General features: G+C 49.9%; 78 protein-coding genes (1 of these 78 only partly in view). 36 read left to right on the forward strand and 42 right to left on the reverse strand.

Annotated elements, in window-relative coordinates:
* Positions 1-134 precede the first annotated feature (134 nt).
* Positions 135-3,191 carry a T9SS type A sorting domain-containing protein gene (locus tag AC2YIT_RS14455; protein ID WP_487279626.1) on the forward strand — a complete coding sequence of 1,019 codons (3,057 nt, stop codon included), beginning with the start codon at positions 135-137 and terminating at the stop codon, positions 3,189-3,191.
* Positions 3,192-3,483: 292 nt separating this feature from the next.
* A complete protein-coding gene (locus AC2YIT_RS14460) occupies positions 3,484-6,630 on the forward strand; it encodes a two-component regulator propeller domain-containing protein (protein WP_487279627.1) in 3,147 nt (1,048 codons plus the stop codon).
* Here AC2YIT_RS14460 and AC2YIT_RS14465 read toward each other — a convergent pair.
* Complete coding sequence (locus AC2YIT_RS14465) at positions 6,625-7,275, reverse strand: response regulator (RefSeq protein WP_430845683.1); 651 nt, start codon at positions 7,273-7,275, stop codon at positions 6,625-6,627. The two genes, AC2YIT_RS14460 and AC2YIT_RS14465, sit on opposite strands and share 6 nt — an antisense overlap.
* A gap of 210 nt (positions 7,276-7,485) precedes the next feature.
* On the opposite strand from AC2YIT_RS14465, the gene AC2YIT_RS14470 reads away from it, so the two are divergent.
* The 6 genes from AC2YIT_RS14470 (at position 7,486) to AC2YIT_RS14495 (ending at position 19,677) form a co-directional block, all read left to right on the forward strand.
* Positions 7,486-8,163, forward strand: coding sequence for a hypothetical protein (locus tag AC2YIT_RS14470; RefSeq protein ID WP_430845682.1), 678 nt, complete (start codon positions 7,486-7,488; stop codon positions 8,161-8,163).
* Between the two features lie 78 nt (positions 8,164-8,241).
* The gene (locus AC2YIT_RS14475) at positions 8,242-8,898 is read left to right on the forward strand and encodes a hypothetical protein (protein ID WP_487279628.1); all 657 of its coding nucleotides are present in this window, start codon (positions 8,242-8,244) and stop codon (positions 8,896-8,898) included.
* Positions 8,899-9,024: 126 nt separating this feature from the next.
* On the forward strand, positions 9,025-10,350 hold the full coding sequence (locus tag AC2YIT_RS14480) for a T9SS type A sorting domain-containing protein (RefSeq protein ID WP_487279629.1): 1,326 nt from the start codon (positions 9,025-9,027) through the stop codon (positions 10,348-10,350).
* 102 nt (positions 10,351-10,452) lie between these two features.
* Positions 10,453-11,070 (forward strand): LuxR C-terminal-related transcriptional regulator, encoded by a 618-nt coding sequence (locus AC2YIT_RS14485; RefSeq protein ID WP_487279630.1) that lies wholly within the window; start codon positions 10,453-10,455, stop codon positions 11,068-11,070.
* Between the two features lie 144 nt (positions 11,071-11,214).
* Positions 11,215-18,933, forward strand: a complete 7,719-nt coding sequence (locus AC2YIT_RS14490; RefSeq protein ID WP_487279631.1) for a T9SS type A sorting domain-containing protein — start codon at positions 11,215-11,217, stop codon at positions 18,931-18,933.
* A 114-nt stretch (positions 18,934-19,047) separates the two neighbouring features.
* Positions 19,048-19,677, forward strand: a complete 630-nt coding sequence (locus AC2YIT_RS14495) for a response regulator transcription factor (RefSeq protein WP_430845677.1) — start codon at positions 19,048-19,050, stop codon at positions 19,675-19,677.
* A gap of 9 nt (positions 19,678-19,686) precedes the next feature.
* Here AC2YIT_RS14495 and AC2YIT_RS14500 read toward each other — a convergent pair whose 3' ends face one another.
* Complete coding sequence (locus tag AC2YIT_RS14500) at positions 19,687-20,058, reverse strand: hypothetical protein (protein ID WP_487279632.1); 372 nt, start codon at positions 20,056-20,058, stop codon at positions 19,687-19,689.
* Positions 20,059-21,229: 1,171 nt separating this feature from the next.
* Between AC2YIT_RS14500 and AC2YIT_RS14505 the strand changes: the two genes are divergently transcribed.
* Both AC2YIT_RS14505 and AC2YIT_RS14510 read left to right on the forward strand, forming a co-directional pair.
* Positions 21,230-25,261, forward strand: coding sequence for an Ig-like domain-containing protein (locus AC2YIT_RS14505; protein ID WP_487279633.1), 4,032 nt, complete (start codon positions 21,230-21,232; stop codon positions 25,259-25,261).
* Positions 25,262-25,422: 161 nt separating this feature from the next.
* Positions 25,423-28,641: a choice-of-anchor tandem repeat GloVer-containing protein gene (locus AC2YIT_RS14510; RefSeq protein WP_487279634.1), complete on the forward strand. Its 3,219-nt coding sequence runs from the start codon at positions 25,423-25,425 to the stop codon at positions 28,639-28,641.
* 293 nt (positions 28,642-28,934) lie between these two features.
* Here the strand turns inward: AC2YIT_RS14510 and AC2YIT_RS14515 are convergent, their stop codons facing one another.
* The 5 genes from AC2YIT_RS14515 to AC2YIT_RS14535 form a co-directional block, all read right to left on the reverse strand.
* A complete protein-coding gene (locus AC2YIT_RS14515) occupies positions 28,935-30,650 on the reverse strand; it encodes a Calx-beta domain-containing protein (RefSeq protein ID WP_487279635.1) in 1,716 nt (571 codons plus the stop codon).
* Between the two features lie 209 nt (positions 30,651-30,859).
* Entirely contained in the window at positions 30,860-31,768 is a 909-nt protein-coding gene (locus AC2YIT_RS14520) for a helix-turn-helix domain-containing protein (RefSeq protein WP_487279636.1), read from the reverse strand.
* Between the two features lie 9 nt (positions 31,769-31,777).
* Positions 31,778-32,665 (reverse strand): NAD(P)H-binding protein, encoded by an 888-nt coding sequence (locus AC2YIT_RS14525; protein WP_487279637.1) that lies wholly within the window; start codon positions 32,663-32,665, stop codon positions 31,778-31,780.
* A gap of 484 nt (positions 32,666-33,149) precedes the next feature.
* Positions 33,150-33,659, reverse strand: coding sequence for a hypothetical protein (locus AC2YIT_RS14530; RefSeq protein ID WP_430845670.1), 510 nt, complete (start codon positions 33,657-33,659; stop codon positions 33,150-33,152).
* A 13-nt stretch (positions 33,660-33,672) separates the two neighbouring features.
* The gene (locus tag AC2YIT_RS14535) at positions 33,673-36,627 is read right to left on the reverse strand and encodes a TonB-dependent receptor (protein WP_487279638.1); all 2,955 of its coding nucleotides are present in this window, start codon (positions 36,625-36,627) and stop codon (positions 33,673-33,675) included.
* Between the two features lie 377 nt (positions 36,628-37,004).
* Between AC2YIT_RS14535 and AC2YIT_RS14540 the strand changes: the two genes are divergently transcribed.
* Both AC2YIT_RS14540 and AC2YIT_RS14545 read left to right on the forward strand, forming a co-directional pair.
* Positions 37,005-37,172: an alpha/beta hydrolase gene (locus AC2YIT_RS14540; RefSeq protein ID WP_487279639.1), complete on the forward strand. Its 168-nt coding sequence runs from the start codon at positions 37,005-37,007 to the stop codon at positions 37,170-37,172.
* Between the two features lie 54 nt (positions 37,173-37,226).
* On the forward strand, positions 37,227-37,568 hold the full coding sequence (locus AC2YIT_RS14545) for an alpha/beta hydrolase family protein (protein WP_487279640.1): 342 nt from the start codon (positions 37,227-37,229) through the stop codon (positions 37,566-37,568).
* 608 nt (positions 37,569-38,176) lie between these two features.
* Here AC2YIT_RS14545 and AC2YIT_RS14550 read toward each other — a convergent pair.
* From AC2YIT_RS14550 to mnmE, 3 genes are all read right to left on the reverse strand, one after another.
* The gene (locus AC2YIT_RS14550; RefSeq protein ID WP_487279641.1) at positions 38,177-39,817 is read right to left on the reverse strand and encodes a RagB/SusD family nutrient uptake outer membrane protein; all 1,641 of its coding nucleotides are present in this window, start codon (positions 39,815-39,817) and stop codon (positions 38,177-38,179) included.
* Between the two features lie 33 nt (positions 39,818-39,850).
* The gene (locus AC2YIT_RS14555) at positions 39,851-43,018 is read right to left on the reverse strand and encodes a SusC/RagA family TonB-linked outer membrane protein (RefSeq protein WP_487279642.1); all 3,168 of its coding nucleotides are present in this window, start codon (positions 43,016-43,018) and stop codon (positions 39,851-39,853) included.
* 821 nt (positions 43,019-43,839) lie between these two features.
* Positions 43,840-45,204 (reverse strand): tRNA uridine-5-carboxymethylaminomethyl(34) synthesis GTPase MnmE, encoded by a 1,365-nt coding sequence (gene mnmE, locus AC2YIT_RS14560; RefSeq protein WP_430845666.1) that lies wholly within the window; start codon positions 45,202-45,204, stop codon positions 43,840-43,842.
* A gap of 173 nt (positions 45,205-45,377) precedes the next feature.
* On the opposite strand from mnmE, the gene AC2YIT_RS14565 reads away from it, so the two are divergent.
* The 10 genes from AC2YIT_RS14565 to AC2YIT_RS14610 all read left to right on the forward strand — a co-directional run bounded on the left by AC2YIT_RS14565 (position 45,378) and on the right by AC2YIT_RS14610 (position 57,970).
* Positions 45,378-45,959, forward strand: coding sequence for a 7-carboxy-7-deazaguanine synthase QueE (locus tag AC2YIT_RS14565; RefSeq protein WP_430846408.1), 582 nt, complete (start codon positions 45,378-45,380; stop codon positions 45,957-45,959).
* Entirely contained in the window at positions 45,959-47,869 is a 1,911-nt protein-coding gene (locus tag AC2YIT_RS14570) for an OmpA family protein (RefSeq protein ID WP_487279643.1), read from the forward strand. The genes AC2YIT_RS14565 and AC2YIT_RS14570 overlap by 1 nt, the downstream gene beginning before the upstream one ends.
* A 175-nt stretch (positions 47,870-48,044) precedes the next feature.
* Positions 48,045-49,007 (forward strand): thioredoxin-disulfide reductase, encoded by a 963-nt coding sequence (trxB, locus tag AC2YIT_RS14575; RefSeq protein WP_430845664.1) that lies wholly within the window; start codon positions 48,045-48,047, stop codon positions 49,005-49,007.
* A gap of 77 nt (positions 49,008-49,084) precedes the next feature.
* A complete protein-coding gene (locus tag AC2YIT_RS14580; protein ID WP_430845663.1) occupies positions 49,085-50,158 on the forward strand; it encodes a peptidoglycan DD-metalloendopeptidase family protein in 1,074 nt (357 codons plus the stop codon).
* A 12-nt stretch (positions 50,159-50,170) separates the two neighbouring features.
* Positions 50,171-50,899, forward strand: a complete 729-nt coding sequence (gene bshB1, locus AC2YIT_RS14585) for a bacillithiol biosynthesis deacetylase BshB1 (protein WP_430845662.1) — start codon at positions 50,171-50,173, stop codon at positions 50,897-50,899.
* Between the two features lie 96 nt (positions 50,900-50,995).
* Positions 50,996-51,565, forward strand: coding sequence for a peptide-methionine (R)-S-oxide reductase MsrB (gene msrB, locus AC2YIT_RS14590; protein WP_487279644.1), 570 nt, complete (start codon positions 50,996-50,998; stop codon positions 51,563-51,565).
* A gap of 228 nt (positions 51,566-51,793) precedes the next feature.
* The gene (locus AC2YIT_RS14595; protein ID WP_430845660.1) at positions 51,794-53,002 is read left to right on the forward strand and encodes a DUF4856 domain-containing protein; all 1,209 of its coding nucleotides are present in this window, start codon (positions 51,794-51,796) and stop codon (positions 53,000-53,002) included.
* An 83-nt stretch (positions 53,003-53,085) separates the two neighbouring features.
* Positions 53,086-54,210 carry an imelysin family protein gene (locus AC2YIT_RS14600; protein WP_487279645.1) on the forward strand — a complete coding sequence of 375 codons (1,125 nt, stop codon included), beginning with the start codon at positions 53,086-53,088 and terminating at the stop codon, positions 54,208-54,210.
* A gap of 9 nt (positions 54,211-54,219) precedes the next feature.
* On the forward strand, positions 54,220-55,569 hold the full coding sequence (locus tag AC2YIT_RS14605) for an HTTM domain-containing protein (RefSeq protein ID WP_487279646.1): 1,350 nt from the start codon (positions 54,220-54,222) through the stop codon (positions 55,567-55,569).
* A complete protein-coding gene (locus AC2YIT_RS14610; protein WP_487279647.1) occupies positions 55,550-57,970 on the forward strand; it encodes a TonB-dependent receptor domain-containing protein in 2,421 nt (806 codons plus the stop codon). The genes AC2YIT_RS14605 and AC2YIT_RS14610 overlap by 20 nt, the downstream gene beginning before the upstream one ends.
* A 2-nt stretch (positions 57,971-57,972) precedes the next feature.
* Here AC2YIT_RS14610 and AC2YIT_RS14615 read toward each other — a convergent pair whose 3' ends face one another.
* From AC2YIT_RS14615 to AC2YIT_RS14630, 4 genes are read right to left on the reverse strand one after another with little or no spacing between them, the layout of a single operon-like run.
* Positions 57,973-58,359: a VOC family protein gene (locus tag AC2YIT_RS14615; RefSeq protein WP_430845656.1), complete on the reverse strand. Its 387-nt coding sequence runs from the start codon at positions 58,357-58,359 to the stop codon at positions 57,973-57,975.
* Between the two features lie 37 nt (positions 58,360-58,396).
* On the reverse strand, positions 58,397-59,095 hold the full coding sequence (locus AC2YIT_RS14620; protein WP_487279648.1) for a hypothetical protein: 699 nt from the start codon (positions 59,093-59,095) through the stop codon (positions 58,397-58,399).
* A complete protein-coding gene (locus tag AC2YIT_RS14625) occupies positions 59,092-59,859 on the reverse strand; it encodes an LVIVD repeat-containing protein (RefSeq protein WP_487279649.1) in 768 nt (255 codons plus the stop codon). The genes AC2YIT_RS14620 and AC2YIT_RS14625 overlap by 4 nt, the downstream gene beginning before the upstream one ends.
* A gap of 24 nt (positions 59,860-59,883) precedes the next feature.
* Positions 59,884-60,423 (reverse strand): LVIVD repeat-containing protein, encoded by a 540-nt coding sequence (locus AC2YIT_RS14630; RefSeq protein ID WP_430845653.1) that lies wholly within the window; start codon positions 60,421-60,423, stop codon positions 59,884-59,886.
* Between the two features lie 164 nt (positions 60,424-60,587).
* Between AC2YIT_RS14630 and AC2YIT_RS14635 the strand changes: the two genes are divergently transcribed.
* A complete protein-coding gene (locus AC2YIT_RS14635) occupies positions 60,588-61,577 on the forward strand; it encodes a c-type cytochrome (protein ID WP_487279650.1) in 990 nt (329 codons plus the stop codon).
* A gap of 162 nt (positions 61,578-61,739) precedes the next feature.
* Here AC2YIT_RS14635 and AC2YIT_RS14640 read toward each other — a convergent pair whose 3' ends face one another.
* The 5 genes from AC2YIT_RS14640 to AC2YIT_RS14660 all read right to left on the reverse strand — a co-directional run bounded on the left by AC2YIT_RS14640 (position 61,740) and on the right by AC2YIT_RS14660 (position 67,050).
* Positions 61,740-62,426: a pseudouridine synthase gene (locus AC2YIT_RS14640; protein WP_430845651.1), complete on the reverse strand. Its 687-nt coding sequence runs from the start codon at positions 62,424-62,426 to the stop codon at positions 61,740-61,742.
* A 95-nt stretch (positions 62,427-62,521) separates the two neighbouring features.
* Positions 62,522-63,253: a DUF1361 domain-containing protein gene (locus tag AC2YIT_RS14645; protein ID WP_430845650.1), complete on the reverse strand. Its 732-nt coding sequence runs from the start codon at positions 63,251-63,253 to the stop codon at positions 62,522-62,524.
* A 70-nt stretch (positions 63,254-63,323) separates the two neighbouring features.
* The gene (locus AC2YIT_RS14650) at positions 63,324-64,742 is read right to left on the reverse strand and encodes a DEAD/DEAH box helicase (RefSeq protein WP_487279651.1); all 1,419 of its coding nucleotides are present in this window, start codon (positions 64,740-64,742) and stop codon (positions 63,324-63,326) included.
* Between the two features lie 381 nt (positions 64,743-65,123).
* Positions 65,124-65,489, reverse strand: a complete 366-nt coding sequence (locus AC2YIT_RS14655) for a DUF779 domain-containing protein (RefSeq protein ID WP_487279652.1) — start codon at positions 65,487-65,489, stop codon at positions 65,124-65,126.
* A gap of 7 nt (positions 65,490-65,496) precedes the next feature.
* Positions 65,497-67,050 (reverse strand): aldehyde dehydrogenase family protein, encoded by a 1,554-nt coding sequence (locus AC2YIT_RS14660; RefSeq protein ID WP_487279653.1) that lies wholly within the window; start codon positions 67,048-67,050, stop codon positions 65,497-65,499.
* 302 nt (positions 67,051-67,352) lie between these two features.
* On the opposite strand from AC2YIT_RS14660, the gene AC2YIT_RS14665 reads away from it, so the two are divergent.
* On the forward strand, positions 67,353-68,279 hold the full coding sequence (locus AC2YIT_RS14665; RefSeq protein ID WP_487279654.1) for an AraC family transcriptional regulator: 927 nt from the start codon (positions 67,353-67,355) through the stop codon (positions 68,277-68,279).
* A 208-nt stretch (positions 68,280-68,487) separates the two neighbouring features.
* Here AC2YIT_RS14665 and AC2YIT_RS14670 read toward each other — a convergent pair whose 3' ends face one another.
* Entirely contained in the window at positions 68,488-68,964 is a 477-nt protein-coding gene (locus tag AC2YIT_RS14670; RefSeq protein WP_487279655.1) for a DUF1905 domain-containing protein, read from the reverse strand.
* A gap of 14 nt (positions 68,965-68,978) precedes the next feature.
* Entirely contained in the window at positions 68,979-69,620 is a 642-nt protein-coding gene (locus AC2YIT_RS14675; protein ID WP_430845644.1) for a 3-keto-disaccharide hydrolase, read from the reverse strand.
* 191 nt (positions 69,621-69,811) lie between these two features.
* Between AC2YIT_RS14675 and AC2YIT_RS14680 the strand changes: the two genes are divergently transcribed.
* The 4 genes from AC2YIT_RS14680 to AC2YIT_RS14695 all read left to right on the forward strand — a co-directional run bounded on the left by AC2YIT_RS14680 (position 69,812) and on the right by AC2YIT_RS14695 (position 78,852).
* Positions 69,812-71,584, forward strand: a complete 1,773-nt coding sequence (locus tag AC2YIT_RS14680) for an ABC transporter ATP-binding protein (protein WP_487279656.1) — start codon at positions 69,812-69,814, stop codon at positions 71,582-71,584.
* Between the two features lie 330 nt (positions 71,585-71,914).
* The gene (locus AC2YIT_RS14685; RefSeq protein ID WP_487279657.1) at positions 71,915-73,552 is read left to right on the forward strand and encodes a DUF1800 domain-containing protein; all 1,638 of its coding nucleotides are present in this window, start codon (positions 71,915-71,917) and stop codon (positions 73,550-73,552) included.
* Between the two features lie 12 nt (positions 73,553-73,564).
* Positions 73,565-75,097: a DUF1501 domain-containing protein gene (locus AC2YIT_RS14690; RefSeq protein WP_487279658.1), complete on the forward strand. Its 1,533-nt coding sequence runs from the start codon at positions 73,565-73,567 to the stop codon at positions 75,095-75,097.
* A 32-nt stretch (positions 75,098-75,129) separates the two neighbouring features.
* On the forward strand, positions 75,130-78,852 hold the full coding sequence (locus tag AC2YIT_RS14695) for a T9SS type A sorting domain-containing protein (protein ID WP_430845640.1): 3,723 nt from the start codon (positions 75,130-75,132) through the stop codon (positions 78,850-78,852).
* 47 nt (positions 78,853-78,899) lie between these two features.
* Here AC2YIT_RS14695 and AC2YIT_RS14700 read toward each other — a convergent pair whose 3' ends face one another.
* From AC2YIT_RS14700 to AC2YIT_RS14790, 19 genes are all read right to left on the reverse strand, one after another.
* Positions 78,900-80,258 carry a DUF5723 family protein gene (locus tag AC2YIT_RS14700; RefSeq protein WP_487279659.1) on the reverse strand — a complete coding sequence of 453 codons (1,359 nt, stop codon included), beginning with the start codon at positions 80,256-80,258 and terminating at the stop codon, positions 78,900-78,902.
* 6 nt (positions 80,259-80,264) lie between these two features.
* Positions 80,265-81,815 (reverse strand): capsule assembly Wzi family protein, encoded by a 1,551-nt coding sequence (locus AC2YIT_RS14705; RefSeq protein WP_487279660.1) that lies wholly within the window; start codon positions 81,813-81,815, stop codon positions 80,265-80,267.
* Positions 81,816-81,887: 72 nt separating this feature from the next.
* Positions 81,888-83,060 carry an endo-1,4-beta-xylanase gene (locus AC2YIT_RS14710; protein ID WP_487279661.1) on the reverse strand — a complete coding sequence of 391 codons (1,173 nt, stop codon included), beginning with the start codon at positions 83,058-83,060 and terminating at the stop codon, positions 81,888-81,890.
* Between the two features lie 22 nt (positions 83,061-83,082).
* Entirely contained in the window at positions 83,083-84,027 is a 945-nt protein-coding gene (locus AC2YIT_RS14715) for an acyltransferase family protein (protein ID WP_430845636.1), read from the reverse strand.
* Between the two features lie 36 nt (positions 84,028-84,063).
* Positions 84,064-84,558: a glycosyltransferase gene (locus tag AC2YIT_RS14720; RefSeq protein ID WP_430845635.1), complete on the reverse strand. Its 495-nt coding sequence runs from the start codon at positions 84,556-84,558 to the stop codon at positions 84,064-84,066.
* Positions 84,555-84,998, reverse strand: coding sequence for an oligosaccharide biosynthesis protein Alg14 (locus AC2YIT_RS14725; protein WP_487279662.1), 444 nt, complete (start codon positions 84,996-84,998; stop codon positions 84,555-84,557). The genes AC2YIT_RS14720 and AC2YIT_RS14725 overlap by 4 nt, the downstream gene beginning before the upstream one ends.
* 29 nt (positions 84,999-85,027) lie before the next feature.
* Complete coding sequence (locus AC2YIT_RS14730) at positions 85,028-86,140, reverse strand: glycosyltransferase family 4 protein (protein WP_430845633.1); 1,113 nt, start codon at positions 86,138-86,140, stop codon at positions 85,028-85,030.
* Positions 86,141-86,161: 21 nt separating this feature from the next.
* On the reverse strand, positions 86,162-86,689 hold the full coding sequence (locus tag AC2YIT_RS14735) for a serine O-acetyltransferase (protein ID WP_487279663.1): 528 nt from the start codon (positions 86,687-86,689) through the stop codon (positions 86,162-86,164).
* 55 nt (positions 86,690-86,744) lie between these two features.
* On the reverse strand, positions 86,745-87,830 hold the full coding sequence (locus tag AC2YIT_RS14740) for a glycosyltransferase (protein WP_487279664.1): 1,086 nt from the start codon (positions 87,828-87,830) through the stop codon (positions 86,745-86,747).
* On the reverse strand, positions 87,808-88,365 hold the full coding sequence (locus AC2YIT_RS14745) for an acyltransferase (protein ID WP_430845630.1): 558 nt from the start codon (positions 88,363-88,365) through the stop codon (positions 87,808-87,810). Before AC2YIT_RS14745 ends, AC2YIT_RS14740 begins: the two co-directional genes overlap by 23 nt.
* 26 nt (positions 88,366-88,391) lie before the next feature.
* Positions 88,392-89,552: a glycosyltransferase gene (locus AC2YIT_RS14750; protein ID WP_487279665.1), complete on the reverse strand. Its 1,161-nt coding sequence runs from the start codon at positions 89,550-89,552 to the stop codon at positions 88,392-88,394.
* Positions 89,549-90,784: a hypothetical protein gene (locus tag AC2YIT_RS14755; protein ID WP_487279666.1), complete on the reverse strand. Its 1,236-nt coding sequence runs from the start codon at positions 90,782-90,784 to the stop codon at positions 89,549-89,551. Before AC2YIT_RS14755 ends, AC2YIT_RS14750 begins: the two co-directional genes overlap by 4 nt.
* Positions 90,781-92,307, reverse strand: a complete 1,527-nt coding sequence (locus AC2YIT_RS14760; RefSeq protein WP_430845627.1) for an MATE family efflux transporter — start codon at positions 92,305-92,307, stop codon at positions 90,781-90,783. The genes AC2YIT_RS14755 and AC2YIT_RS14760 overlap by 4 nt, the downstream gene beginning before the upstream one ends.
* Positions 92,308-92,331: 24 nt before the next feature.
* On the reverse strand, positions 92,332-92,883 hold the full coding sequence (locus AC2YIT_RS14765; protein WP_430845626.1) for a serine O-acetyltransferase: 552 nt from the start codon (positions 92,881-92,883) through the stop codon (positions 92,332-92,334).
* A gap of 48 nt (positions 92,884-92,931) precedes the next feature.
* Complete coding sequence (locus tag AC2YIT_RS14770) at positions 92,932-93,960, reverse strand: NAD-dependent epimerase/dehydratase family protein (RefSeq protein ID WP_430845625.1); 1,029 nt, start codon at positions 93,958-93,960, stop codon at positions 92,932-92,934.
* Positions 93,961-94,066: 106 nt separating this feature from the next.
* Positions 94,067-95,395, reverse strand: a complete 1,329-nt coding sequence (locus tag AC2YIT_RS14775) for a UDP-glucose dehydrogenase family protein (protein WP_487279667.1) — start codon at positions 95,393-95,395, stop codon at positions 94,067-94,069.
* A gap of 208 nt (positions 95,396-95,603) precedes the next feature.
* On the reverse strand, positions 95,604-97,970 hold the full coding sequence (locus AC2YIT_RS14780; RefSeq protein WP_487279668.1) for a GumC family protein: 2,367 nt from the start codon (positions 97,968-97,970) through the stop codon (positions 95,604-95,606).
* 51 nt (positions 97,971-98,021) lie between these two features.
* Positions 98,022-98,849 (reverse strand): polysaccharide biosynthesis/export family protein, encoded by an 828-nt coding sequence (locus AC2YIT_RS14785; protein ID WP_430845623.1) that lies wholly within the window; start codon positions 98,847-98,849, stop codon positions 98,022-98,024.
* Positions 98,850-99,066: 217 nt separating this feature from the next.
* On the reverse strand, positions 99,067-99,804 hold the full coding sequence (locus AC2YIT_RS14790) for a tyrosine-protein phosphatase (RefSeq protein ID WP_430845622.1): 738 nt from the start codon (positions 99,802-99,804) through the stop codon (positions 99,067-99,069).
* 902 nt (positions 99,805-100,706) lie between these two features.
* On the opposite strand from AC2YIT_RS14790, the gene AC2YIT_RS14795 reads away from it, so the two are divergent.
* The 3 genes from AC2YIT_RS14795 (at position 100,707) to rfbD (ending at position 104,152) form a co-directional block, all read left to right on the forward strand.
* Positions 100,707-102,077: a sugar transferase gene (locus AC2YIT_RS14795; RefSeq protein ID WP_430845621.1), complete on the forward strand. Its 1,371-nt coding sequence runs from the start codon at positions 100,707-100,709 to the stop codon at positions 102,075-102,077.
* A gap of 168 nt (positions 102,078-102,245) precedes the next feature.
* Complete coding sequence (locus AC2YIT_RS14800; protein ID WP_487279669.1) at positions 102,246-103,226, forward strand: T9SS type A sorting domain-containing protein; 981 nt, start codon at positions 102,246-102,248, stop codon at positions 103,224-103,226.
* Between the two features lie 59 nt (positions 103,227-103,285).
* Complete coding sequence (gene rfbD, locus AC2YIT_RS14805) at positions 103,286-104,152, forward strand: dTDP-4-dehydrorhamnose reductase (protein ID WP_487279670.1); 867 nt, start codon at positions 103,286-103,288, stop codon at positions 104,150-104,152.
* A gap of 5 nt (positions 104,153-104,157) precedes the next feature.
* On the opposite strand, the gene AC2YIT_RS14810 is transcribed toward rfbD, so the two are convergent.
* Both AC2YIT_RS14810 and AC2YIT_RS14815 read right to left on the reverse strand, forming a co-directional pair.
* Positions 104,158-106,998: a family 78 glycoside hydrolase catalytic domain gene (locus tag AC2YIT_RS14810; protein WP_487279671.1), complete on the reverse strand. Its 2,841-nt coding sequence runs from the start codon at positions 106,996-106,998 to the stop codon at positions 104,158-104,160.
* 18 nt (positions 106,999-107,016) lie between these two features.
* The gene (locus AC2YIT_RS14815) at positions 107,017-108,804 is read right to left on the reverse strand and encodes an alpha-L-rhamnosidase-related protein (RefSeq protein WP_487279672.1); all 1,788 of its coding nucleotides are present in this window, start codon (positions 108,802-108,804) and stop codon (positions 107,017-107,019) included.
* A 221-nt stretch (positions 108,805-109,025) separates the two neighbouring features.
* Here AC2YIT_RS14815 and AC2YIT_RS14820 point away from each other — a divergent pair, with 221 nt between their 5' ends.
* The 5 genes from AC2YIT_RS14820 to AC2YIT_RS14840 all read left to right on the forward strand — a co-directional run.
* Positions 109,026-109,169: a hypothetical protein gene (locus tag AC2YIT_RS14820; protein WP_170118858.1), complete on the forward strand. Its 144-nt coding sequence runs from the start codon at positions 109,026-109,028 to the stop codon at positions 109,167-109,169.
* Positions 109,166-110,878, forward strand: a complete 1,713-nt coding sequence (locus AC2YIT_RS14825) for a sodium:solute symporter family protein (protein ID WP_487279673.1) — start codon at positions 109,166-109,168, stop codon at positions 110,876-110,878. Before AC2YIT_RS14820 ends, AC2YIT_RS14825 begins: the two co-directional genes overlap by 4 nt.
* Before the next feature lie 382 nt (positions 110,879-111,260).
* Complete coding sequence (locus AC2YIT_RS14830; protein WP_487279674.1) at positions 111,261-112,625, forward strand: TolC family protein; 1,365 nt, start codon at positions 111,261-111,263, stop codon at positions 112,623-112,625.
* Positions 112,626-112,710: 85 nt separating this feature from the next.
* A complete protein-coding gene (locus tag AC2YIT_RS14835; RefSeq protein WP_430845614.1) occupies positions 112,711-113,850 on the forward strand; it encodes an efflux RND transporter periplasmic adaptor subunit in 1,140 nt (379 codons plus the stop codon).
* A gap of 39 nt (positions 113,851-113,889) precedes the next feature.
* A protein-coding gene (locus AC2YIT_RS14840) for an efflux RND transporter permease subunit (protein WP_430845613.1) crosses the window boundary here: on the forward strand, positions 113,890-115,343 show its 5' portion. Its footprint extends 1,717 nt past the window's final position; only the first 1,454 of its 3,171 coding nucleotides appear in the window; the start codon lies at positions 113,890-113,892; the stop codon falls past the right edge of the window.

Raw genomic sequence — 115,343 nt, forward strand, 5'->3', positions numbered from 1 at the left:
AACAGATATGCTCGTTTTTGACCCACCCGATTTGAGGCCGCGCATTGCCGGATGCCTTATGGACTTCCGGGAGATATCGAAAGAGGTAGCTTACACCGTCCCGAAAATGATTAAACCATTAACGTCTTGAAAGAATGAAAAGAAAATTACTCAGGTTGTTGAAATCGGCCTTCGCTGTTGCCGGACTGCTCCTGTCTGTCCATACAGTCTCGGCACAGGCAATAAACGCCACTGTCAAGCTCAATAAAGATATCTCGTATCAGAAGATTTCGGGTTTCGGAGGATTTGTCAACAGCCCGCAATTCGGCTACAACCATATGAGCGAGGCTGAAATCAGGAAGATGTGGGGAGCAAACAGCGAGGCAGGCTACAACATAATGCGTATATATATACCCATCGGCGAGGCCAACTGGCCGCAAGCCCTGGCCACGGCGCAACTGGCACAGTCACTCGGTCTGAGAATATTCGCGTCTCCGTGGTCAATGCCCTCGGAATGGAAAACCTATAATACACAGGCCTCACGATACACCGACGGAAACGGAGTGGTACGGCCAGTATATTTAAAAGAAGAAAACTACACACTCTATGCTCAGTACCTGGATAATTTTGTTACATACTTGAAAAACAACGGTGTCGAACTGGAAGCGATATCACTCCAGAATGAGCCCGACTACCAGGTTGACTACGCCGGTTGCATTTGGACGCCTGCTCAAATGGCCAATTTCATTAAAAATCATGCTGACAAGATCAACTGTAAAGTAATTGCTCCCGAGAGCGTAGGCATCACAGATAATTACGCCACTGCCTTCCTGGATCCGGCTGTGCTCGCCAATTTCGAGATTTTTGGCGGTCATCAGTACGGCGCGATCCAGACGGGCCATCTGAATGTACAGGCCCAGGGAAAAGAAGTGTGGATGACGGAATATCTGATCAACTGGAACGCAGATGGCGGTTCGCGCAACTATGACTGGCAGCGGGATGCCTTCGATTTTGCTACCAGACTCAATGATGCCTTGCTGGCTAATGTCAACGCCTGGGTGCACTATGCAACAAAACGCTACTACGGACTAATGGGCGACGGCCAGTTTGGTACGGTGGCCGGAGAAATTACCAGGCGTGGCAACGTGCTCTCCCACTATGCGAAATTTGTCACCGGCGCAAGGCGTATTCAAAGTATATGGAATGACAATACCAGTATGCTGAATGGTTCGAGCTATATTTCCGAGGCAGGTGATAAAGCTTTCGTAGTCATCATCAATCCGTCGGCTAATACCTATGACCTTTCGGTTGACTTGCCGTTTTTGTCCAATGCAGGAAAGGCTGTGACAACGACCCAAACCGCCAGCATGGTTGAAACTCTGGTGGCCTTCACAGAGCAGACGGCCCGTCCGAAAGTAACAATCGGCGCGTCCAGCATTACGACACTGGTATTTGAAAAAAGTGGTGAGCGGTCGGTTTCTCAGATGGCCAGCGAGCTTATCCATTATGGAAAGATTGAAAACCAGACAGTGACCAATCCCACGTTCGGAACCGGCTATCAACTTAGTGGAAAAACAGCCACTATCAAATTCGACCAACAGCTTGTAAGTCCCAACAGAACGGCAGAAAACGGCTACCTGCAATTAACTGAAAAATTCAACAAACTGGTTTTCAGAGTAGAAAATCTCTCCTCTACTAACAACTACTCTTCCAGCAATACAACCCTGTATTACGTCAATAGTGCCGGGGCAGTCAATTCCCATAATTATGGAAGTGTTAACTTTTCAAGGAGGCAAAACTTCGACTGGGTTTTTGACATTTCAGAGAACGTGCTTGCTGACGGATGTAGTGGCATTATCGGTATCAGTAATGGCAATTACAGTTCAATACTGACCTTCAAATTCGCCAATGTGTACTTGTCGGTCGGCAATGAAAGAGGTTACAGGTTCTCCGGCCCGTACAGCGATACCGACAGCTATCTTCTGGACTGTCTTGACGATGCCAGCTACACTTCACTGGACCTGAAAAATACCACGGGTATCACGCCCCAGACCGACTGGCACGCTGCCGCCGCCAACAAAAACGCTGTATTCTATACGCAAGACGCTCAACTGAGCGGAAAAAATAACGTTGTTTACCAGGATGTATGTGAAAAGCTTGAAATCAGCGACACTGGTGCGGACTTCTATCCACCAACCGGCTTTACGGCAACCGCTGCAACATACACATGTACTTTGAATGGATTGAAAATGCTTGTACTGCCATTCGAAGCCGATATACCTGCCGGTGTAAAAGCTTATACCGTCGAATATACGGACCCTAAAATAACCGGAAAGATTATCGTCGGCGGCAAAATACCGGCCAATACCCCGGTACTGGTCAATGGCACGGGCACCTTTGCATTTGTGGGTTCGGGAGCCATAGCCGCTTCGGCGAATTTAAGGTCGGGCGCAAATTCAGAACTCGCGGGCAGCGCGGTACGCAATATGCAGGTTGGCATCACAGGCGCAGTCTACATTGGAATCCCTGCCCCTATTGGCGGATATTATCTTGACAGTACAAACGGCGCGCCCATATTCACCCGGGTTACCGCCTCTTCCCAGCCAGGCATCCGCTCCTTTGACGCTTACCTGGCGCCAGGACTTTCGACGACCGCACAAACCCTCGAGCTTCTTTTAGATGAAACTGCTCTCCCCGTTCGCATGGGCAGCTTTACGGCAACGCCTTCCGAGAGGGCGGTACGTCTTGACTGGACCACTCACGGTGAAAAAGACAACGCAGGCTTCGATATCGAACGTAGTACCGATGCGCGCAGGTTTGTGAAAATAGCCACGGTACAGGGCTTCGGTGACAGTGAGACAGATAACCACTATCAATGGGTCGACCACTCGCCTCTTCCTGCCAGGAGCTATTACCGCCTGAGACAGAATGACCTGGACGGCACTTTTACCTACTCGGTGATCAGGGCCGTTAACAACAGCGGTTTCCCATCAATTTCCGTCTACCCAAACCCCGTCAGTACCCTGCTAACCCTGGATTTGAAGGAAAATAAAGTGATCGGCGAGCTGGTGATAACCAACGCGCTGGGGCAAAGCGTGATCCGGTCGAATTCGGCAAAAGGCGGAACTATTCAGATCGATGTCTCCGGGCTGAGCGCGGGAATCTACTTCTACCGTCTGGATAATGCCACTGGTTCATTTATCAAGAATTAATCAGAAAGCTGACCACCATGTAGCCCTGCAACGCCATGTTCCATTGCTCTTTAAGTTGCGGGTGCCTAATACGACAACATCCCGGGAAGGCGGCTTTCCGGGATGTTGTCGTATTGGGCCAGGATTCAGTCACACGTGCGCATTGCCAGCTTTCCTATCTCCGTGGCCGACGCCCCATTGATATTCCCATGGATGAAAATGCCATGCGCTCAAAAAAACTTTGTTATCTATATTCGTCGAATTTTTTCTATCATGCGGAGGTTTATTCAACGTGGCTTTCAGCGGTATAAAAATGCACCTACTTTACGCGTCTTCTTTACGGGTTTTCTTTTGCCTCCTCTTCATTCTCAACACTTCCTTCAGTCAACCAATACAACCCAGACGCAACACTGCCCCCGGCTACGAGGTCAGGCACTTCACAGACGAAAATGGCCTTCCGCAAAACAGCGTTAAATCCATCGTACGCGATTCACGCGGGAATATCTGGCTGGCTACCGAAAGAGGCCTGGTCCGGTTTGATGGCAATCGTTTCGTAACATTTGATAACCTTGGCAATTCCTTTGCGGCGCGAAGCATTTCAGGCTTCTATCTGGATCCGCAAGGTAGAACCGATGGCCTGCTGGCGATAACTAACAACCGCGCCTGGATTCGAATCATGGATGGCAAGGCCGCTGTCGATACTTCTTTGAAAGGTTATCCGTTGCAAAGGCCGATGAATATTTCAAAAAGGCTCAGCCAAAATGTGATCGAAGCATTGCCCGATCTCAATGAAGCAGCCCTGACATTTTACCGTCAAACTATCTGCGTCATCTACCCTGCACCGGCCGCGCGGTATTTCGTGTATGACCTCAAAAACATCGGTTATTATGTGAGCAACAAGATAACCAGGGTCTTTCCATTTCCGGATAAAAGTTTTTTCCGATTTTTCCGTCTGGGTGAAAGCCTTTATTACCTGGACGAGAATTTAAAACTAACCCGTTTTTCAGGAACCGCCCGCCGGACGGTACAGTCGATGCTTACCGGGCCGGTTCCCACGGATCCTGACTATCAATCCACAAAACAGCACCAGATTTTTTGGAACAGCCATTCCGACCAGGCATTTATCTATACCGGCCGGCGGCTGTACTTTCTGCAACCGGCCAAAGATGGCTCACTCACCAGCAAGTTGGTTCTGGATGGATTCGATTTTAAGGACAAGGATATTAAAACCATCTTTTTCGACAATGAGACGAACAGGCTGTTTCTGGGAAGTCAGTTGCATGGCCTGTATATTGTTTCCCAAAAACAATTTCGCACGATCGTCGATCCTTCCGCAAAATCCGACAACGTTTTTTACGGACAAACACTACTTGACAGCAACAGGTTGGGCACGCTCACCGGGGCTGTTTTCTCATTGGACAGCGGCAGCCTGGGTATGCCTGCGCAGCGCTTGAAATTGATAGAAAAAACAATTGATTGGGACAAGTACTGCATCGTCAAAGACCGCGAAGGTACATTCTGGAGTAAACGAAGAGAGACTTTGTACAGGTTTGACGCCAGTGGCAAACGCGTCATTGCCAGCTGGAAAATGGCTGATGAAATAAAACAGCTTTACCCGGGCATAAACGGTAAGATCTGGATTGGTACTAACTCGCTTGGTCTTTATTACATTGATCCGTCGGTGCCCGGCGCCCAGCCGCGCTTTTTCGCAGGGAAACATTTATCGAGCATCTCCTGGATTCAGCATCAGACAACCGAAATACTGTGGATTGGAACGGGAAAGGGCCTTTACAGCATTCATTTGCCCTCCAAAAGTATATCCCGAATTAACAAGCTTGCCGACAGCTACGTACGAAGCCTCTACATTCCCGACGGCAGTGACGAAATATGGATTACTACATACACTGACGGCATATTTCTTTTAAAAGATAGAAAACTGACCCAGTTCCCCCTCGACAAAGGGCAATACCTTGCCGGCGCCCATTGCATCGTCGAGGATAAAAACGGCTACTTTTGGATAACTACCAATAAAGGGCTGTTTCAGGTGAAGAAGGCCGATTTACTGGCTTATGCCTCCAAGCCATTCGATTTATATTACCACTATTATGCCAAAACAGCCGGCTTTAATACCAACGAATTCAACGGAGGTTGCCAGCCATGCGCCCTGAAAACACCGGGAGGTATGGTGTCGCTCCCCTCGATCAATGGCCTGGTGTGGTTCGTCCCGGAGCTGGTAAGACCGGAAGTTCCGAAGCAGCAGATTTACATCGATGAACCCGACGGTGATGACAGTACGTTCGCATTTGACCGGAGCAGGATTTCCGTTAAACCCGGTGTCCCCCAAATCGTACTAAATGTGACTACACCCTACTTTGGCAACCCGTATAACCTGAAAATGTCATACAGGCTCTTCAAAGGCGCCGAACCCATGACCGACTGGAAAGTACTGGACGAAAGCAGAAGCATTGCAATTCCGTTTCAGGGAGGAGGAAACTACACACTGCGTGTACGTAAGGCCGACGGGTTTGGCATGGGCAACCATAGCGAGCGGGATTTCGCCATTTTCGTCGAAAAACAGTGGCATGAAACCTGGTGGTTCAGAGGGTTGGTTGCCGCGGCGATTCTGCTGCTGTTTTACGGGATATTAAGACGACGCGTAAAAGCTGTTGAAAGGCAAAAACAGGCCCTGGAAATCAAGGTAAAGGAACGAACAGAGCATTTGGAAAAAACACTCGGCGTATTGAGCGAATCCGAGAAACAGCTGGAACAGCAGGTGCGGTTGCATATGCATATGATTGCCTCCATTTCCCACGATATCCGCACGCCCGTAAGGCATATGTCCTATGCGCTGGATTATAGTCAGGCACTGATTAACGACCGTAAGCTGGACAGTGCGATTAGCTTTATCAGGCAGTTGAAACAGGCCGTCGAAAATATGTACCACATGGTAGACAACCTGGTCAATTTCATTAAACCGGAGGTGAGCGGCGCGGGTAATACCGTGACTTCCGTGAAACTGAGTGATTTGATCAACGAAAAGATTTCGCTGTTCAGGCAGATCGCAGCAGCTAATAATGTCGATATTCAGGTGGACCTGGCCCCGGAGGAGATCGTATTTACCGATCCCAAACTCCTGAGCATCATTGTCCATAACCTGATCGACAACGCCATTAAGGCGCGTGACAGAAACACACTTAGAATTTATGTCCTGCACGAAGATACCGACCTGCGACTCATTTTTGAGGACGGCGGCCCCGGTATGCCACCCGAGCTGATGAACTGGCTCAATGCGGCCAGTCCTGAAGACGCAAACCTGCCAGCAGGTTATGAAGGTCTCGGCTTGCTCTTGTTAAAACAGATATCAAAATTATTGCGTTTAGACATCTACGTCACAAACACCCCGGGAGCCTCCGTTCATTTGATCTTCAAAAAAAGCAATTTGCCTAAAACGACGCTATAAATGGTCAGCGGTGCTTTGTTCGAGATACCAGAACTTTTTGGCAAGGTCCACGATGTTGTCTACACCCATTTTCTTAAAAATGCGGTTCTTTTGGGTTCCTACGGTGGAAATCTTGACATTCAGTTCATCGGCTATCGATTTAAGCCACTTGCCTGTGAGCAGCAAACCAAGTACCTCACGCTCCCGCGTAGTAAGCGCCGCCATGGGGTCCGGTTGCATCGATTTACCCTCCATCAGAGTGCTGAACATTGCCTCTTTTAACTTTGGACTGACATACTTTTTGTTTTCCAGTATCATACGGATGGCATTTGCCGTCTCCGAATCGAAGCTGTTTTTGTGCAGGAACCCATTGGCGCCCCTATGTAAGCAGATGGGCGCATTGGTGAGTTCGTCTCTCCCAGAAAACACGAGAATTTTCAAATCCGGCTGCACCTCCCGGTAAGCACCGATCATTTCCGCCCCGCGGCTCCCCGGAATGGCCAGGTCCAATACCATCAAGTCGACCGGGGTTTTCGCCAGCACTTCGAGCCCTTCCTGAAAAGAATACGCAAACGTGATGGTGGAATTTTCGACGACTGTTTTAATAATCGCTTGTATCCCTACGGATACCATAGGGTGATCGTCAATAATAAGTATGTGATACATATCGGGGTTGTAGAAGGCGGTTTAAATTTCAAGGTAAAGGTAACTCCCTGAGCTCACTTACTGAAAAATTCGTAGCAATTAGTAGTAATATTTCGATTTCCATTGCTACCTGGCCTCTCTATGTTTACACATCGATTTGTCGAAACCTAAAAAGTTAGCGATCGATACGAACGATTTCAATACAAATATTTTAAACTCATCGATAGTTGCATGAAAACAGAACATCTATTAATCGGCATTTCAAAGAAAAAGGTTTCTACTGCGCTATTTGCGGCTGCGCTGTTGCTCGGCTCTTCCACTGCTTTCGCGCAAGTCAAGATCGGAACTAATCCGACGACCATCGAGCCCAATTCCAACCTGGAAGTGGAGGCTTCCACCCCCGGACGTAAAATGAAAGTGGACAAAACAACCGGCCAGGTATCCATCGCCGACGGCACGGAGGGCGCCGGGAAGGTTTTGACTTCCGATGCAGCCGGCGGGACGAGCTGGCAATACCCCTTGTCTGGTGCGATGGTCAACGGAACCACCGGAGGACAGGTAACTGTTACAAACACAGGAACATTTGCTACCTATTCGGGCGCGACGATAACGTTACCCAGACCTGGCACCTACATGGTCACTGCACAGTGGACAATGCCTACCGCCGCCACAACTTATCCTGTTGGTAACCAAGCTTTTGTTAACACGGCCTTATCGACGAGCCCTTCCACATATGACCCCGTTGGCATAGCAGCAGAGTGGTTGGTTATCGCAGGCGGGGCCTACCACACTACACCCTCATTCAGAGTTACTGTTGCAGGGCCTCAAACGCTTTATTTCTGGTTTCAAACCGGCTTCTTTTCCGGTGAACTAAGGTTTACCGAAACCTACGCAATCGGGCCATTTTAGCACGCTTTGACAAGCCTCTGCCAACAAGGCATCTAGAGAAAACGCATTTATCTCTCAATCAACTTCAATACTGCGCTAATGAAAAAACTATTACACAAAGCATTTTGTGTGGCTGTATTTGGAATGCTTATGTTCCTTGCTCCGTCAACTATATGGGCTCAGGTAAAAATCGGTCCGAATCCAACTACGATAGACCCCAACGCCATGCTGCAGGTAGATGCGGAAGCCCCTGGCAATCGTGCGGGCATTTTGCTCCCCAGGGTAGCATTGGCTGCAACGAACATTGCCGCTCCTTGCGCTAGCCACGTAGCCGGTATGTTCGTTTACAACACGGCGAGTGCCGGAAGCGGCAACACGGCAGTCTACCCCGGGCAGTACTATAATGACGGGACTCAATGGGTGAGAGCAACCTCAATACCTGTTCAGAGAACCTGGCAGGCGTTCACAGAAGGGATCGACAGAACATACGGTACCACTTACACAAATTCCCTGCCTTATGAAATCGTGGTGAATGCTGGCGCACATAGTGCACTTTTTGTGGGGGAAAGAGTCATTCTGAGCGGTTTCGTGAATGGGGTTAAAGTTACATCGTCCACTGGTACTGGCAATGGGACCCTGGGAAACACCGCAAGTGTCAGTATTATTGTCCCTCCCGGTGCTACCTATCACATCGACCTGTTTGAAGAAACTCCCACCAGCTTATGGCAGAATGACCATTGGACTGAGTATAAATGATGGAGAACGGCTGCACTGCTACCGATTGAAATGAAAACCAGCATTGACTCAATCGAGGTTGTTTCAATTTCCACTCTATAACGGCGCGCAATTAGGATCACCTAATGCCATTAAACAGACCAATCAATGACACAAAACTATACCATTTCATCCCGAAAAGGATGGATCAGCACGGCCGTTTCGACTGCCTTGCTTCTGCTTGGGCAACTGGCCCAGGCCCAGGAAGGCAGCCAGGGGAATACCACGATCTTCGGCGGTGCCCAGATGACTTTTTTCAGTAACCATAACTTCGTGACCGGTGGCGGGGGCGCACAGCCGGGCGTAATCCTGACCGAGCGCGCAACGGGTAACTTCGGTGTGCTCAACTTTGCCGGTGACAACCTTACCTCCACAGGCGCTTCGGATGCGGGCTACGTGGATGGATATGTGCGCAAATACGGCGCGGGGAGCTTTGTGTTTCCGGTGGGCGACAATGGTTTTCTCGGCCAGTTTGCGGCTTCGGCCGACGGCGTGATGGGCGCTTACTTTCACGCCGATGCGAATACAGCCGTTACCAGTAACCTTTTCACCGGATCCGATTATGTGGCCCTCCCCAATGGAGGCCCATTTGCGACCAGCAGCATGGGCACTAATCTCAATGTTGTAAGCACCGTCGAATATTGGGACATAGACGGACCGAATGCGACGCCGCTCACATTGACCTGGGACGCCGGAAGTGCGATTGGCCCATTGACCGGCAGCGACCTCACGAAGCTGACGATCGTCGGCTGGAATGGAACGGAATGGGTGGCGATACCGTCCAAAGTTGATACTACATCGGTACTAGGTGGTACCAGCGACCTCACTGCCGGCTCGATCACCACCATCTCGCCGCTCGCACCCGACGCCTACACAGCGTACACATTTGCATCACTCATTTCGCCGTTGCCGGTCACGCTCACCCGGTTTACCGCAGCTGTGGAAAGTAGAACGGTACTACTCAACTGGTCGACAACCGAAGAAGCCAACAGCGACCACTTTGAAATCGAACGCAGTCAAAATGGCAAGCAATGGAGCCGCATCGCCTCCGTGGCTTCGCAAGGCGACAGCAGGGTGCTCGTGAATTATTCCCACGTAGATGCCAGTCCGTTGGCGGGTCAGAATTTTTACAGGCTTAAAATGGTCGATCGCGACGGGACGTTCGCGTATAGCCTGATCCGTAGGGTCTCATTTCAAGGTGAAGGAGGCGTAGCGCCGTATCCGAACCCCGCCGTGGACAAAATCCTTATTCGGCAATATGAGCTGGTCAGACAGTTGGATATTGTAAACACCAGCGGCCGGAAGGTGATCAGCAACCAGCCGCCGTCAGCGGCCGGAATTGATGTAACAAAGCTCCCCCAAGGCATTTACATCGTTATCATGACCCTGTTTGACGGCACTATCAGCACACACAAAATAGCCGTTACCAGGTAATAACGGGGATGAAAGTCCGGGCGGCGACAGCGCTGCCCGGACTTCCCATTCATTCGTACCCCTGATTGCGCAAGCACCATTCAGATGCACAACCCACCTACCATGACAATACTGATCGTTACCGATAATCATTTGTTTTCCCTGGCATTACACGCAATTATCAAGAATCAATACCCTGACGGAACCATTATCGAAACTGAACGCCTCAGGAACGCCATCGCGCTGTCGCAAGTGTCAAAAGTCGATGCGCTGTTCCTGGATATCGGCGCAGCCGACGCAAAGAATACAGACCTGATAGACGACTTCAGGAAAGCAAATCCACAGGCCGCCGTGCTGGTGAACCTGGGTGACCAAACCCAGTTTATGTACAAATTTATCCGGGCCGGTGCCACGGCATTGTTCTCAAACAAGTCATTACCCGAAGAAATTAACGAGGGACTCAGGCACGCGGAAAGTCATACCCGATATATCAGCTCGGATGTCCAGCAGCAACTGCTATTCCATATTGTGGCGAAGCCCATCAACCGCACGCTGACCAAGCGGGAAGAAATGATGGCCGATTTGCTGATTGCCAACAAGTCACATCAGGAGGTAGCCGCGATCACCGGAACCAGCTCCAAAAGTGTAGGATACTACAAACGCCGGATTTTTCAAAAGCTGGAAGTAGACAATTTACTTGACCTCGCTGTGAAACTCAACAAGGTGTTGATCAACACTTAAAAGGTTCAGTAACGGCTGCAATCCAACACGCCTAAAATGCTTCTCACACACTTCTGAAATCATTCACCCTTACTCGCTGATGCCTATGATAAAATGAAGATGCATGTTCCCAAGGCTCTTTTCACGAACCAAACTCTACATTAAATGAAGAAACAATTATTAACCAAGTCCGTTATGCCAACCGTCGTGCGGTGGGTGAATCGGACACTACTGGCCGGCTTCCCCGGGTTGGCCATTTTAAGCTGCTTTTTGATACTCTGGCTTAATTCCGTTCCCGCGAATGCGCAGGACGTGGGTCAGGTGTGGATCGCAGAAGCCGGCCTTGTAACATCGGCGGCGCAAGCCATCCCGCAAGGCGGCGTTACCGACGCGGCGGGAAATACCTATATGATCGGGCGTACTGTTGAAACCGTTGATTTCGATCCGGGACCTGGCGTAAGCCCCCTGACAGCGGGCACTTCCGGCCAATATGCTTATATCCAGAAGCTCGATAAAAACAAAAATCTGGTATGGGTAAAACAAATCAGCTCGACGGTTCTGGTCACGACTTCCGCAATCACGGTGGATGGATCAGGAAACCTGGTTATCACCGGGTCGTTCAGAGGAACGGCGGACTTCAACCCGGGCAGCGGTGTGGCAGAACTTTCGACCAGAGTGACAAGTGGTACGGAAACGTTTATACTTAAACTCGACAATAATGGAAATTATTCCTGGGCTGTCCGGTTAGCGGACGTTTCGGCAGAGGTAGTGACCACCGGCGCTGGGAATGACATCAAAACTGATGATGCCGGGAATATTTATGTTGCCGGTAACTTTTCCAATACCGTCGACTTCAACCCGGGCGGCGGTGTGTCCGCGTTGACATCCCCGGGTGGATGGACAGATTCATATGTCTTAAAATTGGCTTCGGATGGCACATTTATATGGGCCAGGCGAATGGGCGGCCCACTCAACGACAATGGAACTACGCTGGATGTCGATGGCAACGGCAATGTATTTGTCGGAGGTACTGTGAATTCAAATAGCGGAGCTTCCGATTTTGGGCCCTTTACTGTTCCTGCAACGACGACCCAAACAGGATTTGTCACAAAGCTGGACGGCGCCGGAACATTTCAGTGGGTCAAGACGATAGCGAATACCGGCTCCGGTTCGGTGAGCGAGATCGAGGCAGACAATGCCGGAAACATCTATATCGGAGGAAACGCGGGAGGAACTATGGACCTGGATCCGGGGCCCGGTACTACCGATATTCCCGCAGCCGGTTTCATCACCAAGTGGGATGGCAACGGGAATTACGTCTGGGGAATGTTTCAGGGGAATGTTGTCGGGGACATTACGCTCGACAACGCCGGAAACCTGTTGGCCACCGGTCGCTATACAAATGCCGCTGCGATCCTGGATCGCGACTGGGATCCGGGAGCAGGGGTCGTTAAGGTGACCAACCGCGGTACTGCCATCGCCAGCACAGATATTTTCGTGACCAAATACACCACCGATGGGGGCTTCGTTTGGATCAAGACTGCGGGAGGGGCAAGCGCTACCCTGGCCATCGATGACGGGTTATCCGTTGGTGTTGATGCGGCGGGCGATATTTATGCGGCCGGGACTTATTTGACCGACGCCCAGTTCGGCCCTTGCAAATATGCGGTCACGCCGACGGCGAACGCAAATATTCGTTCCCAGTATGTATGGAAGCTTTCAACCCAGCCCATTCCCAATCTTCAATTTGCTGCGACCACGCTTTCACCGGCCAGTCAGCAGGCCTGTATCCTCGGTATTCCGCAGGTGATCAATGCGAGCCCCGCCACGATCGTTTCCCCATCCGGGTACAGCACGACCATGCTTTACCAATGGCAAATCGCAGAAAATGCAACAGGGCCGTGGGCCGACATGCCCGGTGAGGTATTCAAGGATTTGCAGCCGCTGGCCAGAAATGCCTCCGCTTATTACCGCCGGATCGTGAAGGTCAACGACGGTTTTTGCGGTTTCAAAACGGTGGACAGTTCTCAGGTAGCGTCAGTGATCATCGGTACCGATGTATCGCCTATTGCCAATGCCGACGGCCCTCAATGGTTTGTCTGCGGACCGGGTTCGAATACGGTACAGCTGGCAGGGACTGCTTCCGGCGGGACGCCCTCCTACACCTATCAGTGGTATGAAGGCAGTACCAGCAATGGCACGCCGCTCGCTACCACCGGCACATGGACCACCCCGGGCATTACCCAGGCAACCACCTATACGTTACAGGTAACCGACGCCGCAGGCTGCGTAGATATCGACCAGGTCACGATTGTCCCCGCTATCGCCAATGCAGGTACCGACAAGTCGATCTGCCAGGGTGCGGGCGGTGTTCAAATCGGCGTTCCACCCGTTTCCAGTCCTTCGGTTTCCTATGTCTGGACAAGTATTTCCGGTGATCCGGTTTCCTCGCTAAGCTGCACGACCTGTGCGCAGCCTATTGCCAATCCAACTGCTGCGACAGTATACCGTTTGACTGTCACCGTTCAGCAAAAAGGCGGCGGGACTTGTGTAACTACCGACGATGTTACTGTAACCCCGGTTACCGCACCAAATAGCACATTGGCATTTGCAGGAACCGATAAGACGATTTGTAAGAATACGTCCGTCACCCTGGGTGGTACGGCGGATGCGACATTTGCTTATACCTGGACATCGGGCCAGTACCTTTCCGCTTCGCAGGTGGCCAATCCGGTTTTCAATGCGGGAACCGCTGCTGTGGCCGGCGGGGCAATCAACTATACGGTATCCGCTATTAAAGGTGGATGTGCCTTCACCGATGAAGTGAAAGTATCCGTGCTGAACAGCCGCATTACCAACCAGGATGAAACTGTTTGCGGTCCTATATGGAGCAGACACCTGGACGAGCAGAATGCAGCGGGCGCAACCTATTCATGGAGCGTCGTGTCCGGAGACGGCTCGATTTTACAAACCGCCAACGCTGGTCAGGATGCCTACCTGAAAAGCAACAGCGGAGTTACTGTATTCCGCCGGATTGTCACCCTGAATGGCGTGACCTGCTCGGCTGACATATCCGTGCAGCCATGTACAGGCTCGGGAGGTTGTGATTTTGAAATAGTCACACTTTCAGACCAGGCTTGCCCGAAAGTGTTCGGCGCGGTGGCCCTGAAACTGGGTACCAGCATTGGTGATCCGTCCAACTACAACTTCTCATGGAGCCCTGCCAACCTGGTCGACAATGCAAGCGCGCCGACGGTAAATATTACATCCACCGCGCAAGCGACGATCACCGTAACGATCACCAACAAGTATGATGGGTCTATCTCCTGCCAGAAATCGATCGTGATCAACCCGCCGGGTTGGTCGTTGCCGGTATTTTCAGCACAAGATAAATACACTTGCCCGGGAACTTCCGTTCAAATCGGCAGCACGGCCGTGGCCGGCTTTACCTACCTGTGGGATCCTGCAACAGGACTAAGCAGCAGCACTGCTGCCAATCCTACCGCAACTGTGAATGGCACGACCCAATTCCGTGTGGCCATTACCGAAACCGCTTCCGGCTGCCGCAACCGCGACACCCTGACGGTCAACGTATCGGCGCCGGTGGCTGATGCGGGCAACGACCGTGCAGTTTGTAACGGTGCTACGGTGACGCTGGGTAGCCCGGCTCCCGCTGGCACCAACTGGACTTACGCATGGGAACCTTCCAATGCCGCATGGACCAATGGTACCGGACCGACCGATGCCCAGCCTCAGATACAATTCGCGGCTTCGTCGCCCCAAAGTTTCATTGTGACTGTTACTGACCCTTTGTCTGGCTGTATGGACAAGGATACAGTTATACTACGCAACACCGTCACGACCGGCGAATATGCAGGCGCGGCCGTCACTACTTGCCAGGGAGAGCCTGTGCAGCTGGGACGTACGGCCGAGCCTTTTGTGCAATATGAATGGTTCATGGCCGATGGCGTTACGCCTGCGACCGGGCTAAGCAGCAACACAGCTGCCAACCCGACTGTGCTCAGCCCTTCGACAACAGCAACCTACGTGGTAAAAGTAAGCTACCCCGGGTGCAGCACGCCGTTCACCGACCAGGTAACATTGACCGTTAACCCCGTAACCGGCCTCGACCTTATCGACCAGAACGTGTGTCCGGCAGGGCCTATCGCGATCGGATACGGTGCCGCCGGAAACCCTGCCGCTCCTGCTGGTGCGACCTATCTTTGGGTACCGGCAACCGGTTTGAGTAGCGCCACTGCAGCCAATCCTACCGCGACCGTAACCTCGGAGACGGTCTATTCGGTAACAGTGACCTTGCCCAGCGGTTGCGTGTTTACCGATCAGGTTAAAGTGAGCCCGTCTGCAAATGCAGGCAGCGACGCTACCCTATGCCCTGGCGAATCTGCTGTAATCGGTACCCCTGCTATTGCCGGCGCCACCTATGCCTGGACAGGAGCAAGCATTGTCGGCGCAGCTAATGTAGCTCAACCCACCGTGAAGCCGACTGTAACAACCACCTACACAGTGAGTGTTACCTTGAACGGCTGTACGACAACCGATGAGGTAATAGTGACCGTCAATACGCCTAACAACTTTAATATCACTGGTAACACAGCTATTTGCGAAGGTGGCTTGGCGACGCTTTCCCTGGCTGGTAGCGCTCCTGCAAACAGCACCTGGCAATGGAGCCCTGTCGCTGGCGTGAGCAGCCCCAACGCGACGTCTACTACGATCGCTGCCACCGCTACCCAAACCTACCGTCTGACACAGACCAACACGGCAACCGGTTGCAGCAACTACAAAGAAGTGGTTGTGGTCGTTAATTCAAACACAATTGCCGCTACAACCGGCGATCTGGCACTTTGTGAAGGCACTTCTGCTCCCCTGCCATTGAATGTAACCTCTTCCGGCAGCTACTCCTACATATGGAGCCCGTCTGTAGGCCTTTCCAATGCATTCGTGGCCAATCCGACTGTTACGACCGGTTCACCAAGAACCTATACCGTAACAGTAACCGACAACGCAAGTCAATGCCAATTGGTGAAGCAAGTGAATGTCTCGATCAATGCACCTGAGGCGTGTTTTGCGCCGGTAACCCTGACGGGTAATGTATTTCATGATGCCAATGCATTGAAGGATGTGACTGTCAACAGTACAGCTACCGACCCGTCTATCCCGACCGGCCTGTATGTGACCTTGGTCGATTCGACAGGTGCGGCTGTAAAAACGGTGCCTGTGAATGCAGACGGCACCTATGACTTTGGCGTGACTGCTCCCGGCGATTACAGCATTGTGCTGCACCAGACTCAGGCCGGTTCTACTACGCCAAGCCTGCCTGCGGGTTGGGTGAATACAGGCGAGAACCTGGGCGCAGGTGTGGGTAGTGACGCAGGCGTAAATGGTATCCTGACCGGCGTAACCGTGGCCGGTACGAATGTGACCAATGCGAACTTCGGCATTCAGTTGCCTCCGGTAACCACTGGCGGGACCGAGCCTACCCAACCAAACCCAGGCGGCACGACGACTGTCGATCTGACCTCGCATTTCGGACTAAGCGATACCGATGGAACTGTGACATCGATTACGTTCACTGAATTCCCTGACGATGTTACTAGCATCACCATCAACGGTACAACCTACGTCGCCCCGGGCACAACGCCTGGCGCTGGTCAGCAAGTTTGGCCGGGTAATCTCACTGTCCCTGTAACTGGTCTGTCTGTTCTGGTCGACCCTGTCGATGGCGGCGCTGTTGTGGAAATCCCGTTCTTTGTGACAGACAATGGCGGTCTGGAAAGTAACGTCAGCACCGTAACCGCCGATTTCACAGTTCCGACTGTGCAGCTTTCGGGCAACGTATTCCACGATGCGAATGCATTGACTGATAGCACAGTCAATACAACCGGATCGGTAACGACCATTCCAGCAGGCTTGTATGTGTCGCTGATAGACAGCACAGGGGCTATTGTTGCCACCGTAGCAGTCAATGCCGACGGCTCTTACGACTTTGGTAATGTGGAGCCAGGCACTTACAGCGTGGTACTGCATCAGACAGCAGCCGGATCGACGGTGCCTAACCTGCCAACCGGTTGGAATAACACCGGTGAGCATTTGGGCGCGGGTGCCGGAAGCGATGGGACCGTGAACGGTATTTTGCCAAACATCGTCGTAACCACTACCGATGTGACCAATGCCAACTTTGGTGTGCAGCAGCCGCCGGTTACGACCGACGAGGCCTTGCCTTCTTCGCCAAACCCTGGCGGCACTACCACCGTGGATATTTCGGGTGATTTCAATTTCACCGATCCCGATGGAACCGTGGAAACCATCACATTCACGCAGTTCCCTGAAAATGTAACGACGATTACCATCAACGGAACGACCTATGTGGCTCCGGGCCAGACTCCGGGAGCCGGGCAGCAAGTATTCCCTGACTCGGGCGTAACTGTGCCGGTAACAGGCTTGCAGGTGCTCATCGACCCGATCGATGGCAACCCGACCGTGGACGTGCCATTTACGGTAACCGACATTGGTGGTTTGGAAAGCAACGAAAGTTCGGTAACCAAGCCGTTCACAACTCCGGTCGTGAGCCTTTCGGGCAACGTCTTCCATGACGCGAATGCATTGACTGACAGTACCGTCAATACAACCGGATCGGTAACGACCATTCCAGCAGGCTTGTATGTGTCGCTGATCGACAGCACAGGGGCTATTGTTGCCACCGTAGCAGTCAATGCCAACGGCTCTTACGACTTTGGGAATGTGGAGCCAGGCACTTACAGCGTGGTATTGCACCAGACAGCAGCCGGCTCGACGGTACCTAGCCTGCCAACCGGTTGGAATAACACCGGTGAGCATTTGGGCGCTAATGCCGGAAGTGATGGAACGGTGAATGGTATTTTGCCAAACATCGTCGTAACCACTACCGATGTGACCAATGCGAACTTCGGCGTACAGCAGCCGCCGGTTGCCGATCCGAAGGATTACCTGATCGATCAGCCTGTTACTGACGCCATGATACCGCTCAACGGTTCGCACGTGAGTACAGGGGCGGGCACAACATCGCCCGACGGGCTCACCGGCACCGATCCTGAGGACGGCACACTGAATGGCGATAACCATGACAGGACAATAGTGATCACGACCCTGCCCGACCATGGCGAGCTGTACTACAACGGCGTGCTGGTAACAGCAGGACAAGTAATCCCGAACTACAATCCTGACTCGCTGACGATCAAACTTACAGGTACCGGCTACACCAGCATTACTTTTGAGTACGCTTATGTGGATGAAGCCGGTGAACAATCTCCGTCTGTTCCTTATACCATCCGCTGGGAGAAACCGCTTCCGGTAACGCTCGTGTCGTTCACCGCGACCGCACGTGAAAATGCGGTTGAGCTCAACTGGGCGACTTCGGAAGAAACAAACTCAGAACGTTTCGAAATCCAGCGCAGCACCGACGGCAAGGTCTGGAAGGACATTGGCGATGTTCAGGCGGAAGGCGAGAGCAACGTGAAAAAGAACTACACTTTCACGGATCATCAGCCGGAGGTCGGAGTTGGCAACGCCAATCTGTATCGACTGAAAATGGTTGACAAGGACGGGACGTTCGCATTCAGCGCAATCCGCAGTGTCCGCTTCGAAAGCAAACTGGAAAGCAGCATCTTTCCAAATCCGGTTATGAGTGAGCTCACGCTCAAAGTGACCAGTTGGAAACAGGTGAAAGCCATCCGGATCGATAATCTGGCAGGCTTACAGGTTTACAACTCCGGACCGGTCGATTCCGGCAAAGTAGATGTGAGCAAGCTCGATGCGGGGGTGTATATCCTGCGCATCACACACACTGACGGGTCGGTCCACACACACAAATTCGTTCATATCAAATAGTGTATTACGCTCATTAGTAGTTAACAGACGCTCCGGTAGCCGGTACACGGCTTACTGGAACGTCTGTTTCAAAAGTTTATCTCAAAAGATTCTCCATTCAAATCCCTCCCTGCCATGAAGATATTGATTGTCGATGATCAGACGCTGCTCCGAACAGGAATGCGGCTACTGCTACAAACAATTTGCAACGACTATCGTCTTTTCGAGGCGCCCAACCTCGAAACGGCACTGTCTCTGCTGAGAAACGAGAATGGTATCGAACTCGTGATCAGTGAGATCAAAATCGACGGGATAATTACGCCGAACCTCGTGAATATTTTCAGGGGAGCCAAACCAGATGTTTCGATACTCCTCTATTCAGGATTGGCCGAACGGCTATATGCCTTGCCAGCGATGCGCTCCGGCGCTGACGGGTTTATTATGAAGCATTCCAAACCCAGTGAGCTGGTCCGCGCGATCATGATCGTGGCTTCCGGCGGCAAATATATGAGCTTGGAACTGCAATCATCCCTGTTGCCCAAGGTCGATGCAGGTTACAAGATAGAAGAGTTGGAATCGATCGACAGGCTCTCCGGCCGCGAACAGGTTATCATGGGCCAGGTGGCACTGGGTAAAAGCACCAAGGAGATTGCCTGCCTGCTCAATCTCAAATGCAACACCATCAGCACCTATAAAAAACGGATCTGCAGAAAAATGAATGTGACCGACAAGTTTGAACTGTACCAGAAGTCTCTTGCCCTCTAAGTATCTTTATCAGCCAAATTCTGGCATTACGATACCATTTTTATCCATATCATCAGCAATACCAAATTCTTCCGCAGGGTTAAAAAACGTATTACCGAACAGCGGGGCGATAGCCACTGCATGCCTATTGACAATCTTAACCAGAACCTTACAGTTTTTCAACTGACTCCACGCCTGTACGCCGCAAACTTCAAGACATCGGTATATGAACTTTCCCAGGTATGGTATATCACCTGCCCTGCCGCCTCTGACTCCGGAATGAAAGATTTCATGCCCTCCGAAAAAGAAGTTGACGCCTTTCACATTTATTTCCAAAGCGGCGGTGACAAATAAGTTGGCACAAGTATAAATGTGCGCCGCTTTTATTGCTCCTGTTTCCATAATGAATTATTTTTTCTGTTATGTAGACAATAAGTATACCTTATGACCTGACACGTATATAGGCTGGTATCAAAGAAAAAAGAGCCGCAGGTCGGGTTTACAAATCCCCAGGATGATGAAGAATGTACCAGAAGTCGTCAGCCAGTATGTCGCGGCCCTGCCGTCTTACGAGTAAATGGGGCAGAATTGCGCCTTCCATCGCTCCGAGAATCGAAGGAATAATACTTTTTTTAAAAAATCACTCGATTTTTTTGTAGTATTTCCGCGACATGACAGAGAGTCCATTTTTTGAGAAAGTGCATCTGTGATACCCAATGACACATTCCTAGCGTAAGAGCAGGTATAATTCAAATAAATACTACCAATATTGTATAGTATATCTACATAAATGAGATATTGCGTAGAATTTGTTTTATTGTATCATTGAGTCTCGTTTTGTAGTTTCACTTGTAAAATATTTCTATTAAGATCGTCCCGGGAACGATCGAGATCCAAGAATGTTCTACAAGCACCTGCAATTGAAAAGTAAGCCAAAGGCTTTTGCCATTCGTAATCCTTTCACATAACCGGACAGATAAACATCATGGCAACTTCTACTTCAATTCCTACTGCAACTGACCATTTGACGCTTGCGTACCAGGGCGAGAGAGCTCCTCCGTCCCGTAATAGAGTGCAGGTCTAACTCCGCTAAAGCACTTGCTGCACAAGTCAAAATTTTCGCAACAAGCATAGATCCACCCAAACAGCCAGCTGTGTTGGTTGTTATTGTATTGTCTTGAACGAATGCCAAAGTTACCATTGGCGGTTTCTCTTACGCGCTTTTGCCAACTTAGCAGCGGTGCATCATTTTGTTCGTATATATACATTCGTTAACAAGCAGTTCGCCTTTGCCCAGGAGCCGTAAAAGGGCCACCAAGGTCTGTTATACCCTGAAAGACCAGGCGATCATATTTTATTAATCAATCCAACAAACGCTATGGAAAAAATGTTACCCAGGCGCGCTCTTACGAGAGCTGTCAAACAATCCGGGCTTGTTCGTTTATCAACTCAGATGCTTCTGCTGTCGGCATTTGCTCTGCTCCCTTTTCTCTCTATCGCGCAGGTAGTTTCGCCGGACACTTCATTGTTACCCTGTAACACACCTACCGCACTGAATCTACCGACGTATCACATGAGCATTGTCCCCAATGCAGGTTTGACTGTCTGGACGGGCCGGTACGGTGTATCCCTGTCGGCGGTCAATAATGCGCCTAATGCCATCAGTGCCAGCACGACAGACTTCGCAAGTTTTGTCGCCGTGCTTACCGCCGCGGGCGGGTTACGCCTGACTGTGCAAAGCGATAATGGTTATTACCCTGCCGGGTATTTCGCCGGTTTTCAGATTCAGAACTCGGGCCTTGCAGGCGCTTCGCTGCTGGGGTCGCTGACAGTGCGGACCTATCTGGGAACCACTTTGCAGGAAGAATATACCGGCCCCGGCGGCTTGCTGACGGCAAACATCGTCAATACCGACGGCAGAACGACCGTCGGCTTTTTGACTACCAAGAACTTCGACCGGATCCAGATCGATCAGGCATCGTCATTGAGCGTTAACCTGGGTACAACCGAGATCTACAATGCCGTGGTCACCAAATTTTGTGCAGAATCCACGCCTCGTCCTTGTAATCTGGTCGAACAGTGGAATAACCCGACCTTCCCGGTATATGTAAACACCGACAGGACCGGTATCAGTACTAATGTGGCCTGCGTAAACTGTGCAGTGAGAAATACAAATAATCTGGTCAATTCGGACGCAACGGATTATGCTGAAATCGACCTGGTTGCCTCCGTTGCTTCAACAGGATCGGTCTCGATCAAAAATACCAAGACGGTATACCCCGCCGGGACATTCGCCGGCTTTGAAATAGAAGACCAGCGAACGCTCGGGGTTGCATTTGCGGCAGGTCACACGGTTACAACTTACCTCAACGGTGTACAGCAGGAAACTGTTTCAGACGGGGGGGCTTTGGGCAGCGCCGGCCTTTTTACTTCTTCCGGACACGCTATCACCGGTTTTAAGACCAAACTCGCCTTCGATGAAATCCAGTTCAGCGTCTCCATGCTGGGTGCGGTACAGGTAGCGCCTATCCGGGTGTACGGGGCTGTGACCGAGCGGTTCTGCGAAGGACCTGCGTTGGCATGTAATACCAACACCAAGCTGATCAAACCGGATTATCCGGTCTTTGTTGACACCCGCAATACCGGAATTGATGCCACCGCCTGTGTGCAATGTAACATTGTAGCGTCCGGCAATGCGATTGACGCAGATCCGGACAATTATACCGAGCTGGTGGTGCCGGCCAACATCGGCACAACGGCCGCTTACGCGGTGGCCGACGGGGCGAAAATTTACCCTGCCAATACCTTCGCCGGTTTTGACATCGACAACCCGAACCTGATCGGCGCGGGCGCGCTTTCAGGAATTACCATTTCCACCACGGATCAATACGGGGCAGTTATCGAATCGTTTTCGGGCAACACCGGATTGATATCTGCTAAAAGCTCGGTATTGAACGGCGCAGGACGGCAGACCATCGGCTTTTTGGCGACTTTGCCTTTCAGTGGGGTCAAGATCACGGTCAGCTCTGTGATCAATGCCAACATAGGTACAACCCGGATCTACAATGCGGTATTCAAATCATTCTGCGCCAACGAACTGGCCTGTAATACACTGACAGCCGTTTCAAACCCCACTCATCCGGTTTACGTCAACGGGGTAAGGACCTCGATCGACGCGGTAGGATGCGTGGCCTGTCAGCTCAATAATTCGGAGAACATCGTAAACGGATCGGTGGTAGTACCTGCTACACTGGTGATGGGAGCAAGCGTAGGTTCAAAAGCAACTGTTTCAGTAGCCAATGCCATTGAAACCTATCCGGCAGAATCTTTTGCAGGCTTTGACATCGAGTCAGGTACACTGCTGTCAGCAGGCGCATTGGGAAGTATGACGATCCATTTGTACAACGATGGCGTACTCGTGCAAAGCGGCACGGGCAATTCGCTGGCCGCAGGTGTGAGCACTTCCCTGGTGACTGGGGGAGCTAACAGGCAAATCGTCGGTATCATCAGCAAAGTGCCTTTTGATGAAGCACAGCTTGAAATCACCAACCTGGCAGGAGCAGACTTAGGTAATATTCAGATCTACCGGGCGTATATGCAACGCAGCTGCGCGATTACGGTCGGTTGTGACTTCAATGTAACGTTGAACGATCAAAACCATGGCGCGGTGATCGATGCCGAGCAGACCGGGACCAAAGGTATAGCATGTGCAGGCTGCGAAGTGCAAGCGCCCTGGAGTGCTGTTACAGCCTCCACCACAGACTTCGCCCGGATACACAACCTTGCCAGCGGCTTGGAAGTAAACTCTCTGGCCGTTGCGGTCCCTGCCACATCGTTCCCTGCCGGTACTTTTGCTGGCTTCACCATCAAGAAAAACCCATTCCTGCTTTCAGGAGGGCTATTTACCGGCATCACCATCACGACATACCTGAATGGGGTACAGCAGGAATCGAAAAACGATGCGGCTCTGTTCGACCTCTCGGTCTTGAACCAATGGTTCGGCACCCCGTCTGACTTCTACAACCCAGGATTCTATACCACGGTGCCGTTTGACGAAATCAAAATTTCGATCGGTTCGCTCGCACAGGCCGTAGACCAATACGTGGATGTATACGGCGCCATTGTCGATACCCGCATGGCAATTGGGCTCAGTTGTAACCAGACAAATCCGGATGTCAATGTAGCACTTGCCGGTGTTGCCATTACAGGAAATGTTTCCACCAATGATGTTATCCTTGCAGGAACCACGTATGGAAGCGCCTCAACTGTGCCGGGATATTCAAATCCAGGTGGCGAGCTGCCGGTTGTAGCTGCCGATGGAAGTTATACGTTTAGCTCCGCTACTCCGGGCGTGTACCGCTTCCTGGTTCCGGTTTGCCCGCCTTCGGTGACAACAAACTGTCCGGTAGAGCTGCTCGTAATTACCGTAAACGGCACGGGAACGAACAACCCGCCGATTGCGAACCTGGACATTGCTTCCACTAAAATGAATACAGCGGTAACGATTAATTCGCTGTCCAATGATGCCGCCGGAAATAAAGATGTACAGTTGGTACCTGCCTCGGTTGTGCTGACAGACCTCAACGGGGGCAATCCTGGTAACACACGTCTTGGCGGCACTGCGGTTGTAAACCCGGCTACGGGAGCGGTGACCTACACCCCTCCGACCGGAATTGTGGGTAAAGACACAATACTTTACACAGTCAGCGATAACAGACCGGTTCCTTTAAGCGCCTCCGCTTATCAGATCGTTCAAATATCACTTGCCGGGACGACCAATAGCACTCAGGCTGCCGATGACTATGCCCTGCTGTCTTCGGCGAGCGGAATCAACGCAACCGCGGCAAATGGCGTAAAAGCGAATGACTCAGATCCGGAGGGGGATACCCAGACTGTGACTGCGCAGACAACTTCTGTAACCGGTAAGGGAACTTTGACGCTCCAGTCTGACGGCAGCTACACTTTTGCTCCCGAAGCTACCTTCAAAGGCAGCGTTGCCTTCGCATACACCACCACAGACTCGCAGGGTGCGACAGCAAATGCGACACTGTATATCTCCGGAGACCAGGCTGCATTGCCAGTCACGCTGGTCGACTTCAAGGCGGTTCGGGAAGGCAGTCAGGCGCTGCTTTCATGGACAACTACCTGGGAAACCAACAGCGATTATTTTGAGATCCAGCACAGCAAGGATACCAAAAACTGGCGCGCTGTCGGCAAGGTCGAATCCTTCGGGGAAAGCGCCATACGCCGCGACTATACTTTCGTCCATGCTGCGATGGCCCCGGGAGAGAATTACTATCGCCTCAAAATGGTCGATAAAGATCAGACTTATGCATACAGTGGCATCAGGAACGTCGAGTCCGGTATCCGGGGTTTGGCAACCTACCCCAACCCCGTATCCGATAAGATCTTCCTCACAGACCTGGCAGGACGGAAAATCTCCCGCGTAACCATAACCAATAGCAGCGGCAATGTGGTTTATTCTGCAAGCAGCTTCCCTGTCACAGGTTTACGGGTAGCCAAGTGGGTGTCCGGACTGTATGTGATCGAGGTTACAGAGGAAAATGGACTGACCCACCATTTAAAAACTGTCATCCAAAAATAAGGACGCACCCTGCAAATGAAATGAAAGCCCCTCTCCTTCGGAAGGGGCTTTCGCAATTTAAAGAGGTCGATCCCAACAAAGTTCCTATTTCCTGACCATCTGTAACTGTCGTACTACAAATTAGCCTATATTTACACAAGCTCAACGTTATTCTACAATTCATGAAAACTTACTACAAGATTGGTCTATTCCTTGCCTTCCTCTACCTCACCGCCGTTCTTCATACAAATGCCCAAGGAATTAATCAATTATGGGGCGTAACTACATCCGCCGGGAACGACGGTCTGGGTACTATTTTTAATACGGCCACCGACGGCACTAAGCCCCTTGCGCAATTTAACTTCAGCGTGCCGCGTAAGGCCGTTTCCATGGGGCAGTTCACCGAATACAATGGTGAATTCTATGGGACGGCATTGGAAGTTAATGTAGATAATGCCGTCTTCAAGGGCATCCTTTTCAAATGGAACCCAGCAACCGATGAATACACCGTTTTGCATAATTTCAAGCGCGAGACAGGTAACAACCCGGGCTCCACAATGGTCATCATAAACAATAAACTCTATGGTACCACCACGGAGGGCGGAATCAACGAGCAAGGAGTTATTTTCGAGTACGATCTCACCAATAATGTTTATTCGAAACGGAGTGATTTCGCCAATCTTGCGAAAGACCGTTTGCTATGGGGCACCTCGCGCATTATTGGATTCAATGGAAAACTTTACGGCGTTGCCATAACGGACAACGGGAACCTTAGCGATGCGCTGTATGAATGGGACCCGGAAACTTCCCTATTTTCGAAAGTGAAGAATGTAAATGGATCTTTACAGCCCGGACCCCATGTGCCGGTCGCTCAGTTCGAGCCGTTTGAAGGTAAATTTTACGGCATAACCCAATCGGCGGGTACTAACTATGGGGACCTGGTAGAATGGGATCCGGCTGCGGGTTCCTTTACGTCCAAAGCCACTTTTACGCCGGTCACAGGCTACAATTGCCTTACTAAGATGACTTCAAAAGACGGTAAACTCTATGGCGCGACTACCTCCGGGGGTGCATCAGGCGCCGGCACGTTATTCGAATGGGAGCCGGCTACGAATGCAATTACTAAAAAGGTTGATTTCCCCAACGCAGGAACCGCACCGTTCAACGCGTTTGCTCCTCTTCTGGTTGGTGACAAGTTTTATGGGATTACCAAAGGGGGCGAAGCCCGTACAGGGCTCCTGTATGAATGGGACCCAGTTACGAACGGGTTCAGCATCAGATCTGCTATGCCCGGCAACGGCACGGGCATATTCCAGGGAAAGTTTACACCGTGGCAGGGGAAGTTGTATTCAAGCGTGCAGGTGGCTGATCCGTCCAATGGTTCTATATCGATCGAAGTGTTCAATTGGGATATGGCAACAAATGTTACCAGCGAATACATCAGCAATGTGGCTATGGGGCGGGCGGCTATGGGCAGTCTCACATTTGCTGACGGTAAGCTATATGGCATGACCTCCGAAGGCGGCAAAGACGCACTGGGCGTGATTTTCGAATTCGATCCACAGAAAAAAGCTTATAAAATAATGCAGGAGCTTAGCAAGGAAACAGGAAGTAAGCCATTAGGTAAAATGGTGCTGCGGAATGGAAAACTGTACGGTATGACTTCTGCCGGAGGAGTGAATGGGTTAGGTACTCTGTTTGAACTGGATTACAAGACCAACGTATTCACTAAGAAGCTGGATTTTGAGTCCATCAATGGTAGTAGGCCTTACGCGAATCTGGTCGAAAGAGATGGTAAATTTTTTGGGATGACTCCTACTGGCGGGGTATCCAACCGAGGCGTGATCTTCGAATGGGATCCGGAAACCAACATTTACACGAAGAGGTATGACTTTGACCTCCTCGCTGGCGCCAGTCCCTTCGGAAATCTTTGCTGGAAGGACGGCAAATTTTATGGAATGACCATGGGAGGCGGCGCCTTTAACACCGGTACGGTCTTCCAGTGGGATCCGGCTACGAACGTTTATACGAAATTGCGCGATCTCAGGGCGAGCACAGGACTAAAACCTTACGGCTCACTTACCGTCTATGGTGATAAACTATATGGACTCACACAATCGACACTGCTGGAGGTGGACCCGGCAACCCAAGATGTAAGTGTGTTGGTTGTCCTCGGCAACGATCTCAAGGCCGACATCACGGTCAATAACAACAAATTGTATTTTATGGGAACTTACGAAGGAGGCTCGGTCTTCGAGTGGGATCCCGCAACCAAAATTTTGAAAACAAAGGCCCGGCTTTCTACCGACAGCGGGATAAACCCTTTTTACATGACGCCCACACCAGTACCAGCACCGGTATCGGCCGGTAACCCGGGCACTTGTATGACGCTTGCGAATTCTTTGATCGGCACCGATAATTTCAACGAGTGGCTTGCGGTTACTGACGCTTCCAACGAAGCAGTGGCAGAAATCAAAGCGAATGGCAATAACCTGGGCACCATAAGAAGCTGGCTATATACGCACAGCGGCGCTGTAAGGAAAAGGGACGGACGTTATTTCCTGGGTAGGGATTTTACAATGACGCCTTCGGGCAGCATAACCTCCGGCCAGGTAGACGTCAGGATTTATATAAAACAGGAAGAATACGATGCGCTCGTGGCTGCCAACAATGCCGATATGGAGGTTGAGCCAATCCAGGATGTGACGCAAATCGGGGTATTTACAACCGGCGCCAACAGTTGCAGCGGAAGTATCTCAGGATCACCCCGCGCCATCGCTACGAGCGTTGAGCCCTGGACCGGTGGCGGTTATGTCTTTAGTTTCAAAACGGACGCCTTTTCCACCTTTTACCTGGCAAACACCAACAGACCTTTGCCCGTCAAATTAATCAATTTCAATGCACAACTACTGGAGAACGATGCTGTGCTAAACTGGCAAACGGCCGAAGAAGTCAATTTTTCACACTTTGAGTTACAGCGGAGTGAAGACGGCCGGAGCTACCAAGCGATTGCCACCATTGAACCTTCTGCCGGATCCATTCCAGGCCATTATAACTTCATTGACACACAGCTGGGTAAAATCCTGGTACCGAAAGTCTATTATCGCTTAAAAATGACCGATTGGGATGGTACATTTGCTTATTCGACCATCCGCGAGCTGGCAATACCCAACGCGGTGGCGACACTGTATCCCAACCCGGTCGCGGATATTGTTGAGGTAAAACTGCCAAAAGTGGCATGCAATTGGCAGCTCATCAACTCAGCAGGAATACAAATGCTGAGCGGACAATCTGAAGGCGGAAACTTTAAACTCAATGTTTCCAAATTGCACACTGGTGTCTATTTCCTGAGATTCACAACTGCCCGGGGCGTTAGGACATTGACTATGGCTAAGAAATAACGGGCCTGAATTGCATAGCCCTGTCATTAAACTGGTTAGCCGATGATCCAGCCGGTATCATCGGCGCCGGTACATAACTCAACTCAATGCCGCCCCCGGTACTGATAATTGGATCACCGCTGTCAGATATTAGCAAATTGTTCCTTTAGAACAGCAGGAAACACGCCACAGTAATACGGTTGTTACCATTTACAAAACGATAAGATAGAATAAAGTTGCTGCCTTTTCTTCCACTGAAACTACATTCCCGCATTGCGACTCCCGAAACGCAATTGGTATGGGAATACCTACAATCACTGAACGATAAATCTAACCGATTCACCGTTTTCAACCAACAGTAAATACACCCCTGATTTCAGGCCCGCGATTGGTATGACGGAGCGAGACCCGTTCAGGCGGACCTGTTTATAAAACCTTCCATGAATATCTACGACCGTCGCCTTGCGCGGTAGCAGGTTCGAGCTGCCCAAGTCGACTGTCAACCAGCTGTTGGCCGGATTTGGGAAAACACTGATCGATTGCCCGTGGTCGATGGCGATGCTAATAACACGGCTGTAAGTAAAGGAGCCGTCCTGATCGATCATACGCAGGCGATAAAAATTACCAGGGCCAGGGCCGGGATCGGTAAATGTGTAGTCATGATTACCGGAGCCGGAGGCAGAAATTACGCCGATTTGCCCGAATGTGTGGCCGTCGCTACTCTTTAATATTTCAAAATGCGACGTGTTTTCTTCGTCGGCAGTCGCCCATTTCAACCTAACAGCGCCGCCGTCGAGCCTGTTTCCGGCAAAACTCACAAGCCGGAGCGGCAAATTGGCATCGTCATCGACGATATCGACCGACGCAACGTTCTGTGACGGGGCTCCTGTATATTGCAGAGAATTTGCATCAGAAGCTCCGATAAGGGTGCACAATATCGTTTCCGTTTCTTCGACAAGGGTGTCATCGATGGCAGTCAGGGAAACATCGGCAGTATTATGATAAGCCAGTAGTATGGCAGCGGAGTTTGCGTAATCGGCGCCCGTAGCCGTACCCCCAAACTGAATGTTGCCAACAAGGCTTGTCGAAGGCACGTAATCCCCGGGAAGGCTCATTCTGATAATCCCGGAACTTGCCGGTTCGGCAGCATCCGCAATCTTGGTGAGTGTTATCTGCGTGTTGGCTGCGGTGTAGTCATCATCGGTAAGAAGAACATCGATCGCCGTGTTCACCGGGTCCGGTGGAAAAATAAAAGCATTGCCCCCGCCGTCTGTAGCACTTCCGGAAAGTAAAGTAACGCGGAGATTTTCCGGGCCCTCGATAATGTGATCGTCGTACATGTTGACAGATACAATAATCGAGTTCGTATTTGGTGGAATCACCAGCGCTCCGATCGATTGACAGTCCACTCCCGGGGAGGCCGTGCCCGACAAAACATAGGCGATATGGACCGGCCACGCGGACGTTGCCACGCCGGCCAGTTTCAATGTAAAAGTGGCTTGCCCGGAGGGCTCAGCAGCATTGGTCCCGATAAGCACCTGGACCGGTGTCGATGAAGCGGCGTTGGCATCGATGATGTTAACCTGCGCCTGATTATTGGCGGGATCTATCGGCAAGGTCAACGTCGCCGACGCTGCACTGGTGATCTGAATGCCGGTACTTTCCGGTCCTTCGATGATACCGTCATTGAAAGCATCGACGTCAATCAGGACCTGGGTTGATCCGGCCGGAATGACCGCATTTCCCGTATAGGCAGGTAAATGGACAAAGTCCGGCCCCATTGTTGCTTGTCCGGATGCAAGAAAAGAATAGGCAACTATCACATCCTCAGCCAATGGAACAGGATAATGAAGGCCAATTTTATAAATACCGTTTTTTCCACCTTCGATGGCATCAGACAATTTTTGCAGATAAACATATTGTCCCGTCGGTTGCGCAATTATCCGGGTGGAAAAATTTAAAAAGAATGTAGCCACAAACAAGTATGAAATCAGGCGGCTCCTTCGCATTTTGATCGTAAACGTCTTCATAGGCAGCGGGTGATGGGTGAAATGTATCGCCGATAAACCACAAATCTACTAGCGGTTATTTGCTACCAATATACTAATTTTTACTATTTTAAATTACGAAGTTTTATTACAATGAGATTTCATTTTGTAAGGTACTGCACCTGGAATTACGGTGGCAGTGACTACCGCGCAGCCCCGCCTGAAGGCCAGGCAATTTTTCTGTATTAAAATTAAAACGACTGACGAAAGGCCATCGGCGAAATATTCGTTTGCGATTTGAAGAACTTACTGAACGATTGAGAATGGCTGAAACCGAGCTCGTAAGCAATTTCACTCACCGACAAGCTGGTAACCGACAATTTCTCCTTGGCCTTTTCCAACAGCTTTTGCTGAATATGTTGCTGTGTGCTTTTGCCCGTAACCGTCTTTAAAACGGCACCGAGATAACCTGGTGAAACATTTAGTTGCTGCGCGACAATTTGTACGCTGGGCTGGCCTTTTTCCAAAAGCTCATCGCTGTTGAAATAGTGAAACAACAACTGCTCCATTTTTTCCAGCAGCTTATGGTTGGCTACTTTTCTTGTTGCAAACTGACGGCAATAATACCTGTCTGCATAGGTTAGAAGCGATTCCAGATGGGAAACTATCAGATCTTGCGTAAAGGCGTCAAGATTCCCCTGGTATTCGTGTGCAATATGCTGAAATATCGCTATCAGCGTCAATTCTTCTTTTTCCGACAAAAACAGTGCTTCGTGAATAGCGTAACCGAAAAACTCATACTTACTGATCTTCAAAGCCAATGAAGTATTCCATAAAAAATCAGGATGGACAAGCAGCAACCATCCTGAATGATTCAGCTCCTGGTCACCATCCATTTCGATTTGCAATATCTGACCCGGTGCCATACAAGTTAGGATGCCTTCATCAAAGTCATATTTACTCTGCCCATATTTCATTCTGGCGTTGAAATTGCGTTTAAGGCCGACACTGTAAAATGGAAGCACCAGGCTGATCGGGCTGTTTGCCGGCAGCCGCCGCATCGATTCGAACGATATAATGCTGATTAATGGGTGTTCTGGCTTGGGCAAGCCCATGATCTGATGGTACTCACTGATCGACTTGATGATGTGCGGCTGCATTGCACTAAATTACACCTTGTTGTAAATGAGCGCAAATTCTCTGGCAAAATCTTCCAGCTTTATCTTGCCAAAGACATGCGGGGCTGTTTGATCAAAATGCCTGCGCAAATTGCCATTATGAATATTTTGTCCGAGCTGCAATGTATTTTCAATAACATGCCGGGGCACTTTACGGCTTTCCATCCTTTGTCGTTGCTGATCATCCGTAAGCCTTTTCCATTGTAAATCAGGTTTGCCGATAGAGCCGCCCAAAACACTGGCCACTTCCGATGCGCGCCGATCATCACTAGCCACGTATCTGATGCCTTTGCTATCGCTACCCAACCGCAGCTCCTCCGCGGCGGCAGCGGCAATATCGGCGGGCGAAACCATCACAATCCTATCCTCTTCTCCATAATTTGCAGCAATCATACCTGTGGCCCTGATCATATCGACAAAATGAAAAAGGTTGTAGTAGATAAACCCTGCACGGAGATGAGTAACCCTGCTACCGGGTACACGATCCAAGATACCTTCGGCGAAATGCGATCCTAAAATATACCCTGTACCGGAAGGCAAGTCTGCGCCCCAGCTGCTTAAATGCACGATTTTTTTCACGCCCGAGCCTGTTAGTGCTTCCGCATACGCGGAGGCAACTTTCCGGTAATGCGTCAACGGATCTTGTGCTGTAAAATCAGGTGGAACCATGGTGTATACGGCATCCGTGCCCGCAAATACCGGTTCCATGAAACCAGCATCGGTTACCGAACCTATTGCTGCCCTGGCACCCAAGGCATGTATCTGCTCCCTTTTTCTGGGGTCGCTTGATATTATGGTAACGCTATGTCCGGCGCGGATCAATATTTCCGCAAGCGGCCGGGAAACATTTCCTAACGATCCAGTAAGAACGATTTTCATTTTTGCTATTGTTTGTCCAATGCAAAGGTCTGATCGATTGCCCAAGTGGATGTAGCCCGATCCGCTTTTGTTGAAGCCGGATAACATGTTTTTGTGTTTCTTTCACTTTTTAAGTCAAAGCCAGGTGTCGATAACCTTTGGAGAGCGAGGGAAGTAGTACACCATAGCGCTCCGAAATCCTGCGCCACCCCAGCCCGATCATTTTATCGTATTCTTCCAATGGGCGAACGCATTATTGGCCGAATGCAGCATGTAGAATCCGCCCCTGCCTTCTAAAAACACTTCAGGCTTCGCTCTGCATGAGCTGGCCAGCGGAACCTGGTATTCTGAATATCGTTGGTGTTCTGTACAACGACAGCGTAATTGACAAATGAAGGATTTCAGGCTATCATGCCGAAAAACCACGTCAGACAAAAAAAGTAATGGCAATACCCGGGAAGCTGTTTAAGCAGCCTCCCGGGCCCTGTTCAACCGCGCCTTGTTTTTATTTCGACTCTGCCACCGGCGCTGCGTTCGCGCCTATATTACCAGCGGCTACGGTGACCGCACCTAGTTTAACGGTCACGTTAGCATTGTAGGCGTCAAGCTTATCGAAAAACCCCTCTTCAGTAATGCTAAAATACTTACTGGTCGCGAACGCGCCCGTAGCACCCGCGACTGTGTCGAGCACCTTCAGGGCCGTGGCGGGCGCTGCTGTCACCTTTCCGGGAAAAATAGCGGCTGTATAAGAGCTCCCCCCTGCTCCGTTATAAAGGCCCATCTGTACTAAGGTGATCGTCTTGTTGTACTTGTAAAAGACTACGCGCCCATAGATATTTTCCGTAGTCGCGGCAGCTAACGTATAGGCCTTATACGTCGATACAGTACCGCCACCTGGCGCTGTACTTAAATTGGGCGGGTAGTCCTGTTGTTCACAAGAACTAAGCAACGCAAATAGCGTCATCGTGATAACCAGGGATACCATCGGGGTGATTTTGCTGATATATGTTTTCATGTCAGGATGATCATTAAAAGTTGAAAGAAATGCGGCCGTAGTAGTAAGATCCGTTAGAGCCCTGCTGATTGTTGTCATACAGGTAGAAGCCCTGGTTTTCGGGGCGCAGAATGTCAGGATATTTATTAAAAACGTTACTGCCGCCCATGGACAATTTTAGGTTCCTGGTCAGGTCGTAGCCTACACTGGCATCGAAAATGGATTGCGCGGAAAACTTCTGATCATAAAAGTTACCTTCCGCATCGGAGGAAGTTGACCGGGAGGTCACCGTTCCAAAGTATGTGCCTCTCACCATAGCATGAAATTTATTGACGCGATAGGTAACCGAACCGATTAGTTTTTGTCTTGGTGTTCCGGTTTCAAACTGACCAATAGTGGCCCGATCCAGGTACTTGGCTACAATCTGGTCTTCTGTCAGGTTAGCCACATTCAAGTCAAGTACTTTCCTGTTCAGAATGGTGTTTTTGCTAAAAATAGCTGCAAGACTGAAAATGAAGCTTTTACCACGACTCAGGGTGAGCGTATAGTTTCCGACTGCTTCAATTCCTTTGGAACGTACGTCTGCACCATTCACAAAGAACTGGGCTTCTCCCCCACCGATGACCTCGTCGTAATGATTGCCGACCTCGGAAGCATTGAAGTAGCTGGTCCTGAAAATACGGTTATCTACATCAATCTGATAAGCATCCAAAGTTACTTCAAATCCGTGGGCCGGCTGATAGGTGAGACCGAAACCATAGGTCCTCGATTTCTCCTGTTTAAGACCCTGAATTCCTAAAACCCTGGCAGCGGTACTGTTGGTTGGGTAAGTTGTCACATCAAGCGGTTGCGGGATACCGTTTGCATCCGGCACGAATGCCGTGGCAGTATGGGTATAATTCAACTCCTGAAGGGATGGCGCGCGGAATCCGGAAGCAATCGAAGCCCGCAATGAAAGCGTTTTGGCAATGGAATACCTCGCGGCTAATTTGCCGATGGTAACGCCGCCAAAATCCGAATAATTTTCCACACGGAAAGCGCCGGCTACCAGCAGGCTTTTAGTTACTTCAAGTTCGGCATCAAGGTAAGCGGCCATGGTGGTGCGGTACTCATCCCTTTCGTTTTTCGGGCCGAATCCGGCAAAACACTGGCAATTTGAAGACAAGGATTTAACGGTAACCTGCTGGCCTGCATTCACACTGATCGGATTTCCATTGGCATCTACGATCGGTGTGCTGCTGGCATCTTCCAAAGGTTTTCCATCAGGGCCGACAAGCAAACCGGCTTTACCCACGGTAAGCACCCCTGCATCTCCATAGGTATAAGCCTCTTCCTGACCCTTCATAATTTTATAGTTTTCTATACGCATTTCAGCGCCAAAGGCAATGTTCAGCCCCCGCAGCACATCTTTGAAATAGCGGGAAAAATCAAGGTTAGTCGAATTTTGGGTGAACTGGTGCGTACCCAAATACATATTGACCGGTGAATTGGAACCCAGTGAAGCATTCATGGTATTGACCATCCCTATCCGCATCCGGTTCCGGCCAAATGTGTTGCTGAAATCGACATTGAATTCCCCCAGCTTACTTTTAATACCGGTTGTATTGGAAAGGTCGGAAGTATTGGAGGTCATCTGTGGACGGAAGCCATTGGGATACAGCAGGTAATTGAAACGGTCAGTTTGTGCAGGACGGCGGAAGTAGCACGAGAAACCTTTAAGATATTTGTAAGACGCTCCCCCAAAACTGTACAGCGTTGTGGTAGGATTCAGCTGATAACCTGCATTGTAAAAAGTACTGCCGAGCGTAATGGCAGGCATACCCGCATAAACGGCAAAATCAGCTTTGGTCAGGCCGCGTGCAGCCATTAATCCCGCTTCTGTGGTCAGCGACGCAAGTGCCGCCGTGTTACCCGAGGCCTGTGCAGCAACCAGCTCGGGATTGGTGATGACCGGATTTCCGTTTTTATCGGTCCGCAGATTATTCAGGTAAGTTTTATCAAAAAATCCCCAGTCGTTCACAAAAGGTCTCAGGGTCGGGCGCTTCTGCGTAATTTGCCCGGACAGGTTAAAGTACCCCTTGTCTCCCATTTTGAAGCCGTAATTAGCATCAAACTGATAATTGAATCCATCCGGCTTACCATCTTTGGTCAGTTCCCCTGCCTTGCCGCCGGTATTGGCATAACCTCCACCGGTAAAGCTGCCTGTCAGCTTATCTGTCCCTTTTTTGAGAATAATATTGACTACGCCGGCCACTGCGTCCGAACCATATTGAGCGGCAGCGCCATCGCGTAAAATTTCAACCCGGTCGATGGCGGACGCTGGAATGGTCATCAAATCAACGGACGTGGAGGGGCTACCGACGGCCGTTCCGGTAATAAGCAGGGCGGAAGTGTGCCTTCGTTTTCCATTCACCAGAACCAGTATCTGGTTGGGGGCCATGTTGCGGAGCTGCACCGGATCTACGTGGGAATCAAGGTCACCACCCTGGGATCTGACCGCGTTAAAACTGGGTGCCACAAAAGCCAGCATTTGGGCCAGGTCAATCTGAGGAAGGTCTGCCATGATATCCTTGATGGAAATGACATCCACCGGGACGGGGGTTTCCAGAATGGTTCGCCCGGTATTTCTGGACCCTGTAACTATTAATTCATTTAACTCCGTGCCGCCATCTTCCAGCGGAACGCTTAACGTTGCTTCGGAACCTATCTTAACTTCCTTGGTCTTAAAACCTATAAAGCTGAATACCAGTACATCGCCCGGCACAGCATCGATCGAGAACATACCCTGATTATCCGTAATAGTACCTTTATTCGTATTTCCTTTCAAGATGATGTTCACACCAGGGAACACTTCCGCAGTGGATGCAGAAAACACTTTACCGGTAATCTTTTTGCTTTGGGCAAGCATGGTAAACGGTAACCAACAAATGAGCAGAAAGAGCATCGCAGGCCTGGCCACGAATTCGCATTTTCGTAAGTTTCTCTTCATAGTAATGGAGTGATTTTAGTTGGATATTCATTTCAAAGAATCAGACTGGATGGGCATAGTCTGATAGCAACAGCCCCCTTTCCGGGTCTGCGAGGAGTGTTCGTATCAAATGCGCGGCTAACGAATTGAAAATATCGAAAAAACAGTATAATGCAATATATAATATCGGATACATAGTAAAATACAATATAATTCATATATATTCTTCAGAATATATTGCCTTTACTACGCACTCACCAGAAACTGAAACGAGGCGGTGGCCCGGGCAATAACCGTACGCCCACGAAAGCGATAAACAAATTGTTGAACCTTGTTACGCCTTATTTTCTGCATACTTTATAGTACCGGGCAAGCAAAAGCGCTCTCAACTTAACTAGATGTACTTCACAATCATGGTCGACAAATCGATCGGCCCTCTGCAGGATGCGCAGGCGGCCATCAAAATGGTGCGTCAACGGGCAACTGAATGGAATATCAACCCCGACAGAATTGGTATGATGGGACTTTCCGCGGGCGGTCATCTGGTATTGATGGAAGGTACGTAACAGAACAGGGTGGTGATCGACAACAAAGAAAAAATTAGCCTTCGCCCCGATTTCATGGCATTGCTATATCTCGTGATAATTTACGATCCGGACACGCCCCGTACTCGTGAAACCCTGATTGGCAAGAAACCTTCCCGCGAACTACTGGATCAGTATAGCACAGACAAGCATGTCAGTATTGCCACACCACCGACATTTCTGATACATGCGGCCGATGACGACGTAATCCCGTCAAAAACACGCTTTCCTTTTTTTAATGCCTTGCAGCAAGCCGGAGTAAAAACCGAAATGCACATTCCACAGTCGGGTGGACATGGATTTGCTCTTAGCGATTTGAACAGTAAGGACAATTGGTTCAGAATGTTCAAAAGTTGGCTGGCAGAAAACAGGTTTTAAGGATTGTCCGATCCTTAAAGGTACGCAGGTCTTATTAGATTTGAGAGCAACGATAGGCGTCTAAGACCTGGTCGTACTGCAACTTTGAATTATCTGTTTTGGGCTCGCTGAGTTGAAATTCGAACAGCCTGCCAATTTCTTCATCATATAGATAATAGCCAGCAGCGTCGCCCCGCGTGTAGATTTTCACTGGTTTGGCCCCTATCCATCCTAAGTGTGGTATCAAGTCGTCAAGATTAAAATTAGTGATTTCAAGAAAAACAAAGTGACTAGACATATCCAACTCTTTTGTGTGATTTATAAGGCAAAACGGAACCCACCTCCGCAGTCTTCCGGGCCTAAGAACTTTTGAAAGATAGCCCCGAGATACATTTTCAGTGTCTGCCTGCACATCAACCGGGCCGAAATCTGGTTAATCCGATCGTATCATAAACAGACTAGCTGATTTCATTTTTTGCTGATCGGGCATTCCGCCCGGATTGACCACCCTGTCCTTTATTTCATCGCGCCTGGAAACGGCAGCGATGCACAAGTCGTAAATTTTGAGTGGTGGTCAATCCGTTGCGGAACACGGTGGCAGCGGTAACACTACGCTACATTAGAGAATCCTACAATCCCTTGGGGTTTTGAACCGCCACACTTCCTTCGCCGGCCTTATTATAGGCAAGCTCGTTGGCAGGTACGTCCCAGTAATCCAGGAAGTTGTAATTAATGGTCGCGTTCTTGCTAACCACACCCGCCTTATCAACTACAACCGCGCCGGTTCTGCCTCCGCCTGTTGCAACATCATCGATCACTCCCCAGCGTCTGGCGTCGTAGAAGGCAAGCCCCCGGAATGGCAGAACCACCCTTCTCTCGCTTCTCAATTCTTCTTTGGCAGCTGCCAGGCTAAGCCCCTTACCCGCAACGGCGGCCAGACCGGCACCCTGAAGTTTACGGATGGCATCGATGATTTTAAGACCGCCCTCTATATCTCCCGTGTTGATAAGCGCCTCCGCCAATGTCAGCTGATTTTCTTCGTAGGTGGTGGCCATATAGAATTCGTATTCGCCCACCGCTTTGTTGCCCAACACAACCACGCCCGCAAGTCCCTTTCCGCCATCGATCAAACCATACCGGGTATTGAAAATGTTTCCACGGTCATTATTGCCAATCCATGGGTTGGTTTCGATCGCGAAGTTGTTCTCTAGTCTTTTATCGCCCGGTTTAAAATCCTGTACAAGGCGTTCGCTGACTTTGAAACTACTGGTTTTGGTAGTACCCGTAGTGAGGGCCGAAGGCGTACTACCGGTAGCGGAAATAAAATCGCTGGTCTCGTTTGATCTGGCCGTAAACACGTAATCCGTTGCTGTAACTCCATCTTTGGCAAGGGCGATGATAGACGCCCACTGCTCCGCAGTCATCTTTTTTACAGTGGTGTTTACCAGTATGTTTCGTGCTTTCATCGAGTTGATGTTCCTCTTCCACATATCAGGTGTAAGTATCCCCCCCTTCCCAACCTGAAAAAATGCGGGAATAATTTTACCGATCACTGCCGAGTAATCGGCAACGCTGCTAACAGCGCTTAGAGCTGCCGCGGCTTTATCATAGTTGGCATTTGACTCGGCAATGATAGCTTCCTTGCTCACAAACGTGTTATTGGTACCCACTGCCTGATCATTGATGATACCGGCATAGTAAAGTGAACCGATACGGCCATAGGCGTAACCCTTCCACCAATATGCCCAGGCCTTAAGTGCGTTCTTTTTACTTTCGGCATCTCCCGTAAATGTGGTTTTGTCCACCAGCGCCAACACATTATTGGCCCCGCTGTTGAGACTGTACATGTAGGCCCACTCGTAATACAACGGGTTGTCGCTCGCGTTTGCATTGATATTTACCTGCCGCAGCATGTCCAGTTGAAGGGTCGGAGAATTGGGGTTCTTCACCCTGGTGCCGTTATCGAGGATCACGTAATTGGCTACCCCGATTTCGTTCAGCCGCTGGTTGGCAGCTTCCACCCCTACAACGTCCCCCATAATTTCGTGATAACTAAAAGGATCCCCGAAAAACCCGCCATAAAAACCGCCATACTTCACAGTCAGGAAGCCATTTACATAAATAGCGCCCTGCGCCAGGTTGATCAGACCGGATTCCGAGTTAGCGCTTCCAGTCGTTGGCTGGTTCGGGTTCTTAACGTCTAATTGATCCTTACAGGAGAGAACAGACGTCAGAAGCACCAACATCGATAGCAATTTTATTTTTTTCATGTTTTATCTCTTTTAAGAATGCAATGAATGTTTTTAGAAACCGAAGTTTAAACCGACCTGATAAGATCTGTAATTCGGCATACTGCTGTGGTCGGTTCCGCGGTCCCATGCCGAGTTGTTGGCACCCGACACGATTTCAGGATCCATACCGGTGTATTTGGTTAACGTAACCAGGTTGCGCCCCGAGAGTACTAATTGCAGCCTTCTGAATCCTTTAATATGAGTCAGTTTTGCAAAGTCCAAAGCAACAGAAATATTTCTCAGACGGAGGAAAGAGGCATCTTCGTAGAAATAATCTTTGGTACCATTTCTGGTAACGGCTGCATATACACCCCGGTAAAACGCGGTCCATGCGCCGGTTTGTCCGTCGATCGTGAACGGTTTTGCGTAGTCGGCATGGATTCCGTCGCGGTACATCCATTCCTTGGTTTGGTTGTAAAGATGGCTTCCCTGGATCCAGTCCAACTGAACGTTGAAAGTCAGAAAGTTCTTGATCGTCAAATCATTGATGAATGAGATGTTGAACTTCGGATTAGGATCGCCGAAACTGTATTTGTCAGGGGTTACATAAGGGAATTTTGTCGCTTTGTTGACCACATAGCCGTTGCTTGCCAGCGTATAGTCACCCTTTTCGGCTTCCGAAAGAAAGGGGGTGCCGTCCGGCTTTGTGGCATCCAGGCTATGGAGCAATCTATGGCCGTAAAGCTGTCCGATTTTTTCATCCTTGCGAAGCACATAATTCGTACTTCCGGCATTGGAGATAACAACAATCTCCTGATCGCCAACGACAGAATTGATTTTCGAAGTCTGTTTCGTAAAGTTGGTAGTCAGATTCCAGCTGAAATTCTTGCCCTGGTATACAGATGCGTTCAATGAAGCCTGCAAACCATGGGAGCCGAGTGAAAAAGCATTGGTTTTCAAAGTTCCCGAACCGGAAGTCGGCGCCACATCAATGCTCCATATCGCATTGTCCGTAGTCCGTTTCCAATAAGTGGCCGATAGTCGCACATCGTTCAGCCAGTCGGCGTTCGGCATCACGTTCAATGTAAAATCCGTTCCGATTTCAAGCTCTTTGGATACTTCCACACCCAGGTCAGGATTATTTTGGTTTGGATCGAAATAGAAGGCATTGCTGGCACCCAAAACCTTTGTACTTAAAGTAACATAGCGGTCAAAAGGCTTGGGCTGAATACCTGCCTCTCCGTATGCGGCACGCAATTTAAATTCGGGAATACGGTCGGCGATCGCTCCTGATTCCCAAAAGCCCAGTGAGGACATTCTTAAATAAACATCACCTCTCGGAAAGGTAAACGGCTTTGAACCTCCGCCAAATGCGGACGAGTAGTCACTTCTGAACCCGCCGGCAACACCGAATATATCCCCATATTCAATTTTTTGATTGACAAGGTACCCGTAGGTAATAAACGGTTCCTTGTAATCCTGAATAACCTTGAAGGATGTTCCCTGCGTGCTGTTAAACGGCGTGTAAGTCGGCAATCCGGCAGCCGCTGCTGCATACAGCGTCTGTTTCTGGTTGCGGTAGTCAAAGGAAACCTGGGTAGATGTCGTAATTGGAATATTCCAATGAAAGTCATCTTCGAAATTGGTGTAGATAAATGCAGTACCCAAAAAATTCTGGAATGTTCTTGCATAGGTATATTTATCGATACCACCTGTATTGTCAGGGCTGATCGCGGAGCCCACCCAGGTCGAAGCGGCAACGGAATTGGCGTTGTTTGACTGGTTTTGCGCCGTATAGACGTAGTCTTCCCTATTGTAGTTGAGTCCGTATTTTGCATCCAACTCCAGATACTTGTTGACTTTATAGTTCAGGTTGAAATTTTGGATGATATCAACCTTTTTATCGTCGCTGTCTGAATAATACTGGGCGTAAATAGGGTTACTTCCGTTCACACCCGCTGCATCTCCCAACTTGTTGATCGGACTACCATCGGGTAATTTGAAATCGTAGTCCACAAAAGCACGGCTATTAAAAATCGAGTATATGTTATTCCCATTAACCGTGTTTTTGGTATAAACCAGCTGCGTGGTACTGCGCAGCCTTAACCCCTTGGCAAGCTGGACGCCCAGGTTGGTAACCAGGTTACTACGGTCGTTATAACCATTGTTAAGGAAATTGGATTTCTGATGGTTATTGGACGCAGAGGCGCTGAAATCGAATTTCTCACTGCCTCCTGAAAGGGAAATGCTATTGTTGATCGTGTTGGCAGGAACAAAAAACTGTTTGAAGTGATCATGATAAGCAAGATTGGCGTTGTAGGGCTTATCGGTCTTGTTAAGCGGATCCGTACTGTTCCAGATTACGTTTTCGGTATACAAGCCGGTCTGCGGGTCAATCGAAATCGGCGCGCCCGAAGATCCGATGATGTTATTGTTTGCATCGGTATTATATCCGTGAAAACGCGACTTGGCCATTCCACCCACATTCAGATAGGTATTGTTTGTGATCGCACTGGAAATATCGATGTTCAGCTGCCCATTTTTCCCCCTTTTTGTAAAAAGCTGGATAACTCCGTTCGCGCCCTGAGCCCCATAGATCGAAGCAGAAGCGGCGCCTTGCACGACTTCCACCCGCTCGATAGAATTAAGGTCGATCGCGCTGAGATCCGTCGAAGCCATCTGAATACCGTCTATCAGGATCATTGGCGATGTCCCCCGGTTCACAGAGTTAATACCTCTCAGCAAAATGTTGACTCCCGCCCCCGGCGTTCCGTTGCCGCTGGTGATCTGCGCTCCCGGAATTTTCCCGACCAGCGCCTGATCCACCGAAGCAGAGGGCGTCTGCGGCAGGCTTTTACCGGAAATCGTTTCGACCGATATCCCCAGCTTGGCTTTGCTCGTAGCCACACCGCTACCGGTCACAACCACTTCGCTTAAAATCCTGGCGTCGGATACCAGCTTCACGTCGATCACCGACAAGCCATCAAAAGTGATTTCCTGTGAGATCATTCCAACAAAACTAAAGGTCAATTTTCCCTGATCGGGTACGGCGATTTTGTATTTGCCATCCATGTCCGTGATGACACCGTTATGGGTGCCGGCGATTAACACGTTCACTCCCGGGATTGGTGATTCGTCCTCCGCAGCGGTGACTACACCTGTTACAAACTTTTCCTGTGCCCATAGCAATGATGAGCAACAGCACACCAGCAGGGTGCTGAGCAGTAAAACCTTCTTCATAAGTAAACAATAGTTAGGTTGGTATCGGAGACTTGTCTCTTAACAAAAATACCCTTTTGCACTATCAATACAAACCAACCTACATTTCAGGAAACACATATATGATAGTTGCATATTCAACAATACAACAAAATTATATTTCGCAATTATAAAATTTTATGAAATATAATTTCAAAACAAGTTAACATACGATGTTCACTCAAAATCATCATTCTGAGTAGCGTCCGAATGTGGTTATTAATTTTTAAAAAATATTATAAAGTCAGCGAGCTAAAATTCTTGATAATATTCTACAATTACATTTTAAAATGATTTCTCCACAATGCACTTTTCCGGGACTCTAAGGCCCGACCCGACCGATGTATCCGTTAATAAACTTATTATTAAACAATTAATCTGATTCAGCTGGGGTGTCCCCCCAGAAAATAAACTTCACTCATCCAGATAAAAACATAATTATTTCAACAAAACAAAGCACCCAGTTCAGTATGCAAAATAGCTAACCGGCCAAAAAACTACATACGATATGACTATACGTTCATAGTAATATCTGTGGATCCACACGAGAGATAACTTATGATACTATACGTCAACAATTCCTCTGATAGCTTGCTCGTTGAAATTTGGCACCCTGATTTTAGCTCACCTTTTAGCCCAATGACCCTGACATTCCAAGAAATGCGACACCGACAGACCGGTCTCACAGTTGGATAAAACCGGGAGCAATGCAAAAATCGGAAAACAAAAAAACCGCATCAGATCGCTCTAATTGCGGTTTTCATTCATTTTACTTACGAGGTCTAATCAAGATTCACAGCCTATTACTTTCCGATACAAAACTTAGAAAATATATTATCCAGCAAATCATCCGTCACAATAGTCCCGGTAATTTCCCCCAAATGATGCAGCGCCAACCGGATATCCTGTGCTAAAAAGTCCCCGGTAACGCCCAGTGAAAGCCCATTCAATACATCCGTCAAAGAATCCGAAGTCTTCATCAAATGCTCATAATGTCGCAAATTCGTAACGACCGTATCTCCTGCTGCCTGCCCATGAACAAGTGAAACAAGCTTCCTGGTCAAGGCAGGTAAATTCTGTTGCGTATGTGCGGAAATGGGGATAATGTCCAACGAACCGGCCAGTTCGGATGCCAGTGAAGGATTAATATCCGTCTTATTCAAAACAAACAACACCTCCTTACTAGCGGGCAGCGATGCAGCCAATGCGCGGTTCTCGGCCAGCGTCACCTCGCTATCGAAGAGAAAAATCACAATGTCCGCCTTATCCATCGCCGCTTTTGAGCGCCCGATGCCGATGGATTCCACTACGTCATTCGTTTCGCGGATGCCCGCAGTGTCGATAAAGCGGAATTTCAAGCCATCCAGCACGATGGTATCCTCTATCACATCGCGCGTAGTGCCGGCAATGCTGGTTACGATAGCTTTCTCTTCATTCAATAATGCGTTCAGCAAAGTAGATTTACCCACGTTGGGTGAGCCGATGATAGCCACCGGAACCCCTTCCTTAATTGCATTGCCAAAGTCAAATGAGCTGATCAGCGGTTCAATGGTTGAAAGTAATGCATTGATTAAACGTCGCAAATCATCCCGCTGGGCGAACTCTACGTCTTCTTCGCCGAAATCCAATTCTAGCTCGATTAATGAAGCAAAATGAATGAGCTCGGAGCGCAGCGATGCCAGTTTTTTGGAAAAACCGCCCCGCAGTTGGTTCAATGCGGTTTTGTGGCTCGCTTGGGAGTCGGCGGCAATAAGGTCGGCGACGGCCTCGGCTTGCACCAGGTCGAACTGGCCGTTTAGAAAGGCTCGCTGCGTGAACTCGCCGGGTTTGGCGACGCGGGCACCTTTGGTGATGAGCAGCTTTAATATCTGGCGGATAATGTAGTCGGAGCCGTGGCAGGAAATTTCGACAGAATCTTCTTTGGTAAATGAGCGCGGCGTTTTGAAAACGGACACGAGCACTTCGTCGATGATTTCGTCGCCGGCGTTGATAGTACCGAAATGCACGGTGTGGGATTCGGCATTTTCGAGGTTTTTACCCTTAAATACGCTATTCACCATCGCGATCGAGCCCAGGCCCGACACGCGTATAACGCCTATCGCGCCCACACCCGAGGGCGTAGCGAGCGCGCAAATCACTTCCTGCTGTTGTATTACTTCTGTATTCATAATTGCAAATATGCTACTTTTAAAGAGAACCATTAACCGCCGCAGGAAGTTTGAATTTTGTACCTTTACGGGATTTTTACGGCGCTCCTGCGTGTTACACTTTTTTCAACATTAAGATTTTCAAGACTTTGCTTACCGAAACTTTGCCTATCGTTACCTCAGAACTTCCGGTGATGGAAGCCTTTTACACCTTGCAGGGTGAAGGCCAGCACAGCGGTCGTGCCGCGTATTTCATCCGCCTCGGCGGCTGTGATGTAGGTTGCCACTGGTGCGACGTGAAGGAATCGTGGGACGCGAGTATTCATCCCAAATTCGATATCAATGCGATCGTGGACGGCGCATTGCAGTTTCCCGGTCGATTAGCAGTAATTACCGGAGGGGAACCATTAATGTACAATCTCAACGAGCTGACGGGCGCATTACAAGCGGCAGGCTTCAAAACCAATATCGAAACGTCGGGCGTTTATCCATTTACGGGACATTGGGACTGGGTTTGCTTTTCGCCAAAAAAATTCAAAACGCCTCACCCCGACATTTACCAGAGTGCCGATGAGCTGAAAGCGATTATTTACAATAAAAGCGATTTCGAGTTCGCCGAAGAACATGCAGCCAAAGTTTCTCCTGATTGTACGCTGCTACTCCAACCCGAATGGAGTAAGCAGGACGTGATGCTGCCTTTGATAATTGACTATATCAAAGACAATCCCAAATGGAAAATGTCGTTACAAACTCACAAGTTTATGAACATTCCATAATGCACCGGGTATTTCTTTTCTGCTTCGCACTAGTCACCATAACGCTACAAAACGCTTCCAGTCAGGACGTTACATTACCCAGAAAAGCGAGAGAAGTATACGATAAGGCACAAAAAGCATGGCAGGAAAGGAAGCTCCCCGAGGCCACAGAGTTGTTTGAAAAAGTGCTCGAAATTGAGCCGAACAGCTACGATACCCATTTGCGCCTGGCACAGGTGTATGAACTGCAACGGAAGCCCGACTTGGTCCGCAAGCATTACTACAAGGCTGTCAATCTTAAACCGGATGCCCCGCAATCAGCAGCGGCTTTTCAATGGATAGGCCGTGATCATTTCAATGTGCAGCGGTACGACTCGGCCCAGTTTTATTTCGAAAAGGCATTCGCTTTGTTTCCTGCCAGGTCGAGTCTGGGAAGGTTAGCTGAGAGATCGGTTGCCTCAGCCCGTTTCGCCCAGCAGGCTGTAAAGAACCCGCTTTCGATTGAGAAAAAGTCATTGGGGGATACGGTAAACTTCCTCGACACTCAGTACTTCCCGGTCATGACGGCTGACGACGAGACATTAATTTTCACAGGCCTGACTGCAAACCGCGACGAAAACATCTACTTTACACGCCGCATCAAGGGCCCGGCTGCTCGGTGGGATGTGCCGGAGGAAATCTCGAAAACCATTAATACGGCCAACAATGAAGGCACCTGCACGGTTTCGGCCGATGGCCGGACGCTTGTTTTCACTGCCTGCAACCGGCCCGACGGCCTGGGCAGCTGCGATTTGTACATTTCCCATAAAGTAGGCAAAGAATGGAGCCCACCGGTGAATCTCGGCCCGGAGGTCAATTCGCGCGAATGGGAATCACAACCTTCGCTGTCCGCCGATGGGCATACCCTCTATTTCGCGTCCGACCGCAAAGGCGGCGTAGGGAAGCGCGACATCTGGATGACGCACCTGGACGACAAGAAACAATGGACCGCCCCCCAAAACCTCGGCCCGGTCATTAACACACCTGACGACGAGAACGCCCCATTCATTCATGCGAATGGCCGCACATTGTTCTACTCTTCCAACGGCCTGCCGGGGATGGGTGGCTTTGACATTTTCATTACTCAAAAAACAGACACAATATGGGCGGCGCCCGCGAACATAGGCTACCCGATCAATACCGTTTCGGATCAGGTGGGGCTTTTTATAACCTCCAATGGAGAAAATGCCTACTATACCGATGATAATACCGAAAAAGGAGGAGGCCGCTCCCTGCTGTACACCTTCCGGGTGCCCGACGCGCTGCAAAAGCTCATCACGCCTACGCGTTACGCGAAAGGTAAGGTGTTTGACAAAAAGACAGGCACGGTATTGGCTTCCGACATCGATCTTTTTGACCTTAAAACCCAGACCAAAGTCGGCTCTTTTACTTCCGATAGCCAGAATGGCTCCTTTCTGGCGGTTTTGAATAGTGGTGGGGAATATGCATTCTATGTATCCAAACCGGGATATCTGTTTAAAAGCCTTTCATTTTCGGTCAATAACGATCAGTCGTTTGTAGATCTTGAAATTCCGTTGGAAGCGATCGAGAAGGACCGCGCAGAGATTTTGAACAACATTTTCTTTAAAACGGGGGAATATATCCTGGATGATAAATCGAAAGTGGAGCTAGACAAGTTGAGCGACTTTTTGCACAAAAACAAAACCATCAAAATCGAGATATCAGGCCATACTGATGACGTAGGTTCGGATACCGAGAATATGGCACTCTCCCAACGCCGGGCACAGTCCGTACAATATTATCTGCAACAATCGGGAATTGCGGCCGACCGGATTTTGGCCAAAGGTTATGGTGAAACAAAACCCATGGCGCCCAATGATTCCGATGAAAACCGGCAAAAAAACCGAAGGATCGAATGGCGCATCCTCTAAATGCATTTGCATAACGGGCTGAAATTTTGCACTTTTGTCAGTCTGCCTGTGTTGTACCAACAGGTACAATAAGGCGAAATCAAGTCTCACACACAAAGAAAAGCCTTGCTGGGCACCGCTGGAATTTCCAGCCTAAACTTAGAACATTCGTCATTAACAGTAGTTTTATATTAACATGTCATCCGAGAAAGTCTCTTGCTTAATTATCGGCTCCGGCCCTGCCGGTTACACAGCCGCCATATATGCATCCCGCGCGGGGTTGAATCCTGTACTTTACCAAGGTGCCCAACCGGGTGGCCAGCTGACGATCACCACAGAAGTCGATAACTATCCGGGCTACCCCGATGGCATTACCGGCCCCGAAATGATGATCAATTTCGAAAAACAGGCCAGACGTTTCGGTACTGACATCCGTTACGGCATGGCTACTTCGGTTGATTTTACCGGATACCCTCATAAAGTGATCATCGACAACAAGCATGAGATCATCGCCGACGCGGTCATTATTTCAACAGGCGCTTCTGCCAAATGGCTTGGATTGGAAGGTGAAGAACGTTTGAACGGACGTGGCGTATCGGCCTGCGCGGTTTGTGATGGTTTCTTCTTCCGCGGCCAGGACGTGGTCGTGGTAGGTGCCGGCGACACAGCTGCCGAAGAAGCCAGTTATCTGGCCAAACTTTGCCGCAAAGTATACCTGCTCGTTCGCCGCGACGAAATGCGCGCATCGAAGATCATGCAGAAACGATTGGAAACTTTGCCTAATATTGAAATCCTCTGGAACACCGAAACCGTGAAACTGAACGGCGAGGAAGGCCTCGAATCGGTATTGGTTAAAAATAATAAAACGGGCGAGGAGCAACTTTTAGAAGCAACCGGTTTCTTTGTTGCGATTGGCCACAAACCCAACACGGATATTTTCAAAGGTTATGTCAATATGGACGAAACCGGATATATCCAGACCATCAAAGGAAGCTCCTGCACCAACATCAAAGGCGTATTTGCCTGTGGTGATGCACAGGACAACGTTTACCGCCAGGCGATCACCGCTGCGGGAACAGGCTGTATGGCCGCGCTGGATGCTGAGCGATTCCTGGTAGAGCGGGAAGTGGACGTTATTATCGAAGAAGAAACAGCTTAATCAATCGCACAACCCCTAAAAGGATCAGACTACGCTGAATAATAAGCACCAGCGTGGTCTGACTTGGTATTATACTTATGAAAGTAAAGCTTATTGTCTGTTTGCTAATGGCCGTGTGTCTGATCTCCTGGAACACGCAAGCGCAAGAGCGAGGAAAATTCCGAAGAAACCCCAAGATTAACCAGTCGGGTAACAATGCCAACGAGGGCCCGACCACCAAAGCTACGCCTCAGCCCGAGGACGAATACGAGGTAGAAACCTCCAACCTGAAATTCCAAAGCCAGTTCGAGCCGGTCAAGCCGCTGAACCCCGTCGTGAATGAAGATACCACCACCATTGACGAAGGGGAAACCGAAGTAGTGATCGCCGAAGATTCTGTGCTTGTTGCGGATGAATGGGTAAAGGCCGCTGAATATTACGTGATCTGGGACGCCCGCACCATTAACCCCTACGGACTCAAAGCAGAAGATTTCGACGAGCCCGTAGATCTCAAATTATACGATCAGGCGGCCAACCGCATGTGGTCCGCTCCCATGGAACGTACTCCGGTAACATCCCACTTCGCCTACCGTTGGGGCCGCTGGCACAATGGGACCGACCTCGATCTGGAAACGGGCGACTCGGTAAGGAGCACGTATGACGGTATGGTTCGGATCGTTGCCTGGGACGGCAGCGGATACGGCCGTTTTGTGGTGGTAAGACATTATAACGGGTTGGAAACATTGTACGGCCACCTTTCCAAACAAATGGTAGAGTCGGGTCAGCTGGTAAAAGCCGGCGAAGTAATCGGTTTGGGAGGAAACACCGGTCGGAGCTCAGGGTCACATTTGCATTACGAAAACCGCTACGAAGGTAACCCGTTCGATCCCGAGCATATCTTCGACTGGCCAAATGCAGCTATTAAATCTGACCACTTTCTGCTTACGGCAGCCGCCTGGAGCCACATCCGCGGCAAATCGGCCAAGAGCGAATTTGAAGCAGGTGACGCGCCAAAGGCCTATTCCCGCTCCATTTTGCACAAAGTACGCTCGGGGGATACGCTGGGCTCAATCGCTTCACGTTACGGCGTAAGTATATCATCCATTGCCCGCAAAAACCGTATGTCGACTCGCAGCACATTGCGGATCGGACAGAAATTGCGCATTAAATAATCCGAATCTATCATGAAATTAGATATCCTTGCCATCACAGCCCACCCCGACGATGTAGAGCTGTGCTGCGCCGGCACATTACTCGCGCAAATCGCACTGGGTAAAAAAGTAGGTATTGTTGACCTGACAAGAGGCGAACTAGGCACCCGCGGTACACCCGAGGGCCGCATTCAGGAAGGCATCGAAGCCGCCCGCATTCTCGGTGTGGAAGTCCGCGAAAACGTGGGCCTGGCCGACGGCTTCTTCAAAAACGACGAAGCACACCAGAAAGCGATCATCCCGTTCATCCGCAAATACCGCCCCGAGATCGTGATCACCAACGCGGTTCACGACCGCCATCCCGATCATGGCCGCGGCGGGGCGCTGGTGGCCGAAGCCAGCTTCTACTCCGGCTTGCGCATGATCAAAACTTATGATGAGCAGGGGAACGAGCAGGAAGCGTGGCGTCCGAAACAGGTATTCCATTCCATTCAGGACCGGTACATCACGCCTGATTTTATCGTGGACATCACCGATTTTCACGACAAAAAGATCGAGGCTGTGAAGGCATTTAAAAGCCAATTCCATGTGCCCGAATACAAAAGTGAAGGTGAGCCGCAGAGCTACATTTCATCTCCCGAGTTCCTGGAATTCATCATCGCACGCGCGCAGGAAATGGGCCATGCGATCGGTGTAAAATACGGCGAAGGCTTCACCACCGCACGCAAGCTGGGCGTACGCGACTTGTCGGTGTTCATCTGACCGGTATTGTGATACTTTTGTTATAAAAATCGGGGAATTTGTTTGACCTACGCGAGCGTTTTAATCGTATATCTTGAAAAAACAGATCATAAACGCATGAAAAACTTCATTATGGCTGCGATCGCCGGAGTTTTTGCCCTTACGCTGCAAAATTGCTACGGTCAATCCTCTGCCGACCAGAGCCAACCGGCCGCAAAAGCACCCGAATATTCGCATACCGAAACGGCCCCCGTCAAAAGAAGTAATGACGACTGGCAGAAGATCCTTTCGCCGGAAGTGTACCGCGTAGCGCGCCTGAAAGGCACTGAGCGGCCGTTCACGAGTGAGTACGAGCATTCAAAGGAGATCGGCACCTTCTACTGCGCTGTTTGCGGGAATCCCCTTTTCAAAAGTGACGCCAAATACGAGAGCGGCTGCGGCTGGCCGAGCTTTTTTGAACCGATCAGCAAGAAATCCATTGTGGAAGCTGCGGACAACAGCCTCGGCATGCACCGCATCGAAGTGATGTGCGGCCGCTGCAAGTCGCATTTGGGGCACGTTTTCGACGATGGCCCGCCGCCTACCGGCCTGCGGTACTGCATCAACGGTGTGGTACTGGATTTTGAAAAGGCGAAAACCGCCGAAAAGAAATTCAATAGTAAAAAGAAAGCGGAAAGCGGCAGCTAGTACCACCGCTTAGGATCAATGAGTAAAAGGGACATCCCTCGGATGCCGGGCCAAATGGCTCGCATTCAGGAGGAATGTCCCCTTTTCTTTTAGCGCTAAAATCTTTTTTCACACTCCTTGTTTTATAATTTGTTCCAATTCTAAATAATCTATATGTTTGCCAAAGATTTATAATTAATCTAAATAAACCATCTGGTTACATCCCTAACAAAAACGCCTACTGGATAAATGCTACACTACAATTTCAAGTTGCGGGCCATACTGTTCGCCTCTGTCGCTGTATTCGGACTTGTTTCGTGCTCAGATGACGATGAGCCTACGCCTCCCGCGCAGCAAGACCTTCGCGCCAAGATCGACTACGCGAAGGTGACGCCCACTACACCTTATAAAAGCCTTTTTATTGACGCCAAAGGTGACACCACTGCCGATTTGAAATCGGGCACCGACCGTTACCGGATGTTTCAGGCATTGAATTATTACCTGGGCAGCGCAGTTCGCGACTCGGCGACACTGGATGCTGCGGTAATGAAAAATATGTTTGCGAATACAGGTAACCCGTTCAAGGATATTAAATCCGGAGCTGTCTTGGTAAACGGTGCAGACCTGAATGCATCTGGCGTTCAGCTTCGCAATGTGACCGCTTCATCAAGGGCGTCGGCAGAAGCGGAAGCAAACCGTGCAGCACTTGATGGCTATTTCGGCGAAATGGCAGAAGCCAGCAAGTCGGTGAAAGTGAAAGCAGCAAAAGGCGTGGCAGGGAAGCTGGGTAATTACCTGGTAACCGCAAGAGGTATTGAAATGGCCCAGATTATTCAAAAAGGCCTCATCGGCGCGTTGCAGCTTGACTATATCGGTAATGTATTGTTAGACAAAGGGTTGGAAGCCGACAACAAAACACTGGTTTCAGGTAAAAAATACACCGCGCTGGAACACAATTGGGACGAGGCTTTTGGTTTGCTTACGCCAAACCCAATTCTCCTCGAAGGCGCTAATATGTCAGAAAAAGGAGCCAAAGCAACTGAGCAGTTTCTGGGGTCTTACCTTTGGGAATACAATAGAGAGGTTTCTTCAAAAATCCATACTGCCTTTCTCAAAGGCAGAGTTGCGATTGTCAACAATGACAAGACTGAGCTGAAAACGCAGGCTACTTTAATCCGCACCGAATTAGAGAAAGCTGTCGCGAAAGCTGCCGTAGGTTACCTGGATAAATGGAAAAAAGGTACGGACGACCCTGCGCGTGCACATGCGATCGGTGAAGGCCTTGGCTTCATTTACTCATTGCGATTCTGTACCATCAACGGTGCCGACGCAACCTTCTCTGACGCCATTCTTAAAGGCCTGATCGATCCGGTGGCTTCACCAAACGGCTTCTGGGATCTGACCAATGACAAAATTAACGCGGCGTCCGACGCCATTAATGCGAAATTCAAGCTGTAAGAGCACATATTACCTCTATTCAAGTGGGTGGATCGGCATTTAGCCTGTCCACCATTTGTCGTTTTAAATCTAACCTCTGATAAATGAAAAAGTACTTCGCGCTCCTGCTGACAACGCTTTTCCTGGGCTGCTCGGGTGGAAGCGATAGGCCTGATCCGCAGCCTACGGACGATGGGAAAGACCGATCGGTAATACTCAAAGCCCTGGCCGAAAACATTGTTATTCCCTCATATGATCAGTTCAAAACAAAATTCGATCTGATGACAGCAAAGTCCAAAGCATTTACGGCCAAACCTGATGCTCAGACTTTGGCAGAATTCCGCAGTGCATGGGCCGATGCATACGTAGCGTGGGAGCGCGTAGAGTTGTTCGACTTCGGTCCGGGAGAAAAACAAACGATCCGGAATTTCTTCAACATCTATCCTGCCAGCGAGGCGGGGATTGCTGCCAACATAGCTGATCCAACATCGAGCCTGGAAGTGCCCGCTTCCTATGCTACCCAGGGCTTCCCTGCGCTCGATTACCTCATCAATGGCCTGGGCACCGGCGATACCGCGATTCTTGCACAGTACACCACCGACAAAGACGCTGCGAAAAGACTCGCGTACATTACCCGCGTGATCACACGCATGGAATCGCTGCTGGGCAAGGTGATCGGCGACTGGAAGGGCGAGTACCTCAATACGTTTATCAGCAAAACCGGCCTCGACATCGGCTCTTCGACCTCGCTGATGGTCAATGGTACGGTGCTGCATTATGAGCGGTACATCCGCTCAGGTAAGTTCGGGATTCCCTCGGGTGCAATGGCCACAGGCATTCCTGCGCCCGAAAAAGTGGAGGCATTTTATAAAAAAGATATTTCCAAAACGTTGGCTCAAACAGCACACAAAGCCTACGTCGATTTCTTCAATGGGAGACACGCCGTGACAGGTGAAGCCGGCCCAGGCCTTAAAACCTACCTGGATGCATTGGGCGCAAAAGACAGCAGTACGGGCAAACTGCTCAGCGAGAGTATCAACGCCCAATTTCAGGCCGCAACCATCAAGCTCGACGCATTGAAACCGAACTTGTACGAAGAGGTTAAAAACAATAACCAGGCCATGAAGGACACCTACACCGAAATGCAAAAGGCTGTACGGATGCTGAAAGTGGACATGACCTCGGCCATGAGCATTACCATTACCTATACCGACAACGACGGGGACTAGTTGAACACTATGCGGGCATATCTGCAAAAATATACCTCGGCGGCTCCCCTGGCAGTATTCAGGGCCATTTTCGGGTTGATGCTGCTGATCAGCACAGGCCGCTTTGTCGCTTTGGGATGGGTCAGGGAGTTGTATATCACCCCGCGGTTCTTTTTCCCCTTTTATGGCTTCGGGTTTGTCAAGCCGCTCGGCGAATGGACTTACCTCCTATTCGCGATCTGCGGCATTTCGGCGTTACTTGTTGCCGTCGGTTGGTACTACCGGCTGGCGTCCATGGCGCTTTTCATAAGTTTCACCTACATCGAGCTCATAGACAAAAGCACCTATCTGAATCACTACTATTTTGTGAGCCTGATTTGTTTTATGCTCATTTTTCTGCCGGCAAATACGGTTTTTTCAGTAGATGCAGGCCGGAATGCGGCATTACGCGCAGGCCAAATCCCAGCCTGGTGCGTCGACAGCATTCGTGTGATCGTTTGCATGCTGTACTTCTACGCAGGCATCGCCAAACTCAACAGCGACTGGCTCTTGGAAGCGTTACCCATGAAAATATGGTTACCGGCCAAAAATGATACGCCCATCATCGGCTCATTGTTCAACCATTTGGAAACGGCTTACATTTTCAGCTGGATCGGTTGCGTGTATGATTTGGGCGTTGGCTTCCTGCTCTGGAACCGCCGGACCAGACGATTTGCTTACGCGTCGGTTGTAGTGTTTCATTTGCTCACGTCGCTGCTCTTCCCAATCGGCATGTTTCCCTACATTATGATCGTGACAGCTCTGGTGTTTTTCCCAGCCGATTTTCATCAGAAACTCATCGACCGCGTGACCCGTCTGCTGCGCTTACCCTCGGCGATCTCAAAGCCAGCGGGCCGTTACCGGTTTCTTGCATTGTTGCAGCCAGCGATTTACACTATTTTCATTGTATTTTTTGTATTCCAAATCGCCTTCCCTTTTCGGTATCTGCTCTACCCCGAAGAGCTTTTCTGGACGGAGGAAGGCTACCGTTTTTCATGGAGGGTTATGTTGATGGAAAAAGCGGGTTACACGCAATTTACCGTCACGGACGCCACTGGAAAGCGCCAGATCGTAAATAACAACGATTTTCTGACCCGCTTGCAGGAAAAAATGATGTCGACACAGCCCGATATGATCCTTCAATACGCACACATGCTGCGCGACTATTACGCGGCGCACGGCTTCACGCACCCGCAGGTGTACGTGGATTCGTACGTAGCCCTGAACGGCCGCACAGGTAAACCATTGATCGCACCCGACGTGGATTTGGCACAACAAAACGATTCGTTCCGACACAAGTCCTGGATTACCCCATTTGAAAATGAAATTAAAGGTCTTTAAACTCTTACCCCTCCTGCTGCTGATCGGCAGTCTTTCCGTAGCTCAAACAAAGCTGTCGGGCCGCATTTTTTCCAAATCCGACTCCTCGGCCATCAGAGGCTGCACTATTTTTCTGAACGAAAACCTGACCGCCATCACCGATCAGGAAGGCAACTTCATTTTCACATCGGTACCCAATGGTAATTATACACTCCAAACGACGCTGTCAGGCTACCGCATCGAGAAGAAGCATTTCAATGCCCGAGGCAAAGACCTGCATTTCGACCTTTACCTGACCTCTTCCGAGCAAAACCTGGAAGAATTGACCGTCAAGGAAAAAACGGCCGATTTCGGTTTCTCGCGGTTACGCGGCGTGGAGAGCATGGGAATTTATGAAGGCAAAAAGTCGGAAGTGATCTCCCCCGAGCAGCTGGTTGCCAATTTATCGACCAACAATGCACGGCAGGTTTACTCGCGTGTAGCAGGGCTGAATATCTGGGAAAACGAAGGCGGGGGCTTACAGCTCAATATCGGCGGCCGCGGCCTGGACCCGAACCGGACGGCCAATTTCAATGTGCGGCAGAACGGTCACGACATCAGCGCTGATGCCCTGGGTTATCCCGAAAGCTACTATACCCCTCCTATCGAGGCGGTCGGTAAGATCCAGATCGTGCGCGGCGCAGCCTCGCTGCAATATGGTACGCAGTTCGGCGGATTGATCAATTTTGTCATGAAAAAACCAGTTCAGGATCGCAAGATCGAGGTGGTAGCACGGCAGAGCGTGGGTTCATTCGGATTTTACAATGCGTTTACCAGCGCTAGCGGAACGGTGGGTAAATTAAGCTACTATACCTTTTTCCAATACAAAAGAGCCGACGGCTGGCGGGCGAACTCGCGGTTCAACAACTATACTTTCTATACCGACCTGGACTACAAGCTTTCGGATAAAACCACAATCGGCCTTGATATCACACACATGCATTATCTGGCCAAGCAGCCAGGCGGACTTTCTGATGCTATGTTTGCGGATAACCCACACCAGACCAACCGCGAACGCAACTGGTTCAATGTCAACTGGAATATGGCAGCGGTACATTTTGATCATCGCTTCAATGCGGGCAACGAATTCAATCTGCGCATTTTCGGACTGGCCGCCAACCGCTATTCGCTTGGTTTCCGCCCCAACCGGGTGGCGACCATCGACGACAATAGCGAGCGCGATCTGATCAAAGGTGATTTCACCAACTGGGGAGCCGAAGCCCGCTACCTGAAAAGGTATTCTTTTGCCAAGAAAATGTCGGTATTGCTGCTCGGAGGGCGCTATTATTATGGTTATAACCACAACTTGCAGGGATTGGGCAGCAAAGGGAAGGACGCAGATTTTACATTCGTAGAGCCCGACAGGTTCATCACCTACGACTACCGCTTCCCAAACCGAAATGTAGCCCTTTTTGCAGAAAATATCTTTTATCTCACTGACAAGCTCTCGATCACGCCGGGCTTGCGTTTTGAATACATTAAAACCACCGCGGACGGCTATTACGGCAACATCGCCCGCGACCTTGCGGGTAATGTGATCAACATCTCGCGGACCGACGAGTACCGCACCAACGGCCGCCATTTCCTGCTTGCAGGCATTGGTATCGGCTACAAGCCTGTCGAAAAACTGGAGCTTTACGGCAACATCTCCCAAAACTACCGCTCGATTACGTTCAGCGATATGCGCATAGCCAACCCATCCTCGGTCATCGACCCGAACTTGAAGGATGAGAAAGGCTATTCGATTGACCTGGGCGTGCGCAGCCATCAAACCTCGCTGTTTAATTACGACGTGAGCCTTTTTTACCTCAATTATGACAATCGTATCGGCGAAGTGCAGTTTTATGATGAAAGCAACCGCGTGCTGCGGCTGAGAAGTAACGTCGGCCAGGCGATTATCATGGGTATTGAATCTTACGCGGAAGCTGATTTCCTCAGGCTCGCAAGGCCTGAGCAGGCGGATTGGAGTGGTGTGCTGTTTGGGAATGTCGCATTCATTAAATCCGAATACAAACACAGCGAGATCCCGGGCGTGCAGGGGAATCAGGTAGAATTTGTCCCTGAAATCAACCTAAAAACCGGCTTACGGCTGGGCTACAAAAAGTTGAAAGGCTCGTTCCAGCTTACCCATCTTACCGACCAGTATTCCGAAGCAACCAATGCGGTAGACGGCGGAGTATCATCGGTGGTCGGGCTTATCCCAGCGTACAAAATCATGGACGTGAGCCTGTCTTACGAATGGAAACGGTTCCGCATTGAAGGCAGCGTCAACAACCTGACCAACCAGATGTATTTTACCCGCCGGGCAACAGGCTATCCCGGTCCAGGTATCCTGCCATCCGACGGGCGGGGCTTTTACCTGACATTGCAGGTTAAAATTTAAACTTAGGCAACCGGCGCTGAGTGCAGCGCAATGCGGTTTCCCTCTGAATCGATAAACGCGGCCATGTAGCCGTATTCGGGGCTGATCTGTGTTTTGGGAACCATTACCCTGCCACCAGCATCGGCTACGCGGTCCAGCACGATTTGGACATCCGGATTTGCGTTCAGGTAAATTAATGGTCCTTCTGTGGCGGAAGGCTTATGGAACCCACCACTGTATACGAGCGCCCCGCCTACCCCGGCTGCCGGGTTGTCGATCGGGAACATGCGCATTTTAAGGTTGGGCGTGTCGAGCGGAAAGAGCTTAATCTGAAAAATCGACTCGTAGAAAGCGGTAGCGCGATCCAGGTCGGTGGTTGGTATTTCAAACCAGCTGATAGCATTGTCCATAGATGTCCGATGTTTAGGGATTAGAATGGCAATGTAGTTAATCCCGGCGGTATTTTCCTAACAGAATACCCAGATGAAAACCCATTACTGCGCTAGGATGAAATTCGCTTTCATTCGGGTGAATGCGTTGCCAACTGTCGTAAATGCCTTTGATATCCGAGTCGGGTATGCCTGATGAATGCGAAGTGGTAGCAATATTACGGAACCCGATACCGGTAAAAACATCGAAAACAAACCGGCCCGGGGTTATAAACTGCCAGCCAAAACGGGCATGCCCTGCCACAACGTCTTTGTCGACCCTCACGTCCTGGTTCTGAAAAAAACTGCACGGGCCCCAGGGCGAATCGCACTCCCTGCCCGCCCACTGGCTTTCGCGGTAGACCACTTTTTTATATAAGACCTCAGGCCCGGCGTAGGCGCGCATCCTTCGTTTCTCGACAAAATACCACCTCAAATGCGTCCGGCTTTTGAAGGTTTCCTTATCCGGCCGCCGGGTATTATCGTGATACCAGCCATTGAAAGAAGAATTTCCATAGCCCAGATCCTGCTGTATCGCAAAATCGCCTTTCCCAAAGGGTATTTCAACACCGAATTGAATGGTATTATCCAGATCAAACATGGGCAGTGGCGAGTACTTGACGATTACATGCCGTTTGGCAGTTTCTACATCAAACTGAGCCAGGCAGGCGCAAAACGAACATAAGAATATCGAAATGGTAAACAGGCTGGTTCTCATAGCACAGGAATCTTGCTAAGAAATTCCAGACTGTCCGAATCGTCGTATTTGTATTGATAAAGACCTTCTTTACCGGTGACGATCAGTTGGTTGTTCCGCACGATCACATCGTAGGCCGGATCCTGTTGGAAGAAGTGCTTTTGAATAGGCACCTTAGGATCGCTGATATCCATCATCCGAAAGCCCTTGTCGCCTTCACATACAAACAGTTTATTGCCTGACACACCCAATCCGTATGGCGAATCCATCCGGTGGCTACCTGCTAATTGCGGCTTGGCCGGGTCGCTGATATCGACCACATCCAACGAACTGAAAGCGGTGCCCGTCCGGCAGGTTACACCCGCACGCAACGTCACATAAGCGTAACGCCCCTGCACGACCACCGGATCGCAGGAAAATACGTGCGTGTATTTGGACAACAATACAGGGGCATTCGGCTTGGTATTGTCGTAAATGTACATGCCGTCCATTGCACCGATGAACAGGTTTTTCTGGTAAGGAAAAATCGTTTCGATGCCAAAGCCCATATTTTGGGTTTCTGTCTTGGTAGGATTTGCTGCATCATTAATATCGTATACTTCGAGCGATTGTTTTGAGACGATATACAACGTGTTGCCGGTAATAGCGAAGCGCGCCATCGAGCCGCCCGCTCCCGTTTGAGGGCTGGGTCCGGAATCGGCCTTCTCGCCATCGCAGGCATTCAACAGCAGCATCAGGCCGATCGCCGCAAGCCCGAGGAATAAAAGAGGTATCAACTTTTTCATAGCTAAATCAATATCGTTCAGTGACTACCGGTAACATTTGGGTTGCCTGGCCATATCCACTTTTTCCCAATCCACTACGATGCCCTTTTTCTCGTCGGCGCATTCGAAATAGACGCCCTGCAACGGCGGATAGTTATGAACGGGGATGGCACCAGGAATGCTTTTTACCACTTTGGGGACCTTCGGATCGGCGATGTTTATCACCAGCAGGTTCGAGAAGTTGTCCGCATACAGCCAATTGTCCTTCACGGCGATGTCGTAGTTGCCCAGGATCGAGACAAATGAAAGGTTTTCAGGCTTTTTGGGATCGGTATTGTCAATGATATGAATGCCCTTGCCTAGCTCGTTGATGAACAGATACCGGTCGAATGTATATATTTTCCCCGGCGTTTTGAGCGCCTGGGCCGCCTGAACCTCCACTTTGGATACCTCATCGGGACTTTTGTAAACGGGCCGGTAGCCTGTTCCGTCGAATTTCACATTGCCCACAAAGGGCTCCGAGTCCCTGGGATAACATGAGAGCATCAGTAATGCGAGGCAACTTGCAAGTAAAGTTCTTTTCATGGCGATGACCGGATTGAATTTCTGGATTTTAGACACCATGTTGCATTTAAACGTTGCAACACCTTCTACGGCTTTCGCTAAATAACTAAGTATTTGAGCTTTACCGGAATTGTTGTACCTTATAACCAATCCTCATATTCACCATCTTCTGTCACCCCTCTGTTATGAAAAAGCTCCTTAAAATCGTGGGCATTCTCCTTGTGGTGCTCATTCTGGCCGCCGCGGCCGCTACTACCTATGTAAAAACTGCACTTCCTGATGTCGGCGAAGCCCCCGTCATGTCCGTTGAAAGAACGCCCGAGCGGATCGAGCGAGGAAAGTATCTTGCCAACCACGTCGCAGTCTGCGTGGATTGCCATAGTACCCGCGACTGGACACTATTTTCGGCCCCATTGGCTGCCGGCAATTTCGGTGGCGGTGGCGAGGTCTTCAATCGGGATATGGGCTTTCCCGGCGTGTTTTATGCAAGAAACATCACACCTTACGGAATCGGCAAATGGACCGACGGCGAGGTTTTCCGCGCCATTACCACCGGTACCAGCAGGGACGGCACGGCGCTGTTTCCCATTATGCCCTACCGGAATTACGGCCAGCTCGACCAGGAGGATATTTACAGCCTCATCGCGTACGTACGCACCCTCGCGCCGGTCAAGCATGACATAGCTGCTCCCGAGTATGACTTCCCGGTCAATATCCTGATCAATACAATGCCGACGAAAGCAAACCTGACTAAGCGCCCGTCGGAAACCGACCAGGTCGCCTACGGCCGCTATGTAGCCACCGCGGCAAGCTGTGTAGAATGCCACAGCAAGCGTGAGAAAGGTGAAAAAGTGCCTGGGACGGAATTTGGCGGCGGTATGGAATTTATCATGCCAAACGGCATTACCACCTCCGCGAACATTTCGCCCGACAAAACCAACGGCATCGGTACCTGGACGGCCGATGCATTTGTGCAGCGCTTTAAGCCCTACGCCGATTCGAGCTATAAGCCACACAAGATCGCTCCTAATGAAATGAACACCCCAATGCCGTGGACGATGTATGCAGGTATGAAGGAAAGTGATCTGAGGGCGATTTTCGCTTACCTGCAAACGGTGAAGCCGCAGAGCAACAAGGTGGTTAAATTCAGACCGAAACTGGCTAGCGCCGACTAGGAACAAAAAACGGGGATCTGCATTCCGCAAGATCCCCTCCTACCACGCAATTACCGTGGTTTCTCAAACTGGAACTACCAGCAGAAACCAGGATTTCGCGTACATGGAGGGAAACTCTTTGTCAGACTCGAGCAGAAGGAGGTCGCGATGCGCGTTTAATGGTCATTCCAGCAATAGCGCCCTTCGCATTCGCGAAAACTCTGCCGGATAGGGTGCCCGGATAGTTACCATTTCTTTTGTAAAAGGATGCACAAATTCCAACCCCACCGCATGCAGCATCATCTGCATCATATTCAGATGCTCTTTGAAATACCGGTTCTGTTTGTTACATCCATGCGGGCGGTCGCCGATGATCGGATGTAGAATGTGCGCCATGTGCTTGCGGAGCTGGTGCATTCTTCCCGTGACGGGATTTAGCTTCACCAACGAGTAGCGGGATGTAGGGTGTTTTCCGACGGCAAACGGTACTTCACTGCGCATTAATGTCTCGAAATGGGTTACAGCATTCTGCGTGACGCCATCGTCACGTTTTAGAGGGTAGTCAATCGTTCCTGTGTCAGGAGTATAGCCTCTCACGATGGCATGATAGGTCTTGGTAATCTCGCCGTCCATAAATTTGCGCTGCATTTCACCGTTGGTCGGTTCATCCAAGGCAAATAGCAGCACGCCGGAGGTTTTGCGATCCAGGCGGTGGACGGGGTACACTTTCCTGCCCAATTGATCGCGCAGCAGCTGCACGGCGAAAACATCTGCGTCGTTGGCGATAGGCGATCGGTGTACGAGCAGGCCGTTGGGCTTATTGATGGCTACCAGGTGCTCGCACTGAAATAAAATTTCTAACGGGTCCATTCTGAAATGTAAAAGCGGGGAATTTTATCCCAAACGAGGCGGTCAATGTGTCGAAACTAGCCCACGAAAAACACAGCCGACAGAGGCGCCGCTTGTCAATGGGGCTCGTGGTTCTTTCTGGAATGCCGTATCCTGAACCGGATCACGCCCCATAGTACGAGATACAATATCCCCAGCAACATCCCGATCTCCATCGCGAACACCCAGGCGGTACGATCCAGCAGACTTTCGAAGAGATTATTGATGATGGCCCCCGGCTCATGGATAATGTCCCAGCTGTTCATCCGGCGCACGCGGCCTAGATATACGCCAAAGCCAGCCAGCGGAAGGCTTAAAAGCAGCAGCGTATTGGCTGGCTTCCGTTCGAATACCCTACGCCAGGAGCGGTGGATCCAATAAAGCGATACCAGACCATTGAAAAGGCTAACTTCCGCATAGGAAAACAGCATAATGATGTCGTGCCACGTCAAATCACGTTGGTAATCCACCGTCAGATGCGCCAGGTCGGTGATCATATAAGGCGCATTCGGGAAGAATGAGAGCCAGGCAATGCTGAGAATCCCTAAAACAAATGGAATGTGTCCGAAACGCTTCGTGAGGTTATCCGCCATAAAGGCAATAATGAGCGGTATCCAGCTCAGAAACAGGTTCCAATCGAGCGAAAAGTCAACCGGGGAGTTGAAAAGGATGCGGACAAGGTGAAAAAATACCGCAAGCAAGCTCAGAAGCAAAAGCAGTAACAGCGAAAACAAGCCCTCCATCGTAATGATGGGAGGATCGGATACGCTGAATTTATAATTCCTTATCCAATCTATCAAACGGTCCAAGTGCACGTAATTTAAGTTCTTTCATGACGATTAAGCAAGACAAACAATGCCCACGTCTGACCAACTCTGATTAAGAGGCCTGTGCCTCAGTAGGGTTTACGGTTTTCGGCTGATCCTTTTTAGGTCTCCTCCGCTTGTTCCTGCGCTTGGGTTTACCACTCGCAGCCGGCGCTACGGCCATTGCTGCATCATTAGCCGCCAAAGTTGCAGTTTCTGCGCTTGTGGTCCCTTGGGGCTTCGTTTCGCGATGCGGTTTCCTCGAGGATGGCGCACCCGAGCCGGCTTTTTTCCTGTTCTTCCTGTTGTTGTTATTACGTCCCCCGGAGCGAAAACGTGGCGGCTCAAATACAGGAGCCTCGCCCAGCCCCAGTTCGGCAGTCACGGATTTTTTCTCCAACTCCTTTTCAAAAAGCCTTTCGATCTTCAAGACATATTTCTGATCGTGCTCGTTGATGAACGTTATCGCCGTGCCTTTTGATTCGGCACGTGCCGTACGCCCTATACGGTGCACGTAATCTTCGGGGTCGCGGGGAACGTCGTAGTTCACCACATGGCTGAGATTATCAATATCTATGCCGCGGGATAATACATCGGTCGCTACAAGGATCGGGAACTGCCGGTTTTTGAAATCACGCAATACGATTTCTCTTTCCCCTTGCTCCGAATCTGATGAAATCCCATGCGCGCCTAGTCTCAATTTACGCAATGCCCGCACGATCGGCTCTACGTTGGATTTACGGGAAGTGAACAGTACCATGCTGATATTTTCGACGCCCTTCAGCAAATGCATGAGCAATGGCAGTTTCTGCTCGTCTTTGGCCAGATAAAATTGCTGGTCAATCCGGTCGGCGGGGCGGGAAACCGCCAGTCTGATCTCTTCTGGGTCTTTCAGAATGCGTTTGGCCAGATCACCGATCTTGGACGGCATAGTGGCCGAAAACATCAATGTCTGCCGCTCATTGGGCAGATAGCTCATGATTTTCAGGATATCGCCCAAAAAGCCCATATCCAGCATACGATCGGCCTCATCAAGGACCAAATGCCGCAGGTCACGGAAATGGACGTAGCCTAGCTGCAAATGCGCGATGAGCCTGCCCGGCGTGGCAATGATAATATCCGCACCCTGGGTCAACGCTTTCTTCTGCTGGTCCCATTCCGGGCCTTTGTTACCTCCATACACGGCAATGCTGGTAGCGCCCACAAAATAACCCAAGCCCTGGATCTGCTGGTCGATCTGCACCGCAAGCTCGCGGGTAGGCACCAAAATCAGTGCGCCGGTATGCGCATTGGCCTCATGGGCAACTTTGTCCAGAATGGGGATCAGGTACGCGGCGGTTTTGCCGGTTCCCGTTTGAGCGCAGGCAAGCAGGTCCTTGCCGCTGAGAATGTGTGGTATAGCCTGCTCCTGGATAGGCGTTGCCTGTTGGTAGTTCATGGAATCCACGGCGTTCAGAACGTCTTCGTGGAGTTCAAATTCGTTGAAATTCAAAATTCAGCTTTTAAAATCCGCAAATCCGTTGATTTACAGATGTGTTATACATATAGCTGACCTTGATTTTCCCAGTCAGCAAACCGCTCGATTTGAACAAATATAACGAATATGTGCCAGAACGACAAGAAAGGTGCGAAACGACCCTGTAAAAGATTCACTACACGACTGGGTCAGGTTTGGTCATTCGTGGTCAGGTTTGGTCATTTGTAGTCAGGTGTGGTCAGACATAGCCAGGTGTAGCCAGGTATAGTCATCGAGCGAAAAACAATCCCCGACAAAGACTACATCTGACTACACCTGACAAAATCTGACTACACTTGACAAAACCTGACTACACCTGACCACACTTGACTATAACTTCCTGAAACAATGCAGTTTTCAGACGCTGACTGCCGTCAGGTCATTGGCTTCTTCGGGCGTGTAAAGTCTGGAACGGGTGATGAAACGCACACCCAAAGGTATCTCCAGGGAGAAACTCGCGCCCCGGCCGGGCACGACATCGATCGTCAGCTGGGTATGCTGCCAGTACTCGAACTGGTCGCGGCTCATAAAAAACGCACAGCCCGCTATTTCCCCTAACAATACATCACTTTCCGAGACGCGGAATTCTCCTTTCGGAAAACACATGGGCTGCGAGCCATCACAACACCCTCCACTCTGATGAAACATCAACTCTCCGTGCAACTCCCGAAGCTGGTCGACAACCTTTTCGGCTTCGAGAGTAATCAGAACGCGCTCCGTCATAACATCCTTAGAAAAATCCCAGCTTGTTCTTGTCGTATGAAATCAGCATGTTCTTGGTCTGGCGGTAGTAACCGAGCATCATTTTGTGGTTTTCCCGGCCAAAACCCGACTTTTTGTAACCACCGAACGGAGCGTGGGCGGGATAGGCGTGATAGTTGTTCACCCACACCCTACCCGCCAGGATCGCCCGTGGTACCTGATAAATCTCGTGCGCGTCGCGCGTCCACACGCCTGCACCCAATCCATATAATGTGTCGTTAGCAATGGCAATAGCTTCCTCGGTGGTTTTGAAAGTGGTCACACATACTACCGGACCAAATATCTCCTCCTGGAAAATCCGCATTTTATTATGGCCCTTGAAAATCGTAGGCTGAATGTAGTAGCCGCCCGAAATACCGTTTTCGAAGGTCTGCGCATCGCCACCGGTGAGAACTTCCGCGCCTTCCTCCTTGCCTATTTTTAGATATGACAAAATCTTTTCGTACTGATCGTTCGATGCCTGCGCACCCATCATGGTCGTGCCGTCGAGCGGATGCCCCATTTTGATTGCCTTCGTGCGCTGGATAACCCTTTCGATGAATTTGTCGTAAATGCTCTCATGCACAAGCATCCGCGACGGACAGGTACAAACTTCGCCCTGGTTCAATGCAAACAGCACCGCACCTTCGATAGCTTTGTCCAGAAATGCGTCATCCTCGTCCATCACCGACGGGAAGAAAATATTCGGCGATTTACCGCCCAGCTCCATCGTCACCGGCACAAGGTTGTCGGAAGCGTACTGCATAATAAGCCGTCCGGTAGTGGTTTCACCCGTGAATGCAACCTTAGCCACCCGCGGCGACGATGCGAGCGGTTTACCGGCTTCTACGCCGAAGCCGGTAACGATATTGAGCACGCCAGGAGGCAGAATGTCCCCGATCAGCTCCATGAGGACCATAATAGAGGTAGGCGTCTGCTCGGCAGGCTTCACCACCACACAGTTACCGGCAGCCAGTGCAGGAGCGATTTTCCAGGTTGCCATCAATAGCGGGAAATTCCAGGGGATAATCTGCGCCACCACGCCCAGCGGCTCGTGCAGGTTAATGCACACGGTATTTTCGTCATGCTCGGAAATGCTGCCTTCTTCCGCACGGATCACACCCGCGAAGTAGCGGAAATGGTCAACGCAAAGCGGGAGATCGGCTGCACGGGTTTCGCGGATGGCCTTTCCGTTATCGATGGTTTCGACGATGGCCAGGTATTCCAGATTGTCTTCTATCACCTGCGCAATTTTCAGCAGCAGGTTGCTGCGGTTGGTAGCCGAAGTTTTGCTCCAAGCCGGAAATGCGGCATGCGCTGCATCCAGCGCCGCCTCAATGTCCTCTTTCGTCGAACGTGCTGCTTTGGTAAACACCCGCCCGTCAATGGGGGAAATGTTCTCGAAGTACTCGCCTTTGGCCGGCGCTACAAACCGGCCGTTGATATAGTTGTCATATTTATCTTTAAAATCAGGCCTTTTAGCCAGATTTTCGCTGCTGTACGTCTTACCCTCAACTGCCTTGTTTTCGATGATCGTATCCATGATTAAAGGTTATTTTTAGAAATGATTGATAATACAAACCTACTTCCACCAGGCGTTAATCATTGGTACGATCGTGTCAAGTGTTAGGATAATTATCTCATTTTTTCAAAAAAGAGTTATATTTAAATGAGATAATGGGAGGATGGAGGAAAGGGACAATGGGGGAAGGGGCCGCTTTGGGAGGATTCCACTTCTAGTCAGGTGTAGTCATTTGTGGTCAGTTATAGTAAGAGATTGCCAGGGATGATCGGCTATTATCTGAGATTATTTGGAAAAAGGATTTTGATTTAAAATAAAGAGCAATGGCGGGAGGTTTCAGATTGGATCAGGTGGCGGTTTCGGGGGAGAAATCGCTGAAAACATTGGTGGAGAACCGGAGGGCATTTACGCTGGAAAACTGTGAGCTGAACTTGTTCGAAACTTTGCAGCCTTCGGCACTCGTGCCGCTTACATTCCCTGATTTCGTGGTGACGAGCATGCTGCGGGGGAAAAAAGTCATGCATTTGTTCGACCAGCCAGGATTTGACTACCTGCCGGGCGAAACAGTGCTAGTGCCCGCAAATGTGACGATGAAAATCGATTTCCCCGAAGCCCAGCGTGACAACCCCACCCAGTGCATTGCCCTGGCAATCGACCAGATGAAAATTCAGCAGATCGTTGACCGCCTCAGCGAGATGTACCCCCGCGAAGGCCGGCAGCAGTTCTGGTCGTTACAGCACAGCCAGTACCATTTCCTGAATAATATCGAACTCGCGCAGACGCTTAATAAGCTCATTAAAATCTGTTCGGGTTCCGCATTGGGCAAAGACATTCTCGCAGATCTCACCTTGCAGGAGCTCATTGTACATATTATCCAGACCCAACACCTGGCCGCAACCGACGATGCCTCCTATCTGCACGAAGACAGCCCGTTGGCATTTGTCGTGAATTATATCAAAGCCAATATCAGTGAGAAGATTCAGGTGGAAGATCTGAGCGAGAAGGCGTGTATGAGCCGCGCCTCTTTCTACCGCGCATTCAAACGCGAATTCAGCATCAGTCCTCTGGATTTTATCTTGAGGGAAAAGATCAAAAAAGCCAAGCAGCTTTTGTCTCACACCAAAGACAGCATTTCGGATATCTGCTATCAGCTCGGCTTCTCGGATTTAAACTACTTCGGCCGGCAATTCCGCAAATCAGAAGGCATCTCGCCGAGCCAGTACCGGAACGTCGCTAGCCGCGATGAATGACGCTCCGATCAGGTGTGGTCATGTATTGTCATTTGTTGTAATTTATAGTCATGTATTGTCAAATATTGGCAGTATTGGTCAAGCATTATCATATCTGGTCAAGCACGTCATTGAGAGAAAACAATCCCTGACCACAAATGACCATTCATGACAATACATGACTACACTTGACAATACATGACTACACTTGACTACACCTGACACTTCCTTACACAATACGTCCAGCTTTAAGGCGGTCTGTCATCATAATAGAACGGTCGATCCTGACCTGGATTGATTTGGCACTGGCAATGTAATGGATAATGGCCCGTTGGTTTACAGGTTTGGCATTTTCAAAGAGCCGCTTCGCTTCTTCGTCCTGCGCCAATAATTCCTGCAATTCCTCGGGCATATCGCGGCCATATTCGCTATCGTCCTTGCGGACAGTCGCGCGCAGTTTTTGACCCAATACCAGCTTACCTTGCTGGCGGAGCGGGGTGGCTACATTAATATAAAAGCCTCCCCCTCCCTTGGGGCGGATCGCGCATTGAAAATGCACCTGCCCGTTGATCACGCAACGCACACGCGCGGGCTTGCGGCCTTCGACGAATTGCGCGGCCACCTCGTCGGGTACCATCATATAAAATTCGCCTCCCTTTTTGGGGAGGCGTTCTAATATCGATTCAAAATGAACTTCTTCTTCCATCGGAAGCAATGCGGTTACTCGGTTAATGGTCTTACCTGAATGTCTTTGTAGTACACCACGCTCTTGGGATCGTGTGCCTGCAATGCAAATGTACCTTGTTTCAGGAATTTATTCTTCATCTCTCCCTCGCGCTTATCAACGTCGGTTTCCTCGTAATCCACTACTACTTTATCATTAATCTTGATGGTAATGTGCTTGCCTTCCACTTTAATGTATTCGGTATACCATTCATTGTCTTTCACATAAGTATCCTTCACGTCGATCACATTGTAAAGGCTGCCGGTGCGTTTGTAATCGGTATGCGACTGGTTGACTTGCACTTCGTAACCCTGCGCCGGCCAGCCATCCTCCTGGTAAGTAGTATGAATGAAAATACCGGAGTTTGAACCCGGTGTTGTTTTCACCTGGGCTTTAAATTCGAAGTTTTTGAACATATGGTTCTTAACCGGACCATCATAGAACAGATGCGCCCGCGGCCCGGCCACTTTAATGGTGCCGTCCTCGATAGTGAAGGAGCTCGCATTCGCCCCGATTTTCCACCCGGTAAAATCCCTTCCATTGAACAGGCTGATCCAGCCGTCCTGTGCGTGTGCAGAAATTCCAAGGGCAATGCTCAGCAAAACGGCGCTGCAAAAAACATGCATTAATCTTTTCATAAAATTCCGGTTTGGTAGTTCAAAAAGGTTGGTTTGTGAAAATCGGTCACCGTGTAACTAAACCGCAAACTTCTAAAAACTACTGATTCTTCACATAAAGTTTACCGACCGGCAGGCAACCTTCGACTGCATTTTGTGGTTGTATTGAGCCGGGGGGACGTCCCATCGTTTCCGCAACCACTGATTTTAGCATGAAGAATCCCTATTTGTCCCTGCTCGCAACAGCCTGGCGCTATGCCCGGCAGCAACGCGGCCGCTATCTGCTCGTGTATGGAATGTTTGTGATGGCCAACCTTGTACTGGCGGCGCACCCGTTGCTTTACGGCTGGTTTATCCAATCCATCCAGCAGGATGCAGAAGGCACTTTGCGTAATGTGTGGGTATACGGGGGCGCATACCTGGGCTTGATCCTGCTTGAATGGGCGTTTCACGGGCCTGCGCGAGTGATGGAGCGCAAACTGGCGTTCGATCTGAGCCGCAATTTTCTCGACGAATTGTATCATCAGGCGCTGCACCTGCCCATTCGCTGGCATCAGGACCACCACAGCGGCGCGACGATCAACCGCATCCGCAAGGCCTATGAAGCATTGAAAGACTTTTTTCAGAACGGCTTCATGTTTCTGCATGCCTTTGCCAAATTCATATTCTCATTTGTCGCCATTATCTGGTTTTCGCCCCTGTTTGGCGCAGTAGGCGTACTGATCGGGGTCATTAATGTGTATGTGATTTTTAAATTTGATAAGCCCTTCATAAAAGCACTCGACGAATCCAACGAAAAAGAGCACATCGTCTCCTCAACGCTGTTTGACAGTCTTTCCAACATCATCACCGTTATCACGTTAAGGCTCGAAAAACGGATGAAAATCAGTTTGATGAGCAAGGTGGCCGACGTATTTCCTCCTTTCCGGCGGTCGGTGTCTATTAACGAATGGAAGTGGTTTGTGGCAAGCGTGTTCATTGCTATCATTTACATTGTAGTCACGATCGGCTATGTATACCAGCATTACGTGCCGGGCGAAGTGTTCCTGGTCGGCGGGTTGGTTACCCTGCTGAGCTATGTCAATCAGTTTACATCAGTATTCCAGGACATTGCCTGGCAGTATACCGAGATCATCCGGTACAACACCGAAGTACAAACTGCCCGCGCCATCGGCGAGGCGTACCACGAACATCACCGCGTCGACGAAGCCGGCGACCTCCCGGAAAACTGGCAGGAAATCCATATCAGTAACCTCAATTTCTCTCACGGCGAAATATATGATGCCGAAAAGCAGGCCCACAGCCTCCACCGGCTCGATATCCGCATTCGCCGCGGCGAACGCATTGCATTCATCGGCGAAAGCGGAAGCGGGAAAAGTACGCTCCTTGCCTTGCTAAGAGGTTTGTACCAACCTGAAAAAGATGTTAAAGTAACCATCGACGGCCGATACGAAGCCGCTATCGAAATGCTTGCCGACCAGGTAACGCTCTTCCCCCAGGACCCTGAAATCTTTGAAAACACCATTGCCTACAACATTACCCTCGGCCTGCCATTCGAAGAAGAAGACATTATGCAGGTTTGCGAAACAGCCCATTTCGCAGAAGTAGTGAACAAACTACCCAAAGGCCTCGAATCCAGCATTCAGGAAAAGGGCGTGAACCTGTCGGGCGGGCAGAAGCAGCGCCTTGCGCTCGCGCGGGGCATCCTCGCAGCGCGCACGAGCGACATTGTGCTGCTCGATGAGCCGACCAGCAGCATCGATCCGAAGACGGAGGCGGCCATTTATGATAAGATGTTTGCTGAATTCAGGGGCAAAGCCGTGGTATCTACCCTGCACCGTTTGCATTTGCTCACAAAGTTCGACTACGTGTACATTCTCCGCGATGGCTACCTGATCGACGAAGGGACGTTTGCTCATCTCCACCGGAACAGCCCGGTGTTTCAGGATTTGTGGCGTCATCAGGATGCGGTAGCGGGCAGGTAACCGGCATGGTCACTACTCTGATTACGGCGCGTGACACTTCTTCTCGTCAAAAATTTGTTGCTAAATTTTGTAGAAATACTTTGAATATAGTAGCGAAATATATTAATTTTGATACGCTAACGAACAGTGACATTTAGACAGAAGATGAGGATGATATGTGATGAGTATACGTTCCAGACAGCAGTTCCTGCACTAATTTAAATTCCAACCGAACCTTATTGAAGACTTATCCCTGCGGAAATCCCGCGCGGGAGCGGTATGCCCAATCTGCCAGCGCCCACTGCGTTTTACCCAAAAAAGTTTGAACAATAGCTAAAAACTACGCCAGATATGGCATATCTAGACACCTACACGCCCCCTTTGACACCCGCGTTGGCGGCCCATTTGCTCCGGAGGGCGACATTTGGCCCCACTCAGCAGGAAATAGCCAATTTTACAGGAAAAACCGCCACCCAGGCCGTCGATCTTCTGATTAGCAATGCTTCCTATCGCGCTTCTCCCCCGCCGCCCGTCGAAATGGACGGCACAAGGAGCGATGTTGGTCAGCCGTTTATTGAAAAGCCATTTGTCAACGCATTGAGCTACACCTATTTCAGCTATGTTAAAAACTGGTGGGTGGGACTGATGGCCGAGCAGAATGGATATCCGTCAGTACTCGAAAAGCTGACTGCATTCTGGCAGAACCATTTTGTCGTGATCCACTCGGCGGTAGAGGATTATCGCTATATGTATCGCTATCTCCGCCTCTTACGCGCAAATGCGCTCGGGAATTTCCGCGATATGGCCATTGCGATCACCAAAGACCCCGCCATGCTCACGTTCCAGAATGGCAACGAGAATACCAAGGAACACCCGAATGAAAACTATGCACGCGAACTACAGGAAATTTTTGTAGTGGGTCAAAAAGACTTTCATGGCAACTACAATTACACCGAACAGGACGTAAAAACCGCTGCGCAGGTGCTCACAGGTTGGCAAACAAAAAACCGTCGCCTTGAAGGCAGCACTACCATCGATTCGCTATTCAACCCGGACCGGCATGATACTTCCGACAAGACTTTTTCTGCCAAATACAATGGCACGACTATCATCGGCCGCTCCGGTTCCACCGCGGGCGACGCTGAGGTTGCAGATCTCATCAACATGCTGGTGCGCCACCCTGAGTCCCCGAAATACATTTGCAGAAGACTCTACCGCTATTATGTGAATCCCAATGTAACGCAGGAAATCGAAGACAACGTGATTGTACCGTTGGCTGCATTTTTTGCCGGCTCCTCCAACAATTTCGCTATCGCACCAGTCATCAAAAAACTGTTGACCAGCCAGATTTTTTTCGACCCAAAGAACATCGCAGCGATTATCAAATCACCGGCGGAGTTTCTGGTGGGCACGGTAAGGTTGTTCGACATGCCCATTGCGGATATGACCACCGAACCGGCGGCATTCGGGCGGATGACAAGCCATTTGGCCGATAACATGAAGCTTTTGCAGCTCAACCTCCTCGATCAGCCGACAGTATTCGGCTCCCCGGCTTATTACCAGACCGGCTTTTCAAAAAACTGGATCAACGAGACGCTGATCGGACTGCGTGGCAGGCGCTCGGATACGCTGGTGTCGTCGGTTATCGAAATCAAACCCGGCCAGTACATTTCAATCGATATCCTGGGCCGCCTCAGAGCGATCCAGCCTAATTTTTCCAATATAGCCGCTTCCCCCGCTATTACCGCTGAGCAGGTACTGGCCGAATTTACCAAGCATCTTTTTGCATTGGAGCTTTCGCAGGAACAGAAGGATTTCCTGATCGACAAGATCATGATGATGAACAGCGCCGTACGTGCCACCTGGACCAGGGAATGGGACGCGTACCGCGCCGCTCCGGACGACGCGACCAAGCAAAGCACGATCCTCTGGCGATGCCGCGCACTGTTAAGATACATGATGAGAATGGCCGAATATCAACTATTTTAATTCCCGCTGTCGATGAAAAGAAGAGATTTTATGTCAGCGGCATCCTCGCTGATGGTCCCTGTGGTGCTGAATGGCTTTGGCGTTAAAGCATTTGCCAAAAGTTCGGCGCTGGTGCAGGCACTGAAACAAACCTCAGCAGCCTACAACGACCGCACCTTGGTGATCATTTACCTCGCCGGCGGCAACGACGGCCTTAATACCGTTATCCCACTCGAATATTACTCCCAGTATTACGGCCTCCGAAGCAACATCGCGATCCCGGAATCCAGCGTGCTGAAACTCGCCGGCGCTCCCGAAACGGGCTTTCATCCGGTAATGACAGGTATGCGGGACCTCTATAATGAAGGGAAACTGGCCATTGTCAACTCGGTATCATACCCCAATCCGGACCAGTCGCATTACCGCTCCACGGATATCTGGATGACAGCAGTAGATTCCAACCAATATGCTACTTCCGGCTGGGCGGGGCGTTACCTGAGCGACCGGTTTTCGGGCTATCCCGAAGGTTACCCCAATGCCCAAATGGAAGACCCGCTTGCCGTTCAGATCGGGCAGATCGCCACTACCACGCTTTTTGGTGACAGGGCCGTTTCCACTGGTGTGAACATCCAGGATCCGAATGCATTTTACCAATTAATTGGAGAGAACAACCAGACGGTGGGTGCGCCATTGCCTTGCTGCGACGCGGGCGACTTACTTTCTTATGTAAGACAAAAACAGGTGCTCGCCGTCGGCTATGCTTCCGAGATAAAGGCGGCGGCGGATGCCGGCAAAAACCTTGGCGCGTATCCCGACGCTTCGCTGAAAAACGAACTGGCGGAGCAGCTCAAAATTGTGGCCCGGCTGATCCATGGCGGTTTGAAATCCAAAATATATTATGTCGAACTCGGCGGCTTCGATACACATTCCGGGCAAGTAGGCACGAATACCACGGAAGGTGTTCATGCCATCTTACTGAAAAAGCTTTCTGATGCGATTGCAGCGTTCCAGAATGACCTAAAGTTACAGGGAATTGAGGATAAAGTACTGGGAATGACGTTTTCCGATTTTGGCCGCCGGGCCTCTTCCAATGCCTCCAAAGGCACCGACCACGGCATTGGTGCGCCGATGTTCGTATTCGGAACCGGCATCAAGAGGCAGGTCATCGGTACCAATCCCGATCTCGTGAACGGCCTTCTGCCCCCCACGCCAGGCCCGGGCGTGAGCAACCGCGACATTAAAATGCAAATCGATTTCCGCCGCGTATATGCCGATGTGCTGAACGACTGGTTCGGTACCGCCGACGCCAAAACCGACCAAATCCTGTACCGCGATTTTAAAACCACGTCTCTCTTCTCCGATGTGGTGCAAACGATCTCCTCCGGCTCCTGGCCGAACCCGGAAATCTGGTCCAACGGCCGTGTCCCCGATGCGAAGGCCATTGTTCGGATCAATTCCGGACATACCATAGATGTGGGGCAAAATATCACGGCGAAAGACGTCAAAGTCGAGTCGGGTGGGAAGCTCAAATTCCTGGGCGATTACAGCGTCAATATTACCGGTTAAATAATAACGATGCTTACAGCGAACAATTCGATATGAAAAATCTATATAAATGCTGCATAACGGCCTGGCTTCTCGCAATGGCAGTAGCCGGTTTTTGTCAGACAGGTATTGTCGAAACCGACCGTTCGGCGACGCGCGGCCTGGTGAGTTTCCCGGCCACGGCTAAATTGACGGGTATCGGTAATGCCAAACACGTGAACGGGTATGTTGAAAAAACAGGAACGGGGTCCTTTCTATATCCTGTCGGGCACAAGGGTGTTTACCGCCCATTCGGAGCGGACGGCGACGGAATTACCGGGGCCTATTTTCTAGAGAACCCGGAAACGGCCACTTTACCCGCCGGTGGCCCTTTTGCCACATCCAGCCGTGAGGGAACCGTCAAAACGGTAAGTACAGCGGAATATTGGGATATCGATGGTGCCAATGCCTCGCGCATTACGCTCACGTGGAATGCGGCCAGTAACGTTGGTGCGCTCACAGGCAACTCGCTCACAATGCTGGGCATAGTAGGCTGGAACACCTCTACTTCTCGCTGGGAACCCGTCAAAGCCGTAGTCGACGAAGTGGCGCATCAGGGTGGCATAAGCAATCTCACGGCCGGTTCAATCACCACCGTGCAGACCGTCGTGCCGAGTACATACAGCATTTATACCCTTGCAGCATTAAATTCAGCTGCCTTGCCAACCAATTACATTGGAAGCCTCGAAAATGTTGCCTGCACGACCATCAATGGATGGGTTTGGGACAAAAATTATCCCGATGTGGCGTTGACCGTCGAACTGGTGGAAGGCTCCACGGTACTCGCCACCGCACGCGCCGACCAGTACCGTGCCGATCTGAAAAATAATGGTACCGGCACGGGCAACTACGGTTTCACCATTCCCACTCCCGGCATATTGCTGGACGGGACCACTCACCAGCTGAGCATCCGCGTGAAAGGTAGTTCTACACTCATTACCGGCTCGCCAAAGGCATTAAACTGCACATTGGGTGGTAGTTTCGAAGGTACTGATTGCTACACGCTGAACGGCTGGGCATGGGACAAAAACAATCCCGGCGACGCACTGACCGTGGTGGTGAAGGAAGGGAGCACTACACATACTACCGCAGTGGCCAATATTTTCAGGCAGGACTTGAAGAACAATGGCACCGGCACAGGCAACTATGGCTTCAAAATACCGCTGCCTGCCGTACTCCGGGATGGTAACACGCACCAGATCAGCATAAGTCTGCAAAATTTAAACTACACATTACCCAACTCGCCGAAGCCGGTCAACTGCCCGGTAAATCAATATATAGGGCGATTCGAAAATGCAGATTGCAACTACATACAGGGTTGGGTCTGGGACAAAAACTACCCTAACTCCGCATTAACCGTCGAGATTTATGAAGGCAGCACCGTGTACGCTACGGGTACCGCCAATATTTACCGGGAGGCGCTGAAAACGGCAGGTTATGGCACGGGCAATTATGTTTTTAAAATACCTACACCAGCCGCGCTCTGGGACGGCAAGAGTCACCAGCTGAGCGTGCGCGTGAAAGGCACCACCGCCCCGCTCTCCGATTCACCACGAACATTAAGCTGCTCGGTGAACCAATATGCGGGTAGTTTCGAATGGTTCGACTGCGAATCCATTAAAGGTTGGGCATGGAACAAAAATGCTCCTAACAACGCGGTGGAAGTGGAATTGTACGAAGGTACCACCGTGTACGCGTCCACCGTGGCAAACATTTACCGCGATGACCTCAAAGCCAACGGCACCGGAACCGGCAACTACGGTTTCAGGATGCCGATGCCGGCCGCGCTCAAAGACGGCCAGAACCACAGCGTCAATATTCGTGTGAAAGGTTCTACGACCGTACTTAGCAACTCACCGCGCGTAGTGAACTGCGCTGTAAATAATTACGAAGGCCGCATGGAGACGCCTGATTGCAGCTACATCCAGGGTTGGGTCTGGGATAAAAATTTCCCCGGCAATGCGTTAACAGTCGAGATTTACGAAGGCTCCACCGTATACGCCACAGGCACAGCCAATATCTATCGTGATGCATTAAAGACAGCCGGAAAGGGGACCGGTAACTACGGCTTTAAAATACCCACGCCGGCCGCCCTTATGGACGGCAAAACCCATCAGGTGGGAATACGGGTGAAAGGCAGCGCATTTACATTAACCGACTCTCCTCGGGCACTCACCTGCGCCGTAAACCAATACGCCGGCAGTTTCGAATGGTTCGACTGCGACGCGATCAAAGGCTGGGTGTGGGACAAGAATGCCCCTAATAGCGCCGTAACAGTGGAAGTTTATGAAGGAACGACTGTTTACGCAACGGCGATAGCCGATCAATACCGCGAAGACTTAAAAAATGCGGGCATCGGGACCGGCAATTATGGTTTCAGGATCGCAATGCCTGCTGCGCTCAAAGATGGCCAGAATCACAACATCAGCATTCGCGTGAAGGCTTCGACGGTTGTGCTGAACAATTCACCACGCGCGATGAATTGCCCGGTGAATGCCTACGAAGGCCGTTTCGAAACCGCCGACTGCGGCTTTATCGCGGGTTGGGTTTGGGATAAAAATTTCCCGGCGAATGCATTGACTGTCGAAATTATCGAAGGCACTATCGTCCACGCAACCGGCGTGGCGAATATATACCGCGAAAGCCTCAAAACAGGGGGTATTGGCACAGGTAACTATGCGTTCAAGATCGCGACGCCGATGAGCCTGATGGACGGGAAAGCACACCAACTGAGTGTACGCGTGAAGGGCACCACATTTGCGTTGGCAGACTCCCCGAGGGCGCTCACCTGCGCCGTAAACCAATACGCTGGCAGTTTCGAATGGTTCGATTGCGAATCGCTCAAAGGCTGGGCCTGGGACAAAAACTTCCCGAACAACGCCGTCACCGTTGAACTCTATGAAGGGACCACTGTTTACGCTACGGCCGTAGCAGATCAGTATAGAGAGGATTTAAAGAACGCAGGCACAGGAACGGGTAACTATGGTTTCAAAATCACGATGCCAACAGCACTGAAAGACGGCCAAAATCACGCTTTGAGCATTCGCGTAAAGGGTTCGACTACCATCCTGAATAATTCCCCACGCACGACCAACTGTCCTGTGAATGCCTATGCCGGCCGCGTTGAAACGCCGAGTTGCAGCTACATCAACGGCTGGGTCTGGGACAAAAATTTCCCTGCGAATGCATTGACCGTGGAAGTTTTCGAAGGGACGACGGTGCTGGCGACCGGCATTGCCAACATTTACCGAGAAGCGCTGAAAACCTCAGGCATTGGCACCGGTAATTATGTGTTTAAAATTGCGACGCCCGCTGCTATCAAGGACGGAAAGGCCCACACGTTCGGCGTACGTGTAAAAGGGACCACTTTCACCCTCACCGATTCCCCGAGAACATTAACATGCACCGCCACCGGAAGGATTGCTGCTCCGGAAGAAATGGTGGAAATCGTTCCGGAGACAACCGGACCGGAATGGAAGGACGACGCCCGGCTCGTGATGGCCCCCAACCCAACCCGCGGGCAGATGACGGCCATTTTTCAGCTCAACAACAAGCAACGCGCGACTATGGAGGTATTCAACCTCGCAGGCCAGCGGATATGGACAGGTGAAGTAGCCGGCAAAGGCGGTACCATACGACAGGCCATCGACCTCGGCACCCAGCCCGACGGCACGTATCTTTTCCAGCTTCGAAGGGGTGCGATGATCCTTACCCGGCGAATAATTTTGGTTAAATAGCATTGTAGAAAGTAAACGGAGAGTCCGCCTCGGCCTGGGCGGACTTTTCATTTGCTCGAAGAAATCACATAGCCGAGGTAGAGGTCAATTTGTTTACCTCCCAAAATGGCCGAAAGAATGCTGTTACTGCCTATGGTGAAACCCTTGTACCGCCATGCGGCACCAGCTGTGAGGCCAGTATGTTCCTGGTAGGCCAATGGCACGGAAAGCACCACGTCGTTTCGCATCCAGCTCGGCACCAGCGTCACATAGGGCACCTGATACAATTTGTACAAATCATTTTTTCCATGCAAGCTTACACCCGCTCCCCCATTTACGAGCCAGTTCGGGGACATACGGTAATCCGCCTGTAAGTGGAGCATTGTCGGCAATGTAATGGTGTAGGCTTCGGTTTTGCGACCGGTACGTGTGAAAAATTTCGGGAATTTGTCAAAAACGCGGGAGGCACGGCTGAACAGCGAATTGTTGAAACTACCATTGAAATAAAGTCGCTCGTCGTTGGTGATGTGGACGTCATACGACTTGCTGTACGTGCTGTCGGGTTTGTATTTGACGTTCCCGATGTCGGTAACTGAAACACCTAACCTGAATTTCCACGGCTCTCCCGGCGCAGTGTGGTAGGCATAGCTCAAACCTATATCCCCTCCTATACCTCCTTCGCCCATTTTGAAAAGATTACCGGCTGAAAATCGATCGAAAAGTTTCCCTGCCGTGAGCGTAGAGACTGTACCTGTGGCACCGGTAATGAAACTCACACCATCGGAATTGATGCGAATAAGCCCCGTAAGTGCGGATACGTCGATGGATGTGTGGGCAACGCCGTTGATGTATTTGAGCGCCCCGCCAATACGCAAGCGGTGCTGGCCGCTGTGCAGCAGCTCATAAGCGAACGAAGCGCCGACGTCCGAGAACGCAGCAATGCTGGTTTGCATGTTCGCAATCTGCGGCAGGCGATACGGGTAACTTTGTTCCACTTTGGTAATTTCCCCTATTTCGGAAAGCAAGCGACCGTCCACATGTCCGTAATTGGCGTGAATGCGCATCCGTGTCGTAAGCGCCAGCGTGAGCCGGTCACCCGCACGAATCGCGACCGACGGCCCTTTAAAATCCAGGGTACCTACCCCGGTCGACACGGAAGAAGTGCCTAAAACATCGGAGCGGAGAAAATCCGCTCCCGATTTTCCAAAATCGCTTATATGAATGGATGCAGTATTAGAAGTCGCCCGGGCGCTTATGGTCACGATATTAGCGGACCATGTTTTACCGTCTGTATCGAGGAACGCGGGGTTTTGAAAACCGGCGGTGATTCCCGGTACTGCCGGCCCGGTCACAGACATTTGCGCGAATGCCGGAAGCGACAACAAGCCCCCGAACGCGTTTATCCAGAACTTCGCGATCCCCGTCATTCAGTGTCAGAATTGAAATGATTTTCTCACATTCAACATTAATCCAAACGAGTTATAAAGCAGCCTGCCGGAATCTATTGCCGCAGCCAGGCCCACTTCCCAATTATTTTTCACCTTTTTACTACCTTCGAGATATCCGGAAAACTGGTTAACTTCCTGGAAATACGGCGGCGGCAATACTTCTCTTCTTTTGCCCAGCGAAGTACCGATCGGGCTTGTACCGTATGTGCCGAAATTCCTGGAATACGACAAACGGGTGGTAATATTCACACTACCGATGTTGCCGATAAAGCCGGTATTGAAAGCAATCACGCGGTTATTGACGAAGTATTCGCCGGTTTTGTGCCGTAACTCCGCGCGCGCTTCGTGGCGGGGTGTGAGAAACGGGTTGCCAATGCCCCGGTCACGGTATGACCAGCCCCCGCCATACATATAGTTGTTATAATAGTTCTCGTCACCAGATTTCGTAACCTTCGACCACAGTTCGCCCGCCTGGTTTTTGGTATATAAAAATTCAACCAGAACCTTGCTCCAACCGGAGTTGCCTTTCCGCTTGTTTTTCAAAGAAATACCCGTTAAACCATCCTGCACGTTCGCCAGTTTGGACAATGCGCCTACGTCGTAGATCTGTTGGCGGTACAAGAAAACCTGCGTTGTACCCAAATCATAGGTTGCACCGAAGTCGATGGAGCCCAGTTGATTGCCCAGCTTAGTTGCGAATCCGCTATTGGCCCGCCAGGTCTGGCCAGTCACCACGTAAAAAAACGATTGCATCTTGGACAAGTTGAAGCCTTCATAGATATCATCCTCGTTGCCATACATCGTCTGGTGGTTAAACCCAGCGAAGATATTCAGCCGCCAGCCCGGCCTGCCGAAACGTCCGTAAAGCGACTTCTGGTGGTAATAGGAGCTAATAGGCGGGATATTGTCCTTTTTGGCCCCTCCCCCGCCCACCGGGTTGATGGGCGTGGTTCCAAACCATCCGTAGCTGAAATTGCCCTTGAACGACAGAATACCGCCCAGTATGGGCAACCGCCAGTATTCGGGTACAGAAAGTTCTATTTTGGGAATACCCAGCGCATTACCGGACACGGCCAAGGCGCCCGACGACAAGGTACTATCTACCAATCCGGTTATATCACGGGAACGGCCCGCTTTCAGTTCAAAAATGCCCGCTTTGATGGCCGCGAAACCTTCAATCAGCGTGCCCTCTGTTTTGCTGCCTATATTGAGTCGATAGACCATGCCGGCCCGCCAGTCGAACACTCCCTTTCGGCCTGTTTCGTAGCTTTTAGAAATACTCCCGATCAACCCACCGGAAGTTCCAGCGACCGGGACGTTACCGAAACGGTTGGCGCGCATCCAAAATGGCACGACTTCATTGGTAGTAGTTACAATAGGAAGCTCGATACTTGCGTGGAAAAGGCTCTGCTGAGGCTCCTGAAAAAAAATACTGTCCTGTGCGGCAGGCATTGACATGTCCTGTGCATGGACCCACACCGGGACGAGCAGGCCCATGCAAACCATGAGCACAAAGGAATTTGAGATTTTCTTCATTAACGTTGAGTTAGTTCTTCGAGAGGGGTATTACGATACCTTTCGGTAAAGTGCATTTGTTCAGGCTGTTACCTAGAAATTCACGATCCGGTAATAGCAGGCTTTCGGGGTCATATTCTCATTAAATAAATAAGGATAGTTCTTTTTGTTCAGCATTTCGGTCAGGTAATTGTCCTTGTCGTAGGGGCTCCAGAGCGTAATGCCGGTCACTTTTCCTTTCATTTTCCGGCATGTGCGGAACAGAATATCGAACACGTCCGCCTGTTCGCGCTGGATTTCCTTGGTATACTGGTCGCTCAGACCTTGTATCTCCGCCGCCTCCAGCACACGCCCGTTCCCCACCTTGTTTTCCCGTTTGGGATAGATCGACACATCGAGTTCGGTAATCTGCACGTCAAGGCCGATGGACGAGAACATATCGATCGTTTCCTGCAAATAGCCCTCATTAATGCCTTCTACGCCATAATGACTCTGCATTCCGATGCCATCAATGGGCATACCCATTTCCTTTTTGGCTTTCAGATATCTAAAAATCCGGTTGCGTCGTTCGGGGTCTTCGAAACCGTTGTCGTTATAAAACAACTTGGCAGTCGGGTCGGCCTTGCGCGCGGCGGCGAATGCGCGCTCGATGTATTCACTGCCGATCATATCGTAAATCTTCGCGCGTTTGGGCGTCACAGGCGCATTACCGAAAAACTGGTAGCCCTCATTCACCACATCCCAGCAATACACCTTGCCTTTGTAGCGGTTCATCACGGTAGTCACATGCTCGTCGATCCGTTGCATAATCTTCTCTTTGGAAGCATAGTCGTTGCCATCCATAAAGAACCAGTCGGGCATCTTCTGAAACCAGATCAGTGTGTGCCCCCGGACTTTCATATCATTGCTCTGAGCAAATTCAACGGCCTGGTCCGCCTCCGCCCACGCATAGGTTTTTTCTTCTGGATGAATGTATTTGGCTTTCATACCATTCATTGGCGTAATGCTCGAATACTGCGTTGCGATGAATTTAGCACGCCTGGCATCCGTAATCATGCTGGGAGAAACAGCGGTACCGATCGGGAAGTAATCTTTATAGGCCTCGCGCAGCGACTTCTCATCTGTACCGACAGAAGTTCCCTCAGTGGATGCCACTTGGGAATATTCGTGGGCTACGGACGCCTTATTGGGAACGTCCGTCCAGGAGGTAAGGCTGATCACACCACAGAACACGGTCATTACCAGGCATAAAACAACGAGTTTCATATCAGGGTATCTGATTAATGAGTCATAATAAAAATTTCAATCTTCGATTAAGTGTGTATACCACGTAGGACACTATGATGGACAGGCACACGGCCATCGGGAAAAGGTAAACGTTAGGCATTCCCCCGAAGTAGTCTTGCAAGAAAAGAATCACGCCAGTGTGTGTGAAGAAAACCGCATTCGCAATATCCGCCACCAAGCTATCCGACTTCCGCCATTTCGATTTAAACAATAAAATCATGATCGGCGGACAAAGGAACAGCAGTGAAATATACAGGTTTACCCCGAGCTTGTATTTCAGGCTCAGGTATGATTCGATCAGCAATGTAACAGTGCCTATCAGTATTGCAATATAACAATTCCGCCGCGCACGTGCATCTAGTTCGAAGTGGGTATTGCGGATGATGTGCCCGAAGGCAAAAAACGGCAAACCGAAAAAGAGGAAGTTGCGGTACATTACCACATAATGTTGCGGTTGCTTAAAACGCGGTGCAACCACGTCCTGAATCACATATCCGACAATGAACAGCCCGATTACCAGTACCATGAGCATCCGTTGCGAAACAGGCAGGTACCGTTTGATCAAATACAAAAAGATGGTCGCAAAAATGAGACTGATCACATACCACAGATGGTGAAAGCCGAATACGATCAGTTTCACCAGGTATTTAGGGTTCCCAACGACCGACTGGTAATAAGCCGGCAAATACAGCAGCATCCACACGGCATACAGAATAAGCAAATGCGTCATGTACTTTTTTACCTTCGTTTTATCCGTCAGATTCACGAAATACCCATTGATCATAAAGAAGCATGGCACGGCAATCCGCGAAATGCCGTTCGAGAACAGCCAACCTATCATATAGGCTGAATCTTCGCTTGCACCGCTGTACAATGGCAAATGTACGGCAATGACCAGAAAGCTGAGCGATAGTTTTGCGATGTCCAGATTGGCGTTTCTTTCCAAACCTTGTGCGTTTTAGCCGCGCATGAGCGCTGTTTCTTATTTACCTGAGAAAATATAACCGCGTACCGAGCTGATGAGCGAATCGGACGCCACTTTGCGGATTTGCGGGGATGACGCAGAACCGTTCGTGGCAGCGCTCATTCTGAGCAACTTCTGGACCAGTTCCTTTTCGTCAAATGCTACTTGCACATAACCGAGGTCCTGCATTTTCTTCGCCGTCGCGATCTGATGATCGTTGCGGTGCTCACCCATGCTGGCCAGGCGCGGCAGGATGAGTAGCGGCTTCGCCTGTGTGAGCGCGGAAATGATCGTGCCCATACCCGCGTGCGCGACTACGAGACGTGCCTCTTCGAAATACGTGTTAAACTGGTCGGGCGATAAGAAACCGACCGTTTCCAGATTTTTCACCTGATACGAGGATTCAAATACCTGCGCGACGATCCGTTCACCGCTTAATTGCGGCGCGATTTCATCGATCGCCTTAATGAGCCGATCGAACGGAGCCTGAGTACCTATTGTGACAAAAATCATGACAATATATTTCCTGCGAATAAAATTTTGTCCGTTGCAAGTTGCGGCCATTGGGTGTACACCCGGCTGGCGAATTTAGAAGCGATTTTGCCGCTCATCGAGAGCTCTTCCACATTGGCGATACTATCCACCCAAATGGTGCGCTTGCCAAGGATTTTGGCGGAAACCAGCCCCATCAGGCCCGGTGCCGCGCCGGTCGTGATCACTACGTCGGGCTTTTCCCTGCGAATAATGCCGAAAACGTCGAAAAACGACTTAATCAGCTTCATTTTGTCCCAGCGGCTGGCATCAGCCACGGCGTAGAACTTGCTGCCTTCCACCATTTTGGCAAAATCGGGTTTTGTCGAAACGAATATCAGCTCCGCCCCTTCGAATGCCGGCCGCAAACGCAGCAGTTGCACCCAGTGGCCGCCTACCGAAGCTATGGCTATTACTTTCATTTTCTTGTTGTTATAAAAAACAATGGATATCAACCAACATATTCCTTTTCCGAAACACCCAGCAGTTTTAAAAACCGGAAAGCCATTTTCCGCGGGCTCAGATCGGCCACTTTACCGAGCGACAACCGGTGGTAACGGTCGAGCAGGTCGTCGCTGTGGATCATCCGCTGAATGCCCTTCGCCCATTCACGGTCGTCGTTGTTTTGAATCACCATGCCGGCGTGACCCGGTTCGTGGTCTAGTTTCAAAAAATCGGTGAAGGAAGGGATGTTACTGCAAATGACGGGCAGGCCGTACGACATCGCTTCGAGCAGCGAGTTACTCAACCCCTCATATTTGGAAGGAATCAGGAACACATCTGATGCACGCAATAGCAGGCGTACCTGGTCGCGGTCGAGGTCACCGAGCATCACTACTTTCTGTTCAACGCCTTCTAATTTGATCAGATTCGTGATTTCATCCCTCAGCGGGCCGTCGCCGCCGAGGTAGAGCACAGCGTCATTTAAGTGTTTCATCGCTTTCACGATTACCTCGTGGTTCTTCTGGTCGTGCAGGCGGCCCACGCAGGTAAGGACTGTCTTGTCAAACGGGATGCCGATCCGGTTCCTTGCATCGGCTTTCGAAATCGTGAAATCCGGCTCCTCCACGCAGTTGTTGATCACCGACAAGTGCTTTTTATAGGCTTCCGGATATGCGCCGAATGCGTCCATTCCCGCTTTGGAATTACACACATTGGCCGTGTAATAACCGCGTGAGCCCAGGTAACGGTCGAGTGTGCGCACCACGGTGCCGTAAATCTGCGGCGGGTTGCGCTGCGAGGCTACGCGATGTTTGATTCCCAGCGACCGGCCGATCACGGACGTGAAAATATTTGCCAGTGGCAAGAAGCTGATCAGCGCATCGGGGCGCTCGTCGATCATCACTGCCTTCAGGCGTTTGTAAACTGTATAGTAATCGGAAAGCGAGCTCAGTTCATCGCTGAGATAATAGGCTCCTTCGATATTCGAATACTGCGATTCGATCTTTTTCAGGAACACAATTTTGCTTGCGGGAAAATGTAGTTTCACTTCCTTATACAATGCGACGATCATCTTGATTGCGCCACCATTATTGGATGAGTTGATCACAAAGAGGATTTTCATAGGACGAGCGTGTGGATGAGTTTATACTACAATTTCCGCTTTGGGGGCCAGAATCACATTATTGGATACCACCGTTGCACCCGCGGGGACGTCTTTGGTGACCACGGAATTGGCTCCCACCCTACTTCCCGCGCCTAGTACTACCGGCCCGGCGACCACCGCGTTAATGCCTACCACTACATCCGATTGCAACCACGGCTGACTGAAAGTACGGCCATTCAAGGTGCGCTTTTTACCAATGTTCCCGCCAATAGTAGCGCCTTGGTAAACTTTGAAATTCCCTTCTGCAAGCACATTATGGCCGATCGTAACCCCTGTCCCGTGAAGGATTACAAAGCCGCCCTTGAGTTTGGCACGCGGGTCGATTTCGACGGAGAAAAGAATGCGGTTGATCAGCCAGAAGACCCTGGCCAGTGGAATGAGCTTGATTTTGTAAAGCACGTGGCTCACGCGGAAGAAAATGTTGCAATAGAACATCGTCTTCACGAACGGCTTCAATTTACTGCCCGAATGCTCGGCATAGGCGGCGTAATCCTTTAAAATTGACATACTAACGTTGAGTTTGATAGATTCAGCAACCCGCCGACAGGCATACGCGCGCCGGTTATTTTGTGAACAACTTCTGAAAATCTTCCTTCGTCGCCGACTTGTAAGCCGACTGTACACGTCCCAGCCTGGAAGCCGATTTCATGGCTTGCGCTAAACCCTCCACGTCATCGACCTCCACTACGAAACCATCCACGCCTTCCCGCACAATGCGACGGATGACGGGAATGGACGCGGTTACCGCTACCGGTGTGTTCAAATACAATGATTCGATCACTACGTTGGGCAAGCCTTCGTTCCGCGATGGGAGCACGAGGCAGTCCGCGAACTTCATGTATTGGTAAGGATTTTCTTTAAATCCGGTAAAAATGATTTGGTCTCCGATATTCAAATCAGCCTGAATAGCCCTCAGCTCTTCATAATAGGGGGCAAAACCACCTTCCACTTTCCCCACGATGTACAGTTTCGAGTCCGGTTCATCGGCCAGGAGCTTTCCAAAGGATCTTATGAGCACATCCAGCCCCTTGATACGATCAATGCGGCCCACATACACGTAGTTGGTCGACGTACCTTCGAATGGAGATGGCGTGCCTTCCAGCTTTTTGTTGATCTGTTCTACATTGATCGGGTTGGCGAGCGTCGTGACCTTATTCCTGGGCAGGCGCAGGACTTTCACGGCTTCGTCACGCATCTCATCGGTTTGTGCGATCAGATGGTCCATGAAACGATAGGCTACAAAGAGCCGTGCTTTCTGGATGATGGATTGTGTATATAAATAATTGTTGCTACGCAGGATCACTTTCACCTTCGGGAACATGATGGACGCGAATGCGAGCCGGATATTGATTGGCATCAGCGAGGAAAAGACGTAATCCGGCTTTTCCTCGCGCATTACCCTGGCGAGCTTACCCATAAGGCCGTCCTTATAGTTTTTGACGTGAATGTAATGGCAGGTCCGTTCTTCAGGAATGAAGTTGCGGATCAGCCCGATTTCCTTCCCGACAATATAAAAAATGACATCGTAACGGCTGCTATCCAGACAGCTGGCTATAAACAGCGTCATTTTCTCGGCACCGCCCGCATAGCAGTTCACGAAGAAAATCGCCTTTTGTCTGGTTGTATCAGAGGTTGCTAATTCGCTCATTATATTTCAGGTAACCCTTTTGGATCAGGCGGTCGGGGGGAAGCGAGAGCAGCAATGCCTTCTTCTCCTCACGACTCATGCCCTTGGAGTGCACATTATATTGTAAGTTGTTCTTCTTATACTCTTCGACCGAGCAAATGATTTTCGCCGGGTTACCGCCAATACATACATTGTCAGGCACCGACTTAGTGACCACCGATCCGGCCGCTACGAGTACATTGTTACCGATCGTCACGCCTGGAAGGATAAGGCTGTTATTGCCTACGTACACGCCGTCGCCGATCACGACCTTGCCGAAACAATCAAAATCGGGGATTTCCCTCCGGAACATGAATGCTCCCCCGTGCGTGAAGATTTTGACACCGTTGGTAATCTGGCAATTATTGCCAATGGTAATGAGGTAAGGCTCCGACGACCAAGTGACGCTGATCAACTGACAGCCGCTGCCGACCTTCACACCAATTGAACGCGCATAATCCACCGGTGATAGCCACCACCGTTTCAGCATATTCTTTAAAATTCCTAGTCTTCCCATTCTCGTAAAGGGCTGGTGAGTGCTGGTTATGCGTTTACGGACTGCCTGACGTGTGAGAGAATGTATTGCGTCAGCTTTTCCAGATCCTGATCCTGCCGCTCCTTTACTTCCCTTATGCGCTTTTCCTGCTTGCGAATAAATTCCGCACGGATTTCTTTGTTCTCCATTTGCAGGATACGCATCTTGATCTCACTCACCATCAATGGGTTGAAGTACAATGCACTATCCCCGCAGATTTCGGTAATGGATGAGATCGCAGACGCGATGATGGGTGTTCCTAGTGTCATCGCCTCTACCGGCGGGTAACCGAATCCCTCGTTCAGGGACGGATAAACAAACAGGTAAGCCCCCTTATACATCGAAAGGAGCGTTTTCGCATCCACATAATCGACGAACACGAACCGCGATGAGTTCTTAATGTATTTGTCGAAAATGTGCTTGTTCTTCGAGCCCGTCAGGATCACTTTTCCTTTAAAATCCGGGCGTTCGGTAAATATTTCATCGAAGGCCATAGCTGCGCGCAATGCATTTTTTACCCAGCGGTCGGCGCTCACCATCATATAATATTTCTCGCCGGCGTCATATGGCTCCACTTTCTTCAATTCACCCACCGTCGACGGCGAATAGAACACCTCGATATCCTCCTGTTTCAGATAAGGTACGAACGATAAAATCGAAGCCTTCGAATGCTCCGAAACCGTAACGACATGGATATTTTTTTTCTGAAAAACCTCACGGTACTTCTTCAAAGTGAGGTCGAAAGTTTTCTTCGATTTGTATTTGTAATATAAATCGTAACCTAACTTGAAGCTCTTGCTACGATAATCGCCAATGTATTTATCATAAGGCAATTCCAGAACGCGAAGCCCGTGAACCGTAGTAATGTAGGTAATATTATCACCGATATTATTGAGGTCCGTTTCGATAATAGGGCTGTAAACCACTCCCGGGTGCTCGGCCACGGTTTCCTGCAAAGAACGCTGGTTCGAATCGACCATCGTCAAATGGTTATCCCGACAAATCTGCGCGATTTCCGGGTTCAGCCATTTCTCCGAATTGTAATAGGCAATGATGTCTTTTGAACTATTGGCGAGGGATTTAAACACGATTTCACCGTACTTTCCCCCTCCGTGAAATTTCGTATTCCCGACAGGTTGTGTTTTGGTTAAATCAAATATCAGTTTCATCGTCTTGATCTGGTTAACGCGTATCTGTTAAGGTATTTGGCAGGAAGGATAATCTTAAACGTGTCTGGCCTGAACAGGTTCAGGCAAACCACAAAAAGCAACAACGGGAGATATTGCGTAAAGAGCGAGTTGTTAGTCGAAGCCAGCAGAATAAATGACAAGCAGATCACCATTCTGTTATAAAATGAATACTCGCGTACGTAGGGTGCCAGCAGCTTAATGTACAAAATCACCATGCCCGCCACAAACAGAATGCCAAACAATACAATTTCACAAACCCAGAAATTCTCGATGATCAATAGCCCGGCCAGCTCTTTCATCAAGTCAAAGTCCCGCATCGAACGGCCAAACAGAAAGTCCGAAATCGTGTGGCCGTCAAATATGGCAAACAGGTCAAAGCGTTTCTGCGCACTCGCCTGGTCGAGAAGCTCGGTTTTAAAAAGGCGATCGCCTAATCCCTGGTAAAAAACCAGGTAAGCAGCTATCGCGAAGAATGCAGCAGAGGCCGCATATACAAACAATTTAGTCGTAAACTGTGCTTTCTTGTCGCCCAGCAATTTTAGGATGTAGAAAGCAAAGAAACCCAGGTTTACAATAATCGCCATCCGCGCGTTGAATGCGAGCACCGCCACAAAGCCCAAGCCCCATAATGCGAACTTATATTTGTCCTTAAGGGAGGATGTGATAAAAAATGCGCTGAGTACTGTCACCATCAATGCATTGCTCAAAGGTGCGCCATGCAATGCCACACTCCTGAACGATTCCCGCAACCGGAAATTCATCAAGTGTGACTGGAATGTAGTATCGATCCAAAGGAAAAAATGGGTCCGGAAGAGGTATTCGGCAATGGCTACGAGGCATTCGAAAATATAGAATGCGATGATAATCTTCACAACCTTCCTCTTTACGAGATAATCTTCCTTTGTTCTTATTTCTTTGGGAATCAACAGATAAATGAGCGGCGTCGCGAAGAGGATGGCTGCGCTTCTCAGCGAATCGGTAAGAATACCCGCGTAGATCCTGTAAACGATCACAAAAGCGATCAGCAGCAATACGCCAATCTCATATTTACGATCTTTGAATGTCCTGGTGCGGAAGCTCATTACCAGTACTCCCACAGCGGTCGCCACGATCAGATAAAAAAAAGTATAGTTATCTATTTTCAACGTGTTCAACACGTTGGTACCAATAAAAAATATGAGAAAGAAAACTAACGCTATTATCCTAGTCATCTTTTTATTTTCTTAATTACAACACCTTTCAGATACGCCATTTCATCACGCGGCATACCGAACAAAAAAGTAAATAGAAATCCCAGCGAAAGGCTGATTACCCCTTCAATAATAAACCGGAACACCGGCTCCAGACCCGCGATCATATAATGGGCGAGCGTAAGCGAAATCACCATCGCAGCAGCCATGTACAGCACAGGAAGGATCACATTTCTTACATACCGGTCAAATTTAATATTGAGCTGTTTATCAACATCATAAATCGTATATAGCCAGAAAAATGCGTCCATTGTGATAATCACGAATATGGGGTAGTAAGGATTTTTCACCAACAACAGTATCCCATACGAAATAGGCAGTGCGAGTAGGGTAAAAATGCGTCCGTATAGCTGAATGTTCTTGATCCGGCCAGTAGCGGTGGCGATCTGGCTGTAAGGGATCGGAAGCATCCAGAAATAGGATTGAATCAACGTCAGCTCGGTGTACAGTTTGGTATACTCCGGCACTTCCTTCAGCCAAAATGTAAGAATGAAATTCGTTTCAAAAAGGATTGGAAGTGATACGAACAGCACCATGTAAAACACATAAACAGTCGATTTCTCTGCCAGCGTTACCATGCTTTCTGTCTCACCTTTTGCATAGGACTGGATAATCTGCGGCTTAATGGCAAGGTAAATGTTATTGACAAACTGGTTGATAAACCGCCCCGCTGTAGAAGCCAACCCGCGCGCCGCATTGACAGTCGGCCCGAAGAACAGGTTGAGAACCACATTGATTCCCTGCACACCGATGGCCCATGAAATATAGCCGAAAGCGTTCACGCTTACGAAGCCTGCCATTTCCCGGAACAACGCATTGTCCCAAAACAACTTGTAGTGCGATTCGGGGTATTTCATATAGCAGTAAACCATATGCGCCAGAAACACCACTCCTTGAATAACCACGATCAAAAAACCATAATAAGCAAGTTTATCGAACGGCGTGTTTTCGCCAATCAGATAAACGACCGCCAGTTTAGCCACTCCCTCAAAAATACTCAGATACGCATACACGGACATGCTCTCACGCGCGACGATCACGCTTTGAAAACATATCTGATTAATTTTAATAAATGCGGCTAGTGTGGATAGCTGGTAAACCCAGAAAGCGGCTTCACGCCGGCCATCCGGAATGACCAATTTGTTATTGAACATCCATAGTCCCAGGGTTTCGAGTAACAATACAATAAATATGGAGAGCAGGAAATGCAGGCCTACACTTTGGGAAAAATAACGATTGGTAAGTCCCATATCATTTTTTCCTAAACCAATATTCAGGTAGCGCTGGGAAGAGTTGGTAAGGCTCGACGATACGAACTCCAGCATCATTACTACCGACCCCACTACATTGTAAATACCCAGGTCTTCAACGCCCAGCACTTCCAATACCACACGGGACGTATAAAGCCCAATGAACATCAGGAGGAACATCCTGACGTACAGGAAAAGGGTATTTTTAGCGATTTTGTTTACCTGAGAAGACATTCAAACTGTGAATAAATATTCGTTTTAAAGAACGGGATTGGTAATATAACCTTCTGTGGCTGTCTCCTTGGCAAATATTCTGGCCGGGTTTCCCACTACCACGCTATTCGACGGCACGTCGAGATTCACATAGGAATTGGGCGCAATAAGCACATTGTCGCCAACTTCTATACCTCCTACAATGACAGCACCAGGGCCAATATAAACGCTGTTTCCGATGCTTGGTGCGCCTTTCTTCTCCCCTCTTTTAGTATTTCCTATTGTAACGTTGTGCAGTAACGTACAATTATCGCCGATACGGCTTTGGGAATTGACCACGATCCCGCCGAAATGCGGTAACAACAGACCTTTACCAATTTTTACCGAAAGTGGGATCTGTATACCGTATTTCACGCCATAGCGCCGGTACAAAAGTCTGCACAGGAACCCCAGCGGACTACTTTTCGGATATTTCTGGGACAACCTGTAAAAAGCGATGAACCGGAATGGGTAATTGAAAAACAACCGGGAAAGAAAGGCCTTAGAGCCCGTCTTTCCCGCGCTGCGAAAAAGATCATATTTTAATGCGCTTTCCATAGGGTGTGTTACGAAGAATGCACTCAACCAGGATAATACCAGGCATTATTACACGTAATGCGCCGCCAACTGGCCGCTGTATTCAAGGTACCAATCGGCAAATTCCTTTATACCAGAGCTGAGTTCGACCTGCGGTTTGTAATTGGTAATGCGTTCGAGATTTTCCTGGCTTGCCCATGTTCGGGGAACGTCGCCGGCTTGCATCGGCAAAAAGTTTTTAAGTGCCTTGGTCCCGATACCTTGTTCGAGTTCTTCAATAAACTTCATCAGATTCACCGGTGAACCGTTACCAATGTTGAGCACGCGGTATTGCGGATTTTCTTCGAACCCTGCCACCATCGTTTTGGTGACTCCGTCGACGATATCACCCACGAACGTAAAGTCGCGTTCCATATCGCCGTTGTTGAAAACCTGGATAGGCTTGCCTTCGGCGATCGCACGGGCAAAAAGCATCGGCGCCATATCCGGACGTCCCCATGGGCCATAAACGGTAAAGAAGCGCAGGCAGGTAATAGGGATATTATAAAGATGGCTATATGAATGAGCCATCAGCTCGTTGCTCTTCTTGGTAGCCGCATAGAGACTTACGGGCGAGTCTACCTTGTCCTCTTCCGAGAAAGGGATTTTAGCATTGGCACCATACACCGACGACGACGAGGCATGAACAAGATGCCTTGGTGGAAAGTAACGACACGCCTCGAGGACATAATGGAAGCCGATAATGTTTGATTGCACATACACATCCGGGTTCTCGATCGAGTAACGTACACCTGCCTGTGCCGCAAGGTTGATCACATAGTCAAACTGCTCAGCCTGGAACAAACTGAAAAGCTGCTGCTTGTCTTCGAGATTCATGCGCACGAAGCGGTAGTTGCTGTTAACCGTGCTGGTTACCAGTTGATACCATTTGATCTTTTCCTGTTGGATACCAGCCTCTTTCAGGCGCGCATACTTGAGTTGTGGTGAATAGTAGTCATTGATATTGTCAAGGCCTACCACTTCGAAACCTTCTTGCAGTAGCTGCTTTACCGTATGAAACCCGATAAATCCGGCGCTGCCTGTTACTAATACTTTCATATCTGTTGAGTAATCCGTTTAATGTCTTCACTGAAATGAACGTGGAAGGGGAAGGACCTTCCGCAGGCACGGCTCATAGCCGCACCTGCGGGGCCATACGGACGCATTAAGCTACCGGTTCTTCAACCGCGTTAACCGCCTCGCGTCCAATGCTATAATAAGTAAAGCCGTGCTCTCTCATGGTGTTTAGCTCATAAAGGTTGCGGCCGTCGAAAACGACTTTTTCTTTCAGGAGCTTACCCATTTTGGTGAAATCCGGGGTACGGAACTGCGGCCACTCTGTGAAGATCATCAGCGCATCGGCGTCATCGAGCGCTGCGTATGCCGTATGGCAATAGGTGATGTCGGGGATTTGTCTTTTTACATTCTCCATCGCCTCAGGATCGTAGGCTGTCACCTTCGCGCCTGCTGCGAGCAGCGCCTCGATGTTTTCGAGCGCCGGAGCTTCGCGGATATCGTCCGTGTAAGGCTTAAACGCAAGGCCCCAAACGGCGATTGTTTTACCCGCCAGGCTACCCTGGAAGTAATCTTCCACGATCGGTAATAATTTCTTCTTCTGGTCGGCATTCACCGCCATCACCGATTTCAAAGTGCGGAAATCGTAGCCATAATCTCTGGATGTCTTAGCAAGCGCCTGCACGTCCTTAGGGAAGCAACTGCCGCCATAACCGATACCAGCAAAGAGGAAGCGTTTTCCAATGCGACTGTCAGTTCCGATACCGCGACGGATGTCGTCCACGTTCGCGCCAACTCGTTCGCAAAGGTTTGCTATTTCGTTCATGAAAGTGATTTTCAATGCAAGGAACGAGTTCGCTGCATATTTGGTCATCTCGGCTGAGCGCTCATCCATGAAAATCACCGGGTTGCCCTGGCGCACCAATGGCGCGTACAATTGTTCCATCACTTTCTTCGCACGGTCCGAAGTCGTTCCTACCACTACGCGGTCGGGCTTCATGAAGTCTTCCACCGCGACTCCTTCACGAAGGAATTCCGGATTGGAAACTACGTCAAAATCCACAGTAGCATTTTGGGCAATCGCCGCACGGACTTTTTCGGCAGTCCCTACGGGAACAGTGCTTTTGTCGACGATCACCGCGTAGTCTTTCAGGATCGGACCGAGGTCGTTGGCCACACCGAGAATGTATTTAAGATCGGCAGAACCGTCCTCATCCGGCGGCGTAGGAAGCGCCAGAAAAATCACTTCCGCGCCTTCAATACCTTCCACGATACTGGTAGTGAATTTCAAACGGTCCTCAGCAATGTTACGATCGAACAATACATCCAGACCTGGTTCGTAGATGGGAATCTCTCCCTTTTGCATTCTGGCTACTTTGTTGACATCAATATCAACACAGGTAACCTGGTTTCCTGTTTCAGCAAAACAAGTTCCAGTAACTAGTCCAACATAGCCGGTTCCGATAACAGCGATTTTCATACGCAAAAAAATAACGTTGAGTAAATTGATTAGATTATAATTATTCCCTGATGTTGTTGATAAAACTTAACTGAATATCTACCAACAACGCTCTACTAAAATAATACTCTTTAAAGATATTCCAAATTACTTCTACCAAGTACTACGAAATGTCTAATGGATTCCCCGAGAAGGGATATTACCTATCATTTCCCGGGGATTTTGTGGGTTAGTTCATACCAACAAGCTTTTTCAGCCTGCTGCCTTTTTCGGATTTCTCTTCTTTGTAGTAACCATAGCCATAGCCACCGTAGCCGTAGCCATAGCCGTAGCCGATTCCATAGTTCACACCGTTGAAGATGATAGACAGGTTCTGGAAGCGGCGTGCTTTGTGCAGCTCACCAATGCGTTTCAGATGGTCGAGCAACGTGTAGTTGAAGCGAACGATATACAATGTAGCATCCACGTGCTCGGCGATCAGCGCAGAGTCGGTCACAAGACCGAACGGTGGTGAGTCGATCAGAATGTAGTCGTACTCCTTGCGAAGCTCGGCGAGCATAACCGGCAACCGTCCGTTACTCAAAAGCTCCGACGGGTTTGGCGGGATCGGGCCGCTGGTCAGAACGTGGAATTTAGGATGGACGTCGGTCTGCTGGATGTAATCCTCGTAGTTGCCTTGCCCGATGAGGCAGTTCGAAGCCCCTGTTTTGTTGGGCAGGGACAGACGTTCGTGCAAGGTAGGCTTGCGTAAATCAAGACCAATCAGCAACACTTTTTTATCCGAATATGCCAAACTCGCAGCCAGGTTCACACTCACGAAGCTTTTTCCTTCTCCACCGATCGACGAAGTAAACATCAGAATGCGGCAATTGCCATCTCCGAGGTATTGTAAATTGGTACGCAGCGCACGGAATTGCTCCGCAACGGCGGTGCGGCTGGTCATTTTAATGATATTATCATCTGCAGGCGCTCCCGCAGGAGTATTCATCTGCCCTACTTCACCGAGGATCGACGAATGCGTTACCTTTTCAATTTCCTCCCGGCGCTGAACTGTGTTATTCAGCATGAAAAGCAGATTGATTAGCAACACGGGAACCGCGATCCCTCCTACCAGTGAACCTAGCCAGATAAATGCACGCTTTGGTTTAATCGGCTGGAAGCTGGTTACCGGTGCGTCGATCAGGCGGCTATCCGAAACGGTAGCAGCATAACCCAGCGCGGTTTCCTCCCTTTTTTGTAACAGATAAAGATACAGTTCTTCTTTGATCGACTGCTGACGCTTAATGCCAACAAACTCACGCTCCTTTTTGGGGATCGCACGCAGACCTGCGGAGAAACGGTTGTTGATACCTTCGAGGTTACGCTTTGTTACAGCCATTCCCCGCTTCAAGTTTTGCACGTTCTCGCGGATCGACTGACGAGTACCCTCCAATTGCGTGTTGATCGTTTCCAGCAACGGGTTTTTCGTCGTTGTCGTACGTGCGTAACGCTCCCGCTGCAGTTCCAATTCGTTGAAACGGGTCAGCAAGGATACCAACACAGGGTCGTCAATCATATATGTGGCAGGCGCAACGGCACCTTCACCTGCATTCTGGATGTAGTTATCGACACTTTCGAGGATACTGAGTTTGGTGTTCACCTCGTTCAACTGCGCGTCGTTCTCTTTAATGTTTTCCAAAAAAAGTTTGGATTCCGAGCTAATGTCGGTAATACCTGCATTGGTTTTGTAAGATTCTACATTCTTCTCTACGTCCCCCAATTCCTCGGTAATGAGGCCCAGGCGATTTTCGATGAATTTCAGCGTGTTACTCGCTTCGGTATTTTTATCGTTCAGTGACGCTTGTACATATACATCCAGCAATTTGTTCAATACGTCTTTCGAGCGCTGAACGTCGGTATCCTCGTAAGTGAGTTCGAGAACCGTACTTTTGATATTCGGCTGCGTGATAGACAATCGGCCCAGGATCGCCTCAGCAAGAGCCTTCACGTCACTGAAATGCACTTTAATGTCGGTGTATTCCGAATCTTTACCTCTGTTGATTACAAATGCGCCCCAGGCGTTGTTGAAGCGCTGGCCTACCTGGAACACTTCATCCTCGTCATTGAACCGAAAATGCGTACTGTCCACCATATGGATCGTCAGCGGCTCTTCCAATCCCAACGGAGTTATCACCTCGGCCGTGAGCGTAATCGGGCTTCTTTTATACAAATTCACCGTCCGCAAGCCATCTTTCGAGGTATAGGAAACGTCCAGACCGAGCTCCTTAATCACCTGCTCCATAAGCGTCTGGGATTTCAGGATTTCCAACTCATTCTCCACCACCTTATTACCACCGAATTCCGAGCTCATTTCAGTCAGAATGTCGCCTTGCGAACCTCCGATGCTTTTCTCTTCCTTGATGAGAATGCTTGATTTGGTGCTATAAACCGGCTGTGTAATTTGCAGGTAGAAGAATGCGCCAGTAAGGGCCAGGACAATAAATATCGGGAAAAGGTACCAATATCTGAAATACCGATTTATGTATTCCATAAGGTTAAACTCTTCCTCCTCTTCCTCCAAAAAGGACGGTTGCACTCCATTCATTTTATCGATCATAACAGTTGAGTATAATAAGTGTCTACTGAAACTAATTCAGGCACTGAAATTCTATTTGGTGATATTAATGATCAGGATACCCAGCGTACCGATGGCGGCTACGATAGAGGTAATGATCGGCACGAGCTGTACATTCCGGTCCGTTGCATTGATCTTTGTTTTGATCGGCTCGACGTAAATAATGTCGTTTTTGTGAAGGTAATAATAGGGAGAGCTAAGAACATCCCGGCTGGTAAGGTCTATTCTTGCATATTCGCGTTTGCCGTTTTCTTCACGGATGATCATCACGTTCTCACGCTTTCCATAGATGGTGAGATCACCCGCAAGACTGAGCACCTCGGGCAATGTAATTTTCTCGTCCGGAATCACGTATATAGACGGGCGGGCCACCTCGCCCAGCACCGATACCTTAAAATTCAGGTTACGGACTATCACGCTCGGCTCTTTCAGGTAACTGGACAGGCGGGTGCGAATGGTGTCCGCAGCGTCGATCGTGCGCAGGCCGCCAATTTTCACCTTTCCCACCATTGGCATTTCGATGCTACCGTCCGCGTCAACCAGATACCCGAGAGGTTGTACACGCGCACCGCCACCCGTTGTTGAATAGTTGGTAGTCGCAGTTGTAAATGAGTTCGGAGTGTTAAATATCTCGTTAGCTTCGGCGTTCAAACTGCCCACCACGATCGAAAGAATGTCGTTGGGCTGGATAACCGGCGTATACTTCTGAGTAATTTCCTGTGCCGTGTAGCGAAGCGAGTCACCTTGAAAATATACAATTGACTTATTCGAGATACAAGAAGAAAAAGCGCTGATAAAAACGATTCCCAGCACTAGGGAGTGCAAAAAATAACGAACGGGTAATTTTTGTAATGTGTTCATGTATTGACGTTGAGTAAGAATGATTACGTAAATCAGAGCACGAATATAATTCATTGTTTTGTTATAAAAAACACCTTTTTAACGGGTTTATTTTAACTTACACCTAAAAACATTCGAACAACCTGCTTAAAAATACGGATAAACGCAGTAAAAAGACTCTCTATTTGGCTCAATAATATATTTGATGTCGTTGTAGAATTTCATTCCAGGTTTAATCCTACTCTTCCATCAGTTTCAGATTTTGGAATCTGTATTTTTTCAGCCAGCCCTTTTTGTCTGTCCTATTAATTAAATCCAAATGTGCTGGCTTGTGCGCATCGGTCCCTACATATGTAATCAGGCCGTTATTCAGCAGCCAATCCGCCATCTTGTGTACGTTCTCACCGTAGTAGTTTCCGAGCGACAGAATATTCACCTGCAACTCGCAACCCTGATCGCAAAGCTTCTTGAATATCGACGTATCCTGATAGAAATACGTATAGCGCTCGGGATGAGCCAGAACCGGGCGATAACCTTTTGCAACTATTTGGAACAACGTTTCGGAGGTGTTCATCAGCTTGGTCGAATAAGGAAGCTCGACCAGCAACCTGTTGCCTGGTAATGTAAGTAATTCACCGCCTGTGTTAAGCAATTCCACAAAGTGTTCGTCGATAAAATATTCAGCCGCGGCATTAATATCCATATCGATTCCCGCATTCAAGGCCGCCACTCGAACGTCATTGATGCCATCACGGATAATTTGTGGCGTATTGCGGTAACAATCCCACATAACATGAGGCGTCGCAAAAATCCGGCGATAACCGAGACTATACATTTTACGCAGCATTACCAGCGAGTCTTCTATGGTTTCAACACCATCGTCGATCCCCGGAATCAGGTGAGAGTGCAAATCCATTCCTATCAGGGAAAGGTCCGTTTCCTCTTTTTTCTTCTTATCGAATAACCAGTTGAGCATATGAAAATACGACCGCAGACGATCCGACAGAGGAATAAAACCAGTCGGTTTTGCGGACCGCAGTTTGTTACTTAGTACAAAGTTGGATAAAATTAAGACAAAACAATTGAAAGTTGTACATTTCTGTGCTCAAAACGGCAAATAATTTTGTCAAAGTTCAAAATTGGATTTTTTCCCTACATCCCTGTAATCAATTCTTAACAGAATGTTCACAAACGCTTTTCTTCGTATTGTAGATCTCCCACCCCGGTTTCGGCAAACTCCGGCCGTAAAAAAAGCCTGCCCGCCGGGCAGCACTTCTGGAACCGGTACAGCGTGACTGTCGGGACGAATACCAGGTAAATTCCAGCCAATCGCTTCAAAAACCCATTCCATTCTCAAAATTCCTACTTAACTCGCTGGATTACCCTTCATAATATTCCTGCTTTGGCTGGGCATTATGACCTTATACAGTCTACTGTACAAGGAAATCGACTGTCACAAATTATGTTACCTTTGGTGAAAATATGCTACAAAGTATCATTGTGAATGTAGTAGCAATACACCGCAGGTTGTGGTATTAAACCGCAATTGGCTTTTCCGTTTCACCTGCGACAGGTTGGTACAATTTTTGGATAACCGGCAATCCCGGCCCGAATCCAAACCGGATTCACAACGAACATCAACCGTTCAGAATCCGCCCCAACCAAATAGAACAAAAAAAAGTAGTAATAGTTATATAATAAGAATTTTACTGCCCAGTAGCGTCTATTCGACTATTTTCAAAATTTATACGAGCTACGTATTGAAATATTTAAAGATTAGTCGTAGACTTGTGCAACGGGACAAAGGAAGTTGCCGCGGAACCGCCCACAATGCGTCGAAGCCAACTTTTACCGAACATCATACTCAACGTTATAATTATGAAAAATCACTATCCTGGGCTTCTGCCTAAGGTGCACCTTTGGGTGGATGTAGCCTTATTGAACGTATCGTTCTTCTTTGCGTATGTCTTCCGGTTTGACAACAGCGTAACCACGGTATTCGAAAATCAGTACATAAACCTGCTACTGATGGCGAACTTGATGTGGATATTCACTATTTACCTGTTCAAGACCTACCGCTTCACCAGGCTATCCTATCATTTCAACACGCAGATCGGTAACTTCCTGAAAGCGGTGATTGTCCACGCAGCGGTAATGATGGCGTTCCTTTATCTTACCAAACAGGGAGAGGAATATTCCCGAACGCAATTCCTGCTTACTTACGGGCTGTTCGTTGTGCTTTCGGTTACTTCTCGCGCCGCGTCCGTATTGTTTTTAAAAGTATACCGCCAGGCCGGGTACAACTACAATCGATACGGCATCGTAGGTAAAGGCGACCTGGCTGCGCTGATCCGGGAATTTTACGCCGAACGCAAAGAACTAGGCTACCGTTTTTCCGGATCAATCGACCCAGCTTCTGAGAAAAGCCCGATAGAATCGCTTGAAACAATGGTCAGAGAAAAGCGTCTCGACTATCTGTATTGCTGCCTTTCGGAAATGAATGATGAGCAGGTGAAGGAGGTCATCCGTCTGGGCGAACGCCATCGGACGCATATCCGCCTGGTACCCGACTTCCGTGGCTTTATGACCAATATGGCTACGATCGAGTACCACGACATGTACCCCATTATCCAGATCAACACCAAGCCGTTTTCAAGTCTGAACGAGCAGACTGTAAAACGTGCATTCGACTTGATATTCTCCATCATTGTGATGATTCTTGGCGCACCGGTATTCTTCCTGGTATGGGCGGCGATCAAGATTACTTCGCCGGGACCCGTGTTCTTCAAACAGCAGCGGTCGGGCCGCTGGGGCGAGCCGTTCTATATCTACAAGTTCCGCAGTATGCGCGTGGACGCCGATAAAATGGGCTTACAGCACTCCAAAGGCGACGACGATCCGCGTATTACGCCGATAGGCCGTATACTGAGGAAGTCACGCCTCGACGAGTTGCCGCAGTTCATCAATGTATTGAAAGGTGAAATGTCGGTTGTGGGCCCGCGCCCATTGTACAAATATGACGTGGACATGCTTATGGAAGCTGCTCCCCACGATTTTCAGCGCCTTTTGACGGTTAAACCCGGCATTACTTCCATCGGCCAGATCAACGTAGGTTATGCCGATACAGTTGCCAAGAATGTTGAGCGTCTCAAATATGATCTTCAATATCTGAAATCTTACAGTGTTTTCGACGACGTCCAACTGATTTTCAGAACCGTTCAGGTAATGGTCCTAGGGCGCGGTCAGTAGCATTTCTATGACAGTATCCATATTTTAATGTAACACAAAGGGCGCCAATGGCGCCTTTTGTGTTTGTACACTGTCGATTTTCCCGGGGCACGCTTTTTTATATGTAGAATAAATTCTATTTTTGAGTAACAAAAAGTGTTATACGCATTTAGAATTTATAAAGGAGAGATGAGAAGGGTTTTACGTATTTTAGCATTCGTATCCGTGCTCCTGACAGGGATGGACAGCCTGCACGCGCAAAGACGGAGGATATTTACCGACCGCATGGCCTTCGGGAAGGTTACTTATCCCAGCACTGCCGTTGTCACCGCCAATATGGTCGACGGCTATGTGAAAGTTGCCGGCAGCAATCGCTTTATTTTTCCAACCAGCGACAATTCGGTGTATCGCCCATTTGCGGCGAGCGCAGACGGAACAACAGGGGCCTATTTCTCGGCTAATCCGGCCGTAGCCATTACATCAAGTCACAAGGGAGGCAACTACCCACCGCTTCCCACAGGTGCCCCGTTTTCGGCCACGAGTAAAGACGCTAACATCGGCAAAGTCTCGCCCCAGGAATATTGGGATATTAACGGCACAACTGCTACGAAAATCACGCTATCATGGCACCTGGAAAGCGGTATGTCCTCACTTGCACCGGGTGGGAATCTTAGCAAGGTTTACATCATTGGCTGGAATGGATCCAGATGGGTAAAAATCCCATCCACAGTCGACCCGATATCGTTATTTGGCGGCGCCAGCTACATTAGCGTAGGATCGATGACGACCAACGCTGCAATCGTGCCGAACACTTATCTGGCTTATACATTCGGGGCCGATCTTTCCTCGACCCGCGAAATGGCGCCAGGCGCCGACAGCCTGTTGGTCGCAGCAAACGGAACCGAAATACTGAAACCAGGGAGCAGTTCGGCGGATGAAGCAAACGCCGCGGTGTATCCCAACCCGGCGCGTGACAGGATTTTTGTTCGCAATGGCCGGCGCATAAAACAGGTGTCGGTTGTCGACATGCGCGGCCGGAGCATTATATCAGTTAACCGGAACTACGAGAAAGGCATCAATGTAAACGACCTGCCAGCAGGTGTTTACCTGGTGAGTATCGAAGACGATAAAGGCAAAATCACTTCCCGCAAAATAATAATTAATAAATAATACCTGCTTCCCTGAGGCATTCTTTAAATTTGCAAACAACGTATTTCAATAAATACTCAATGAGAATACTCGTATTAGGTGCCTCAGGCCAGTTGGGAAGCTGCCTTAAAAAAAACTCAGCGGAACGTAACATTACCGACATCTCCTTCCCTTCGGAAGAGAACGCCAACATCCTCGACAAAGAACAGCTCGATAAACTTTTTACGGCTGAGAAACCGCAGTTCGTTATCAACTGTGCTGCCTATACGGCTGTCGATAAAGCCGAGGACGACGTGGATACCTGTCGGAAAGTCAATCGCGACGGCGCTGCGTATATTGCCGAGGTATGTAAAAAACATCAGGCAACACTGATCCACATTTCAACCGACTTCGTTTTCAAAGGTGACACTCCCAAATTACTCTCCGAAACCGACCCTGCCGAGCCTGAAAATATCTACGGACTGACCAAGCTGGAGGGCGAGGCAGCGATCACCGAGATTTTGCCCGAGCATTTTACCATCCGTACGAGCTGGCTCTATTCTGAATTCGGCAACAACTTTGTTAAAACCATGCTGCGCCTTGGTCGCGAGCGCGAGCAATTGGGCGTGATCGTCGACCAGGTGGGCTCTCCTACTTACGCGATCGATCTGGCCAATGTGATTTTGGATATTACCGAATCCGGTAGCACATCCTATGGTATTTACCATTATAGCAACGAAGGCGTTACTTCGTGGTATGATTTCGCCAAAGCGGTATTCGACCTGAGCGAAACGACTGTGAAGCTCAATCCGGTTAAAACCTCGGAATATGTCACGCGCGCAGTCCGCCCCGCTTATTCGGTGATGGATAAGTCCAAGATCAAAAACACTTTCGGCATCGGAATTCCTTACTGGCGCGACAGTCTGGGCGTCTGTATAGATCGCCTGGTAAATGAAACGGTAAGCTAGTTGCCTTACCTGCTCACCGTAAATTCATAACTGCCCGAGCCCGCCTCGACAACCACGCAGCTATCTTCTTTTCGAAGGCCTTTTACCGTCGTGGAGGCAGATAGCTGCTGTCCATTTACAAGCACCTTCGCATCCGCGCCCGCGGGTATATATATACGCGCGAACGTGTTCACGGGCACGGTCACTTTCACTGTCAGTATACCGCCTTTCTTGCTCCATTCAGAAATAATGGTACCGCTAATCGTGCGCAGTGAGGCTTTTAGGTGATTGATCCCATCGCTACCCATACCGTCTGGGGCAATTTCTGGCCGGATGTCAAACGTCTCGAAACCAGGTTTGGTCATCACGATGCCCGCCGCATTACCAAACATCCATTCGCACACAGCCCCAAACGCGTAGTGGCTGAACGAGTTCATGGCTGCATTGTACTTAAAGCCATCCTCTTTGGTGAAGCTGTCCCACCGCTCCCAGATCGTGGTAGAGCCGTTTTCAACCTCAAATCCCCAGGATGGGAATTCTTTGCTCAAAAATAGTTTGTAAGCAAGGTCCGAGCGGCCCGTGGCCGAAAGCGCCGGAAGCAGCGGCTTTGCACCCAGAAAACCGGTAGCTAGCTTATCGCCGTTCTCTTTCAGCAATTCGGCCAGGTACGCCCCTGCTTTGACGCGGTCCGAGGGATCGATAATATCCATGTAAATGGCATTGGCATAGGCTGTCTGGGTGTGTCCGGTAAAACCCAGGGAACCGTCCACATAACCGGCTCCATTGCCATAAGCTTTATCATTACATTTGAAACGCCCCTGCTGATCGACATAATGCTCGCGGATCGCCTCCCGTACTTTCCTACCCGTTTCGCTAAACCGCTGTTGATCCTTTGCATTGCCGATCGCCGCTGCCATTTCAGCCATCAGATCGGCGCAGTAGGCATAGTAAAAAGAGGCGAGCATGTCCGGCGGGGTTTTCTTGCCAAATGAAAGCCAGTCCCCGAAGCCTCCTTTCGGATCGATGTCGGTAAATGCATTCTCTTTGAAGAGGTAGGACCCTTTGCTTCTGGTATCAAGAAAATCCATGAACCGCACCATATCAGCCCAGCCGTTATGGATCATGCGGGTATCGTCGTAAGTCTTGTAAATCTGGTACGGACAGATAATGCCGGCCTCCATCCATCCCGGCGAAAAAGTATCAGTTTTGCGAAGGTTCGGTCGCGGTGCGTAAAGCGGATAAGCACCGTTTTCGTATTGACCGTCGTTCAGATCGACCACCCATTTGGTGAAAAACGAAGCCACGTCCCGGTTGAATGTCGCCGATTTCACATACACCTGCGCATCGCCCGTCCAGCCTATCCGCTCATCGCGCTGTGGGCAGTCGGTGGGAATATCTATATAATTGGCACGTTGCGTCCAGTCGATATTGCTGTAAAGCTGGTTAACCATCGCATTATCAGTTTCAAATGTTCCGACCTTTGGCGTGTCCGAGCCAATGGCTAGTCCCGTTAACGTCTCGTCTGTCGGCGCATTTCTCAACCCGGCTACCTCCACGTACTGAAACCCATGAAATGTAAACTTGGGCTCCCAGGTCTCGCCAGCCGGGTCGCCTTTTAATATATAGGTATCAGTAGCGCGGGCCATTCGCAGGTTTTCGGTCATTAGCCGGCCATCAGGATAAAGCTTTTCACCAAAACGCAGACGGATCGTGTCGCCAGCATGACCCTTTACATGCAGCCTGACAATGCCCGCGTAGTTCTGCCCCATATCAAAAATGTAGGTACCATTGCCGCGGTCATTCCGGCTTACCGCCTTTAACGTCTGGGTAACTCTCACCGGCGGACCGGGATATACCTGTATTTTCCGCTCCGCTTTATCGGGAAAAATCTGTGGGTTCTTCCAACGGCTGTCGTCAAAACCCGCCATATCCCATCCGGTTTGCTCCAAACGTGCGTCATAGGTTTCCCCATTGAGCAAATCCGATTCCAGCAGCGCACCCGGGCTTGCTTTCCAGGTCTGGTCGGTGAAGAAGGTTTCTGTCTTCCCATCCTGGTACTCTACTTCCAATTGCGCCTTCAGTAATGGCACTTTCCCGTAAAATGCGCGCACCACCGGGTTTTGAACTAATAATGAATAGCCCAGATAACCCGCGTACCAGCCATAAGACAGCTGCGAGGCCAATGCATTTTTACCGGCTTTCAAATCGGCCGTCACATCGTAGGTCTGGTAATAAACCCGCTTGTCATAATCCGTCCAGCCGGGCGTCAGAAATGCGTCGCCGGTCTTTTTACCATTAATACTAAACTCATACAGGCCCAATGCGGTAACATATAGCCGTGCTTTCCTAACCCCGACGCGGATCGTTACTTCCTTGCGCAGATAGGGAGCAGGAGGCAGATGGTATACTTTACCCTTACCCAAATGGTCCAGGTCCAGGCCAATCCATGCTGCTTTCCATTCCGATTTATCCAGCAGCCCCATCTCCCATTGCGAGGGCCTGCTCCATTCTCCCGACGTACCATTTTTGTCCCAGCTCCGCACCTTCCAGTAGCAAACCACGCGTGAGGCGAGCGGCTTTCCCGCATATTCGATCTGAGAAGTTTGGCGACCGGCTACTTTCCCGGAATTCCACAAATCGGCGTTGTTCTCTGTGAGCTTTTCAACAGAAGAGGCAACCAGAATCTGGTAGGCAGTTTGTACCTGATTGTTTTCATCTGCCGACAGCTCCCAGCTCAAGCGCGGGCGAAGGACATCCGTTACTGGTGATTCTTTGTATTCACAGCGAAGGTAAGCTGGCACTAATCCCTTTGCGCTTGCCGTAAGGATAGTTAATACCAGCATAACCGAGAGCATATTTCTTTTCATAAAAAAGCGAATTAAATCTTAACGCAACACTTTCACCCCCTTGGGCGCATCGATTTTAGATTTGACCGTACCATCCGCCTGCTTCTCGTGGCGGATCTTGACCACTCCCATCGGTGTCGGATAGGTACCTTCCACCCATTGCAAATCGCCCAGGTTTGGCTGAATGCGGATCGTCTTGCAGCCGGGCTCGACAATGCTCACTCCCAGCACATGCTCGGAAAGCCAGGAAGTAGGCCCCGAAGCCCAGCCATGGCAAAGGCTATGGCGGAGCTTTTTATAGCAATAAGCGCCAAAATCCCCATGAATGTCATCTTTTCCGTCCGGGACCAGCTCGTCGATTGGCGCGGCATTTTTGGTCCAGGCCAGATCGAAATCCTCCCAAAAAGTGGTGGCGCCCATATCGAGCATGCCACCCCAGTAATTGCGGATGCAGTTCAATGCACCGGTGTAGTCCTTCGCTTTGGCTTTGGCCTGCAACATGTAATAGCCATAGAACGTCGAAAAACGCTCGCAATCGCCTACGGCAATTACGTCGGCATTGGCTTTTTCGGCAGGTATGAGCCCTGCCAGGGCCATCAATGCCGCTGCCTGTTTGGAGCCGTTGGCATCAGGGACATACATTTTCATCTGGGTGGCCATTGTTTTGCAGCGGATCGCTTGCGCGGGCTCGTCCAGGATCTGGCAAAGCTCTGCACCGGCCTCCAGCGTCATGATCATCATCGCGTGCAGGCCGGCGTGAATGCCCTTCGGGTTTTCGCTCGATGGCCAGTCCAGAAAACGGGTACCGTCCAGGTCTTCCTTATTGTCTTTGGTTTTCTCCATGAGCTGGTCCAGCAGCGCGACAAGATATTTTTGCTGCTTGCGCAGATACAGTAAATCGCCCTGATTTTTATATAAGTCCCGGTGAATGAGCACCCACCACATCGAATAGGCGCTAATCCCGTTCATCCAGCCTGGCAGTGGCGTGATGTCGCGGGCCTGATCCAGGCTTTTGGCTACGACCTCATTTTTACCAAAAACTGTGTTGATCGTCATCACCTCCGGGTGCATATCCCCTACCCACACCAAACGGTCGCGCTTGATACCGTCCCAAAGGTATTCCTGCATATTCAAATGCACCGTGTAAGCGCCTGTATTCCAGATCGTGTTCAAGCGCTCGTCGTTACTTTTGAAGGAGCCCAGGTAGGGAATATCGCGGTATTCGAAAATAGCGCGTACTTCTTTCAGTTGCAGCTCGCGATCCGGGTCCACCAGGTCGATGCGGGCGAAGCGGAAACCGGAATTTCCTACCTGCATGACGCCCAGCCAGGGCACCTGAATGACGAAATCGCGCATAGCGTGGTCGTTGGTTGCCCCCTGAATGGTGTCGATATCGGACATCGCCTCACTGACCGATTCACCCAGACGAATGCGGATTCGGATCGGATTATGGTCCGCCGGCTGGTCGGTCACGATCTGGATGCCACCCTGTATCTCTTTTCCGAAATCAAACAATATCCCCGGCGTCTGGCCTTCCTTGCTGATTAGCTTGGTGAAACTGGTGTGAACCAGATCCGCCTGGCCGGTGCCTTTCCTGAGCAGATTGGAAGCGTCCACCACACTGGCGCCACTGCGGTCAGACATCCACACAATGCGTTTGGGGGATAGATACTGCCTGATTCTCGAATCCTTCTCTGCATCATAACTGTTGTCGAAAATGGGAGGCAATCCCCCACTGGATGGTCCGGAACCGGAAAGCTCCTGCGCAAATGCTTTGCCGGCAAAGACGCATAGAAAAAATGAAAGGAAGGCCAGGTAATTTTTCACAAGTAGGTAGTTTTGGCGTTTAGGATTGTAATATTGCGGGAAAATAAATAATTATAAACTAGTCAACTAGCCTGTTCTGTCCTGTCCGGCCCAATGACGGATATAGCTACCGTTAACGCTTCGTTAACATTTTTACATGCTAAAAGTATGTCAAAACCGTTCTACTTTTGCCTGTGGTACAATACCCGGCCGTTTCCAGTACTAAACCTTCGACCCGAACGATGATCATAAAAGAAAATAGCTCGCAGGACCGCGACGGGCTGCCCCCATTTGTCAATAGCTGGAAACAGCTGTACATTCTGCTGATCGGCATGCTCGCATTGCAAATTGTCCTCTTCTATTTATTTATGACCCATTTTCAATGAGCACACTCGACTGGATTGTTCTTTCGCTTACCCTCTTATTTGTTGTACTTTACGGGATCTACCGCAGCCGTGAGAAGCACACGATGGATTCGTTCCTGCTCGCCGGCCAGTCCATGCCCTGGTACCATGTGACATTGTCGCTGATGGCCACCCAGGCCAGCGCCATCACCTTCCTTTCCGCTCCCGGCCAGGCCTATACCGACGGTATGCGCTTTGTACAGTTCTACTTCGGGCTGCCTTTGGCAATGGTGGTACTTTGCGTGACATTCGTGCCCAAATTTGGCAAGCTTAAAATATTCACCGCCTACGAATTCCTCGAAGGCCGTTTTGACCTGCGTACGCGTGCGCTCACCGCATTTTTGTTCCTGCTGCAGCGCGGTTTATCCACGGGCCTTTCCATTTATGCCCCCTCGCTGATCCTTTCGGCCATTCTGGGTTGGGATATTACCTGGACCAACATTATTTCAGGCGGCGTAGTGATCCTGTATACCACGCTGGGAGGTTCGCGGGCCGTTTCACATACGCATTTGCAGCAAATGGGCATTATCACCATCGGCATGGTCGTGGCCGGTGTGATGGTGGTAAAGTTCCTACCCGAGCAGGTTTCGTTTACCGACGCGCTGCATGTCGCTGGCAAGATGGGAAAGGTCAATCTGATTGATTTTACATTCGATTTAAACAACCGGTACAATGTGTGGTCGGGACTGATCGGCGGCTTTTTCTTGCAGCTCTCCTATTTTGGCACCGACCAGTCGCAGGTCGGCCGCTTTCTGACCGGCAGCTCACAAGGCCAAAGCAAGCTCGGGTTGGCGATGAACGGCCTTCTTAAAATCCCAATGCAGTTTCTGATCCTTTTGGTAGGTGTGCTCGTGTTTGCGTTTTACCAGTTCACCACGCCACCGCTTTTTTTCAACCAGACGGCTGTCGATCATGTCAAATCCAGCCCCTATGCGACCGAATATGCAGCCCTTGAAAAGCAGCATGAACAAATCCAGGCCATAAAACGTCCGCAGGTCATGGCGCTTACCGAAGCTATCCGCAAGGACGATCAGCAAGCGATTGCAGCCTCCCGCAGTGTCCTGGCGGATCTGGAAGGCAAGGTCAAGGATGTGCGCAAAGAGGCGGCGGCAGTGCTCTCCAAAGCCAACGGCGGTGATACCAACGATGTGAACTACATTTTCCTCCGCTTTGTGATCGACTACCTTCCTGCGGGTATGGTTGGCTTGCTCATTGCGGTGATACTGCTGGCCTCGATGGGCTCGGTGGCTGCGGCCTATAACTCGCTGGCTTCCTGCACAATCGTTGACATTTACAAAAGGATCGTGCGGAAAGACGAGAATGGCCGTAATTACGTGGCCGCCTCCCGCTGGGCGACTTTTTTCTGGGGCGTATTCTGTATTGCGGTCGCCCAATATGCTTCGCGGCTGGGCAGTATGATCGAGGCAGTAAATATCCTGGGTTCATTGTTTTACGGGACGATTCTGGGCATATTCCTGGTCGCATTCTATTTCAAAAGGATCGGCAGCCGGGCGGTTTTCTTTGGCAGCATTATAGGGGAAATATTCGTGATCGTCAGTTATATGATCGACCTGACGGCCTTTCTCTGGCTGAATTTAATTGGCTGCGTACTGGTGATCATCTTCGCAGGGTTGATCGAGAAGATCTGGCCGCAGCATGAAACACGCATCGAAGAAAAGCCTAATGCGTAATTTTTACGCACAGCGAAAGCCTTTGAAATGTCCTAATACGGCACAATTCTCTTTTAAAATTACACATTTTAAAGAATTCATGGTGCCCTACCTATTTTTTTCAAAGAGATAGGAAACTATTCCCTCATTTTAATCCTTAATAAGTACAATCAGACAACGGGGAAGCTTATACGCAGCCCACTAATGTCACCGATTGTTTACAAAAACGTTCTCTAAACCTGCTGGCCATGCTATTGCCAATCCATCCTTTCTTTTCGGGGGTCAAAATCCTGTTCCTAGCCACAGATAGCTGGTCCTTTCACGATTTTTTCCAATTATCAAACCTGTTCATCACCAGACAGAAACACTTAATTTCTATCCAAAATTCTAATTGATCACCTACATGAAGCATTGGTCTAAGCCACAAAAAACGACGCGTTTGGCGCTTAGCTCGGCATTCCTCTTATTGAATTTGCTCAGTACCGCCCTGGCTCAGGGCATCCAGGAAAGTAACCGGGAAGCGCCGGTCCTGGAACAGGCAACTTTACAGGAAGTGGTTGCGTACGCTATCAAAAACCAGCCAGCGATCCAGCAATCGCTAATCGACGAGCAGATTACCGCCAATCAGGTCCGTGCCAAACTGGCCGACTGGTACCCGCAGATCGGCTTTAATTACAATTTGCAGCACAACTTTATTGTTCAAACGAGCATTATCGCAGGTAACCCGGTGAAACTGGGGGTTAACAACGTTTCGGCTACACAGTTCACGCTTTCCCAACAGATCTTCAACCGCGATGTGCTACTGGCCAAGCGTACCCGCGGCGATGTACTCTTCGCAGCTAGCCAGAATACGGTCAACAACAAAACCGACCTGGCCGTGAGTGTTTCCAAGGCATTCTATGATGTGCTGGCCACGACCCAGCAGATCCGCGTGGCCGAAGAAGACATCGTGCGCCTCGAACGCAGCCTGAAAGATGCCCAGAATCAGTACAAGTCCGGCGTTACCGACAAGATTGACTATAAACGGGCTACCATTTCGCTCAACAACACCCGTGCCAATAAGAAAAGCAACGAGGAAGTGTTGAAAGCAAAACTGGAATACCTGAAAACGCTGATGGGTTATCCGCTTAACAAGGCATTGCAAATCAGTTATGACACTTTGCAAATGGAGCGTGAAATTGCCCTGGATACTTTGCAGAATGTGGATCTGAACAGCCGGATCGAGTACCAGATCCTGGCAACGCAGAAAAAGTTGGCCGAAGCGAATTTGCAGTACAACAAATGGAGCTATTTGCCCAATTTATCGCTGAACGGAGCCTATAACCTGAACTTTCAGAACAACCATTTTTCGGACCTTTATAACAAGAATTATCCCAACTCGTTCGGCTTGCTGACTCTTTCGCTGCCTATTTACCAGGGCGGTAAAAGGAAAGCGAATACCAAACAGGCCGAATGGCAGCTCAAACGCCTGGACTGGGATCTGAAAGGCCTGCAAAACAATGTAAACTCTGAATACGCCAGCGCTTTGGCCAATTACAAAGGCAATTTGACTAACCTGCTGGCTCAGAAAGAAAATGTTGAGCTCGCGCGTGAGGTGTATGATGTGATCCAGCTGCAATACAAATCAGGTATTAAAACTTACCTGGAAGTAGTTACCTCCGAAACCGACCTTCGTCTGGCCCGCATCAATTACTACAATGCATTGTATTTGGTACTGGCCAGCAAGATCGACGTTCAGAAAGCACTCGGACAGATCAACATTCAATAACAGGTGCGGCCCGGCCCGACCTACGCGGCCCGACCCGTCATCAATCCATTTAACACCAGCTTCCATTAGAAAATACTTTAATGATATGTATTTAAATACAACAAAATATTACCCCGCTGCCCTGCTTGCATTGACGATCTTCTCATGCGGCAAAAAAGACCAGCAACAGGCGCCTACCGCTCCTCCGGCCGTACAGGTAACCCTGGCAGAAGTAGCTTCCTCAGAGGCTTCCTACTATGACGAGTACCCCGGAACGGTTGTGCCACTGAACGAAGTCGAGCTGCGCCCGCAGGTTACCGGCTTTGTAACCGGCATTCATTTCACGGACGGAGCGCGCGTGCGCAAAGGCCAGCTGCTTTATACGATCGACGCCCAGCTTTATGACGCCAACTACGATCAGGCGGTAGCTAACCTGAATGTACAGGAAGCTAATCTGGCCCGCGCTCAGAAAGATGCCGACCGCTACCATGAGCTCGAAAAGAACGACGCGGTAGCCAAACAGCTCGTCGATAACGCGGATGCAGCGCTCGAAGTAGCAAAACGACAGGTAGATGCTGCCAAGGCAAGCATTAAAGCCAGCCAGACCAGCGTGCGTTACACGAAAGTGGTCGCGCCATTCGACGGCGTCATCGGTATTTCGCAAGTGAAAGTCGGCGCGCCGGTTTCAGCGGGCCAAACCATTCTGAACACGGTTTCGACCGACAATCAGCTTGCCGTCGATTTCAACGTGGACCAGAAAGAGATTTACCGATTCACTTCCTTGATGAAGTCTCAAAAGGCGAACGATTCGACATTCTCGATCAAATTCGGAACCGACATCTATCCCGCACACGGTAAGATCGCGCTGCTCGACCGCGCCGTGGATCCGCAGACCGGTAGCATCAAGACCCGTCTTGTTTTCCCCAACAAGGACAATCAGCTCCGGGCAGGCATGAGCGGCACTGTGATGGTACTCAACAATGCAGGATCCAAATCCGTCGTGATTCCTTACAAAGCCGTTACAGAGCAATTGGGAGAGTTCTTTGTATACGTCGCTGGCGACAGCAGCAAGGTTACCCAGCGCAAAGTGGTGCTTGGTACTGCTATCGGCAAGAATATCATCGTCAAAGACGGGCTTAAAGAAGGCGAGAAAATCGCGGTGGAAGGTGTGCAGAACCTTCGCGAAGGAGCAGTTATACAGGAAGGTGCGCCAGCGCAGGCTCAGGGTACCGCTCCCAAGAAATAAGCAGCCGGTCCGTTTTACTATTTCATAAACCAGTACGAAATGATTGCAGATGTTTTTATAAAAAGGCCGGTCACCGCGATAGTATCCTCGGTGGTGATAGTCCTGGTCGGGCTCATTGCCCTGACCACCCTGCCGGTAGCCCAATATCCCGACGTTACCCCTCCTACCGTGACAGTTAGCGGTAACTTTACAGGGGCCGACGCCCAGACCGTCGAGCAGACAACGACTACCCCTATTGAAACGCAGATCAACGGTGTGCCCGGCATGACCTACATGTCCAGTAACAGTACCAGCAGCGGCCAAAGCAGCATTAACGTCACATTTGACGTGGGCACTGACGTCAATATCGCCGCCCTTGACGTGCAAAACCGTGTCAGCGTGGCCGAACCAACCCTTCCCGATGCGGTGAAACGCCTTGGCTTGACGGTGCGTAAACGCCAGCCTAGTATCATGATCGCCCTCGCATTGTACTCGCCCAACGGCACGCACGATGCGCAGTTCATTGGTAACTACGCTAACATCTACCTCAAGGACGCGCTGCAACGCGTGAAAGGTGTGGGTGATATTGTGTCCCGTGCGGACGACTTCGGGATGCGTATCTGGCTCAATCCGGAGAAACTAGCCAACCTGAGAATGACTCCATCCGACATTTCGGCGGCATTGGCAGAACAAAACTTGCAGATCGCGGCAGGTACGGTGGGCGGTACTCCGCAACCCGGCGCGCAGGCATTCGAATACAGCGTGCTGACCAACAGCCGCCTGAATACCAAGGAACAGTTTGAAAACATCATCGTGCGCTCGGCGCCCGAACAGGGTAGTGTCGTATACCTGCGCGATGTGGCGCGCGTAGAGCTGGGCAAGTTCGATTACGGGGTGAATGCATTCGTAAGCGGCAAGCCTGCGGCGTTCGTACTCATCTACCAGGCGCCGGGTGCCAACGCGCTCGATACCTACGAGGGTGTGATGAAGGCTTTGACCGAAATGAAAAAAACCTTTCCCAAAGACATCGACTATGTGATCCCTGTCGAAACAGCGTCAGTCGTGAAGGTCTCTATCGAGGAAGTGCTTCACACCTTTGGCGAGGCGATGATCCTGGTGGTACTTGTCGTGTTTTTGTTCCTCCAAAACTGGCGGGCGACTTTGATCCCGATCCTAGCGATCCCGGTTTCATTGATCGGTACATTTATATTCTTCATTCCTTTCGGATTTACGATCAACACGCTCACGCTCTTCGCGTTCGTACTCGCGATCGGTATTGTGGTGGATGACGCGATTGTGGTGGTGGAAGCTGTGCAGCATTATATCGATGAAAAGAAAATGTCGCCCCGCGCCGCTACCGAACAGGCTATGAAGGATATTTCCGGCCCGGTAATCGCGATTGCCTTGATCCTTGCGGCTGTATTCGTGCCGGTAGGCTTCGTTCCGGGTATCGTAGGACGGCTTTATCAGCAATTTGCGATCACGATCGCAGTATCTGTACTGCTTTCGGCTTT

It is taken from the genome of Dyadobacter sp. SRI_021 (genome assembly GCF_057586235.1).

Bases quoted from the DNA above. Each gene is read 5' to 3' on its own strand.
- AC2YIT_RS14830 (WP_487279674.1), top strand. From the start codon at position 111,261: ATGAAGCATTGGTCTAAGCCACAAAAAACGACGCGTTTGGCGCTTAGC.
- AC2YIT_RS14495 (WP_430845677.1), top strand. From the start codon at position 19,048: ATGAAGATATTGATTGTCGATGATCAGACGCTGCTCCGAACAGGAATG.
- AC2YIT_RS14710 (WP_487279661.1), bottom strand. From the start codon at position 83,060: ATGAAACTCGTTGTTTTATGCCTGGTAATGACCGTGTTCTGTGGTGTG.
- AC2YIT_RS14755 (WP_487279666.1), bottom strand. From the start codon at position 90,784: ATGACTAGGATAATAGCGTTAGTTTTCTTTCTCATATTTTTTATTGGT.
- msrB (WP_487279644.1), top strand. From the start codon at position 50,996: ATGAAAAACTTCATTATGGCTGCGATCGCCGGAGTTTTTGCCCTTACG.
- AC2YIT_RS14750 (WP_487279665.1), bottom strand. From the start codon at position 89,552: ATGAAACTGATATTTGATTTAACCAAAACACAACCTGTCGGGAATACG.
- AC2YIT_RS14500 (WP_487279632.1), bottom strand. From the start codon at position 20,058: ATGGAAACAGGAGCAATAAAAGCGGCGCACATTTATACTTGTGCCAAC.
- AC2YIT_RS14480 (WP_487279629.1), top strand. From the start codon at position 9,025: ATGACACAAAACTATACCATTTCATCCCGAAAAGGATGGATCAGCACG.
- AC2YIT_RS14795 (WP_430845621.1), top strand. From the start codon at position 100,707: ATGAAAAATCACTATCCTGGGCTTCTGCCTAAGGTGCACCTTTGGGTG.
- AC2YIT_RS14655 (WP_487279652.1), bottom strand. From the start codon at position 65,489: ATGACGGAGCGCGTTCTGATTACTCTCGAAGCCGAAAAGGTTGTCGAC.
- AC2YIT_RS14620 (WP_487279648.1), bottom strand. From the start codon at position 59,095: ATGAGAACCAGCCTGTTTACCATTTCGATATTCTTATGTTCGTTTTGC.
- AC2YIT_RS14720 (WP_430845635.1), bottom strand. From the start codon at position 84,558: ATGATTTTTGTCACAATAGGTACTCAGGCTCCGTTCGATCGGCTCATT.
- AC2YIT_RS14630 (WP_430845653.1), bottom strand. From the start codon at position 60,423: ATGAAAAGAACTTTACTTGCAAGTTGCCTCGCATTACTGATGCTCTCA.
- AC2YIT_RS14790 (WP_430845622.1), bottom strand. From the start codon at position 99,804: ATGCTCAACTGGTTATTCGATAAGAAGAAAAAAGAGGAAACGGACCTT.
- AC2YIT_RS14725 (WP_487279662.1), bottom strand. From the start codon at position 84,998: ATGAAAGTAATAGCCATAGCTTCGGTAGGCGGCCACTGGGTGCAACTG.
- AC2YIT_RS14525 (WP_487279637.1), bottom strand. From the start codon at position 32,665: ATGAAAATCGTTCTTACTGGATCGTTAGGAAATGTTTCCCGGCCGCTT.
- AC2YIT_RS14675 (WP_430845644.1), bottom strand. From the start codon at position 69,620: ATGAAAAGATTAATGCATGTTTTTTGCAGCGCCGTTTTGCTGAGCATT.
- bshB1 (WP_430845662.1), top strand. From the start codon at position 50,171: ATGAAATTAGATATCCTTGCCATCACAGCCCACCCCGACGATGTAGAG.
- AC2YIT_RS14760 (WP_430845627.1), bottom strand. From the start codon at position 92,307: ATGTCTTCTCAGGTAAACAAAATCGCTAAAAATACCCTTTTCCTGTAC.
- mnmE (WP_430845666.1), bottom strand. From the start codon at position 45,204: ATGAATACAGAAGTAATACAACAGCAGGAAGTGATTTGCGCGCTCGCT.
- AC2YIT_RS14595 (WP_430845660.1), top strand. From the start codon at position 51,794: ATGCTACACTACAATTTCAAGTTGCGGGCCATACTGTTCGCCTCTGTC.
- AC2YIT_RS14735 (WP_487279663.1), bottom strand. From the start codon at position 86,689: ATGTCAATTTTAAAGGATTACGCCGCCTATGCCGAGCATTCGGGCAGT.
- AC2YIT_RS14640 (WP_430845651.1), bottom strand. From the start codon at position 62,426: ATGGACCCGTTAGAAATTTTATTTCAGTGCGAGCACCTGGTAGCCATC.
- AC2YIT_RS14490 (WP_487279631.1), top strand. From the start codon at position 11,215: ATGAAGAAACAATTATTAACCAAGTCCGTTATGCCAACCGTCGTGCGG.
- AC2YIT_RS14465 (WP_430845683.1), bottom strand. From the start codon at position 7,275: ATGTATCACATACTTATTATTGACGATCACCCTATGGTATCCGTAGGG.
- AC2YIT_RS14665 (WP_487279654.1), top strand. From the start codon at position 67,353: ATGGCGGGAGGTTTCAGATTGGATCAGGTGGCGGTTTCGGGGGAGAAA.
- AC2YIT_RS14770 (WP_430845625.1), bottom strand. From the start codon at position 93,960: ATGAAAGTATTAGTAACAGGCAGCGCCGGATTTATCGGGTTTCATACG.
- AC2YIT_RS14570 (WP_487279643.1), top strand. From the start codon at position 45,959: ATGCACCGGGTATTTCTTTTCTGCTTCGCACTAGTCACCATAACGCTA.
- AC2YIT_RS14600 (WP_487279645.1), top strand. From the start codon at position 53,086: ATGAAAAAGTACTTCGCGCTCCTGCTGACAACGCTTTTCCTGGGCTGC.
- AC2YIT_RS14470 (WP_430845682.1), top strand. From the start codon at position 7,486: ATGAAAACAGAACATCTATTAATCGGCATTTCAAAGAAAAAGGTTTCT.
- AC2YIT_RS14700 (WP_487279659.1), bottom strand. From the start codon at position 80,258: ATGACGGGGATCGCGAAGTTCTGGATAAACGCGTTCGGGGGCTTGTTG.
- AC2YIT_RS14455 (WP_487279626.1), top strand. From the start codon at position 135: ATGAAAAGAAAATTACTCAGGTTGTTGAAATCGGCCTTCGCTGTTGCC.
- AC2YIT_RS14505 (WP_487279633.1), top strand. From the start codon at position 21,230: ATGAGCATTGTCCCCAATGCAGGTTTGACTGTCTGGACGGGCCGGTAC.
- AC2YIT_RS14810 (WP_487279671.1), bottom strand. From the start codon at position 106,998: ATGAAAAGAAATATGCTCTCGGTTATGCTGGTATTAACTATCCTTACG.
- AC2YIT_RS14555 (WP_487279642.1), bottom strand. From the start codon at position 43,018: ATGAAGAAGGTTTTACTGCTCAGCACCCTGCTGGTGTGCTGTTGCTCA.
- AC2YIT_RS14740 (WP_487279664.1), bottom strand. From the start codon at position 87,830: ATGAGCGAATTAGCAACCTCTGATACAACCAGACAAAAGGCGATTTTC.
- AC2YIT_RS14695 (WP_430845640.1), top strand. From the start codon at position 75,130: ATGAAAAATCTATATAAATGCTGCATAACGGCCTGGCTTCTCGCAATG.
- AC2YIT_RS14685 (WP_487279657.1), top strand. From the start codon at position 71,915: ATGGCATATCTAGACACCTACACGCCCCCTTTGACACCCGCGTTGGCG.
- AC2YIT_RS14635 (WP_487279650.1), top strand. From the start codon at position 60,588: ATGAAAAAGCTCCTTAAAATCGTGGGCATTCTCCTTGTGGTGCTCATT.
- AC2YIT_RS14515 (WP_487279635.1), bottom strand. From the start codon at position 30,650: ATGAAGACGTTTACGATCAAAATGCGAAGGAGCCGCCTGATTTCATAC.
- AC2YIT_RS14605 (WP_487279646.1), top strand. From the start codon at position 54,220: ATGCGGGCATATCTGCAAAAATATACCTCGGCGGCTCCCCTGGCAGTA.
- AC2YIT_RS14625 (WP_487279649.1), bottom strand. From the start codon at position 59,859: ATGAAAAAGTTGATACCTCTTTTATTCCTCGGGCTTGCGGCGATCGGC.
- AC2YIT_RS14680 (WP_487279656.1), top strand. From the start codon at position 69,812: ATGAAGAATCCCTATTTGTCCCTGCTCGCAACAGCCTGGCGCTATGCC.
- AC2YIT_RS14550 (WP_487279641.1), bottom strand. From the start codon at position 39,817: ATGAAAAAAATAAAATTGCTATCGATGTTGGTGCTTCTGACGTCTGTT.
- AC2YIT_RS14510 (WP_487279634.1), top strand. From the start codon at position 25,423: ATGAAAACTTACTACAAGATTGGTCTATTCCTTGCCTTCCTCTACCTC.
- AC2YIT_RS14690 (WP_487279658.1), top strand. From the start codon at position 73,565: ATGAAAAGAAGAGATTTTATGTCAGCGGCATCCTCGCTGATGGTCCCT.
- AC2YIT_RS14820 (WP_170118858.1), top strand. From the start codon at position 109,026: ATGATCATAAAAGAAAATAGCTCGCAGGACCGCGACGGGCTGCCCCCA.
- trxB (WP_430845664.1), top strand. From the start codon at position 48,045: ATGTCATCCGAGAAAGTCTCTTGCTTAATTATCGGCTCCGGCCCTGCC.
- AC2YIT_RS14730 (WP_430845633.1), bottom strand. From the start codon at position 86,140: ATGAAAATCCTCTTTGTGATCAACTCATCCAATAATGGTGGCGCAATC.
- rfbD (WP_487279670.1), top strand. From the start codon at position 103,286: ATGAGAATACTCGTATTAGGTGCCTCAGGCCAGTTGGGAAGCTGCCTT.
- AC2YIT_RS14540 (WP_487279639.1), top strand. From the start codon at position 37,005: ATGTACTTCACAATCATGGTCGACAAATCGATCGGCCCTCTGCAGGAT.
- AC2YIT_RS14580 (WP_430845663.1), top strand. From the start codon at position 49,085: ATGAAAGTAAAGCTTATTGTCTGTTTGCTAATGGCCGTGTGTCTGATC.
- AC2YIT_RS14615 (WP_430845656.1), bottom strand. From the start codon at position 58,359: ATGGACAATGCTATCAGCTGGTTTGAAATACCAACCACCGACCTGGAT.
- AC2YIT_RS14460 (WP_487279627.1), top strand. From the start codon at position 3,484: ATGCACCTACTTTACGCGTCTTCTTTACGGGTTTTCTTTTGCCTCCTC.
- AC2YIT_RS14670 (WP_487279655.1), bottom strand. From the start codon at position 68,964: ATGGAAGAAGAAGTTCATTTTGAATCGATATTAGAACGCCTCCCCAAA.
- AC2YIT_RS14610 (WP_487279647.1), top strand. From the start codon at position 55,550: ATGAAATTAAAGGTCTTTAAACTCTTACCCCTCCTGCTGCTGATCGGC.
- AC2YIT_RS14535 (WP_487279638.1), bottom strand. From the start codon at position 36,627: ATGAAGAGAAACTTACGAAAATGCGAATTCGTGGCCAGGCCTGCGATG.
- AC2YIT_RS14475 (WP_487279628.1), top strand. From the start codon at position 8,242: ATGAAAAAACTATTACACAAAGCATTTTGTGTGGCTGTATTTGGAATG.
- AC2YIT_RS14530 (WP_430845670.1), bottom strand. From the start codon at position 33,659: ATGAAAACATATATCAGCAAAATCACCCCGATGGTATCCCTGGTTATC.
- AC2YIT_RS14785 (WP_430845623.1), bottom strand. From the start codon at position 98,849: ATGAACACATTACAAAAATTACCCGTTCGTTATTTTTTGCACTCCCTA.
- AC2YIT_RS14520 (WP_487279636.1), bottom strand. From the start codon at position 31,768: ATGCAGCCGCACATCATCAAGTCGATCAGTGAGTACCATCAGATCATG.
- AC2YIT_RS14565 (WP_430846408.1), top strand. From the start codon at position 45,378: ATGGAAGCCTTTTACACCTTGCAGGGTGAAGGCCAGCACAGCGGTCGT.
- AC2YIT_RS14660 (WP_487279653.1), bottom strand. From the start codon at position 67,050: ATGGATACGATCATCGAAAACAAGGCAGTTGAGGGTAAGACGTACAGC.
- AC2YIT_RS14825 (WP_487279673.1), top strand. From the start codon at position 109,166: ATGAGCACACTCGACTGGATTGTTCTTTCGCTTACCCTCTTATTTGTT.
- AC2YIT_RS14775 (WP_487279667.1), bottom strand. From the start codon at position 95,395: ATGAAAATCGCTGTTATCGGAACCGGCTATGTTGGACTAGTTACTGGA.
- AC2YIT_RS14705 (WP_487279660.1), bottom strand. From the start codon at position 81,815: ATGAAGAAAATCTCAAATTCCTTTGTGCTCATGGTTTGCATGGGCCTG.
- AC2YIT_RS14765 (WP_430845626.1), bottom strand. From the start codon at position 92,883: ATGGAAAGCGCATTAAAATATGATCTTTTTCGCAGCGCGGGAAAGACG.
- AC2YIT_RS14745 (WP_430845630.1), bottom strand. From the start codon at position 88,365: ATGGGAAGACTAGGAATTTTAAAGAATATGCTGAAACGGTGGTGGCTA.
- AC2YIT_RS14800 (WP_487279669.1), top strand. From the start codon at position 102,246: ATGAGAAGGGTTTTACGTATTTTAGCATTCGTATCCGTGCTCCTGACA.
- AC2YIT_RS14545 (WP_487279640.1), top strand. From the start codon at position 37,227: ATGGCATTGCTATATCTCGTGATAATTTACGATCCGGACACGCCCCGT.
- AC2YIT_RS14485 (WP_487279630.1), top strand. From the start codon at position 10,453: ATGACAATACTGATCGTTACCGATAATCATTTGTTTTCCCTGGCATTA.
- AC2YIT_RS14780 (WP_487279668.1), bottom strand. From the start codon at position 97,970: ATGATCGATAAAATGAATGGAGTGCAACCGTCCTTTTTGGAGGAAGAG.
- AC2YIT_RS14835 (WP_430845614.1), top strand. From the start codon at position 112,711: ATGTATTTAAATACAACAAAATATTACCCCGCTGCCCTGCTTGCATTG.